The organism is Halomonas sp. 111 (assembly GCF_052379685.1).
Taxonomy (GTDB): Bacteria; Pseudomonadota; Gammaproteobacteria; order Pseudomonadales; family Halomonadaceae; genus Vreelandella; species Vreelandella citrativorans.
The window spans coordinates 1-91630 of the sequence record NZ_JBQSYV010000018.1; the positions used below are offsets into that span (position 1 = coordinate 1).

Sequence of the window (91630 nt, forward strand, 5' to 3'; positions counted from 1 at the left end):
GCTGACCTACCGTCAGGAGTACGTGAAAGCGCTGGGACCCGACGCCGTGCCCGAGGTATTGATGCTGCAGGAGTGGCTGGCTATCCGACTGCCCTCCCTGGCACCCCGACAGCTATCCCCCAATGCCCCTGGCTTTAAGCTGCTTTCGCACTGCACCGAAAAAACCAACGCCCCCGGAAGCCCAAAGGCGTGGCAGCAAGTATTTGCTGCATTTGGCCTGCCGTTGGAGTTGGTCAATACCGGCTGCTGTGGCATGTCCGGCACCTACGGCCATGAAACGCGCAACGCCGAAACATCCAAAACCATCTACGCCCAATCCTGGCAACCTCAGGTCGAGGCAGAGGAAAATACCGACAGGCTACTGGCCACGGGGTATTCGTGCCGCAGCCAAGTGAAGCGTTTTTCAGAACAAACGCTTCACCACCCGCTGCAAGCCCTGCTTTATGCCTTGCGCAGCGCGGGCGCCCCCCCAGGGATTAACAAGGCTTAGAAGAACAGCTTTTTAAGCGCCAGGCCAGGGTCGGCTTGGCGCATAAAAGCCTCCCCAACCAAAAACCCATTAACGTGGTGATCCCGCATTAACTGAACATCCGCCTGAGTATGGATACCCGACTCAGTAATAACGGTTACGTTTTCAGGAATATGCGCCAGTAAATCCAGTGTCGTGTTGAGGCTGGTATCGAACGTGTGCAGGTTACGGTTGTTAATGCCTACCAACGCCAAATCAAGCTTAAGCGCACGCGTTAGCTCATCGGCATCATGGACTTCTACCAACACATCCATTCCCAGTTGATTGGCCTGCTGATGCAAGTCAAGCAGCCTGGCATCATCCAGCGCGGCGACAATCAGCAAAATACAGTCGGCTCCAATGGCGCGTGCTTCAGAGACCTGGTAACCGTGGGTAATAAAGTCTTTGCGGATAACCGGCAGCTCGCAGACGTCCCGCGAGACGATCAAATAGTCTTCATGCCCCTGGAAAAAGTCCGCATCGGTCAGTACGGACAAGCAGGCCGCACCGCCTTGAGCGTAGCTTTTGGCGATATCCGCCGGATGAAACTCTTCTCGAATGACGCCTTTGGAGGGCGACGCCTTTTTAACTTCTGCAATAATCGCTGGATCACCGACCGCAATACGCTGATTAAGCGCGTTGATGAACCCGCGCGGAGCACTCTGCTGCTTGGCAAGCGCGAGCAAATCCGTCTCAGATACCGCCTGCTGGCGCTCGGCGACTTCCTGATCCTTGCGGGCAAGAATTCGCGTCAAAATAGTGGGTGTTGCCTGTTGGTTCATAGCGGTCACTTACTCTTTGAAAACGCTGGTGAAGTGTGAAAGCTCTCTGAGCTTCTCAAGCGGCAGTTTAGACCCCTGAGCGTCCTGAGCGATCAGAACGCCCTCTTTCAGGCTGTCAGCCACACCCGCACAGTAAAGGGCGGCACCTGCGTTCAAGGCCACCATGTCGGATGCAGGGCCTTCACCGCTCAATGCCGCCTTTACCAACCGCAGGCTATCTTCCGCGTTAGCGGCCTTCAGCGTTGCCAGGCTCTGGCGCTCAATGCCAAACGCTTCAGGGGAAACCGTGTACTGAGTAATCTCGCCCTCTTTAAGCTCCGCCACTTGCGTAGAAGCTGCCAGCGATATTTCGTCCAAACCATCTTCTGAATGAACCACCATGACATGACGGCTGCCCAGCTTTTTAAGCACTTCGGCCATCAGCGGCACCAGTTCTGGCGAGTACACACCGACCACCTGATTGGGCGCCCCTGCAGGGTTAGTCAGCGGGCCCAGAATATTGAAGAGCGTGCGCACGCCCATCTCACGGCGCGGGCCAATGGCGTAACGCATCGCCGGGTGGTGATTCGGCGCAAACATAAAGCCAACCCCCACCTGCTCAATACAACGGGCGACCTGCTGAGGCTTAAGATCGAGGTAAATACCGGCAATATCAAAAAGATCGGCGCTGCCGGAAGACGACGATACGCTGCGATTACCGTGCTTTGCGACATGCGCACCCGCCGCTGCGGCCACAAAGCTGGACGCCGTGGATACGTTAAATAGATTAGCGCCATCGCCGCCGGTACCTACGATATCCACGACGTTCTCAGCGTTTAGCTCAACACGGCGCATTAAATCGCGCATGACCTGGGCGGCAGCGCTAATCTCCACCGCGCTCTCCCCCTTCATGGCAAGCCCGACCAATAAGCCGCCTACTTGAGCATCGGACGCTTCACCCGTCATTATCTGGCGCATCAGGGCATGCATAACGTCAAAAGGGAGGTCTTCACGGTGTATCACCGCATTAATTGCATCTCGCATTTGCATGAACAGAGGAGCCTCTAAAGCGTGTGAACCAGGCAATCAGCCACGTTTTAAAAAATTTGCCAATAGCTCATGGCCTTGGCGAGTCAGTATTGATTCAGGGTGAAACTGCACCCCTTCTACATCCAGTGTGCTATGGCGCAGCCCCATGATCAAACCAGGCGTCACGTCATTGTCTGTTGTCCAGGCCGTTATTTCCAGGCAGTTGGGGAGCGTTTCCCTTTCCACCACTAACGAGTGATAGCGGGTCACTTCGAGGGGGTTATCCAACCCGTCAAAAACACCCTGATGGGTATGTAAAACAGCCGATGTTTTACCATGCATCACCTGGGGTGCACGGACCACCCGAGCACCGTATACCTGACCAATCGCCTGATGCCCCAAACAAACACCCAATATAGGCAGTTTACCGGCAAAGTGACGAATAGCGGCCATTGAAACCCCCGATTCGTTGGGTGTGCATGGCCCCGGGGAAATAACCAGATGCGTAGGCGCCAGGGCTTCAATCTGTTCAAGGGTAATGGCATCGTTTCGGTGCGTTACCACCTCTGCACCCAATTCATTCAAGTATTGGACAATGTTAAAAGTGAAGCTGTCGTAATTGTCCAACATCAAGACTTTTTTCGGCATAGCCTATTGATTACCTTAATTATTGCATGGCAATCAGCGTATCGTTACCCAGACTATTAGCCAGGTATGCCATTGCTAGCGATTTTACGTAAGTGTGCTGGATTGTATCGCCAGACGAGGTTAATCGCCACGACAGTTGCGCGCAGTTACGTTTTCGTCGCACTGGGCTATGCTGGAAAATATGCAGGAAAGCATGCTGAAAAGTACGCTGAACAATATGCTCAACAGCATGTTCAACAAAATTGCGATCAAAAGGAGCGCGCCATGGATAAGGCCATCATTGACGTTATTCGAGAAAATGAACAGCTACCCGACCACATGACCGATAGCGAGATCGCCAAGCAGTACAAAGGCACCTATACCGCAGCGAGAGCCGCTATCAGCCTGGACCATACGCCGCTTGATCAGCAGCTCGCTGACGCCACGACCAGGGCTCTCCCCTTTATGAAAAAAAAGAAGTAATACCAGGCACGGTATAACCTTATACAACAAGCCCCTAACAGCAAGCCTTTGGGCTTTCTGTTAGGGTACGAAACGATATTTCCTCAACCGTTAACCAAGTGAGTTTTCATTGAGGCGCTTTGCCTCGCTCTCGGCTTCCTGGCGGGTAGCGTAGGAGACAACAGAGGTGTTATCGGCCTGAGTGAGCCTTCCCAAGTGCTACTGTTAGCAACTTTCGCCGTTAAGGCTATATTTTGCTATTACAGCGCGAAAACGGTTGTAATGGTCAAGTAACACTGGCCAGCACTCTATTTTAACGTTAGTTATCTAAAGACAGCCGCACCGCTAGCGACATTGCGTTTGCACAATGCATACACCAAAAAGAACAACAACTTATATCCATTTTTTTTAGCCGGGAGGAACTAGCCACAGAGCGTAGCAGTCTTTATTATCTTGAGCCTTCAAACGAGTGGGAGCGTGAAATGCAAAAGCAAGTGAGCTGGGTAAGCACGCTCTTGCTAGGAATTTTGGTAAGTGTGTCACCGCTAGCAGGCGCTTCGACACTCAACGTTATCGCTTCTTTTTCCATACTTGAAGACCTGGTCAAGCGCATTGCCGGCGAAGATATTGACGTAAACGTTATCGTTCCCCCCGGTGAGGATGTCCATACGTGGGAACTGACGCCGCCCAATGTGCTGTCCATCGAAGAAGCCGACATCATGTTTTATAACGGCTTTGGGCTAGAGCCTTGGCTACGCCATGTAGAGGCCATCGCAAATGATTCGCTTACCCTAAAGGCCGTGGCTGAAAACGCTGACTTTGCGCCGCTCCCTATTATTACAGGGCAGTATCAAGGCACAAATGACCCGCATATGTGGATGGATCCGAAAGGTGCGGCCGCCTACATCAAGGTGATTGCTGAAACGCTGGCCGAGCACTACCCCGAAAAAGCGGGGGCGTTTTATGCCCGTGCGGAGGACACCTATCGCGCGCTGGATACGTTAGACCAGGCCATCAACGAGCGCTTGGAAGGTATCCCCAAAACGAACCGCTCCCTGGTGACCAGCGAGGCCGGATTTAGCTACTTTGCGCACGCCTATGGTTTTGAGTACGACGCTATTTGGGGGCTGAATAACGAAACACAGGGTAACGCCCGGGCAATGGCCGAGATGAACGAACGCTTGGCCAAAACACGCCCCCCGGCACTATTTTATGAAAGCACTGTTCCCTGTATCCACATGGATGCGTTGTCACGCGCCACCGGCATCTCACTGGCTGGCCCGCTCTATGTTGACTCATTTAGCTCACAAGACGATCAAGCCGATGACTACCCCGCCATGCTGCACTATAACGCCGAGCTTATTCATGGTGCATTAGGTGGCGCTCGCCCGGAATAGCCTTTTTGCAGCCAGTCAGTCAATCTTAAGTGACAAGCGCCAGCAGCGACGTCATCACACAATCAGGCTGGCTGAGTTCAATAGGATCGCCATGGTTATAGCCATAAGGCAGTGCGAGGGTGGCAAACCCGGCTGCCTTGCCCGCGGCAATATCATGACGAGAATCGCCGACCATTAGGCACTCACTTGGCAAAAACTGGCGCGCCTGCGCGGCATGTAAAAGGGGTAAGGGGGAAGGCTTCTTCTCCGTCAAGGTGTCTCCTCCTACCCATAGCGTAAACCATTGACGAATCCCGAAGTGATCAAGAATGGGCACAATAAACCGCTCTGGCTTATTGGTGATGAGCACCAGCGTAAAGCCCGCGCCATGCAGCGCTTCAAGTGCTGTTTTTACACCGGGATAGAGCGTCGTTAACGCATTCGGTGCCGCACCGTAATACGCCATAAAAGCATCAAAGGCGCGCGCTTGAAGCGCTTCCTCAGGAGACCGGCCCAACGCCCAGGTAAGTGCACGCTCCACCAGGATCGGCGCACCATTGCCCACCCAGTCGCGCACCTGAATACCGTCAGGTGTGGGCAAATTAAGCTCGCCTAACATTTTCTGCACCGCAACGGCCAAGTCAGGTACGGAATCAACCAGCGTGCCGTCTAAATCGAACGCGACTAATCGTTTTCCCGTGAGTATTGAGTGCACTGCCCTGCTCCCTTAACGCTGACTTATGTAGGCATTGGCAATGACACGCCTACCATTTTCAATGTCTTAACCTGCCAAATTGCTCAGCATCTTACTGCGTCCATGGCGCTAGCGCATTAGTCAGAAGAGAGAGAAGCTTCTATGCTAAAGCCAGATTAGCCAAGGAGAAACCAATGGCCATACCCAGGATTGTTATTGTCGGTGGCGGCGCAGGCGGTTTAGCGCTTGCGACTCGGTTAGGGCATACGTTAGGAAAACGCAAGCGCGCTGAAATTGTATTGCTTGACCGCAATGCAACCCATGTATGGAAACCACTGCTTCATGAGTTAGCGACGGGGGTTTTAAACTCCAGCATGGATGAGGTGGATTATCGCGGGCATTCATCTGCGCATTTCTACCGCTACCAACGCGGCTCACTGCATGGCCTGGATCGCGAACAGAAAGTACTACATTTATCGCCTATTTATGATGAAGACGGCAATGAAGTGCTTCCCGAGCGCGCGCTAAAATACGACTTCCTGGTGCTCGCCTTGGGCAGCGTTTCCAACGACTTTGGCACTCAAGGAGTGGCCGAGCACTGCCACTTCATCGACTCTCCCCAGCAGGCCAAGCTGTTTCAACGGGAGATGATCAATACGTTTTTGCGCTATACCGACCCCTCATTACGTCAGCATACCGTGCTGACCATCGGCATTGTGGGCGGAGGCGCCACAGGGGTTGAGCTTGCCGCCGAGCTTTTCGACGCTTCGCGCTTACTTAACGCTTATGGGGTAACTGCGCTGGACCATCAGCAAATTAGCGTGCATATCCTTGAAGCGGCCCCTCGACTACTGCCTGGCCTTTCCAAACGTATTAGCCAGACCGTGCAACAAGAACTGGAGAAAATGGGCGTAACGGTGCATATCGGCACGGCGATTAAAGAAGCCCACGCCAACCAACTCATTACAGCCGACGGCGACACCATTGAAACCGACTTAAACGTATGGGCGGCAGGCATTAAAGCCCCCGAGTTTTTAACCAAACTGGGGCTTTCAACCAACAAGAAAAATCAGATTAACGTTGAAAAAACACTGCAGAGTGTTGATGACCCCAGCATTTTTGCCTTGGGCGATTGCGCCAGCTGCCCGCAGGGTGAAGATGGCACCGTACCTCCACGCGCTCAAGCGGCTCATCAGCAGGCGAAACTGCTAGCCAAAAATATCAACCATTTGCTGGAAGGCAAAGCACTTAACGAATTTCACTACCGCGACCACGGCTCGCTTGTTTCGCTGGCACGCTACGACGCGGTGGGTAATCTGATGCGCAGCTCAGCGTCGCGCGGCCTCTTTTTAGAAGGCTGGTTTGCTCGCCAGTGCTACGCATCGCTTTATCGCATGCATCAAGTGTCGATCCATGGCGTCCCGAAAACCGGGCTTACGTGGCTAGTCGATAAGATTAACCGCTACCTCAGGCCTCGCATGAAGCTACATTAAGCGTCTTAAACCTTGGCCAGCGCCGCACGCATTTTCTTGATAACCGAGTCATAGCCGTGTGGGTCGCTGGCCTGATGCGCGTTAAAAATAGCGGAGCCCGCCACAAAGGTATCCGCCCCTGCCGCTGCGATCTCGGCAATATTGTCGGCTTTTACGCCGCCGTCAATTTCCAAACGAATCGCTTTACCGGATGCATCAATACGAGCACGCGCCTCGCGCAGTTTATCCAGTGTGCCAGGAATAAACGACTGGCCACCAAACCCTGGGTTAACGCTCATTAGAAGCACCATATCGACCTTATCCATCACATAGTCAAGATAAGAGAGCGGCGTTGCCGGATTAAATACCAGCCCTGCCTTGCAGCCACCATCACGAATCAACTGAAGCGAGCGATCGACATGCTCAGATGCTTCCGGGTGAAACGTAATATAACTGGCCCCTGCCTCAATAAAATCGCTAATCATGCGATCAACCGGCTTCACCATCAAATGGACATCAATAGGCGCCGTTACACCATGATGTCGCAATGCTTTACATACCATGGGACCAATCGTCAGGTTCGGCACGTAATGGTTGTCCATTACATCAAAGTGGACAATATCAGCGCCCGCGGCCAGCACGTTATCCACTTCCTCCCCTAGTCGTGCAAAATCAGCGGAGAGAATAGAAGGGGCAATTAAAAAATCATGCGCAGCGGTCATGGGCACTCCTGACTAGCCATTGAAATGAGGGATCACCAGGTGGCGCAGCGACAACCTGGTGATGCCCTTGGAAAACGGGCATTTTAACAGAGCAATTGAAAAAACGACGCGGTTTTGGCTACCCATTACAGTTAATCATTTCCAACCATGTGCCTGCCCCCTTTATCAATCAGGCACACCGTTATTTCCAAAAAGAATAACAATCGCAATTGTAATTCCACAATGTCAGGTTTAATCTTATGCCAATTGCGATCTATATCGTTTACCGCTTTAAGAAGGAGCTAGCCATGTCTCTGCCACTCTTTTTCCGTCGCAGCCTGCTTGCCATTACGCTAGGCGCTAGCATCGCTAGCCCTGCCATGGCGCAAGAGCGCGAAATGCTTAATTCCTCCTACGATATTGGGCGCGAGCTATTTAGCGCGATCAACCCTGAGTTTATCGCTTGGTGGCAAGAACAGAATGACGAACAAATCAGCGTTAATCAGTCCCACGGCGGCTCTTCTGCTCAGGCGCGTGCCATCCTGCAGGGTCTGCGAGCAGACGTCGTCACATTTAACCAGGTAACCGACGTTCAGGTACTAGCGGATGCTGGCTTGGCGAATGAGGATTGGCAGAGCGCGTTGGATAACAATGCATCGCCTTACTACTCCACGACGGCCTTTCTGGTTCGCAAGGACAATCCCAAAGGCATTGAAAACTGGGATGACCTGGTAAAAGAAGATGTTCAAGTCGTCTTCCCTAACCCCAAAACGTCCGGTAATGCGCGCTACACCTATTTAGCGGCATGGGGATTCGCCGATAAGGAATTTGACGGTGATGAAGAGCAGATCCAAGACTTTATGCGCACGTTCTTGGGCAATGTAGCCGTTTTTGACACTGGTGGCCGCGGCGCGACCACCAGCTTTATAGAGCGCGGTATCGGTGATGTGCTGATCAGTTTTGAATCCGAAGTGAATAACATTCGCCAGGAGTATGGCAGCGACGACTACGAAGTGGTCGTTCCTCCCATGAGCGTTTTAGCCGAATTCCCCGTCGCGGTCGTTACTGAAAATGCTGAGCGCAACGGCAATACCGATTTAGCGCAGGGATACCTTGAGTATCTCTACACTGAAGATGCCCAGCGACAGCTGGCGAACTTTAACTATCGCGTACATAACGAAACCGTGGTTGAAGAGTTTTCCGACCACTTCCCGGAAACTGAGCTGTTCAGCGTAGAAGACGTATTTGGTAGCTGGGACGAAGTAATGGAAACACACTTCGAGGGTGGCGCGCTGCTCGATCAACTACAGCGCCGTTAACAGGACGTCAGTCGTTATCAAAACATTATGAATCAACGCGCTTTACGACTAACCGGCAGCACGCGAGTGCTGCCGGGTTTTGGCCTTTCAATGGGTATCAGCGTGCTGTTTATCTCGCTGGTGCTGGTACTACCTATCACTGGGCTTTTCGGGCAGCTTGCCGAGCTAAGCCTTGCCCAATACTGGTCAATTATTACCGAAGGCCGAGTGGTCGCAAGCTATATGGTCACCATGGGCGCAGCGGCGGTGGCGGCGTTAATTAATGCGGTCTTCGGCCTACTACTCGCTTGGGTATTGGTGCGCTACGAGTTTCCCGGCAAGCGGCTGCTGGATGCTTTAATGGACCTACCGTTTGCTCTCCCCACAGCGGTAGCAGGCATTACGCTGGCCACTCTCTATGCCAGCAGTGGCTGGATGGGGCGCCTGCTTGAGCCTTTGGGGCTTCAAGTGGCCTACACCTGGGTCGGTATCGCGCTGGCCATGGCATTTACCAGTATCCCGTTTGTGGTACGCACCGTGCAGCCCGTACTGGAAGACTTACCCGCTGAGGTTGACGAAGCCGCCATGTCACTGGGCGCAACCGACTGGGTGGCCTTTCGCCGGGTGATCATGCCGCACTTATGGCCCGCTCTGGTGACAGGAACAGGCCTTGCATTTGTGCGCTCGCTTGGCGAATTTGGCGCGATTATCTTTATCGCAGGCAATATGCCCTACGAAACGGAAATTACCGCGTTAATGATCTTCGTCAAGCTGCAGGAGTATGACTACGCAGGCGCCTCCGCAGTGGCCTCCGTGGTGCTGTTTGTTTCGCTCGCGCTGCTGCTTGCCATCAACATTTGGCAAGGCCGTTTTGTCCGCCGCCTGCATGGAGGTAAGGGATAATGCGTAGGATTGGTGATGCACCGGGCGTCAAGCGTCTGTTAATTGGCGCGGCGTTAATCCTCTCGGCACTGTTTTTATTGCTGCCGCTTGTCGCCATTTTCGCTCAGGCCTTTTCTCAGGGCGTTGCGACTTTCTGGGTTAATGTAAGCAATTATTTTACCCTGCATGCGATTGGTCTAACGCTGGTCATCGCCCTGCTCACCATTCCTATCTGTCTGGTGTTTGGCGTGGCCCTGGCGTGGCTTGTTACGCGGTTTAGCTTTCCAGGTCGACGCATTCTGCAAACCTTGATTGATATCCCCTTTGCCGTTTCCCCTGTTGTTGCCGGGCTTATTTACCTGCTGCTTTACGGCCGCAATGGGTGGATCGGCAGTTGGCTGGATGGCCATGATATTCAGCTGATGTTTGCCTGGCCTGGAATTTTGATGGTGACCGTGTTTGTTACCTGCCCCTTTGTTGCCCGCGAGCTGATTCCGCTGATGCAGGCGCAGGGCTCGCGTGAGGAAGAGGCAGCCGCCACGCTAGGAGCCAAAGGGTGGGTAACCTTTTGGCGAGTCACACTGCCGAATATCCGCTGGGCACTGCTTTACGGGATTATTTTAACCAACGCCCGCGCCGTCGGTGAATTTGGCGCGGTATCGGTGGTCTCGGGCGCGATACGTGGTCAAACCAATACACTTCCTCTTCACCTTGAACAGCTTTACCAGGACTACAATGCGGTTGGTGCATTTGCATGCGCGGCACTGTTAGCACTGATTGCCCTGCTTACCCTGGCGGCCAAGGCTAGCCTGGAATGGCGCGCATCGCGCCGGGAGGCGCTCTTATGAGCATTCGCTTAGAAAATATTGCAAAACACTTTGGCAACACGCAGGCCCTTGAACCTGTCAATCTGGATATCCATGAGGGCGAATTAGTCGGCCTTCTGGGGCCCTCGGGGTCGGGCAAGACCACGCTTTTGCGGATTATTGCTGGCCTTGAAAGTGCTGACCACGCTACCCAGTCGGCCAGGATCATGTTCGGTGAACGCGATGTCACAAATGTGCATGTGCGCGACCGGCGTATCGGCTTCGTATTTCAGCACTATGCGCTGTTTCGTCATATGAGCGTTTACGATAACGTCGCGTTTGGCTTGACGGTGATGGCCAAAAAAGAGCGCCCTTCCAGCGGTGAAATTCGCGCACGCGTGTTTCGCCTGCTTGAAATGGTTCAGCTTGAACACCTGGCCAAGCGTTACCCCGCCCAGCTTTCAGGCGGCCAGCAGCAGCGTGTTTCTCTCGCCCGTGCGTTAGCGGTAAAACCCGACGTACTGCTACTTGATGAGCCGTTTGGCGCGCTGGATGCCAAGGTACGCCAGGACTTGCGCCGCTGGCTTCGTCGCCTACACAGCGAGCTGAACTTTACCAGCGTTTTTGTTACCCATGACCAGGAAGAAGCGCTGGAGCTTTCCGACCGAGTCGTGGTGATGAGCAACGGGCGCATTGAGCAAATTGATGCTCCGGACACACTCTATCATTCGCCAAAAAATCGCTTTGTCTTTGAGTTTTTGGGTGACGTCAACCACTTGGAAGGCAGCGTTCGTAATGGCATTTTGACCTGCGGCGATGCCTATTTGCACGTTGACCTACCCGAAGGTAGCGAAGAACTGCTTTTGCGCCCTCACGAGGTACGCCTGGCAGAACAGCCCAGCGACACCTGCCATCTACCGGTAGTGATAACGGCGATCTCCCCCGTAGGTGCCGAAGTGCGTGTTGAGCTGGAAGCTGACTGGCTGGAGAAGCCCTGGCTTGCGACCGTGCGTCATGCGGATTTTGAACGTTTAGCGATGAAGCGCGGGCAACGCCTTTATGCCCACCCGCGCCAGTGGCACCGGTTTAAAGACGGGGTAACGGACTCAGCAAAACAGGCACGAGCCGCTTAACTAGCCAACAGCGCCCACCCTTGATCCTGCTGGCGTTTTGCGCATAACAGCGGCATAGTTATTCAAAGAGCTCTGTGAAACCAGCTCTTTGAAACAAACGCTTTGAAACAAATTATCTGAAACAGGTTATTAGAACAAACCGTTACTGCGGGGAATAAAATATGCTTCGGCGCCATTTTTTACGTCTTTCAGGAGTGCTGTTGGCAGGCCTCTGGCTAGCAGGCTGCTCAGGGCCTCAATACCTTCAGCTTAGTCCGGAGCGTAGTACGAACGTGCCGCAAACCGGGTCAGGCCAACACGTCACGGTCGTCGCCGTTGATGCTCGAGAAAGCGAGGTTATTGGTACAAGGGCTGGCGGCAGCATGTCAACGGCTCAGATTACCGTTAGCAGCCATGAACTGATTCCCCAACTGCAAGCAGAAGCCGAGCGCGCGGTTCACGATATGGGCTTTAACCCCACTACCGAGCAGGCCCAAGGCCGACCTACCCTTACCCTGGAGCTTGTTAGCCTACAGTATGGGCGTGGCGACAGCGGTCAGCCTTTGGTAGACGAGGCGCGTATTGAGGGCGTTTTCCGGGCCATCGCCCAGAATAAAGGCACCACGTATACCGGCACCTACACCTCGCGCCGCACACAAGGCTATGCCGTTAGGCCGGGTGAAGATGCTAATACACGTATGCTGAATGACCTGCTCAGCGACGGCCTTAACCGGGCCTTCAACGACCCAGAGCTTGGTCAGCTACTCGCCCGCTGATATACATTGAGCGCGCTGGTACGCGCTATTTGTGTGGTCCGCGCCGCTCTAATGACCAGACAGACTCCGTTCGGCCCCGTTCATCGGGGCTTCCTTGCTCAAGCAGCGTGACGCGAAAATTGGGTGTGAACAGTTGAGTCACTTCCTGGTCAGGCACGCTATACGGTGGGCCCTCACCCTCATCCTCGTGCGTTATGCTCACCAACAGCCCAGCGGCTCCGGGCGGAACCAGCTGGGCCAAGTGGAAGGCATAGCGCTCGCGCGTGGCAGGCGGTAACGCAATCAGTGCTGCACGATCATAAAACGCGCCTACTTCGGCAGCTTGGCGTATGTGCAAATGAAAAAAATCCCCACACCAGAGTTCCACACTACCTTGACGTGATATTTCAAACCCTGCTTGGGTATAGCGCGATACAGGTGTCTGGCGTTGGGCCAGGAATTGCGCTATTGCCTCAGGCGCCAACTCAATGCCTAGCACCGGATGCCCCGCATCAGCCAGCCAACGCATGTCCAGGCTTTTACCACACAAGGGCACCAGCACTTTAGTGCCCTGCTCAACGCCCAATGTGGGCCAGTACTCAAGCAGCGCTGGATGCGGCTGAGACAGATGAAAACCAATCCGACCTTCTTGCCAGCGCTGCCGCCAGGAAGTGCTCATTAGACGCCCTTTTACCCTTGAATCCAGAACCTAAAAAACGGGTCCTGATGCTGAGAACCTGGAACTTAAAACCTGGAGTTTAAAACCTGAAGCTTAAAACCCGGAACCTAGAACCAGCGATCACGCTTTTTACGCCGACGCGGCAAGTGCGGAACGATAAGCCCCACTAACAGCCCGGCACCCGCCACACCGCCGCCATACATGAAGTAGCGCATTAACAGGTCTTCTTCCTGGGTATCCAACCGAGCCTGAAGCGCGCGCACCTGCTGGCGCGACTGCTCGGCCTCGTTATCAAGCTCGTTATTGCGCGTTTCAAGGTCAGCAATGCGCTGCTCGCGCAGTTCAAGCGTCTCTGTCGTCGAGGAGGTGCGCTGCTCCCAGGTATCGTTAATACCATCAAGCTCTGCGGTGAGCTCATCGACCCGGGCCTGGAGCACCGGCAACTGCTCGCGAGCACTAGGCGTTTCCTGGATTTCGCTCGTCAATACCCACACGGTGTCGCCGCTTTGGCCGCGCACCCGGGTGTAATCACCGCTCTCTTCCAGTACCTCTACCTGCTCACCGGCATTTAACGTGCCAATAATGCGGTATCCATCCGTAGGCCCGCTGCGCACGTAAGTGCTCAACTCATCGCTCACCCACGCTTGACCGTCGGTTTGTGCCATTGCTTGTGCGCTGGCCACACTTAATAAAACACCGGCCGCGATATAAGAGAAACGAAATTTATCTGCTTGCATAACGTCATGTCCTGATTAAAAAAAACGCTGCATAGCGGACGAGGCCACCAGCGCTTACAGCGTCGCGCCTGTCTTGAGCGCTTATCCTTCGCTACGTGGTGGTAGGGGGAAGGGACGAGGAAACTCAGCAACGCGGGCATCGCTTTTTACTGCCTTCAAAGGGCCTTCACGCTCCACCTCATCAATACGCACAATCGCATTAAGAGGCAGGTAGCTACGTTTGACACCCTCGAAGGTTCGCTGCAATTTTTCAGTTGCAGGATCAACAACTACCCGTGACGCGTCGTCAAAGACAAACTCCTCGACTTCAATAAAGCCCCAGAGTTCGCTTTGAAATATTTCTCGAACGTATAAATCCCAAATTTCACCCTGTTGGTGAACCACTACTCGATAAATCGGCTTGGCCGCCATTTTGGCCTATCCCTCTTGCCCTATGAACATAAAATTTTCCGGCCTAGCGTACCATAACCCTATCAGCAGAGCCTTAGCTGACCTGACTCAATGCGTTAATAAACGCTAACTGCCCACTCTACGATCTACTCATTAGCCGATATAGCGGGCGTCGTGTAGGGTGAAGAGAGCGAACGGGAATACTCTCGCCCTACAGGAGTAACGGTCATGCAAAAGAAGAGACCCACGATAAAGCAGGCCGCCTTTGGCATCCACTGGGGCTGATTTATTTTAAAGGCGATGATGCCCATACCCTGCGTGACCTTCTAAAACGACAGAAAGACCTCGACTTCTATGTATAATCCCCGTGACCACCGGGACAAGGAGTCATTGTGACGCCTCATAATGGCGCTATTGTGAGTACCACAGGTAACGAAGACGAGCTTGATAGCGTCAAACAGTCTTTATATCGCAGTTGGGGAGCCTCTCGCTTGCCAGATACCGAGTTACAGGCCCTTGAAGGGTCTCACTCGCCACTTAACCCGTTATAGCCACGCGTTTAATTAACCATGTCATCAATGTTAAGACTCGATCAACTACTGGTCAGCCAAGGGTTAGCCAGTTCGCGTACACGTGCCCAGCGGCTTATTCGCCATGGGCGTGTGCGTTTAGAGGCGCCTTCGCGCTTGCTTACCAAACCCTCTGAAAAGTGGCCTGAGGATACACCGCTACTGGTCGACGACGACCCGGAGGAGCGTTATGTCTCTCGCGCCGGTTTAAAACTTGAAAGCGTGTTAACGGTTTTAAATAAGCGCCTGGATGACCATGTCATTTTGGATGTAGGGCAGTCCACGGGGGGCTTTACCGACTGCGCGCTGCACTTTGGCGCACGCCACGTGGTAGGTGTAGAAGTTGGCCATAGCCAGCTCGCGGAATCGCTACGTACCCACCCGCGTGTTACGTGCCTCGAAGGCCTTAACGCCAGGCACATGAGTTCATCCGTAGCACTGCAAGAAGCGATTACCGCGACTCCTATTGATACCGCAGTGATGGACGTCTCCTTTATTTCTCAGACGCTGATTTTGCCGGAGATCGCCGCACTGCTGCCAACAGGAGGAGAGCTAATTTCGCTGGTTAAACCTCAGTTTGAACTCACCCCTGGAGCGCTGGATAAGCGGGGCATCGTTCGACGCGCGGCCGACTACCACACAGTGGAAGAAAAGATTCGCAAGGCCTGTGACGCTTGTGGGTTAGCGGTGCAGCACTGGCAAGAGAGCCCGATTACCGGAGGAGACGGTAATCGGGAGTTTCTTCTTCATGCCCTTAAGCCTGCCCCCCTGACATACGCCTAACTATGCGTAGACGGCGGTAACTTATTAATTGACTGCACTTTGACCGACTCCCCCCGGTCACGGTGCAGCCATACATCCATCTGCTCAAACGCCACACGCACACCTGCTTTTTGAAACAGCTCATTTACCCGACAATTGATTTCATCCGTCGCAGGCAAGCGCTCCTTGATGTCATCAACAAAAATGCGCAGCTCAAAATTGAAGCTATGGTTGCCATAGCTCAAACAGAACACCTGAGGCTCCGGGTCAATCAACACCCGCTCGTTTTCATCTGCCGCCTGGCGTAAAAGCTGATGCACTTTGGCCAAGTCCGAGTTATGCGCAACGCCATACGTCAGCACGACCCTGGTCACGTTATCTGAAAGTGACCAGTTAATAAGCTGATCCGTCACAAAGGTTTTATTGGGAATAATAATTTCTTTGCGATCGAAGTCAGTAACGGTTGTTGCTCGTATCCTTATGCGGTTCACGGTCCCGTGCAAGTTACCCAGCGTAATCGTATCCCCAATGCGGATAGGCCGCTCGAACAGGATAATCAAACCTGAAATGAAGTTGGCAAAGATTTCCTGTAACCCAAAGCCCAGCCCCACACTGAGCGCCGCCACCAGCCACTGTAACTTGTCCCAGGAAACGCCCAGAGTGGCCAACGCAATCAGCATGCCCGTACCCACAATCGCATACGAGAGCAGCGAACTGATGGCATAGGCACTGCCCTGCTTTAGTGCCAAGCGAGACAAGACCATTACCTCTAAAAGGCCAGGCAGGTTACGCGCCATAATAAAGGTGACCGCGACCACCAGCAGCGCGGCAATAACATCCGTGACAGACAGTTCACTGCCAATCAAATCCTCATCGCCAGAATCCCACAGGGAAACGTGATCCAGATATCCCACCACGGATAAAAGATCCGACCAGACAAGATATAAAAGTAAGCTGAAGCCGATTAATAAAATCAGCTTGGAGAGGCGTAGCGACTGAGTATTGATTTTTTCCATATCCAGCGGCGGCTCTTCCACCACCTCCAGCCCCCCTTCAGCTTCCTCCTGCGCTTGAGCACGTCGGGCAAGTGCTCGTCGGTAAGCCAAGCGTCTGGCGGCAACAGCCAAACTACGCACTACCGTCGCCTCAACAACCACCCACAGCCCCAATAAATAAAGCGTGATAGCAAACCGTCCCGCCAAACGCAGTGCGGTATATTCATACCCCCACACGATCAAGCCCACCAATACGAGCGGGATGGCAGCCATGGCGAGTCCCAACACCAAACGGAATAAGCGAAGCCCAAAAAAAGGAACATGTGCCAAAATCAGCTTCGTTAGCCACCAGCTCATGGCTAACAGCCCCGCGACCATCAGGCCCAGTGCAATAGGACGCAAGGCTAGAGGTGCTTGCACCTGCCCCGATATTGTCGCAATCGCTATCACCGGAACCAGCGCAAACCCCAGCCAACGTAATAGCTTACGAATCTGGGCGTTATAACGAGCAGGCCAGGTAAAGTGCCGTTCGGCAACGCCATCAGGTGCGAGCAAACGCCGCCCCCACGCCACCACCCCCCAGCTTAACGCGAGTTGCATTAACGCAGGCGCAATACTGTGGGTTAATGCATCGTCTGTTTCGCGAAGCCCTACTCCAACACCGGCTAGCATCAACGGCCCCGGAATAGCCAATAGCGCGTTTAACAGCACTGCTTTTGGTGTGTGTAACTGAGTATCGCTTTTTAAACGACCAATCTGAGAATGGATAGTCGCCAAGCGCTCTTTTATCCGCGCGCGTAACCCGATGAGCAACAGACCAAGCAGCATCCATGGCAGCCCAAACACTATTTTCCAGGAAAGCGCCTGCCAGTGGTTTGAAAAAATGACTCGCCACTCGCCTTCTCGCCACTCCAGGCGAATGTTGTTGGGCAACTGGCGCAGCCAGTTAATATCCACAGGCTGACTGTTAGCGACCCAAAATAACTGCTCATAAATGGTGGTACGTAGCTCGCGTGTCGTGGTGAGCAGCTGCTTCTGATTCAGCTGTAGCTCAATCGCAGAACTTAAAAGGCTGCTGTAGGATTGCTCCAACTGCTCTACCAGCTCACGACGCTCTCTATAAATCTGGTTCAATGCGTCGATCACACTTGGGGCTGCCTCAAGGCCTGCCTCCTCCACGCGCTGAATGGCTAACCGTCTGCCGTGGCGCAACTGGTCACTCTGGCGGGTTAAATCAAACTGTCTCAATCGAAGATCCGCAATTTCATCCTGCAAATGTCGATGCGGAACTGGCGTAGGCAATGATTGGCGCTGCTCATTTAAAATAAGTGATAACAAATGACTCCCACGCATGGCATCGATCTGTTCATTGAGACTACGTTGCAATTGGAGTACATAGTCCAGATCACGCTGCGCCTCAAAATTCTCACGCAAGATAGTATTGCTGCGGTCAGTTGCCTGCAGCAGTTCCTGGCTTATGCGTTGATTAACTTGCTGGGCATCAAGTATGACAGGGTTGCCCTCAGCCAAAAGCGAATTATCCACGATGGCCTCGGCCGCCACTTGCTCAGACTCAAGGGTACGCTGAAGATCAATGGCACCCTCAAGTAAACCCAAGCGCTTTTCCTGGTAATCAATTTGCAACGAAAAGAGGTCGCGCCGTTGTTGCGCGAGTTCACGCAATCGGCTGTTAACACTTAACTCTCGTTGGTTATAAGCGGCATCTCGTTCCGCCAAGAGACGTGCCAAGCCAAGCTGTATGAGCTGCGCATCCTTTGAGAGTGGGAGCTGGCTATCCGTTAATAGCGCTTCGCGATCGTCGTACTCACGGCGTAACGTTTCAGCACGTTGCAGGGCATTGGAGATTGCCTGCTGGGCTCGCTCGGGTAACGTAATCGAGGCCAGTAACTGCGAGTTCACATCGGTCAACTCCCCTTGCAGCTGCTGCAGTTCAAGGACAGCATCTGCCTGCTGTGACGTTAAATCGTCCAACGACATATCGGCGAATGTTTGGGCAGTTAACTGCTGAAAACTCTCCTCCACCTCACCCAGCGCAAGCTCTAACTGGTACAACTGTTCAGGCGCCTCATCAACCCGCTGGTTAAGTACCTTTAAACGTTCATCATTAGCATCCAAACGTTGGTAAATTTCCAGCGCGTCCCTTAAATTGGTCTGCTCGCTAACCTGCTGCGCGGTTAGCTCACTGTCTACTGAATCGAGCGCTGCCAAGCGCTCCGCTATTGTCTCTTGTGAGGGTACTTGATCAACGTCAAAGGCGCCCTGAACGCTAACGCACACCGTCATCAAATAAAGCGCCAATAGCACCTTCAAGGTATAATTACAGATACATCTAACCACGGTTGATATACCCTCAGAAAAAAATGATAGTGGTAAAAATTAAATACCAGCCATTGTCAGGGGTTCCATTGACCTGCGCAACGAAGAGGTTGACTTACTCTCTTGGCATGTATAGAAACGACTCTGATAATTGATCCTTCCCCTTTATTATTTGCGAGTCGCTTCAATGGTCACCCGAAAAATGGTCACCCGAAAACTGCTGTATGCAAGCGTAATAGCCTTGCTAAGCACAGTAACGTACAGTAGCCCTGCCTTAGCCGACTCCCAGGAAGAAATTGAAGCGCGTATTCGTGAGCTCAATAGTGAACTCTACCAGCTTCAACAACAACTAAATAACCAGACAGCACTTGGCGACACGCCTTCAAAAGTGACGGTAAAGCAACCACCCGAAGTCGCCGCTCGTGAAGATATCATCGAACGCCGGCTGCTTGAGCAAGAATCAACACGCAATCCCTTTTCGATCACCACACACCGCCTTAACTATTTGTTCCCTGTCAGCTATAACGCAAAACCGAATGCTGAGAATTTTCGGGAAATCACCACTGATTCAGGCGCGGATCGCTACGAAATCAAGTTCCAATTAAGCGTTAAAGCCAACCTGGTAGAAGATGTTTTCGGCGATGCAGGGGATCTCTATTTTGGCTATACCCAGCGCAGCTGGTGGCAGGCTTACAATACCGATGCCTCCTCCCCGTTTAGAGAAACCAATTACGAACCCGAGCTGTTTATCGACTTCGATAACGCCTGGGATGCGCTTGGCTGGGTAAATACACGCAATCGCGTTGCATTTAATCACCAATCGAATGGCCGCTCAGACCCTCTCTCGCGCAGTTGGAACCGCGTCTACCTGGAAAGCACATTCCAACGTGGCGACTGGGCAGTGACGTTCGCTCCTTTTTGGCGCGTTCCTGAGTCGGCCAGTAATGATGATAATCCTGATATTGAACGTTATATGGGCTATGGCGATATCCATATTGCCAAGCGGCTCAATAACAATCATGAAATCAGCGCGTTATTTCGAGGCAACCCGGGCGCAGGTAACTACGGTACTCAAATTGACTACAGCTGGCCTACATTTGGCAACCTGCGCGGGCACATCCAGTATTACTATGGCTATGGTGAAAGCATGATTGACTACGATGATCGTGTTAACCGTCTAAGCATTGGTTTTAGTTTAAATCCCCTGTTTAGTGCGACGGGTTTGAACCGGTAAAAAATGGCCTTGTCTATCATGTGCCGGCTGCTATGCTGATATAGATTAATTCATTCATTCGTCAAAGGAAGACAAAATGGCTAAGCGTCAATTCGATACTGAGCACCGCGCTGACCAGTGGAAAGAAGATCTGCGCCACTTAAGCGACACCATAGAAGAACTGGTTAACGCAACGTCCAAGGATGCCAGCAGCGAAATGCACGACCTTCGTGCTCGTGCAGAAAGCCGCCTTAAAAACGCTCGTGAACGCCTGGAAGCTCGCGGCGAGCGAATTTATGATGAAACTCGTGAAACGCTTTCAAATCAAGTTGACTGCTGTGATCGTTATGTACGCGAAAACCCGTGGTCCAGCATCGGTATCGGCGCAGCCGTCGGTCTATTGGTAGGTATGCTGCTCGGACGCCGCTAATGTCTTTGGGGCCAACCCAACGCGTATTTTCTGCCGCCAAGCGCTTGGTAAGGTCACTGGTTGCTAACAGTGAAACCCGACTGCGTTTGGCGGTTTTAGAACTCGAAGAAGAGCGCGCTCGTTTAGTCACCCTGTTTCTTTTGACCGGCGCCAGCTTATTACTTTTATTGCTAGGTGTAATAACGCTTACCGCGCTAGTCATCGTGGTTTTTTGGGACTCTTACAGGCTGCTGGCGATTGGTGTCAGCGCGGGTGTCCTAATAGCAGCCAGTTTATTATTGGCAGCCATTGCTATTCGTCAGGCCAAACGGCATACGTTTTTAAAAGAAACGCTTAAACAACTAGCGGCTGATCGTGCTCTGCTTGAGGTGAAAAGCGATGAAGCAAACCAACAAAAGCGTTAAGCCGCCCAACCGCTCTAAGCGTATAAGCCGTGCTGAGCGCAAAGCAGCATTACTTGCACAGCTTGAGCAGCAGCGCATTGATATTCTGGTATGCAGCGATTATCTACAGCGTTCGGCCTCCCCACTTGATCAAAAGTGGCGCAGCATCAAGTTACCGCTTTATGCCGCTGGCGGTCTGCTCGCCTACAAATTTGTACGCAGACCGGGCGGAGTAATGGCAGCCGGTAGAAAAGCACTTGCAGGCTATATGCTTTTTCGCAAACTGAAGCTGCTTTCTAACGTTGTTACTTAATTGCCGGGCCGCACACGCGGCCTAGCAAGCTTGCCCACAAGCAACCCCACTCGCCCACGCCCACTGAAAGTTATACCCTCCAAGCTCACCAGTCACGTCCAGCACTTCTCCTATAAAGCGCAGTTGAGGCACATCTTTTACCTCAAACGATTTCGATGAGATAGCGTCTGTATTGACCCCGCCCATGGTTACCTCTGCCGTACGCCACCCTTCAGTGCCCGCTGGTTTAAGCTGCCATTGGTTAAGCCGATAGGCCCATTGATCTACTTCATCATTACTGTATTGAGCAAGCGGCGCTGCCTGATTCGAGTCTGGGTACCACTCTAAAAGTGCCTGAGCAAAGCGTTTGGGAAAGCGCTCTCCCAGCCAGGTGGATAGCTGACGTTTGGGTGTTGTTTGACGCGCCTCACGCAGTGACGCGGCGGCATCCTCGCCCGGCAATGTATCAATTTCTATGGATGAACCGGGCTGCCATACGCTGGATATCTGTAGCATAGAGGGGCCCGACAAGCCCCGGTGCGTGAACAGCATCGGCTCAACAAACCGCCGCCCTGCACAACTCACCGCGACAGGCAAGCTGAGTCCGGAAAGCGCAGCACTGCGCTCCTTCCAGAAATCACTCAGGGCAAAAGGCACTAGCCCAGGCCGAGTAGGCAACACGTCCAGGCCAAACTGACGTGCCAGCTCATAACCAAACCCGGTGGCGCCCATCGTGGGAATCGACAAGCCACCGCTCGCCACCACTACAATCCCAGCATCAATGCTCCCCATGGATGTCATCAGGCGCATGGCGTCGCCTTGCCTGGCGACTTTATTGATCTGAGTATTTAGCGCTATTTCCACACCCGCCCATTCGCACTCTGTCCATAGCACTCGCACAATCTCTTTAGCCGACGTTGCACAGAATAGCTGTCCAGGGGCTTTTTCCACGTACTCGACGCCATGCCGGTCAACCAGCTCTACAAAGTGTTCCGGCCGATAGCGCTTAAGCGCGGAAATACAAAAATACGGATTTTCAGAGTAAAAATGCTGAGGTGTGGTGCCAAGATTGGTAAAGTTGCAGCGGCCACCGCCGGACATCAGTATCTTCTTACCTGCCTTGTTGGCGTGGTCGAGTACCAGCACGCGTCGGCCTGCATAGCCAGCCTGTGCAGCGCACATTAGGCCTGCGGCACCGGCGCCGATAACCACGACATCATAAACCATAGAGAATTGCTCTTGGGGGGGAGAAGACACGCATTTTAACAGTTCAAGACCAAGAGAAAATGTTTCTTCACGTTTCATGACATCATATAAGAGTGCTAACCAGGATTACCCCCACGCCTGATACCGAGAAACCTATGTCCGCGTATGCCCGATCGTATTTGCTTGTTTTGCTCTTTGTTTTACTCTCAAGCCCCGCCCAAGGGCAAACCGCAGCACAGCCTGCACCTTCTGTGATTGGCAGCCGCGCAGAAATAATGACGTGGTCTGACCCACTGGAAGCCTTGGGCACCCTGCGTGCCGATGAGAGCGTTACGCTTTCTGCGACGGTCACCGATATTGTGGCCGAGATCAATTTTGAGGATGGCGCCCAGGTTGAACAGGGGCAAGTACTGATTCGCCTGGACGATGCCGAAGAGCAAGCCCAGTTGCGCTCAGCTCAAGCCATCAGTGACGAACGAAGTAACACGCTTGGTCGTACCATCCAGCTACAGGAACGCAACCTGGCCGCTCGGGCGGACCTCGAAGACTTTCAAGCACAGCTTCGCCAAGCGCAAGCCAATACACAGGTTATCGAAGCGCGGCTTACCAACTACCAAATCAAAGCGCCGTTCAGCGGCCGCGTGGGGTTGCGTACCCTTAGTACCGGCACACTGGTAACGCCCGGCATGGAATTGGTAACGCTCGACAAGCTGGATGTGATGAAGCTTGATTTTAGCGTTCCTGAACGCTTTCTAAGCCGCCTTTCAATCGGGCTGCCGCTCAGTGCTACGACAGCCGCCTACCCCGACGATAGTTTTACTGGCGACATTGCTAGTATCGGTACACGCATTGACCCTGTATCGCGAAGCGTTAACGTGCGAGCCGTGCTTGAAAACCCCGATATGCGCCTTCGGCCAGGTATGTTGATGGAAGTGGTCGTTCAACAGCGCGTACGCGATGCCATCGTGCTGCCCGAAGCGGCACTCGAACCCAGTGGCGACCAACACTATGTCATGGTGATTGACCAAAGTGGCCCTACCCCGCGCCTTGAAAGGCACAGCGTAGTGATAGGTGAACGGCGCTACGGGCAGGTAGAAATTCTTGAAGGCATTGAAGCTGGCGACCTAGTGGTTGTTCACGGCTTGCAACTGGCAAGAGACGGGCTGGAAGTACGTTTACTGGGCATCGTGGACGATGAAACGAGTATTCGCGCCTTATTGGAGGCCGATCGCTAATGCGTCTATCGGACATTTCCGTACAACGACCCGTGCTTGCCATGGTCATCGCCGCACTGATCATTGCCTTTGGCTTGCTGGCGCTTAATCGGCTTCCTCTGCAAGAGTATCCCACCGTGGATCCTCCCATCGTCAGTATTGATACCCGCTATCCGGGCGCGTCCGCCGATGTCGTCGAAACGCGCATTACCCAAGTACTGGAAGACCGAATTGCAGGCGTCGAGGGCATTGAGTTAATTACTTCCCGTAGCGAAGATGGCCGGTCGCGCATTGAAATTGAGTTTGGCATTGAAATGGATATTAACGCGGCGGCGAACGATATCCGTGACCGAATTTCGGGTGCCTTGCGTAACCTGCCCGACGATGCCGACGCTCCGGAAGTCACCAAGGCCGATAGCAGCGAAGAGATCGTGGTATGGCTAAGCCTCTCGGGCGCCGACTACTCAATTACCGAGCTTACGGATTACGCCAACCGCTTTCTGGTTGACAGCCTGTCTGTGCAACCGGGCGTTGCGCGTGTTCGCATCGGCGGTGGCCGGGATTACGCCATGCGCGTATGGCTGGACCGCAACGCGCTTGCCGCTCGCGGCCTGACCGTCGGCGATATTGAAGATGCCCTGCGCGCCGAAAACGTTGAGCTACCGGCAGGCTCCATCGAATCACAAGACCGCCAGTTTATCGTTCGCCTCCCGCGCAGCTTTGCAACTGCCGATGACTTTAAACGCCTGGCCCTTAATCAAAGTGATAATGGCTACCTGGTCCGATTGGCTGATGTTGCACGGGTAGAGGTCGGCTCTGTAGAAGATCGCTCCGTATTTCGCGCCAATGGCATTCCCATGGTCGGGCTTGGCATCGTTATGCAGTCGACCGCTAATGTCATTGAGCTTTCAAGTGCAGTTCGGAATGAATTGGAGCGCCTTCAAGAGACGCTACCCGAGGGCATGACGCTTGGCCTAACCCATGATGCCTCGGTCTTTGTTTCCGGTGCCATTGAACAAGTCGTGATGACGCTGTTTATTGCCATGGGCCTGGTCGTCGTGGTGATCTTTTTATTCCTGGGTAATCTGCGAACCACGCTGGTGCCTGCCGTTACCGTTCCTATTGCGGTCATTGGGGCTTTTACCGCGCTTGCCGTGATGAACTTTTCAATCAACTTGCTCACTCTGCTGGCGCTGGTGTTGGCGATTGGTTTGATTGTTGATGATGCCATTGTGGTACTGGAAAATATCAATCGCCGCATGCACGACTATGGTGAAACGCCGCTGGTAGCCGCTTTTAGAGGAACACGCCAGATTGCGTTTGCGGTTATTGCTACCACGCTGGTGTTGGTCGCGGTATTTGTTCCGTTAAGCATGCTGCAGGGCGACATTGGTCGGCTCTTTTCCGAGTTTGCCCTCACGATGGCGGCAGCCGTTGTTTTCTCGACACTCCTGGCGCTTACCCTAACCCCCATGATGGCGTCCAAGATTCTTAAACCCGGCATGCACGACAGCGCCGTGGGTAAAGGTGTCCAGTGGCTACTGGGTGTTACTCAGCGACGTTACCAGCGTATCCTTGAGTGGCTACTTGCACGCAGTTGGATAGTTGTCGGGGTATTTGCACTGTTGATCGCCATGACGGCATGGCTAACCACCGAGCTGCCCAATGAGTACACCCCACAAGAGGATCGTGGCAACTTTATCGTATTGGTGAATGGCCCTGAAGGCGCCACCTTCGATTACATGATGGACTACATGGATGAAATCGAAGCACGACTTGCTCCCCTGATAGAAACGGGTGAGCTTGAACGTGTGGTCGTACGTGCGCCACGCGGCTTTGGCAATATCGAGAATTTTAACGGCGGTTTTGTCATCATCAATATGGCCGATTGGGGCAGCCGCCGCAGCGCATGGGAAGTAATGGATGACGTGCGAGCGCTGCTAAGGCCACTGCCTGGCGTTCAGGCATTCCCCGTTATGCGTCAGGGCTTTGGCCAACGCACACAAAAGCCTGTTCAGTTTGTGATTGGCGGCGGTAATTACGCAGAACTCGCTCGCTGGCGCACCCTGCTGATGGACTATGTGCGGGAGGATAACCCACGCATTACGGCGCTTGAAAGCAACTATAACGAGACCCAGCCACAGCTCAGTGTCGAGATTAACTATGAGCGGGCAGCAGCGTTGGGCGTAACGATTACCGAAATAGGCCGTACGCTTGAAGTGCTGTTAGGCGGTCGCAACGTTACCCGCTACGTGGATAACGGCGAAGAGTACGACGTGATTATCGAAGGTGATCGCGATCGGCAGAACAGCCCCCGCGCCCTGGATAATATACAGGTACGCTCGGCACGTTCTGGTGAACTGATCCCTCTCGCAAGCCTCGTGACGCTTACCGACGTTGCTGGCGCCAGCACGTTAAACCGCTTTGACCGTATTCGAGCCATTACCATCGAGGCCAACCTGGCTGACGGCTACCCGCTTGGGGAGGCGCTTACATATCTACAAGCTACCGCCGACACGCTGTTGCCCGAAGAAGCACAAACCAACGTGGCAGGCCCTTCACGTGATTTTCAGCAGGCAAGTGGCGCGACCACCTTCCTGCTGATATTAGGCGCTATCGTGGTATTTCTAGTGCTAGCCGCACAGTTTGAAAGCCTTATCCACCCCTTTGTCATTATGTTGACAGTACCGCTTGCGATGAGCGGCGCTCTACTGGCCCTTTTGCTAAGCGGGCAGTCGCTTAACATTTATAGTCAGGTTGGCCTGGTACTATTGATTGGTCTGGCTGCCAAAAACGGTATTTTGATCGTCGAGTTTGCCAACCAGCTACGTGATGAGGGTAAAGCCTTTCGTACAGCGCTCATTGAAGCCTCCGTCACCCGACTACGGCCTATTTTGATGACCGCAATTACCACCATGGCCGGTGCCATACCACTGATTATTTCAAGCGGACCAGGCGCTGAGTCCCGCCTGGTGATTGGCACGGTGATAATGGCAGGCGTTGGTGCGGCGACACTGTTCACGCTATTTGTAGTACCCGTTGCGTACGACCTTCTGGCACGTCATACCGGCTCCCCCGGTGCGGTTAAACGGCGTCTGGAAGAGGAAATTTCCGACTCAGCCGGTTAGCGACGTGTTGCGGCTTTTCTTTCTAGAGGTAAAGAAAGGCTATCGGTCAAAAAAAGGGCGCCTCTTCAAAAGAGGCGCCCTTTTCAGGCATCAACGCAAGTGATTATTCACACTCACCTACACGCTGACCTTCAATAGCGGTATTCATGGTCAGCTCGCCCATTGGCGACTGAGTGAGAATATCAACGCTGCCGCTGATTTGCTCGCCCATAAAGCTCATATCGCCATCAATATTGGCTTCACCACCCTCTGCGCGACATACCATGCTGTAAGAGAGACCGTCAGCACTCATTTCCTGATTGAGAAGCTCGCAGCCATCTTCTTCTTCGATAAACCCAAACTCGGCGCCTTCAAGGTCATCCTGAGTAATACATTGACGCTCGGTTTCCGTTTGATCCGGAATATCCATGTCGCCACTGATGCTGGTCACGCTGACGAACTCCCACTCGCCTGGGGTAACATTCGGTGTTTCCGCCAAGGCGACCATCGGGAAGGCCAAAGTGGCCGCTACTACCATGTTTCGTAACATCATCGTTTCTCTCTTTAGCACGTTGAAAAACAGTCCGTGGAAAACCGCGTATATCCTACCTGATTCATCACTGCCATGCCCGGCTTCGCGCAGACTGCTACACTGCCGCCAAGCTCCAAACTTTTAAAGGTAGCTGCTTATGCACGATGACGCCTTGGTAAACCACGATTTTAACTGCCCCTATTGCGATGCGCCTCTGACGTTTGTCATCGACACCTCTCAAGGCAGCCACGCCACGTGGGAAGATTGCCATCAATGCTGTGCGCCTATTCAGCTTGAAATCATCATCTCGCCCATGACCGGCGAACTTGAAGCCGTGTTAACCGGCCGAGACGATGACGTTTTCTAGCCAAACGCCTCCTTGTTGCTAATTTATTTGCCGCTTGGCTTCGCTACGACGCATCAGGTACCACGCCAAAAACGTCACCAGCGATACCGTCAAAATAATCAGCGTCGCCAGCGCATTAATTTTAGGCGATACGCCCATGCGAACAGATGAAAACACCACCATGGGCAGCGTATTGGCGCCAGGACCAGACACGAAGCTTGCGATGACCAGGTCATCCAACGACAGCGTGAAGGCAAGCAGCCAGCCCGCCGCCAGCGCAGGGGCAATAATGGGTAGCGTGATAAAAAAGAATGTTTTAAGGGGTGGTGAACCTAAATCCATTGCCGCCTCTTCTATCGAGCTATCCAACTCGCGCAGCCGTGCCGCCACTACAATGGCAACGTAAGCGCTGCAAAAGGTGGTATGCGCAATCCAGATAGTGCCTACACCACGGTCGGCGGGCCAGCCTGTCAGCTGTGCCATTTGAACAAATAACAGTAGCAACGACAGCCCGGTAATGACCTCGGGCATGACAAGGGGTGCCGTTACCATGCTGGAAAGCGCCGTTTTTCCACGGAAGCGTCCAAATCGCGTCATTACAAACGCCGCGACCGTTCCCAAACATACCGCCATGCTCGCGGCAAAAAACGCGATTTTTAGACTCGTCCATACTGCCGAGAGAATTTGTTGGTCCTGGAACAGCGCCCCGTACCACTGGGTTGAAAAGCCCGCCCACACGGTAACGAGCCTGGAAGAGTTGAAGGAGTACACCACCAACACCGCCATCGGCAGATAGAGGAACACCAGGCCGAGTATCAGCATCAAGGTTGAAAAATGCGGCCGCCGTCGTACTACGCTCATTCTTCAAGCCCCCGAGACTGGTAACGGTGAAACCAAACAATCGGTATTAACAGCAGCAGTAACATCACCATTGCCAGCGCCGAGGCAACGGGCCAATCGCGATTAAGGAAAAACTCCTCCCAAAGTACCTTACCAATCATCAGCGTATCCGGGCCGCCCAATAGCTCGGGAATAACAAACTCGCCCACGGCCGGGATAAATACCAACATTGACCCCGCAATAATTCCCCCCATCGAAAGGGGCAGCGTTACCTTGATAAAAGTATTGAGTTTACGTGACCCAAGGTCCGAAGCGGCCTCCAGTAGTGAATTATCCAGCCGGGTTAGATGGGCATAAAGCGGCAACACCATAAAGGGAAGATAGGCATAGACAATACCTATCACCACGGCAAACTGCGTGTTCATCATTCGTAAAGGCGTATCGATCAGACCCAACCCTATCAGTAGATTATTGATAAGGCCGCTGTTACTTAAAATCCCCATCCAGGCATACACGCGAATCAAAAACGAGGTCCAGGAGGGCAACATTACCAGCAACAACAACAGAAGCTGCCAGCGTGCTGGGGCACGGGCCATGGCGTATGCCATCGGGTAGCCGATCAACAAACAGGCCACGGTTGAGATAAACGCCGTTTTTACAGACCCCCAATAGGCAGCTGCATACAGCGAATCGGAGAGTAAAAACAGATAGTTGCCCACGTTTAGAAAGATATGCAGGGTCTGGTTGGTATACTCAAGCAGCGGCCCATAAGGAGGGATCGCCACAACCCCTTCCGACAAACTGATCTTCAGTACCAGGGCAAAGGGCAGCAAAAAAAACAGCAGTAGCCATACAAGCGGCAAGGCAATCACCGCCCGACGCCCTAACTGTAAGCGTTTGAACAGGGCGGTGAGTTGAGATGGCATCATCGCAAGCAATCTCCCAAGTAGCCAGAAAGGGCCATTAGCGGTTCAACACGATGGCACTGTGGTCTTCCCAGTAGACATACACACTGTCTTCCCAGGTTGGCCGGTCACCTCGCCGTTCGGTATTCGCCATGCTGACTTTAATCAACTGACCCGAGGCGGTGCGTACGTAGTAAAGCGAAAAACCACCCAGGTAGGCGATATCGTGGACTTTACCCTCTGCCCAGTTGTAGTCAGACGAGGGTTTCTCGCGCGTTAGCCAGATTTTTTCCGGGCGCAGCGCTGCCCATACCCGCCGATCAACCGCTTGAGTTGTAATGCCGTGGTCGATATAAATGGGGCGTTCAAGCTCAGGCGATACGATTTGGCAGTGGTCAGCGGCATCTTCCACAATCTCGCCTTCAAACAGGTTCACCGTACCGACAAATTCCGCCACCATACGGCTGGCTGGGCTTTCATACACATCGACCGGCGAGCCGACCTGCTCAATCCAGCCATCGGCCATAATGGCGACACGATCCGCCATGGTCATGGCCTCTTCCTGATCGTGGGTCACCATAATGCAGGTCACGCCTACCTGCTCAATAATCTCGACCACTTCCAACTGCATTTCAGTACGCAACTTTTTATCCAGCGCGCCCATGGGCTCATCAAGCAGCAACAGTTTTGGCCGTTTGGCGAGGGAGCGCGCCAGCGCCACCCGTTGACGCTGGCCACCGGAAAGCTGATGCGGCTTACGCTTGGCAAAGCGCTCCATATGCACCAGTTTCAGCATTTGCGCCACGCGCGCATCTACTTCAGCCTTGGCAAGCCTGTCCTGTTTTAGCCCAAAGGCAATATTTTGCGCCACCGTCATGTGCGGAAATAGCGCATAGGATTGAAACATCATGTTAATCGGACGCTTGTAGGGCGGGACCGCGGTAATGTCTTGACCGCCCAGCAAAATATGCCCGTCCGTGGGAGTTTCAAACCCGGCAAGCATACGCAACAGCGTCGACTTCCCCGAACCCGAGCCGCCTAAAAGCGCAAAAATCTCACCACGCTTCACCTGTAAATTTACATTATCTACCGCCAAGGCCTCGTCAAAGCGCTTACATAAGCCTTTAACTTCTAGCACGATGTCTTCTGCAAACCGCGGTGCCTTGCCTTGTGGGCGCTGTACCGCCAAGGCAGACGCTGCCGTTTCGTTCACTGAAGGTTCGTTTGCCGAGGGTTCGCTCGCCGAATTTCCGTCCGACAGGGGCGTAGTGACCATTCGCCACTCCCATCAAAAGGCCCGGAAAACCGGGCATTAAAAGATGAACAGCGAGACAGGCAAAAGGCCTGGCTCGCTGCCGGATGAGGTTAGCTTAACGGCCAGACTTTACACGGTTCCACACACGCGTACGGATACGTTGTACCGGCTGTGGCATGTCAAGCGCCACATACAGGTTTTGCATAACCTCGGCTTCGGGATAGATCGCCGGGTCATTCAGAATTTCTTCCGGAAGGTAAGCATCGGCCGCCGCATTGGGGTTGGCGTAGCTGACGTAATCGGTAATTTCTGCGGCAATTTCCGGGTCCAGGATAAAGTTAATAAAGGCATGGGCGTTTTCAGCATTGGGCGCGTCCGCCGGGACCGCCATAACATCAAACCACAAGGCGGCGCCTTCTTTAGGAATGCTATAGCCAATGTCAAAATCACGCCCTGCTTCCTCGGCACGCTCAGCAGCCTGGAATACATCGCCTGAATATCCGCCTGCCACACAAATATCGCCATTGGCCAAGTCAGATACGTAGCGTGAAGAGTGGAAATAGGTAATATCATCGCGCACGGCGCTAATCACTTCACCGGCGGCTTCAAAGTCTTCCGCGTTTTCGCTTAGCGGGCTCAGGCCCAGGTAAGCCATGGCCGCGGGCAGCATTTCCTCACCCGTATCCAGCATTGAAATACCGCAACCCGCCTTTTTTAACGCGGAGGTAATTTCAGGGTCAAATAGCATTGCCCAACTATCGACCGGCGCATCATCGCCCAGGATTTCTTTCACGCGCTCAACATTGTAGCCAATACCGTTAGTGCCCCACATGTAAGGCACTGAGTAGTCGCCATCAGGGTCAATCGCGTCTAAATTTTCCATCAACTCGGTATTGAGATTTTCCAGGTTAGGTAACTGCTCTTTATCAAGCGCTTGATAAACGCCCGCTTGGCGTTGACGCGTAAAGAAGTGCGTAGAAGGCACCACTACGTCATACCCCGAACGGCCTGCCAGCAAGGCAGCGTCAAGCGTCTCATTACTATCATAAACATCGTAGGTAACATCAATGCCGGTACGCTCGGTGAATTTTTCAAGCGTTTCCGGTGCTATATAATCTGACCAGTTATATACCCGTACCTCATCGGCATGGGCGACTGTCGCCGCTGCGGCTAAAGAAACGGCCGCAACGGCCCCGGAAAGTTTGTGAATGTTCCCCATTTCGTGCTCCTCATTATCCAAAAACAGTTATTCAGCAACGGTTATTCAAAAACAGCTCTTCAAAACAGTACCATCTAGATTAACGCCAGCCATCAGCCACTCGCCGTTAGCGTGGGCTTTTCTACTGAACGCGAATTTTGCGGCGCAGCGGTCTCTATCGCAAGTCAATGTGAAAGATTCTTGTATTATAGTGGGCCTGCCCCCACTTCAAGGTCTGCGGAGCGTAGATAGGCTGCTGCATAATAGTAAAAGACTATACGCTAAATGGTGTTTTTCAATTTTAGCTATCAGGAAAATACCCCTACTATAGTCCTCAACATTTTCACCTTCATTCACAAGACACGGAGATAATCTGGATGTCCTTGATCAACACTGAAGTAAAACCGTTTAAAGCTACCGCCTATCTAGATGGCGAATTTATCGATGTCACCGAAGCTGACCTGAAGGGAAAATGGTCCATCTTCTTCTTCTACCCGGCTGACTTTACGTTTGTTTGCCCAACGGAGCTTGGCGACCTGGCCGACAACTACGAAGCCTTCAAAAAGCTGGGCGTTGAAATTTACAGCGTTTCAACCGATACCCACTTCACCCATAAAGCATGGCACGATAGCTCCGAAACGATCGGCAAGCTTCAGTACCCAATGCTGGCCGATCCCACGCTGCAAATCTCGCGTAACTTTGAAGTCCTGATTGAAGAAGCAGGCCTTGCAGAACGCGGCACGTTTGTTATCGATCCCGACGGTAAAGTTCAGATCGTTGAAATCAATGCGGGCAACATCGGCCGTAATGCCGAAGAGCTACTGCGCAAAGTTAAAGCTGCCCAGTATGTTCGTGAAAACCCCAACGAAGTATGCCCGGCCAAATGGAAAGAAGGCGAAGAAACACTCGCGCCCTCTTTAGACCTCGTTGGCAAAATCTAAACGGCGAGTGCTGCCATCTTCGTTATCTTAACCGCTCTTGAAGCGCCGCTTACGATAACGGCTTAACCAGATGGCAGCCTAACACCCGGGCTTTTTTCACCCGGGTGTTCTCTTTACATCGCGCTATTTGTTCTCCCTTTTATACCGATCTTCGCTGTGATTATCACAAGCGCGGGCTAAATGTGGCTAAGGGTTGAGAACACCTTTTACAGATTACGAGGAATTCACTGTCATGTTGGACGCTAATTTAAAAAATCAGTTGAAAGCTTACTTGGAAAAAGTGACTCAACCGTTCGAGATCGTTGCGTCCCTTGATGACGGTGACAAGTCACGTGAACTTCACGGCTTGCTGGAAGATATCAACGGGCTGAGTGACATGATCACCCTGAAAACGGATGGTCAGGATAGCCGCACACCCTCTTTTGCGATCAACCGCACAGGTGAAGAGACGGGTGTTGTATTTGCCGGTATCCCCATGGGCCACGAGTTTACATCGCTGGTTCTGGCACTGCTGCAAGTAGGCGGACACCCACCGAAAACCTCTGACGAGGTGCTTAACCAGATTAAAGCGCTCGAAAGCGACATGCTCTTTGAGACCTACTACTCGCTGTCCTGCCAGAACTGCCCCGATGTGGTTCAGGCGTTAAACCTGATGGCGATCTTTAATCCCAACGTCCGCCATGTGGCGATTGATGGGGCGCTCTTCCAGGACGAAGTTGAAGAGCGTGAAATTATGTCAGTGCCCAGCATTTATCTAAACGGTAAGCCGTTCGATCAGGGCCGCATGACCCTTGAGCAAATTCTGGCCAAAGTGGACACGGGCGCCGCCGACCGCGAAGCCAAAAAGCTAAGCACCAAAGCCGCATTCGATACGCTGGTGATCGGCGGTGGCCCCGCGGGTGCTGCGGCTGCCATTTATTCTGCACGCAAAGGCATTAGTACCGGTGTTGCGGCTGAGCGTTTTGGTGGCCAGGTAGCGGATACCATGAGTATCGAAAACTTTATTTCGGTCACTCATACAGAAGGTCCCAAGCTTGTTAGCGCGCTTGAAGAGCACGTCAAGGATTACGACGTTGATGTAATAAACTTGCAAACGGCAACTACCTTTAAAGCCGCTGAGGCCGAAGGTGGCTTGCACGAAGTGACCTTTGAGTCAGGTGCAAAACTCAAGAGCAAAACACTGGTTCTGGCGACCGGCGCCCGTTGGCGCGAAATGAATGTCCCCGGCGAGCAGCAATACCGCAACAAAGGCGTTGCTTACTGCCCGCACTGCGACGGCCCACTATTTAAAGGCAAGCGCGTCGCGGTTATTGGCGGCGGCAACTCTGGCGTTGAAGCTGCCATTGATCTGGCGGGCATCGTTGCTCACGTCACCCTTTTCGAATTTATGGGTGAAATGCGAGCTGATGCGGTACTGCAGAAAAAACTTAAGAGCCTGCCCAACGTGGACATTATCTTAAATGCTCAAACCACCGAAGTAACCGGTGACGGCAGCCGCGTTAATGGCCTGACCTACAAAGACCGCAACACCGATGAGACTAAAAACATCGCGCTGGAAGGCATCTTTGTCCAGATTGGCCTGGTGCCAAATACCGAGTGGCTGAAAGGCTCGCCCATCGAAATGACGCCGCGCGGGGAGATCATCGTCGACTCTCACGGCATGACCTCGGTACCCGGCGTATTTGCCGCGGGTGATGTTACCACGGTGCCTTACAAGCAGATTATTATTGCCATGGGCGAAGGCGCAAAAGCCTCACTTGGCGCGTTTGATTACCTGATCCGTAACTAATCGCCAAGCACCAACACCAAAAAGCGGGTAGTGGTTTTCCACTACCCGCCTCCCCTATCCCTTTGACGTATAAGACCGTGACGTCATAACCGCTGCCCTACGTAATATTATTCGGCCAAGGCTTGCCGATACCGAAGGCTCTAAGAAAATCCGGCTCTCTCCCCTGGAGGCCGGATTTCTTTGTCTTTAACCCACCGGCCAGCAGCCACCAACCAGATAGTCTAGTCGCAGCAACTCATCAAAAAAAGGGATTCTGAGCAGGACAACGCTTGCAGATGAACCAACTAATGCCTCTTCTACGAAACATCGCTCTGTTTAGGTATCACACTGCACACAGTGCACGCCGGATCACGCGGTACGTTGAAGTGGCGCCACTGGCCTCGTAGGCCATCAAAGGTTGCAAGCCCTTGGTGGGTTTGCCCGGCGCCGCTTAGCAATTTGAACGCCTCAACAGCTTGAAAACATCCGATTAACCCCACCAACGGCGCCATCACACCACTTTCTGCGCAGCCAAGTGCTTCATCGCCCATATCGTCCGGTGGGTAAAGGCAAGCATAGCAGGGGCAGTTTGGGTCACGGGGGCTAAACACCGCAAGCTGACCAGAAAAGCGAATGGCAGCGCCTGACACCAACGGAACACCTACTTTTTGCGTGGCAGCATTGATGGCATAGCGGCTGGAAAAACGATCCGTACAATCCAGCACCACATCGGCAGCAGCAACGAGCTGCTCCAGGGCTTCACCCTCCGCATGAGTTTCAAGTGCTGTAATACGGCAATCCGGGTTTAGCGCCTGCATACTGGCCTTGGCAGAAGCCGCCTTGTTCTGCCCAATGCTTGCCTGCTGATGAGCAATTTGACGCTGAAGGTTAGACAACTCGACATGATCAGCATCTACAATCGTTATCTGCCCGACACCCGCAGCGGCCAGGTAAAGAGCCGCCGGCGAGCCCAACCCTCCCGCACCGATGATCAGAGCATGGGCACTACGCAAGCGCTCTTGCCCTTCAATATCCACTTCAGGCAGCATAATGTGGCGGCTGTAGCGCAGCAGTGTCTGATCATCCATCATCGACTTATTTGTCCTCAAAGTGCTCAACGTCGGGTACATGCAGACTAAAGCTTTCTTTCACCTCTTCCATCACCACGTAACTTTTAGACTCTTTGACGCCGGGGAGCGTAAGCACCACGTCTCCTAATAGCTGACGGTAGGCGGCCATTTCTGGAATGCGGCATTTCAAGATGTAATCAAACTGACCAGAGACCAGATGGCACTCCTGGATTTGCGGCAGCTTTTCAACGGCTCGACGAAATTCATCAAATACGGCTGGCGATTGAGTTTCCAGGCTAATTTCAACAAAGACCAGTAAATTGGCTTTGAGTGCCTGGGGGTCAAGAATCGCTTGGTAGCCACGAATAATGCCCGCGCGCTCCAGGCGCTTGACACGCTCCAAACAAGGAGTTGTGGATAAACCAACCTCTGATGCCAAATCAACATAGGAAATACGTGCATTTTCCTGCAGGCAGCGCAGAATTTTAAGGTCGATACGGTCTAGCGTTCTATTTTTAGGTTTCATAGCAGGATCCACTACAGATAAGCCAGACGAGCTAGTAGCGCCCAAGGGTAATACGCTCATGCCCACCGAGGTCGCAAACACTTTCAACGTTTTGATAACCCGCATCCACCAGCGCTGCGCGCACTGAGGCTGCCTGACGATAGCCATGCTCTAGCAACAGCCATCCTGAGGCTGTTAAGTAGCGCCGCGCCGTGGCAACTAAATGCATCAAATCGGCCAGCCCATCGCCCTCTGCCACCAGAGCACTCAGCGGCTCAAAGCGCACATCCCCTTGGTGCAAATGCGGATCATCAGCGGCAATATACGGCGGATTACTCACAATAAGATCAAACTGCTCTATGGGTGCCGCATCCTGCTCAAAGGCAGCAAACCAATTGCTTTGCATGAACGCTACGTTATCGATCCCTAACGCGGCTGCGTTTCGCTGTGCCAAAGAAACCGCTTCTGAGCGAAGGTCGACACCAACCACCTGCCAACCAGGCTGCTCACTGGCAAAGGCCAGTGCAATGGCTCCGGTGCCCGTACCTAAATCCAGCAAGCGGCCGGCGGGAGAGGCAACGTGGTTGAGCGCTGTTTCTACCAGCGTTTCGGTATCCGGCCGCGGTATTAGCGTCTCTTTTGAAGTGACCAACCGCAACCCCCAAAACTCTCGCTCACCGGTCAGGTAGGCCACTGGCTGCCCCTGAACACGCGCCGCCACCAGTGCATCAAAGCGCGCATGCTCCCACCCGGAACAATCACGGTCGCCCCAGGTATACAGCCATGTGCGGTCCCGTTGAATTACGTGGGCAAGCAGGACGTCGGCATCCAGGCGCGGCGAGGCTGAGCCGGCGGCCTTTAAGCGCTCTGCTGCGGCCTGTAAAAGCGCATCAAACGTCATTACGTGTCCTGAAGCGCCGATAGCTGCTCGGCTTGATACTCGTGGATCAAGGGCTCAATGACCTCATCCAATTGCTCGCCGCTCACCACTTCATTGAGCTTATAAAGCGTCAGGTTGATACGATGATCGGTAATTCGACCTTGAGGGAAGTTGTAGGTACGGATACGTTCGCTACGATCACCAGAGCCTACCAGCGAGCGACGGGCATCCGCCTGCTCCTGACGTTGGCTATCGACCGCATTACGCTTCAATTTCGCGGCAAGCAGCGACATCGCCTTGGCCCGATTTTTATGCTGACTACGCTCTTCCTGGCACTCAACCACTACGCCTGTCGGTATGTGGGTAATACGAATCGCTGAGTCGGTGGTGTTAACGTGCTGGCCACCTGCTCCACTTGAACGGTAGGTATCGACGCGTAAATCCGATGAATTAATATCGATATCGCCAACATCATCAACTTCAGGCATCACCGCCACGGTACATGCCGACGTATGAATACGCCCTTGAGATTCAGTAGCAGGAACGCGTTGCACCCGGTGAGCACCCGACTCAAATTTCAAACGCGCATAGACGCTATCCCCCTTAACGCGGGAAATAATCTCTTTATAGCCACCCTGCTCGCCATGGTTGGTACTCACTACTTCGACGCGCCAGCCACGTTTTTCCGCATAGCGTGAGTACATACGAAACAGATCACCTGCAAAAATCGCGGCTTCATCACCACCGGTACCGGCGCGTACTTCCAAAAACACGCCTCGGCCATCATCGGGGTCTTTAGGTACCAGCAAACGCTTTAGCTCAGTATCCAGTAGGTCTAGTTGCTCGCGCCCTTCACTGACTTCCATCTCGGCAAGCTCACGCATATCAGGATCATCGTCCCGACTAAGCTGCTGGGCTGCCTCAATATCGTTTTCAACGCTGCGATAGCGCTGCCAAGCCGCTACCAGCTCATCCAACTCGGCGTACTCACGTGAATAGTCGCGAAAGCGCTGCTGATTATTAATGACCTCAGGGTCAGACAGCAGCATCGCCAGCTCTTCAAAACGTTCGGTAAAGCTATCGAGGCGTTGGCGCAAGGTATCTTTCATGCGGGCGTATTATCCTTCTGGCGGTTAGCCGTGGGCGCGGGCTTTTCAAAGGCGGGTTTAACAGGCAATAGTAAGCGTGGCGCGGCCTCCAGCAAGTCATGCTGCTCTTGCGAGGCGGCATCGCGTATTGCTTGCGTGGGCTGGTGCATTAAGCGATTAGCCAGTTGGTGAGCCAGCCGTTCAATCACTTTGGTTGGGTCTTCACCGCGCGCCAAGCGCTCCAACGCCTGATCGCGCGATTGATCGCGCAGGGTTTCGGCGTGCTGACGGTAATCACGAATCAACTCGCCACCGTTACGAATACGTTTTTCATGCTGCCAACTACTGACACCGTGTTCAATCAGTGACTCGGCCTGGTCAGCAGCCACTTGGCGATAGCGACGATTCTCTTCGATCACCTCTTCCAGATCATCGACCGTATAAAGGAATACATCGGCAAGCTCGCCTACTTCGGATTCAATATCCCGCGGCACGGCGATATCCACCATAAAAACCGGGCGGTGGCGACGCTTTTTAAGTGCGCTTTCAACCATCCCCTTGCCTAAAATCGGCAGGGGGGATGCGGTGGAAGAAATAACGATATCAGCTTCTTCCAGCGCGGCCGGAATTTCAGGCAGCGTAATCGCCTTACCACCCAATCGCGAGGAGACAAGCTCAGCACGCTCACGTGTACGGTTAGCCACGGTTAATTGACGTACACCGGCTTCATGTAGATGACGCGCGACCAGCTCGATGGTTTCACCCGCACCGATTAACAACGCCCGCGAGCGACTAAAATCATCAAAAATTCGGCTTGCCATGCTCACCGCAGCATAGGCCACCGAAACCGGATTTTTGCCAATTCCGGTTTCAGTACGTACCTGCTTGGCAATTGCAAAGGTATGTTGAAAAAGACGCTCAAGTTCGCCGCCCAACCCCTGCATTTGGCGCGCCTGTTGATAGGCATCTTTCAATTGCCCAAGTATTTGCGGCTCACCCAAGACCATCGAATCCAGACCAACGGCCACACGCATTAAATGGCGCGCAGCGTCGTTGTCTAAATAGTGGTACGCGCAGCGGGTCAGCTCCTCAACACTCAAGTTATGAAAACGCCCTAGCCACTCAAGCACGGCTTGCTCGCCAGCAGCGTCCGTTACGCAATATAGTTCAGTGCGGTTGCAGGTGGAGAGCACCGCTGCTTCGCTAATATGTGACAGACCACGCAGTTGCTCCAGCGCGTGTTCTAACTGCGTCGGAGTAAAGGCTACCTGCTCACGTACGGCCACACTGGCAGTACGGTGATTGATTCCCAAGGCAAGAAGCGTCATACGGTATGCGTCTTCGCTAGTGGTTCGGTCATCACGTTGCTATCGGTCTTGAAGTCTCAATGGTTTACGTCTTACGCTTAATTAGCGCAAGTCTGGGCAACGGCTGATCATTACTCAATTGCGCTTATCTGCCAGCCTTTCAAGGCCGACTATTCTATCACAGCAGACTAACATCTGGCGTACATCACTTTGCCGCAGCCAGCCAAGCCGCTATGCTGAACGCTCGGCCACTAAAATGAGAGACGCATGCCCCTTCGCTCACTACAATTGGGTTCATCCCTACTGCCCTTGGCCGCCACCGTGGTATTCCTGAGCGGCTGCCAGTCAGCACCCTCTTATAAAGGCGGCTTGCCAGACCTGATAGCTTCTGACCCCATGCAGTCGGCCCCACCTATTACCCGAGGCCTGGACGCTGATGGTCTACGTACGCTGCTTACGGCGGAATTAGCGGGCCAACGTGGCGATTACCGCTCTGCCAGCCAAGGTTACCTGGAGGCATCGCAACGCTATAGTGTTCCGGCGCTGGCTGAACGCGCCACTTTTGCGGCTCGGTTTGGTGACGATGTGGCGTTAATGGAGGCATCCGCACTGCGTTGGCGTGAGCTGGCCCCCTCGGCAGAATCACCCAACCAGCTACTGGCCGCGATCTCTTTGCAGCGCGGTGACTGGCTGGACAGCCTTGAACAGCGGCTAGCGATCACTCAAGCAGGCAGCAATGGCGAGCTTGCGGCCTTCGTCGACATCGCTATCACGGAAGGGAGCGCACCGCTCAACTTACTGGCCCAATCAATGCGCGCCCACTTGGCTCAGCCCAGTGCAGAGCAGCTTGAGTATCATAGCGATGCCTTGCTTGCCACTGCGCTACTTGAATCAGTGCTTGGCAATACCCGCCAAGCGCAAGCGTATCTGGACGACGTTGCAAAGCAAGCGCCAGAATCGGCGACGCTTTGGCTTGCCCAAGCACAACTGGCGCTCGAAGCTGGCGACCTACACACAGCCAGGCGAGCCGCGCAACACGGCGCCAGCATTGCCCCCGATGACGTACGGTTTACGCTGCTGCTGGCTCAAGCCGAAATTCGTTTGAATAATATTGCCGCTGCAGAAGCACAAACGGATGCGCTACTGGAAAGCCATGACGGAAACCAGCGCTTACGCTTGGCCCTAACGCAACTCTACCTTGAGGAAGGCCATAGCGAGCCTGCTTACCGCCTGCTGCAGCCATTCACAAGTCAGGACAACGTTCCCGACCTTGCCTACTACCTGCTGGGCGCTATTACGCAGTCTCAGGGCGATACCGATAACGCACAGCTTTACTACCGCCAGGTAGGCGAGGGAGAGGAGTTTTTACCCGCCCGTGCGGCAGCCGCTCGCATGTTGATTGACGATGACCGTGTAATGGATGCGCGGGCTTTTTTACGCATTGAGCGAATGCGCTATGAAAATTACTTTGACGACCTGGTCGCCCTTGAAGTGCAACTGCTGGACGAACTGAACGCGCCCGATGAAGCATTAGCGCTACTTGACCGCGAATTGGCGCGCACACCGGATGACGTTAACCTGCTTTATTTACGCGCCATGCGCTCCTGGCAGAGTGGCAACTTCCCAGGCATGGAGCAAGATTTACGTCAGCTTTTGCGTGTTGAACCCAACAACGCAAATGCCTTAAATGCACTGGGCTATACCTTGGCAGACCTTAACTTGCCAGGACGCATGGAAGAAGCCCGCGAGCTGATTGAGCGCGCCTACGAAGAAGACCCCAGCAACCCGGCGATACTTGATAGCATGGGCTGGGTATATTTCCGACTGAGCCAAAATGAAGAAGCGCTTGTCTGGCTTGAAAGTGCCTACAATCAGATGCCCGACCAGGAAGTGGCCGCTCATTTGGCCGAAGTCTTACATGCTCTTGGTCGTAGCGATGAGGCTCGCATGTTAATCCAACGGGCGCTTGATAGCACAACGCACCACCCCCAGGTTGACGAGTTACTTGAACGTCATCCTGAACTCACCCCGTCAGGCGCTCCCTAACGGGGCTGGCGCGTCTCTTTATGCTTGATACGCCATTAAGACGCTGTCATTACCCTTTCAACACATTGACATGGAGCCTGTTATGTTGAACACACTGCCCACTTTTATGCGCTTTACCAGCACCGCTCGCGCCCCTCGCCTCTTGCTTGCCAGCATAGCGTTACTGCTGCTTGCCGGGTGCGCGACGCAAGGCCCGATGGAAGAAGGTGGCCGCCAAGCAGGTCAATGGGAACGCCAGCAAGCGGATGTTGAAGCCTTTGATTCCTGGACGCTGATCGGCAAGGCAGGCCTTCGCACACCACAAGAGAATCAGAGCGCCAACCTGGACTGGAGCCAACACCCCCACTATTTCCGCATGCTGATCAGCGGGCCGTTTGGTGGGGGCCGCAGCGTACTTGAAGGTCGTGAAGGCCGCTTCTCGCTAACCACGGGTGATGGCCGCTTTGAAGCAGAAACACCGGAAGCACTGATGGAAGAGCAGTTAGGCTGGTCACTTCCGGTTAGCGCCATGCCTGACTGGGTGCGCGGCCTGCCCGGTGAACATGCAAGCTATCAATTGGAAACCGACGAGCTGGGCTTTCCGCAGCACATGCAGCAGGATGGCTGGGAAATTGATTACCGCGACTGGGAAGAGGTTGAAGGCATGTGGCTACCTCGCCGCCTGGTGATGAACTATGACGATGTACGCATCACCCTGGTCGTTAACCAGTGGCGCTCTCAATAACGGTGTATGCGCCCGTTGAGTTGTCGCGCCTAATTCAAGTCACGTGAGAGCGTTAATGCCTGCTTCTTTAACACTACCCGCACCTGCGAAGCTCAATCGCATGCTGCACATTGTAGGCCGTCGCGACGACGGCTACCACGAATTGCAAACCCTGTTTCAAATCGTTGACATCAGTGATCAGCTCACACTCACCCTGCGCGAAGACAGCGATATCACGCTCGCCACTCCGATAAACGGTGTGGCTCACGATGACAACTTGATGGTTCGCGCAGCCCGCCTGCTTCAGCGCTCAGCAGGCACGTCACCAAAAGCCATGCCAGGGGCTACGCTAACCATTGAGAAGAAGCTTCCCATGGGAGGCGGGCTGGGCGGGGGCAGCTCAAATGCCGCCACCGTATTACTGGGGTTAAACAAGCTGTGGCAATTAGGGCTTTCTATGGAGGCATTAGCCAGGCTGGGCTTACAGCTTGGCGCCGATGTACCGGTCTTTATTTATGGGCACAGCGCCTGGGCCGAAGGGGTTGGTGAAAAGCTGACCTCCGTGACCCTGGATACGCCCTGGTTTGTGATTATTCACCCGAAAGTGAGCGTCTCAACCCCCCTAATCTTCCAGGACCCGGAATTGACACGCGACAGCCGCCCCATTACTATGGCGCGCGCACTGCAGGGGGGAGCGTCTGAGTGGCGTAACGACTGCGAGGCCATCGTAAAAAAACGCTATCCGCTGGTGGCGGAAGCGCTTGATTGGCTCGCGCAGTATGCACCTGTTCGGCTGACCGGTACTGGCGCTTGTCTGTTTGCGACGTTTGAGTCTGAACAAACCGCACGTACAGTCGCTGAATTGGCAGCTCAACGCTGGCCGACATGGGTCGCACGCGGCCTGAACACCTCTCCCCTACAAGATGCTCTGGGCTGCTGAAAGCGCCCGGTCATCGCATTAGGTTATTGCTGGGGTATCGCCAAGTGGTAAGGCACCGGTTTTTGGTATCGGCATTCCCAGGTTCGAATCCTGGTACCCCAGCCAACCTGACATGATCTGCGTTTTCTCCCCTGATTCCAAACACTGCAAAGGTGGCTGCGCGTGTCAAAATTGATGGTTTTCACCGGGAACGCCAATCCCGAACTCGCTCAAAAGATTGCCGAGAGCTTGGACAGCCGTATGGGTAATGCCACGGTTGGCCAATTTAGCGACGGCGAAATCGCAGTCGAGATCAATGAGAACGTGCGCGGTAAGGACGTGTTTATCCTCCAGTCCACCTGTGCACCGACGAATGACAACCTGATGGAGCTGATCCTGATGGTTGATGCTCTGCGTCGTGCCTCAGCGGCGCGGATTACGGCGGTTGTGCCGTATTTCGGCTATGCCCGTCAGGATCGCCGCGTACGCTCTGCTCGTGTCCCTATTTCCGCTAAAGTGGTGGCGGACATGATGGTAAAAGCGGGTGTTGATCGCGTAATGACGATGGATCTGCACGCCGACCAAATCCAGGGTTTCTTCGATGTCCCGGTAGACAACGTCTACGGTTCGCCGATTCTTCTGGATGATATCGAGCGCCAAAACTACGCTGACTTGGTCGTGGTTTCACCCGACGTGGGCGGTGTCGTTCGTGCTCGTGCTATCGCCAAACAGCTGAATGCTGACCTTGCGATTATCGACAAGCGTCGCCCCCAAGCCAATCAGGCTCAGGTGATGCACATCATCGGTGAAATTGAAGGCCGTACTTGCGTAGTCGTTGACGACATGATCGACACCGCTGGTACGCTTTGCAAAGCCGGTGAAGCACTGAAAGATCATGGCGCTGCACGCGTAGTGGCCTATGCGACACATCCGATCTTGTCCGGCCCTGCCGTTGACAACATCACCAACTCTGTACTGGACGAAGTTGTCGTGGCCGACACTATTCCGCTTGCTGACCATGCGCGTCGCAGTGGAAAAATTCGTCAGTTGAGCGTTGCCGGTTTGATTGCAGAAGCGATCCGTCGGGTTAGCAACGAAGAATCTGTTAGCGCGATGTTCCATTGATCGCCTAACGATATAGCCCCCTTCTGGGGCCTTGGAAACGTCGTCGTCTGGTCGCGGACAGCGGCGTTTTCTTACTTAAACCAAGAGGCAAATTACATGTCTGATTTTATCCTGAAAGCCAGCGTTCGTAACGACCTGGGGAAAGGTGCGAGCCGCCGCCTGCGTCGTGCGAACCAACAAGTACCGGCCGTTGTTTACGGCGGTGAAAAAGGCGCGCAATCAATCTCTGTAGAAAAAACTGCTTTCTACAAAGCGATTGAAGACGAAGTCTTCTTCTCCTCAGTAATCAAGCTGGTTATCGATGGTAAAGAAGAGCAAGTAGTGGTACGTGATCTTCAGCGTCACCCCTACAAGCCGCTTCTGACTCACGCTGACTTCCTGCGTGTTGACGCTACTCATGAAATCACCATGAACGTACCGCTTCACGTAATCGGCGAAGAAAAGTGTGTGGGCATCAAAGACCAGGGCGGCGAACTGCACGTACTGGCTAACGAAGTTGCCATCAGCTGCCTACCGAAAGACCTGCCTGACTACCTGGAAGTTGATATTTCCGAGGTTGAGCTGGGCACGATCCTGCACCTGTCTGACCTGACACTGCCGAAGGGCGTTTCCTCCGTTGACCTGTCTCACGGTGAGGAGCACAACCACGCCATTCTCAGCATTACGAAAGTTAAAGTACGTAATGACGAAGAAGCAGACGAAGGCGAAGAAGGCACCAGCGCTGAGTAAGGCCGATAAGGGTGCGCATCGCCTTAATGGCTGAATACGTACCTGGCCCGGGCCATGCTCGCATGGCCCGGGAATGATAAGATCAAGCGCTTCGGCGCTTGATTTTTTTTGCGACTTGCCTTTTTGCAACTGCACCTCAAGCCGCCAATGACGCACGACGTCAAGAATACGCCCGGATTTTTTTGGAGGTAGGTCAATGAGTCAGGTAACGGCCCTGATAGGACTAGGCAACCCCGGCGCCGAGTATGATACCACCCGGCACAATGCGGGTTTCTGGCTGGTCGATGCCATTGCGCGCAGCGCCCATACCGAACTGCGCCCGGAAAAGAAGTTCCTCGGCCTGTATGCCAAGGCCCGCGTGGGCGACCACGAGCTTCATCTGCTCAACCCTACCACCTTCATGAACCGAAGCGGCGCCTCTGTGGCAGCGCTTACCCAGTTTTTTAAACTTGCCCCCGAGAATTTACTGGTCGCTCATGATGAGCTAGACCTCCCCCCGGGGCAGGCGCGCTATAAAACAGGCGGTGGCCACGGTGGTCATAACGGCCTGCGCGATATCATCAGCGCACTTGGCAACCAAAAGCAGTTCCACCGTCTACGCATAGGCATCGGTCACCCAGGTGAGGCACGTCAGGTAACCCACTACGTGCTTGGTCGGCCCGGCAAAGACGAGCAGGCGGCCATTGATCATGTGCTTAACGAATGCGAAGCCACACTCCCGCTTGCACTTGATGGCGATTGGGCGAAAGCCATGAATCGCCTGCATAGCGTAAAATAGTTACTATCGATTTTTTTTCACTTTAGACCCGCGCTGAACACATCCTTTCGTTAGCGCGCGCCTAGCGGCCAGGAATGAACTTATGGGCTTTAACTGCGGCATCGTCGGCCTACCCAACGTAGGCAAATCCACGCTCTTCAATGCGTTGACAAAATCAGGCATTGATGCGGAAAACTTCCCGTTTTGTACGATAGAACCCAACGTAGGCATCGTTCCCATGCCTGACCCCCGTTTGGACAAGCTGGCTGCAATCGTCAAACCTGAACGAGTCCTGCCCACGACCATGGAGTTTGTCGATATCGCAGGCCTCGTAGCAGGTGCCTCCAAGGGTGAAGGTCTGGGCAATAAATTCCTTGCCAACATTCGCGAAACCCAAGCGATTGCCCACGTGGTGCGCTGCTTTGATAACGACAACGTTATCCATGTTGCCAACCAGGTTGACCCTCGCGCCGACATCGAAACGATCAACCTCGAGCTTGCCTTGGCGGACCTGGATACCGTTGAGAAGGCCAGCCAGCGGCTCTTGCGTTCGGTTAAAGGCGGCGATAAAGATGCCATCGCGACCAAAACCATCCTCGATAAGATTGAGCCACACCTGGCCGAAGGCCACCCATTGCGCAGCTTTGGTCTTGATGAGGACGAAAAGCGTCAGGTGAAAAGCTTTGGTTTTTTAACCCTAAAGCCCACCATGTACATCGCTAACGTCAATGAAGACGGGTTTGAGAACAACCCTTACCTGGACATCGTTAAAGAAATAGCTGCCGAAGAAGGTGCGGTCGTAGTGCCCGTCTGCAACCAGCTGGAAGCTGAAATCGCTGAGCTGGAAGATGAAGAACGCGCCATGTTCTTGGGTGAGATGGGCATGGAAGAGCCCGGCCTTGACCGCGTTATTCGCGCAGGTTATGCCCTACTGGGCCTGCAAACCTACTTCACTGCAGGCGTAAAAGAAGTCCGCGCATGGACAGTAAAACAGGGCGCTACGGCCCCAGAGTCTGCTGGCGCTATCCATACTGACTTCCAGAAAGGCTTTATCCGCGCAGAAGTGATCGCCTATGACGATTTTGTCTCACTGGGCGGTGAGCAAGGTGCTAAAGATGCGGGCAAATGGCGTCTGGAAGGCAAAGAGTACATTGTGAAAGATGGTGATGTGGTGCACTTCCGGTTTAACGTTTAATTGACCACCCCGTAACCTGCTAGCTCCTGCCATGGGCGCACTCCTGCGCCCATGGCAATTTGTCTCTTCATCTGCCACCTTCAGGCAACGCCCCTACCTCTTTTTTCTTAATTTTTCAGTGGCATCCTACGACCAGCCGACTAATACTGAGGCATCCGAGCTTATTCAACCGGAAGCTGATACCTATGGAAACACTGTACAAAGTGCTGTTACTTGGCAGCCTGATGCTTATGATCATTGCGCTGGTGCAACGGCTCTCTGCGCGTACGGCGTTTCCTGAAGCGACGCTGCTGGCGTTAACAGGCATCACCCTGGGGCTCTCTTACGCGACCCTGTCGACATTATGGCCTGCCATAGATCTCTTTGATCCTCTCTTATCAGCATCCTTGCCTGCTGAAATATATCTGTGGATCTTCCTCCCCCCGCTGTTGTTCCAGGCAGCGCTCAGTGTTGATGTTCGTGAAATGGTGCCTGATGCAGCACCTATTTTACTCCTTGCGGTAGTGGCTGTTTTCGTTGCTACAGGTATGGTGGGCCTGTCTATATGGCTGCTAGGCGCAGCAGCACTGCCTGTTGGGCTGTTACTTGGCGCCGTCATCGCGACAACTGACCCATCCGCCGTCATTGCCATTTTCCGTAACGTTGGAGCACCTCCACGGCTAATCCGTCTAGTGGAAGGCGAAAGCCTGCTAAATGATGCGGCCGCAATCGCGATTGTCAGCGTGCTACTCGCTTCACTTACCGACCATGTCGCTACCACTGCGCTACAGGTGGCCGGGATGCTAGCGTTATCCCTGGGTGGCGGTTTGATCCTTGGCGCTATCGTCGGGCGTATCGGTGCAGAGGCGCTCGCTCTTATCGGTAATGATGGCAAAGCGCAGATAGCCATCACGCTTTCTCTGCCATACCCCACCTACCTGCTGGGCGAAAGTTTCGGTGTTTCGGGGGTTGTCGCCGTCGTAGCCGCAGGCCTGGTGCTCAACGGTTTAGGCAGAACGCGGACGTCGCCCGCCAATTGGGAATACCTGCAACTTCTCTGGGTGCAAATTGCCTCCGTCGCGGGTGCCATGGTGTTTTTACTTGCCATGCTGCAAGTGCCAAAAATGCTGGAAGGGATGACTCTTGCGTGGCTACCGTTACTCGTAACGATTATTCTGGCGACCTTACTGGCACGCCTCATCGTTCTATTTGGCTTTCTGCCACTGTTGAATCGACTCAAGCTTTCAACCCCGATCAGCGCAAGCTATAAGCTGGCTATCACCTGGGGAGGACTACGTGGCGCGGTCACACTCGTACTTGCGCTTGGCGTTGCAGAGCAAACAGCGCTTTCAGCAGACGTTCGCCACTTTGTCGCTATCCTGGCCACCGGCTTTGTACTATTCAGCCTACTGGTTAATGGAACCAGTCTTCAGGCGGTCATTCGCAAGCTAAAGCTTGATCAGCTAAACCCTTATGATAAAGCGCTTCAGCAACAGGCCATTCATCTTTCGTCCATTGAGGTTGAAAGCGCGGTACAACGCACAGCGCAGAACTTCAACATTGCCCCCTCCATCACCGATGATGTCATTGCTAAATTTCGTCGTGATATGGCCATCGAGACGGCCCCTTTCGCGCTTGACCAAGCGCTACCTGAGCGAGACCGTATGGCAATTGCGCTGGTGACGCTGGCTGTTCGAGAGCGCGATCTTATTCCGCGCTACGGAAACGGCGTCACCAGTATCCATAACCTGGATACGATGATGCGCGCCAGCGGCAGAACCATTGATGCGGCTCGCTCAGAGGGCCGCTTGGGTTATAACAGAGAAACACGGAAAATAACCTCACACACTCGCTGGATTAAGTTGTGTACCTTTCTTCACCAGCATATGAGGATTCGCTGGCCGCTGACACGTCTGCTATCTAACCGTTTTGAGCTATTAATTTGCCACAGGGCGGTGCTAGAAGAGTTGCGCCATTACACGACACAGCGGCTAACCCCGCTATTCGGTCAGCGCATGGCTGAATTACTTGATGAGGTGCTCAATATAAGGATCAGCGCTGTCGACCAAGCAATACGCGAGACGGAAGCAAAGTTTGGTCGTCACGCCTACCAACTTGAACAGCGCATGTTACGCCTTTATGCGTTGCGCCGAAGTGCTGAAAGCATGGAAGAAATGGTAAAAGACCGCTTAATCTCTCAACAGGTTTTCGACGATATACAGCGTGGCTTACATCGTATTTGGCACAAGGCAACTGACCGCCCCAGCCTTTCCGGGCACGATTACGAGCACTTTCCTAAACACTCTCCTAAGCACTCTCCCAAGCCCCCTCACAAGTTCACTGACAAGCCATCAGGGAAGAGCCACTCCCTACCCAATGTAACGCCATCAGACAAACAACCTCAAAAAGACAACGAGTAACTACCTGGGCATCGCGCTTATTACGTTAAAATATTGACGAGCGGAAAAAAGCTGTTAATATACGCCCCCGTTGAAAGGCTACGTAGCTCAGCTGGTTAGAGCACATCACTCATAATGATGGGGTCCCCTGTTCAAATCAGGGCGTAGCCACCAACACCGAATAGCGAAAGGCCCGCTGACTTAGTCAGCGGGCCTTTTTCGTTGTTGGGCGTTATCTTATGCGCATTAACCAAGCGTCGGCCGATTCAGAAACACTTTCAATGCTCGGGTTAGGTATTCCACGTCACGCGTACCCGCCGTTTCACGGATAGAGTGCATGGCCCACTGTGGCACGCCGATATCCAGCGTAGGCACGCCCAGCTCCGTCGCCGTAATCGGCCCAATGGTGCTACCGCAGCCCATATCCGCCCGCGTCACAAACGACTGTACCGGCACGTCGGCTTCGCGACACACATCACGAAATAGCGCACCGGTTACACTATTGGTGGCGTAGCGCTGGCTGGCATTCACCTTGATAACCGGGCCCCCGTTAATGGCGGGGCCATGCTGCTCATCATGCTTATCGCGAAAGTTAGGATGCAACGCATGCGCATTGTCACAGGAAATCATCAGCGATGACTGAATCAACTGAATCAGCGACTCCTCGCTGCCCTCTCCTACCTGCGCATTGATGCGCTTAAGCACATCGCCCAGGAACGGCCCCTGCGCACCACAAGCGCTCGCACTACCCACCTCTTCGTGATCGTTCGCCACTAACAACGCCCCCTGGCTACCATCACTTTCGAGCAAGGCCTCCATGCCAATAAAACAGGAGAGCAGATTGTCCAGCCGAGCACTGGCGATGAGCTCTTGCTTAACCCCTACGAGCGAAGGCGGCTGCACATCGTAAAAACCCAGTTCAAAATCCACCACCTCAGCGGAGCGCACACCGTGCTGCTCCTCAAGCCAAGCGGCTAGCAATTCAGAAAGCTTGGCGCTATCGCTTTGCAGCAGTACCGGCGCCATTTGCGTCTGCGGATTAATAGCGCGGCCCGAATTCACGTCGCGATCCAGATGGATGGCCAGGTTCGGCACCATCGCAATAGGCCGGTCAACATTCAGCAGCAGGCTTTCCAGCCGCCCGTCTGCATGGCGCGCATGTACGCGCCCGGCTAATCCTAAATCACGGTCAAACCAGGGCGCCAACAGTACGCCCCCATACACCTGCACGCCAAGCTGTAACCAACCTGCAGCGTGCTGAGTGGCGTTGGGCTTTAAGCGCAATCCGGGGCTATCCGTATGCGCGCCCAGCATACGCAAGCTTTTAAGCGTATCGCTTGGCAACTGAAAGGCGATAATGGAAGAATCATTGCGCGTAACGTAATAGCGCTGCCCAGGCGCCAGCTGCCAATTAGCCGTCTCGTGGAGACGCTGAAAACCTGCTTTCTCCAAGCGTTCGGCCATTGCCTTCGTTGCATGCCAAGGTGTGGGCGACTGGCGCAGAAAATCACATAACCGCGTTAGCCGATCGGCGTTGAAAGCTTCGGACATGGAAATCCTCATAACAGTAATGATTGAGTCTCATAGAGCAAACGACCTGCTACAATGCCCCCTGGCCTACGCAACACATAGGTCACAAGCAGGTCTAGGGAAGAATGAGTGTACACAAATCCGGGAGAGCTTTACTGATGAGCTTGTTTGCAACGCTTTCGCGCTCGGTCGCCCTTGCCGTGATGCTGGTCGTTACCAGCCCGGCAGTTATGGCACAAATTACGCCGACCGACGAACAACGCCAAGCGGCAGTAGAAATTGCGGATGCGCTCCGCTACGGCCACTACGCCAACATAACGTTTGATGAGCAGTGGTCACAGGAGGCCTTCCAACGCTACCTGGATATCCTCGATGGTCAACGCGCTTATTTACTGAATCGCGATATAGAGCCCTACCGCCATTATGAAAATGATATGGCTGAAGCACTCTTTAACGGCGATTTGGATGATGCTTACGCGCTTTATAACCAGCTAAGCGAGCGTAATATTGCGCGGGTTGAATGGCTGCTTGCACGTCTTGATGAAGGCCTATCGTTTAGCTTTGATAGCGATGAGCGCCTGGAAGTTGATCGCGAAAATGCTCCCTGGGCCACCCGCGAGAGCGAACTTGATGAGCTATGGCGCAAGCGGTTAAAAAATGACGCGCTAACGCTCGCGCTTACCGACCAGGATGACGAGCAGATAGTCGACAACCTGCGCCAGCGCTATGAAGGCCAGCTTAGTCGCCTACGCCAAACCGAATCAGAAGATGTCTTCGGCTTGATAATGGCAGCGGTCACCAGCACGATTGATCCGCATACTGGCTACCTCTCACCACGCCAAAGCGAATCCTTTGACATCCAGATGAGCCTCTCGCTGGAAGGCATTGGCGCGCTACTGCAGGCCGATGGCGAATACGTGAAAGTAGCAAGCCTGGTGCCCGGCGGCCCTGCTGACCGTGCAGATGTCCTGGAACCTGCCGACCGCATCATTGCGGTTGGCCAGGAAGAGGGCGAAATGGTCAACGTTGTGGGCATGCGCCTGGACAACGTCGTTGACTTGATTCGTGGCCCCAAAGGCTCCGTCGTCCGCCTGGATATCGTGCCCGCCCAAGCGGTGGACATGACCCGCTCGCATATTGTTGAGATCACCCGCGATACCGTAAGCCTTGAAGACCAGGCGGCCCATGGCGAAGTGATCAACGTTGAGCGAGACGGTGAACCCCATCCCATTGGGGTCATTAACATTCCTACTTTCTATGTTGATTTTGACGCCTGGCAGTCGGGCGAAGAGGAGTATCGCAGCACCACACGCGATGTCGCCCGTGAAGTCGAGCGCCTAAAAGAGCAAGGCGTAGAAGGCATTGTGCTGGATCTGCGTAATAACGGCGGCGGCGCGCTTCAAGAGGCTAACTCGCTGATTGGCTTGTTTATTGACCGAGGCCCCACCGTACAGGTACGTGACGCTCAAGGGCGCATTCAGCTCTATGGCGATACCAGCGCAGGCACACTCTACGATGGTCCGCTGACCGTGCTGGTCAACCGCCTTTCCGCCTCTGCCTCGGAAATCTTTGCAGGCGCTATTCAGGATTATGGTCGCGGCCTGGTAGTAGGCTCATCAACCTTTGGCAAAGGTACCGTACAAACGCTGAACGACCTAAGCCATGGGCAGATCAAGCTGACCCGCGCCAAGTTTTACCGCATCACCGGTAAAAGCACGCAAAACCGTGGGGTTGAGCCTGACATTAGCTTCCCGAGCTTAATCGACCCAGAACGGATCGGTGAAAGCAGCCTGGATAACGCCCTTGGCTGGGATACTGTTCAAGATGTTCAGTACCGTCGCTACGGAACGCCGGAAGCCTTTATAGACGCACTGAACACCCAACACGCAGCGCGCGCCAAAGAGAACCCCAACTTCCGCTATGTTGAGCGCCAATCCACGCTGGCCCGCCAGCTACGTGAGCAGCACACCAGCGTGAGCCTGAACCGCGAGCAGCGCCAGCGTGAGCTTGAAGCCCAAGAGGCCGAGCAGCTTTCGCTAGAGAACCAGCGTCGCCGGGCACTCAAACTGCCAGAACTAGACGAGTGGATGGATGCACGCCTGGAAAGCAGCGAACCCAGTGACGATGCTGACGAAAACGGAGGGGATGCAGGCATGCCCGCTGATCGCGCTCCCGTACTAGAAGCCGCAGAAATCCTGCTGGATTACGCGCAATTTCAACAAGCCCAGCGAATGGCGACACGCTAAATAACCATTGATCGCTGTATGACGCCGACCTTTTAGGTCGGCGTTTTTTTACGCATGACTTCTGACCCGCCAGATACACGAAATCAACCCAATACCGTTAGGCAGCGGGGCCAATACTTTTACAGGGATTAATAACGACCTGGAGACGATAAAGGCTTAAAGAGGTAATAAAGGTTTGAAGAGGTAATAAAAATCAGGGGAGCTAGAAAACAGACCGCAGCACGCTTTTCAGAACCAGGCACAAAGGAAGCACACTGTGAATCTAAAAAGGCAAGTAGATGGCTCCTCGAACAGGACTCGAACCTGTGACCCAATGATTAACAGTCATTTGCTCTACCAACTGAGCTATCGAGGAATAACGCGCTACCTATAGCAGGCTATGCCGAAACAGGTAGTAAAATAGTCAGCTTGGCTCCTCGAACAGGACTCGAACCTGTGACCCAATGATTAACAGTCATTTGCTCTACCAACTGAGCTATCGAGGAACATCTTAAGCTATTGTGTTTTAAGCAGAACCAACCTGTAAAGTGTTGGCTCCTCGAACAGGACTCGAACCTGTGACCCAATGATTAACAGTCATTTGCTCTACCAACTGAGCTATCGAGGAACTTCTCAAACACGGTGCGTAGTATACTGATTTAGGGATTAAGGTCAAGTATCGATTATTGGGGAATGCTAGCCCCCGGTTTCTTGTGCCCGTATAATAGGATTATTCAACAGTAGCCTACGCTGCTAAAACGATACCCCATTCATTCCTCGTCCCCCGACGACCCATAGACGACAGGTACCGATGGCGAAGAAGCTCTTCATCAAAACGCACGGCTGCCAAATGAACGAGTACGACTCCTCCCGTATGGCGGATCTACTCGGTGAATCTCACCAGCTTGAACTCACCGACAATGAGAAGGAAGCCGATGTCATCCTTCTTAACACCTGTTCAATTCGTGAGAAGGCTCAGGAGAAAGTGTTTCATCAGCTGGGGCGCTGGAAAAAGCTAAAAGACGCCAACCCGGACCTGGTAATTGGCGTAGGCGGCTGCGTGGCAAGCCAGGAAGGCGATGCGCTGCGTAAGCGTGCGCCCTTCGTGGATATGATTTTCGGCCCGCAGACGCTGCACCGTGTGCCCTCCATGCTGGATGCGCGCAGCAACAATCAAATTGCCGCCGTAGACGTAACGTTCCCGGAAATCGAGAAGTTTGATCACCTGCCCCAGCCCAAGTCAGATGGCGCCACGGCCTTTGTCTCGATCATGGAAGGCTGCTCCAAATACTGCACCTTCTGCGTGGTGCCCTATACCCGCGGAGAAGAGGTCTCGCGTCCGTTTGAGAAGGTGATGGATGAAGTTATCCACTTGGCCGATCAAGGGGTGCGCGAAGTCAACCTGCTGGGCCAAAACGTTAACGCCTACCGAGGCGACAACGACGACGGTGATGAAATTGATCTTGCCGAGCTGATTGCCTGCATCGCTGCAGTAGATGGCATTGACCGCATACGCTTTACCACCTCGCATCCGGTTGAGTTCACCGACAGCCTGGTGGATGCATTTGCAGACATCCCGGAACTGGTCAGCCACCTACACCTGCCAGTGCAATCGGGTTCCGACCGGATTCTCAGCGCCATGAAGCGTGGCCATACCGCCGAAGAGTACATTGAGAAGATGGAGCGCGTGCGCGCTAACCGTCCGGATATCAGCTTCTCATCAGACTTCATTATCGGCTTCCCAGGTGAAACCGAGGAAGACTTTGAAGCCACGATGAATCTGATCCACCGGATTGGCTTCGATCACTCGTTTAGTTTTGTGTACTCGGCGCGCCCAGGCACCCCCGCCTCAGGCCTGCCGGATGACACCCCGGAAAGCGTCAAGAAGCAGCGTCTGGCGATTCTGCAAGAGCGCATTCTGCAGAATGTGGCCCAGATCAGCCGCCGCATGGTGGGGTCTACCCAGCGCATTCTGGTCACCGGCTTTTCACCTAAAGACCCCGGCCAACTCTCTGGGCGTACGGAGAATAACCGCGTGGTTAACTTCCGTGCGGCTAACCCTACCGAGCTAATCGGCTACTTTGTGGATGTTGAGATCACTGAGGCATTCCCCAACTCGCTGCGCGGCGAGCTCGTCTCCCCCGAGCGTTACTGATCGCTATCTTATCTTAGGTAATTGCCCCAACCCCGGTTGGGGCAGTAAGCTGGGTGTCTACACACATTAACTGACGGATTTCCTACTCTTGAGCCAGCCATCACCTCAGGCCAACCGCATTATCACCCTAAGCCTTGAACCCAATGACCCACAGCGGCTTGCCAGCTTAAGTGGCCAGCAGGACGAGCATCTAAAGCTGATTGAGAGCCGCTTGGACGTGACTTTGCGCAACCGGGGCAATATGTTTCAGCTGGCCGGTGCTGCCAACCGCATCAAAGCGGCGGCTAACGTGCTTGAGCACCTCTACCGCGAAACGGCGGTGGATGATCTTTCGGCAGATACCGTGCACCTGTTCCTGCAAGAGTCTGGCCTGGAAGCACTAGAAGACGAGCAGGACGGAGAAGGCAGCCCCGATGACGTGGTAATGCGCACGCCGCGCACCATGATCAAGCCGCGCGGCTTGAACCAGCAGCGCTACGTCACCAGCATCCGCGAGCACGATATTAACTTCGGCATCGGGCCAGCCGGCACCGGCAAAACGTATCTGGCGGTAGCAGCAGCGGTTGAAGCGCTTAACCAACAGGAAGTGCGCCGCATCTTACTGGTACGCCCAGCGGTTGAAGCGGGTGAAAAACTCGGCTTTTTGCCTGGTGATCTAGCCCAAAAGATCGACCCGTACCTGCGCCCGCTGTACGACGCGCTGTACGAGATGATCGGTTTTGAACAAGTGGCCAAGCTCATCGAGCGCCAAGTGATTGAAATAGCGCCGCTGGCCTATATGCGCGGTCGCACGCTGAATAATTCGTACATCATTTTGGACGAAAGCCAGAACACCACGCCGGAGCAGATGAAAATGTTCTTGACCCGGATCGGTTTTGGCTCAACGGCCGTGATCACCGGGGATATCACCCAGGTCGACCTTCCTCGTGGGCAGCGCTCTGGCTTGTCCCAGGTACTTGACGTACTGAAAGATACGCCTGGCATCGGCGTTACCCACTTTGCCGCCAAGGATGTCGTACGCCACCCCTTGGTGCAGCGCATTATCGAAGCCTACGACGAATTCGAGTCGCAGCAGGAAGTGGAAGAGCGTGCCCGCCGTGAAGTACGCCAGCAAGAGCGCGAGGCACGCCTTCAGGGGCGCGAACAGTCTCAAGAACGATGGGGAGATACATCACGTTGAACAATATCGTGATTGATCGACAGGCCGCTATTGATGAACCGCTGCTGCCCACGCTTGAACAGCTCACCCACTGGGTGGGCTGTGTGTTTTCTCATCACCCGGATGATGAGCGCCAAGAGCTTACGATCCGCTTTGTGGACGAGCAAGAAAGCCAAGCCTTAAACCGCGATTATCGCGGCAAAGACAAGCCCACCAATGTGCTATCGTTCCCATTTGAAAACCCGCCGGGGCTCACGCTACCGCTGCTCGGCGATTTGATTATTTGTCATGCCGTTGTGGTAAAAGAGGCGGGCGAGCAACAGAAGCCGTTAACGCACCACTATGCGCACATGGTCGTTCATGGCACGCTCCATTTAATGGGCTATGACCATATTGAAGATAATGAGGCAGAAGAGATGGAGCAGCTAGAGCGTACGCTGCTTGCTGAGCTGGGCATCTCTGACCCTTACCATGTGCCATGACACTGACAACGCGCAGGGAAGAAACCGTTCATTGATGCAAGGCAAGAGGCATAGTGCAACATAGCGCCCCGTACCAAGGGGACACCGCCTTGTTGGCACCCTGTTTTTTGTTGATACTAGATTTTTAGGCACGTTACGACACCTGTCTGCCCCGTAAACAAGAGATTTGACGCATGAGCGAAGACCGATCGAGCAATCCTAATCAAAAATCCTGGCTCGAGAAACTCTTTGGCGCCCTTACCGGAGATACCGACGAACCCAGTTCACGCGCTGAACTGATGACGTTTTTACGCCATACCGCTGGGAAACTGAAGCTGGATCAGGACGCCATCATGATTATTGAAGGTGCGCTTGAAATTAGCGATCGACAGGTCCGAGAAGTATTAATACCCCGCTCTCAGGTATCGGCCATAACGCTGGACCAAACGCGTGATGGCTATTTACCGCTTATCCAGGAAACCGGTCACTCCCGTTATCCTGTGATTGGCGAGAATTTGGATGATGTTAAAGGGATATTGCTGGTAAAAGACCTGCTTCCTTTACTGTCGCAAACCCAGGAAAGCCGGGACGCCTTCAAACTGGAAGATGTTCTACGTCCGGCCATGTTTATTCCAGAGTCGAAACGGCTTAACAGCCTGCTCAAAGAGTTTCGTGATACGCACAACCACATGGCCATTGTGGTAGATGAGTATGGCGGTACTGCCGGCATTATTACGATTGAAGACATTCTGGAACAAATCGTGGGTGATATTGAAGACGAGCATGATACCGACGAAGAGGACGATATCCGCACGCTGGAAAACGGCCACTTTGCTATTCGCGCCCTCACCCCCATCGAAGACTTTAACGAACGCTTTGGCACCGAGTTCTCTGATGATGAATTCGATACCGTGGGCGGCCTGGTGATGCAGCAATTTGGTCATTTGCCCGGGCGCAGCGAGCATACTCGCTTCGGCGGCTGGCACTTTGTCATCTTGAATGCTGATAACCGGCGCATCCGCTTATTAGAGGCCTATCGTGAAAGCGATGGCGAGAGCCTCGAATCTCAAAAAAACGACTAGCAGCTTACCGATTAACCACGTATTGACAGGATATTTCATGGGGCCAACACCCGCCTTTATGCTTCAACTGTTACTGGCCCTGGTTGCGGGCGGCTTTACCACGCTAACCGCTTCACCATTTGAACTATGGTGGCTTGGCCCGGTAGCGATTGCCCTGCTTTACGTAGGGATTCATACCTTAACGCCCGCCCAGGCAGCGCTTAAAGGCTGGCTCTATGGCATTGCACTCTTTGGCAGCGGCGCCTCATGGGTCTATATCTCCATTCATGATTACGGCTATACCGGCGTGCCGCTGGCAGCGTTGCTGACCGCACTTTTTGTCGCCGTACTGGCCCTTTTTTATGCGGGCACTTTCTGGCTTTACCGGCGCTTTACCACGCCCCGATTGGCATGGCTAACGTTTGCCGGTGCCTGGGTGCTGGGTGAAGTGCTGCGCACCTACCTGTTCACAGGCTTCCCTTGGCTACTAATGGGCTCAGGCTATGTCGATTCACCCTTGGCAAGCTGGGCACCAATTGGCGGTGTCTACCTACTTTCCCTGCTGGTGGTGCTTAGCGGCACACTGGCAGCTAACGTGCTTCTGCGCCGCCAGTGGTGGGCACTGGCCCCGTTACTGGCGATCTGGCTGATACCGCTGGCCTTGCCTGCACAGTGGACCACCCCTTCCAGCACACCGACTCGGGTTGCTTTACTTCAGGGCAACCTCCCGCAGTTGCTAAAGTGGACGCCAGACGGCCAGCGCATCGCAGCGAATACCTACAGCCGACTGACCGCTGAAGTCGCCGATGAGGCTGACATAATTATCTGGCCAGAAACCGCACTTCCCATGACGGAAACTCAGGCACGTCCGGTCCTGGAGCGCGTTCAGGCTAACCTTCCGCCAGGCGTTGCCTTGGTGACAGGCATCGTTCAATTGGATGAGGCTAACCGCTACTACAACAGCGTGGTGGGCATTGGCAACGTTGAAGGCAGTTATCAAAAAGAGCACCTGGTGCCCTTTGGCGAATACCTACCGCTTGAAAGCGTGCTGCGCGGTGCTATCGACTTTTTTGACCTGCCGATGTCGAGCTTTACCAAAGGCGCATCGCATCAGACGCCCATGCAGGCCTCCGGCATTCGCCTGGGCAACGCGATCTGTTATGAAATCATCTATCCGCAGCTTGTGGCGCGTCGCGCTCAGGACAGCGATGTGCTGCTGACGGTTTCCAACGACACCTGGTTTGGCGCCTCCATTGGCCCTTTCCAGCATTTGCAAATGGCACGACTTAGAGCACTTGAAAATGGTCGCTATGTAATACGCGCCACCAGTAACGGCGTTACAGCGATTATTGATGCCCACGGAAGCATCGTTGCTCAAGCGCCCCAGTTTGAAACGACAGCGTTAGTGGGTGAGTTCTATGCGATGGAGGGGTTAACACCTTTTACCCGCACCGGGAGCTGGCCTGCATGGCTACTAGCGGGGCTAATGCTGCTACCTGGCCTTCGCTTGACACGTTGTCGCGGTCGATAGGAACCTTCAACATGACACGCTACAATAGAGCACTTTTTTGATTCTGGCTGGCATAGGAATACCACTATGTTAAAATCTCGTCCTTTTTTACTACTTGTCGTGATGCCGCTGGCGCTTACTGTCGTGTTGGCGGGCGCTATCTTCGGTGGCCAGGTTATGTCTGACAGCCATGTTGGCGATGACATTCAACACGCTCTGGCAAATAAGCTGGGGACATCCCATGATATTGAGCTCTCGCAGCTGCAGGAAGTGCAGTATGGTTATGGCATCTGCGGCCTCTATCGCACAGCCTCTTCTGACAATGGCTATGCCTCCTTTTTCTACGATAAAGACAGTGAGAATATCGAACTGGATATTAACTCTCGTCTGTACAAGTCGCGCTGCGGCCTCTCTGCCGTCTGCTAAATCGCGTTCGTTGCCAGATATTAGCCAAGTAAACGGCATATAAAAAGGGGCGACTGATCATCAGTCGCCCCTTTTTTGCTACAGACTTTTTCTACCTACGTCTACTACCTGTTTAGCTCCCTGCGGGCTACTCTAAGCGGCGTTAGCTTTTTTCTATCAGCCGTTTGATATCCGCCTGAACATCCGTTATCGGGTGGCTATCCCGCACCAGGAACTGTGCATTCCCCTCTCGATCAAAGGCAAAAACAGCGCTGGAGTGTGTTACCAGGTAGTCACCATTCTCATTCTCTTCACCGTATTCGTAAGCAACGCGGTAACGGTTGGTGATCGCATCAATGTCGGCTTTATCGCCGGTCAAGCCAGTAAACTCAGGGCCAAAGGCATTGGTATAGCGTTTTAGCACCTCGGGCGTGTCACGCGCCGGGTCGACCGAAATAAACAGCACCTGAACCTCGTCGCGCGTCTCATCATCCAGCTGTCTGATCGCATCGCCTAATCTTGCCAGGGTAATGGGGCAAACATCGGGGCAAAACGTGTAGCCAAAATAGACAAGCGCTGGCTTACCCAGATATTCATCCGCTTGGACGCTGTCGCCGTTATCATCCACCAGTGAAAAATCAAGCGACGGCATAATGTCGGCAACGTCGGTGGTACGCCAGCTCTGATCACTACAACCAGCCAGTAAAAGAGACGCCAACGTGGCGAACAACAACTTGTACATATAGGGTTCCTATTCCTGGCCTTTACATCGATGCTGGAGAGACAACATTAAAGGTAACGGGCAGTTGCTGTTCATCGCTAAACTCAAGCACCACGTCAACGTCATCACCTACGTTTAAGGGCTCAACGCGGCGCATAAACATCAGATGATGACCTTTAGGCGCAAACTCAAAACGCTCGCCTGAGGCAATTTCAAGCGATGTAAGTTCGTGCATATGGGCCATACCGTCGTGCTCGGAGCTAACATGTATTTCAACACTATCAAAGGCAGGGCTTTGAGCGCCCACCAGCGTGACAGCTTCATCGCCCGCATTATAAAGCTCAAAGTAACCCGCACCGGGCGTGTTACCAGGCAGCAGGCTTAACCGAGCATTGCTTACTTCTAGCGTCTGCGCCTGCGCAACACCTGCCGTTAATAGCAGTGCTAACGCGCTTAACGCCAGCCGCTGAGTCACTCGTTGGGCCATGACATTCAGTGCCTTGTTCGCCATTACTTCGATGCTCCCTTTAAATAAACACGGTTAAACGGCACACGCGCCAAGCTCGCACGTACTGGCCTATCGCATGTCGTTATGAATCTTTGGCTACCATAGCGTCATCCAGGTGTTCTACAACCCTCCTGCGACATTATGACAGCACCCTCGGCCTGCCGATATTAGGCGAGAACGCGGCGCGGTTTGTGTTTGCCACAAAGGGGGCGCCCAGAAGCATAGGAACGGCGGTTACGAATAGCCCCCTAAAAAGAGTTCAACGCCTATCTCCTTAAGCCCGGAAATAGACGTGGGGCCTGCTGAAATCCCAACTACCGCGTTAGAAACATTTAAACCAACAAGGTTCTAAAACCAACTCTTTTATTAATGGCTGGAAAAGCGGTCAGTGCATGATTGATTCAACATAAACAACCAACCGTTCAAGCACTTAAAATCGATATTTATAAACGATCTTTTCAAGCTATTGCTGCAAACAATCTTTATAAACACGCCCAGCTTTCATAATCATGCGCAAGTTACGCTCTGGATCTTTAAGAAAATCAAGATCTTTGCTTGGGTCACCATCAACGACCAGCAGGTCGGCTAGCGCGCCAGGCTCAATACACCCAAGCACTCCCGGATACGGGTTACGCGGCCCCGAGAGAGAAAGTAGCTCCCCGTTACGCCCCGTCGCCATTGCCAATGCGGTCAACGGGTCGTAGAAACGCGTTAGCTTAGCCAAGTGATGCAGCTGGTTGGGGGTATTTTGGGGATTAAAGAGAATATCCGTTCCCCAGCCAGTTTTAACGTTAAATCGCTGGGCCATTTCATACGCGCGAACCGTTCCTTCGGCAACTTGCCGCTGAGACTCTCGGCGTGCTGCATCCGGGTAAACGTTGGAATCTTCATCCTGCAGAAAAGGCTGAAGGCTCCACCACACATCTTCACCGGCCATCATTCGAACAGTCTCTTCATCTGCCAACTGACCATGTTCGATTGAGCGTACGCCTGCCCGCAGGGCACGCTGAATACCCCGGGAGGTGTAGACATGAACCATGACATACGTGCCCCAGTCACCGGCTGCCTCAACCGCTGCGCGAAGCTCGCGCTCGCTAAACTGCGTACTGTCGAGCGGATCATAAAATGACGCGACGCCACCACCCGCAATCAGCTTTATTTGAGAAGCCCCCAGCATCAACTGCTCACGCGTGCGCCTAAGCACTTCCGCTTCACCGTCAGCAATCATGGCTACCCCTTGCTGCTCCGTGTAACTTAGCGGGGTTGTACTACCACGAGGCAATTCGTGCCGCATTCGGAAATCACCGTGCCCGGATGTCTGGGAAATCATGGCGCCTGCGGGAAATATCCGCGGTCCGTTCACGATGCCTTCGTCAATGGCTCTCTTCAGTGCAAATGACGGCCCTCCTACATCCCTGACCGACGTAACCCCTCGCATCAGCGTTCGCTCGGCCTCTTTTGCGGCGACCAAATGGATATAACCAATATCCGCGCTCATGGCTTCCATCTGTGTAATAGCGGCTAGCGTGGAGTGCCAATGCGCATCGATTAAGCCAGGCATCAACACGCGCCCATCACAGTCGATAACGTCCCCGGACTCGGCGCCAGCATTACCTTCAAGAATAGCGCTGACCCGCCCATCCTCTACCTTAACGGATACGCCATCGCGCAACGGGCCACCACTTCCATCAAAAAGCGTTAAGTTGGTGAGTAGCACAGGGCCGTCATGCGCTTTTGAGGGCTGGTCAACCACGTGTGGCGTATGTACACCTGCAAACAGCGCCATGACCGCTGCCGGCCCACCCAGCATTTCGCGGCGAGCAATCTCTGCCATAACGCGCTCATGAAAATGCTGTAAGACGGGTGAACCACAGCAGCAAGCGCCATGGTTATTGCCAGGACTGTTTCCAGGACGGTGTTGTGCGCTAAACGCGGGGGCTAATGAGTAACGGGTAGTGGGCGGCATTGTTAGCACCTCGCTTAAACATGAGAAGGATAGTTTTTTTGTAGAATACCCGGATGATCGGAGCAGCCTTTACAGGCTGCCCTGTTCGCTTAGCACGTCAGGAATGGTCATTTTTACATAGCGCCCTGGTGCTGACTCAATCACCTCAAGCTTACCGTCGCCGGGTGTGCGCGAGGGCACCATTTTCTGGGTATCCGCATAACCATTTTGCGTCATCCATGCCTGCCAGTGCGGCCACCAGGACCCCTCATTAAACGTTGCTGTTTCCAGCCATGCTTCATGGCTTTCTGGCAGTGCGTCGTTGCTCCAATAACCGTACTTATTCTTTTGTGGTGGATTAACGATACCGGCAATATGCCCCGAGCCACCTAATACAAACGTAACGGGGCCTTTAGGCAGCAGCGCCCCATAGTAGGTGCTGTTCCACTTGGCGATATGGTCCTCTTTGGTCGATATGAAATAACTGGGGGTGGAGATTTTGCGTAAATCAATTTTTACGCCATCAAGCTCAATACCACCCGGCGCCACCAAACGGTTTTCAAGATACATATGACGTAAATACCAGGCATGCGTGCCCGCCGGAAGATTCGTGCCATCCGTATTCCAGTGGAGAAGATCAAAAGCGGCAGGCATTTCTCCTTTCAGGTAGTTATTGATATAAAACGACCAGAAAAGATCATTTTCACGCAGCAGGTTAAAGGTATAGGCCATCGAGCGACCATCCAGATAGCCCTTAAGCTGCATGGTTTGCTCAAGCCCTTGCACTACGGCTTCGTTCAGGAAAACACCGATATCGCCGGGGTCACGAAAATCCTGCAGCGTGGCCATGTAGGTGACCGACTTCACCTTTCGCCCCTTGCGGGTACTTGTTAGATAAGCAACGGTCGAAGCCGTCAGGGTGCCGCCTACGCAGTAGCTCACCAGGTTGACCGACTTCTCACCACAGGCATCCTCAATGGCGCTAATCGCGCTGATCGGCCCCATTTGCATGTAATCGGCCCAGGTAATGTCACGCTGTTCAGGGCCAGGGTTGCGCCATGAAATTAAAAATACGGTGTGGCCCTGGTCCACCATCCACTTGACCATGGAATTGTCCTGGCGCAGGTCAAGGATGTAATACTTGTTGATCCAGGGCGGCACGATTAACAGTGGCGTTTTAAAGGTCTTCTCAGTGGTGGGCGTGTACTGAATCAGTTGAATTAACTCGTTTTCATACACGACAGTCCCGGGGGTAACCGCGATGTTTTCCCCGATGCCAAACGCATTGCGCTCGGTCATACACACATTGATGCCTTCCGCTGAGTTGGCAAGGTCTTCACGCAGCCGTGATAGCCCTTCTACCAGATTTTGCCCACGGGTTTGCAGCGTTCGCCGCATCACCTCAGGGTTAGTAGAAACAAAATTGGTGGGCGACATGGCATTGACGAGCTGACGGGCATAAAACCCCAGATTTCGTTTCTGGAGGTCATCCATACCTTCAAGGCTTTCGATCAGTTCTTCTACTACCTGCGAAAACAGCAGGTACTGCTGCATGATCGCCGCATAGTGAGGGTCTTGCGTCCAGGCATCGTCTTTAAAGCGCCGGTCGCTTTTGGAGGGGGTAATCAGCGGTGTGACCTGCTCACCAGACAAAGCACGCATGCTTTGCTGCCATAGCAGCCACTGATCTTGCAGCAGGCGCGCTTGGGTTTGCCACAGCAAGGTTGGGTTATTCATTAATGCCTGCGCACCCGCCTCGAAGCTTTTACGCATATCGCTATATACCGAGTCGGCCGCCTCGCTTGGGGCCATGCGTGCCAGCAGATCCTGCATAAGCCCCTGGTACTGCTCAGCGGCCTCTTTCAGCTGCGTATTCCATGCCTCAATGTCTTCTTGAGACACTCCCTGCTGAAACATGTCGTGCAATGGTCGTTTCCACCCCTGCATACTGAATCCCCTTATAACAATACGGCGCCTAGAGGCGCCGTGAGTTAGCCGACTTCTTATTTTTTCCGTGAAGACTGGCTCGAGGCGGATCCAGAAGCACTAGGCTGTTGGCCTTTTGCGGCGGCGGTCGCCTGCTCGGTCATTTGCTGCCCGGCATCACTGAAGAGTTTTTCCATTTCCGTTTTGAACTGCAGGCTCATCTCGCCCATAGCACGGGCGTCTTCCTGCATTTGCTGGGAAAGCTCGTTCATGATTTCAGCCTGCTGGGTGCCGAAATCACGCAGGCTTTCTGCATCTTGAATGCTGGTGGCACTGCGGATGCGCTCGGTGCCCATTTGGCTATAGCGCTTCATGGCTTCCAGTTGATACTGGGTCATTTTTTCCATGTTGTTGAGCATCAGCGAGTTAATTTTGCGCATGGGCTCAAACATTTGGCGGGTCTGGGCGTTAAAAGCGTCCATCATATCGTCTTGCATAGTGTCTAATCCTCTTCCGTTTCAGAGTGTGGGCGCTTTCGCGCCCCCCTACGAACGTGATTTGCTGCACTGCAAAAAGAGTAATCCTTGACCGGGTGCTTTGCAATAACACTGTTTTCAAGAACCCTGTTTTCAATAACACTGTTTTCAAGAGCCCTGGATGACGGCGCTCATTAACTGGCCGTTACGCACCTCACCACATTACTCGGTTTTTCCCTTGCCACGCGAACGCGAGGACGCCGTTGCTTTGGCATTAGGCGCTCTCTCGCTGCTCGACGTGTCACTGTCCGCCGCTTGATCATCAGAGGCGGTACTGCTGGCATTGCCTGCCTGGCGCAACATATCCAACATCATCTGTTGGTAAGTTCCAAAGTTGGCCAACCCTTGAGAAAGCCCCTGCTGCATCATGGGCTGCTGCAAAAAGGGGCGCATCAAACTCATGGGGTCATACCCTTCTGCACCCGACTCCATTTGCCGCTGAATATTTTCCAGCAGGCTTTGCTGGAATGCCTCTACATCAGGAAGCCCCAATGCTTGACGAAATTCATCCGGGGTCAGATCAAACTCAACGTTAATCTTCATGGGTTACTCCTCAGCCATCTTCCTTGAGTGTAGCAGCGTTACGCCAAGCCGTACGCCGCTTTAACGCTGCGCTAAACGGGGTGTATCAACGCTAACCTCACCGTTTTGCCCACGCTGGCGCAGCCAGTGGTCAAGCAATGTAATCGCCATCATGGCTTCGGCAATCGGCGTGGCGCGAATCCCCACACAAGGGTCGTGGCGACCTTTGGTAATCACCTCGACCAGCTGGCCGTTAACATCAATGGAACGCCCAGGCGTCGTAATGCTGGAGGTCGGCTTAAGCGCCAGCCTGGCCACAATCGGTTGCCCACTGGAAATACCGCCCAATATGCCACCGGCATGATTGGACAAGAAGCCTTCCGGCGTCATCTCGTCGCGGTGTTCGCTACCGCGCTGGGCAACGGATTCAAACCCCGCGCCAATCTCAATACCTTTTACCGCATTAATGCTCATCAAACCGTGCGCCAGCTCAGCATCCAGGCGATCAAACACCGGCTCACCCAGCCCGACAGGAACGCCCTCAGCGACCACGGTAATCTCGGCACCGACGGAATCCTGGTCACGGCGCAGCTGATCCATATATGCTTCAAGCTCGGCTACTTTGGCGGGATCGGGGCAGAAAAACGCATTCTGCTCGACGGCCTCCCACTGCTTAAACTCAATTTTGATGGGGCCCAGCTGGCTCATATAGCCACGAATTTGTACGCCTTGGGCGGCCAGGTACTTCTTGGCGATAGCACCCGCGGCTACCCGCATGGCAGTTTCGCGGGCGCTTGAGCGGCCGCCGCCCCGATAGTCACGGTGGCCATATTTATGGTGGTACGTGTAGTCCGCATGGGCGGGGCGGAACTGCTCCTTGATTTTCGAGTAGTCCTTGGAGCGCTGGTCGGTATTCTCGATCAGTAGGCCAATCGAGGTGCCGGTGGTTTTTCCCTCAAACACGCCCGATAAAATCCTCACCTGATCAGGCTCTTTGCGCTGCGTGGTGTGGCGAGAGCTACCTGGGCGACGACGGTCCAGGTCGCGCTGTAAATCCTCTTCACACAGCGCAAGCCCCGGCGGGCAACCATCTACAATGGCGCCCAGCGCAATGCCGTGGCTCTCTCCAAAGGTGGTAACGGTAAACAGCTTGCCAAAACTATTGCCAGACATGGGCGTTCATTCCTTACGCAAAAGACGCCGCATGGGCGTCGAGTTCATCGGCGCTCAAAGCAAATACGCCTTGGCCGCCGCGCTCGAAGTCAAGCCACAGGAAAGGTACGTCGGGAAACGCAGCCTCCACATGGCGGTCAGAATTGCCCACTTCGACAATCAGCCAACCTGTATCGCTCAAATGGCTGCGCGCCTCGCGCAAAATACGCCGCACAATGTCCAGGCCATCTTTACCGGCACCCAGTGCCAGCGCGGGCTCATGGCGGAACTCGGCGGGCATGGTAGCCAAATCACGCGCATCGACGTAGGGCGGGTTGGAAACAATCAGGTCAAAGCGCTGGCCTTCCAGCCCGTCAAACACATCCGAGGCGACCGCCCGTATCCGGTCACCCACGTCATGGCGGGTAATGTTTTCTCGGGCGACGGCCAGCGCATCCTGGCTGATATCAGCAAGCGTCACTTCGCAGGTAGGCAAATAAAGGCCGGTTGCAATGCCGATACAACCAGAGCCGGTGCATAAATCCAGCACGCTCTCCGGCGGCTCTTCCGGGAACCAGGCCGAAAAACCGTCTTCGATCAGCTCGGCAATCGGCGAGCGCGGAATCAGCACTCGCTCATCAACATTGAAGGGGTGACCTGCAAAAAAGGCCTCACCCAGCAGGTACGGCAATGGCTGGCGGCTGGTTACCCGCTTCCGGGTCAGGGCGATAATACGCTGGCGCTCAACAGGCAAAAGCCGTGCTTCCAAAACGGCGGGGTCGACGTTCCAGGGCAGATGAAGTGCCCCCAGGCAGAGCGCAACGGCTTCATCCCAGGCAGACTCGGTGCCGTGGCCATAGTGCAGTCCGGCCAGATAGAACTCGCTGGATACCCAGCGCAGATAGTCGCGTAGTGTAAAAAGATCGCTCACCAACGCCGTATCCGGCAACGAAAGGGTTGAGTGAGAGGTCTCAGCATTGAGGTGCGTGGTCACAGCGACTCCTGATAAACGAAAACCATCCATGCAGCCACATGCGGCTACACTCATTGATAAAGAAAAGATTGTACCTGTAAAGATTGTACCTTTGACGCCGCCCGGTTCACAGCGCCGCTCAGCTCGCTATACTGTCGGCACTTTATATGCTTTCTTGTTTTACTCTTTCTTCCTTTTCACACTTTGAGCTTGATATGACGCGACGCCACCTGCCCAACGATGACGATATCAGCGCTTTTCGCCAGGCGCTGCAAGCAGCAGGCGTACGCCGTATTGCACATAATCAAGCCGACCCCGGCAAGCCCAAGCGCAATGATGAAGCCCAACAGGCACGGCGTAATGCGGCGGTTCAAAACAGCACAGTACAAGCCAGCGGCCGCACATCGGATGGCCGGGTCGAGGCCGTGCGTCCGTCTGAGTACCTTGAGTTTAGCGTGCCCGATTTACCCTGGCGTACCTTCAGCCAGTTAAAGCGTGGCCAAACCGAGTGGCAGGCGGGGCTTGACCTGCACGGCTACACGCTTGAAGAAGCCCGCGCGGAGCTTGAAAGCTTCTTGCGCGATGCATCAAGCCAAGGGCTGCGCTGCGTGCTGGTGGTTCACGGCAAGGCGTGGGGCACCACTTCAGATTTTCCGGTGCTTAAGAGCCACACCAATACCTGGTTACGCGAATGGCCGGGGGTGCTGGCCTTTTGCTCGGCCATTGATATTGATGGCGGCACCGGAGCAGTCTATATATTGCTGCGTAAGCGCGGGGCGTAACGCCGCTCAACCGCTCTCTTCACTGCTCTACTGGCACTTTTCCAGTGGCTCGCTGCCTCACTCTGTCGCATCCGAGGCAATGCTGGGCATGCGCCGCTCCAGCGCCTCATCGGCCAAGTGCCGCCCCAGACGGATCAAGTCTTTGGCGCGATGAAACTCATACGTACTGCATACTGTCTTGGGAATCTCGATCAATATATCGGGCGGATAACCGGCAATTTTGTATTTTGCCAGGGCCGCTTGGGTAATATCAAACGACTCTAAAATCATATCGAGCTTGCTCCACTCGCGCTTGCCTCGCGTCTCAACACTCTCTTCAGCGCCAGCTTCCACGCCGCTGTCTTCTTCACTGCTGCCAAGCCCCTCCCATAAACGCAGGGTGGCTTGGCGCACGTCGCTCATCCAGCCGCCAATTTTTTCATCCCGGTCACGCTCTTGCGCCGTTCGGCTGTCATTTTCCTCGTGCTCACGGGGCAGGAGTTCCTCCAACGACACCGGCTGCGGGCTATGTGCCGTTACGTTAATCGCAATTACCAGATCTGCTTCGTGGGCAGAAATAACCGGCATGATAGGCAGCGGATTAAGCAGCCCGCCATCGACCAACACCTGGTCGCCAACATTGACCGGCGTAATGACGCCTGGAATGGCGATAGAGGCGCGAATGGCGCGCAGTAACGGGCCATTTTGAAACCACACTTCGCGCTGGCGAACCAGGTCAGTCGCCACCGTTGTCACCGGAATAGGCAAATCCTCAATGAGCACATCGCCTACCAACGCTTCCAACTTGCTCATCACCTTATTGGCACGCATGGCACCCATCGGGCTCCAGGTCACATCCACCAGCTTTAGCACATCCAGATAATCGAGATTACAGACCCACTCGCGATACTCGGGCAGTTTGCCAGAAGCGTAGATGCCACCAATCAGCGCGCCCATGGAGCATCCCGCCACTGAAATAATCTCAAAGCCTCGTGCTTCCAGGGCTTCAATGACACCGATATGGGCATAACCGCGCGCCCCGCCACTGCCCAACACCAAAGCCACTTTTTTCCCGCTACCCGCGTGCGTCAGTTGATTCATTGGCTATTCCTATTGCTCTTGAGCCGACCGTATAACCGCTTTACACGGCTGCCTCCCAGTGGGCGGTGGCGAGTTCCGCCACAGCGGCAACCGCTTTAGATTCCAAATGCAGATGATGCCCGCCAGGCAACACATGGCGGGTCAGATCATTAACCGCCAAGCGCGCCTGCTCGGCCCAGGCACGCTTTCCTAAAATACCCTGCTCGCCTTCAATCAGTAGTACCGGCGCCTGAATACACGCTAACAGAGCCAGTACCTGCTCAGGGGTAAAGCGCACCAGAGAGGGTTTTAGCAGTCGACTATCCGTACGCATTTGTAGATAGCCATCGGCAGTTGCTTGCGTATTACGCTCAACCAACGGCATCGCCGTTACGCTATCCAGCGTGGTGACGCCACCGGCTACCCGCGCGGCAACCGCACTTTCGATATCAGCATAGCGTGGTGGGCGGGAAAGCGGGCGACGATGGGCAATAAGTCCTTTGCGCAACTGGCTGGCAGTTTCTTCCGCAGGCGTATTCAACGCCCCCAGCCCGTCAATCAAGGTTAACCGGGCAATACGCTCTGGCATAGCGGCGGCCAGTAGGCAGGCAACCGCCGCGCCCATGGAGTGGGCCAGTAAAGAAGCCTGTTCAATACCCAGCGCGTCCAGCGCATCAAGCACGTCGTGGCAGTAATCCCACAACGCATAGTCGCTTCCGAAAGCGGCATGCTGGGAGTGCCCATGGCCACGAAAATCAATGGCTACCACGCGGATATCCAGCGCATCTGCCAAAAGCGGTGCCAAGCGGCTAAAGCTTGCCGCGTTATCCAGCCAGCCGTGTAGCGCCAGCCAGACAGGTGCATCCACGCGGCCCCAGCCCAGTGCGGCCAAGCGCCCTTGCGCAAGCACCAGCGGTTGCGCGGAGTGTCGAGACGCGGGTTGGAGGGTCGGTTCACACATAGGTTGTTTTCCTGATGAAGCGGCCATCTCGTTGGCAAATAACGCGACGCCTTTAATGTTCCTGAAGTAAGCGTTCAGGCAATGTCTGGATGACGATATCAGTAACAAACGTTACCATGCCAAGCGCAATTCTTCTGTCGCTTTTACCCAACTCTTGCTAATGGTGCTGCCATGAAACCACGCCGCGATACACGCGCCCGTAACCTTGTTTTTTTTATTGCTGTTGTTAGTGCCATCGTCGTGGGGTTGTGGCTAGCGCGCTAGGCTTGCCTAATCGCCGCTCAACGCTTGCAATTTAAACCTCACGAATAAATACTGTATATACATACACATCACATTCAGTGAGGATGCCGACGATGTCGTTGCCTCCATCGACGCTCGTGCCCACCTTGCCGTTAACTTCTCAGCCGTTGCCTTTTTCATCGTTACAAGGCCGTGCGGGCTTTAGCGGCTTTCCATCACCAGCGCAGGATTACGAACCGCGTACGCTCGATCTCAATACGCGGCTAATTAAAAACCCTACCCAAACGTTCTACCTTTCCGCCGCTGGTGACAGCATGGAAGGTTGGGGGATTTTTGATGGCGACCTGCTGGTCGTTGACCGCAGCATTAAGCCTCGGCTAGGGCACATTCTGGTTGCCATGTTTGAAGAGGAAGTGCTGATTAAGCGCTACGCCCTCTACCAAAATACGCCGCACCTCTGCTCTGCGCATCCTCACTACCCGCCGCTTCCTTTGGAAGGCACCGAGTGCCAGCTATGGGGAGTAGTGCGTGCCGTCATTCATGAGTATGTCCGATGATCGGTCTGGTCGATGCCAACAACTTTTACGTCAGCTGTGAGCGTGTGTTTGATCCTGCGCTGGAAGGCAAACCGGTTGGTGTTATGTCGAACAACGACGGCTGTATCATCGCCCGCTCTGCCGAGATGAAAGCTATGGACATCCCCATGGGCATGCCATCGTTTAAGCTCGAAAGCCTGCGTAAGCGTGGTGACATTTACCTCAAGTCATCCAACTATGAGCTGTATGGCGATATGTCGGCCAGGCTGTGCCAGCTACTGCGCGATACCTGCCCAGCCGTGTCGCCGTACTCCATTGATGAAATGTTTATTTACCTGGAGGCGTTCAGCAACCAGCAGTGCCAAACCCTGGGCGAATGGCTGCGTCGGCGGATTCGGCGTCATTTAGGCCTGCCGGTATGCGTCGGGCTGGCCCCTACGCATACGCTGGCCAAGCTTGCCAACCACTTGGCCAAGCAGGCGACTCACTATCAAGGCGTGTGCCTGCTGACGGGAAAAGATGCGGCAACGACCGCCCTGCTTAAACAGACACCGGTGGGCAGCGTATGGGGCGTTGGGCGCCGGATTGCTGAGCGGTTAGCGATCAGTAATATTAATACCGCCTGGGACTTGCGTGAGGCTGACCTTCGGCTACTGCGCAAACATTTTTCGGTAGTGCTGGCCCGCACGGCGCTGGAGCTGCGCGGTACGCCCTGCCTGCAGATGAATGCGCTGGATCAACCGCGCCACCGCATTATGACGTCGCGCTCATTCGGCCAATCAACCGGCAGTAAAACAGAAGTACATAACGCGTTACGCCAACATGCCCAGCGCAGCGCCGAAAAACTCCGTCAGCAGCGCAGCCTCACGCGAGCCGTGATGATTTTTTTAAACACCAACCGCCACCGCCGAGACCAACCCCAGTATTTTCCTCACGCCATGGTGCCCCTGCCCTCACCCAGCGATGATACGCGCACAATTCTTGAGGCCGTTCACCAAGGGGTTGAACAAGTTTATCGGTCAGGCTACCAATTTATGAAAGCGGGTGTGATGCTGCTGGATCTAGTTGATGCCGAGCAGCACCAACTCTCGTTGCTACATCAACCGCCGCAGAACCGATACCCTTACTTAATGGCCACCCTGGATAATATCAATCAGCGCATGGGGCAAGGCACCATCAGCTTTGGCATGACGGATGCCGATGCCGCCTGGCAGCTACGCTGCGGGCACCGCTCAGGCCGCTACACCACACGCTGGGACGAGTTGATGCAGGCAGGCACCCATCCTGGTGCTATCAAGCAATCTGCTTTACGCAAGTAACCGCTGTGATCTCAACTACTGTCTCAACTACGATCTCAGGAAGAGACTCAAATCACCCTTACCAGCGGGGCTTACCACAGGCGGGAACGCTTCAAGGGAAGTCTATGCACATTGCCAAACGCCGCTGGATGAGCCGTCACTCATTGCTCAGCAGCAGCGTTGGCTGGGAGAATCCGTTAGCGTGTCGTTAACGCCTGACGCAGGCGAGGACTCAACCACTCGCCCAGCGCCATCATGATCAGCAGGATAGCCAACAACCACGGCCAATGAACTGAAAAGGTAACGGTAAACAGCCCTAATGCATCAGCGAAAATAACCAAAATACCCAGCGGGCTAACATAACGCACCATGGCAAGCCATAGCGTATAGGGCAGGGGCGAGAGTCCTAGCTCGTCGCGGAACGTTTCACTCTTCAGGACAAAGCCTGCCAGTATGACGGTGCCTAACCCACCCAATGGCATCATCCAGCGTGAAGTGATGTAGTCCAGCCAGTCAAAGAAGGTCTTGCCTGCCAACGTCCAATCAGCACCCAGGTTAAAGGAGAGCATGGCAGCGGTACTAATCAGCCAAAGCACGACCCCCGTGCTCCACGCAGCACTGCGGCGTGAGAACCCTTTGTTGTCGCAGAGCCAGGAAACGGTCGCCTCAACCATCGAAATGGACGATGTCAGCGCGGCCATGGAGAGCATGGCGAAAAACAGAATCCCAAACAGCGTACCCAGCGGCATGGCTTGGAACGCCAGCGGCAAGCTCATAAAGATAAGCCCGGGGCCTTCACCTGGGTCCATGCCATTGGCAAAAATTACCGGGAAGATCGCCAGCCCCGCCATCAAGGCAACGGCCGTATCGGCAATGGCAACGCTAATGGTGGTGCGCCCAATGGAGGCGCCTTTGGGCAGGTAACTTCCGTAGGTAAGAATGGCACCCGAGGCAAGCGATAAGGTAAAGAACGCATGGCCAAGCGCGGCCAACATCCCTTCACTCGAGAGACTCCCCGCCTTAAAGGAGAACAAAAAGCGTACCGCATCACCAAAGCCACCAGAAAACATGCCGTACACAATCAGCAGTATCAGCATGATAACCAGGCCTGGCATCATCCAACTGACGTTTTTCTCGATCCCCTCCTGAACGCCTTTGCCCACAATAATCATGGTCACCAGCGTAACAAGCGTGCTCCAGAAGCCCAGACTGAACGGGTTGGCGTTGTTTTCCCCAAAAACGGCGGCCATGTCGTCAACGCTGGTGCCCACCAGGCCACCGGTTAACATCTTCCACAGATAAGAAAACGACCAGCCTGCCACGACCACGTAGAACGATAGAATCAAAAAGCCGCACAGCATGGCCATCCAGCCAAGCAGCGACCACGCCGATGAGCGACCGGACTCGTTAACCACTCGACGAATCGCATCAATGGGGCTGCCGCGCCCGCGCCGCCCGAAAGCGATTTCGCTCATCATTACCGGCACGCCCACCGCAAAAATGCACGCCAGATAGACAAGCACAAACGCGCCACCGCCATACTCGCCGGTGATATACGGGAATTTCCAGATGTTGCCCAGCCCTACCGCCGAACCGGTAGCGGCGAGCACGAACCCCCAGCGGCCCAGCCACTGGATGCGAGGTTGCTCGGAAGACGCCATGACTATCCTTCTGGTGTAAAAAAAGCGTTTATCCTAGAGGATTTCGGCTCAAAAGCACAAAACTCGTTAACTCTTTTCTGAAAACGACCGCCCGACGCCCCTGGCTTCTTCCCGGCCTGCCCCATTCGCTCATCACTTAGCGCTTCAATTAGCGCATTACAGACAGCGCTTTCGCCTCGGCATCCAGCCGCTGAGCAGTTTGGTCCACGCATCGCAGCCACACCAATAGCACCGCCCCCAACGTGACAAAGCCACCGGCCAGCCAAAGGCCCACGGTATAGTGGCCCGAAGCCTCAGCCAGCACGCCGGTTAAGGCGGGTGCAAAGATCTGCGCGGCGCCATACGCCAGCGTCATTTGGCCCATTAAACGCGCAGGGCTTGCCGGGTAAAGCCTGCCAGCCATGGTCAGCACCAAACTCACGCAGCCTAGAAAAGTGCCGCCGTATAGCACCGCGCTGAGCAACACCACCACCAGGTTTGAGGAGATAGCAGGCAATACAATTCCCACGGTCTGGATCGACATGGCCATCACCAGCGCCCCCAAATAGCCCATCCTCCGCGCCACCAAATCCCACAGCATAACGGCAGGTGCGGCCGCTAAACCGACCACAGCAAACGTCCAGTTACCCGCGCCCGCAAGCAGCGGCTCGCGCTCCACGATGGTGACAATAAACGTGGCGTTAATCACATAGCCATACCCGGCACAAAAATAGGCAGGCAACATTAAGCGCATAAAGGTACGCGAAGGCGGCATGGCGGCAGGCAACTCACCTTGACGAGCACCGGGAGCCGGTTTTACAGGGCGAGGCAGCCAGCGCCAAGCGGGTATCAGCAGCACAGCGCCCAATACGCCAAAAATCCACCACTGGCTTTGCCAGTCAAGCGAGAACGCCAGCATTAACTCTACCGCCACAGCAGCCAGTACAATGCCTAACCCCAGCCCCGCAAAATGAATCCCCAGCTCTCCCCGCTGGTGATGGTTCATCAACCAGTGAAGGATCAGCCCAGACGCCAAAAGCATGGCCGCACTGCTGGAAAGCCCCGCCAAAAAACGCAGCGCCGCCCATAGCCAAAAGTTCTCCGTAAGTGCCATGCCCACGGTTGTCAGCACCGCCAGTACCAGGCCAATACGGTAAAGCGTGTCTTTGATGTAAATACTGCGAATCGAGGCGGCCAGCACCGCGCCCAGCATATAGCCCGCGTAATTAAGCGCCGCTAGCCAGCCACCATCCGCGTCGCCCATCCAAGTGTGCTGCTGCATGATCGGCAGCAATGGCGTATAGGCGAAGCGGGCAATGCCAACACACAAAAGCTGACTGCAAACGCCCGCCAACAATACTCTATAGCGCTGAACGCGTAGCGATGCCGCACTCATGCTCTCTCCTGTCGCTGTTTTGACTTAACCGTTGTTTCTAGTTAATTAGCCTGCATATTACGTGTACACGGCGCGGCCCACATCGTCTAATGGTGGAAGAGCCTGATGAATCTGGCAGACTAGTCACACAGATAACCCCATGGAGAGTTTTAATGAGCGATAACGCCAAACCCTGGACACAACCGATGCCCGAAGCGCAGTTCAAGCTGATGCGCGACATCCTGGCCGCACCTAGCCCGGTTGGCCTTGAAGGGGCCATGACCTATGGCGTCTTAAAGCCCTACTTCGAGACATTTGCCCCCAAAAGCTGGCACCTTCACCAGTTCAAGGGCAACGCAGGCGTGGTGCTGGATACCCACCCTAACCGCGATGATATGTTCAAGGTCATGATTATCGGCCATGCGGACAAGATCCGTATGCAGGTCCGCTCTATCGGCGAAGACGGTAAAATCTGGATCAACACCGACTCATTTTTACCTTCCGTGCTGATCGGCCATGAAGTGAAGCTGTTCAGCGAAGACCCCGAAAAACCGGGCAGCTATCGCTCGATTGAGGGTGGCACCGTTGAAGCACTCGGCGCCATTCACTTTTCCGACCCAGCAGCGCGCACCGGTGACAAAGGCATTAAGAAAGAGCAGATCTACCTGGACCTGCAAATTCACGGCGAGAACAAAAAGCAGCAAGTGCTTAATTTAGGCGTGCGCCCGGGTGACTCGATTATTTTTGACCGCCCTATCCGCCCCGGCTTCAGCCCCGACACCTTCTACGGCGCCTACCTGGACAACGGCCTGGGCTGTTTTGTAACGGCTGAAGTAGCGCGGTTAATCGCCGAAGCAGGCGGCACTGACAACGTGCGCATTATGTTTGCGATTGCAAGCTACGAAGAGATTGGCCGCTTTGGTAGCCGGGTAATGGCCGGTGAGCTAAAACCCGATGCGCTGATTGGCGTGGACGTTAACCACGACTACGTAGCCGCGCCGGGTATCGGCGATAAACGCATGCAGCCGCTGGAAATGGGCAAAGGCTTTACCATGTCGGTAGGTTCGATTGCCAGTGAGCAGTTAAACCGCATCATCGCCAGCGCCGCCAAAGAGCAGGATATTCCGATGCAGCGCGATATGGTGGGCGTCGATACAGGCACCGACGGCATGGCAGGCGTGCTGGCCTCTATCGACAGCGCCGCGACCTCCATCGGTTTTCCGATCCGCAATATGCACACCATTTCGGAAACCGGAAACACCCAGGACGTACTGGCCGCTATCCATGCGCTCACGCATACCCTACAAGCGCTGGACAAACTGCCCAACCTTGAGCGTGAATTTTTGGATAACCATCCGCGCCTTGACCAAGCAAGCGCACTTAGCCACCAGGGACATGCAAAACCGGAGAACAACGAGGACAAATAACCGCGCTGTTCATTTTCATTAGTATGTTTTATTAGCACGTTGCAATAAGAAAGCCCCAGGCATCACTGCCTGGGGCTTTATCGGTTCCTCCGTAATCTTTCCTCGCGAACGTCCTGTTCGTGCATCCTTGGCGACCACAAGCACTCCTTGCTTGTTCTTCCTAACCACGTTTCCGTTTGTGGTACTGCCTACCTTGAACCTTAAATGTGTCAAACACATTAACCTGAGGCAGGAAAAGTTTAAAAGCCCTTAATCTCTAAAAGCTGGTTGCCAATAGCCAACGTAGGCCCCGGCATTATGCGCTACTTATACTTAAAAATAGTTAATCTTCATGCACAATAAGAGCCAAATAAAAAGTTAAACGCCAATAACTCTGACAATACGACATGTTACTTTTTATGCTTCCCGCCAAATAACGCCCCAACCCTTGCATCCTCTCAATTTGCTATTGATTACCACGCTGAGTGAAAGCAGCGCTGGCAGACACTCCACATCCTTATACCAAAGTCTAAAAACCTACAACCAACGGCGTATAAACGAAAGTGGTAGCATGCCCGCTTCTTATTGTTAGCAAACTATCAATAAATTCATGCAATAGCGTCAGGAGACGAGTATGGGAATGTCATTGTCAAATTGGCGCCACTGGGTACCACTGTTAGCGGGACCACTTCTTTTTGTACTGATACAGGTACTGATGCCAGACACGCTGATTGATCCAGCCCCCCGCACGGTGCTGGCATTAACCGTATGGATGGGCGCCTGGTGGGTGACAGAGCCGGTTCCTATCCCTGTTACTTCTTTTCTACCCATGTTGGTACTGCCGCTTAGCGGTGTGATGGTGTTGGACGAAGCCGTTGTGGGCTACGCCAACCCGGTTATTTACATGTACATGGGTGGGTTTATTCTGGCCATTGCCATTGAGCGCTGGAATCTGCACCGACGCATCGCCCTGTCTATCGTCAACCGCATTGGCAACAGCCTGCGCAGCATCGTATTAGGCGTTTTGATTGCCTCGGCGTTTTTATCCATGTGGATATCCAACGCCGCCACAGCGCTTATGATGCTGCCTATTGCCGTCGCGCTAACCAATGAATTAGACGAACGCGACCAGTTTGAACGTCATCATCGCGATAGCTTTGCACGTATTTTGCTGCTAACCGTTGCTTATTCAGCCTCGATTGGCGGGCTGGCAACCATTATCGGCTCAGTGCCCAATGCCATCGTAGTGGCCATGATCCCGCAGTTTTTTGAAGGGGTAGAAATCAGCTTCTTGCAGTGGATGATTTTCGCGCTGCCACTCACGCTGATCTTACTGGCGATTTTGTACGTCTATCTCACGCGGATATACACAAAAATACCCAATACGCCGCTTGAGATTGATTTTGTGGCCCAAGAACTTGCGGCTCTTGGCCCTATGAGCCAGGAAGAGAAGCGTGTTTTGGGCGTATTTGTGGCAACGGCACTGGCCTGGGCGTTACGCGGCTGGCTGGCACCGTTTTTTGATCTGCCCATTAACGATACGATTATTGCGGTAACCGCCGCCATTGCGTTGTTTGTCATTCCTGCCCACAACGAAAAACGCGCCCTGCTGGTTTGGGACGATATGAAGGGCTTGCCGTGGGGCTTGTTTATACTTTGGGGCGGGGGTATGACGCTCGCTGCTGCGTTCATCGCCAGCGATTTGACCGGTTGGATCAGCGAGCAACTGCAGTTACTGGATGGCGTCAATTACTTCTGGCTACTGCTAATTATGGTGCTGTTAATGCTGTTTTTGACAGAAATCATTTCCAATACCGCAACGGCAAATATGGCACTGCCCATTACCGCAGGCATGGCTGCAGCCATCACGACCGGCAATCCGCTCGGATTAATGGTGGCGGTTGCTCTCGCCACTACGTGTGCCTTTATGTTGCCGATATCCACCCCGCCTAACGCCGCTGTATTTTCCACAGGGCGTATTTCTATTAAACAAATGGCCAAAGCGGGGTTTGCCATGAACCTCGTAAGCGCTATTGCGATTACGCTGTTTGTTTATTTTATTATGCCGCTGCTGTTACCCACACCTTAATTAGCGAACTATCTTTTCAAAAGAGTATTAAAAAAACCCCGGCCATTGCTGGCCGGGGATGATTAGTTCCTCCATAATCCTACACCACGAACATCCTGTTCATGCTTCCTTGTGTACCACAAATATCCTTATTTGCTCTTCCTTAATACGCTGTCCTTGCGCTATATGGCTACAATGGACCCTAAAGCGTCTGAGTTATCTAACCCAGGTTATGAAAAGATAAAACAAGCGCTTTTTTTACAAACATTTAATACACCCTGCAAATGTTTTATTTCAAAGCAAAAGCACCTGCCAACCAAGATTAATAATTATCGAATAAAATAAAAGCTAGACTTTAGACCTTTTCGATCTTAGCAAATTATAAAATAAAATTTATTAAATATTAAACAACTTGACTATAAGGAACGACACCAAATTACCAATAAATTTTTTGGGAGCCACTAATTAAAACGATTACGTTAGATATAACTCAAACATATATACTAATTTCCTCGTACTATTACTGCTAAATAGGTAATACGGACAACTCGCCTTTCAACCTCAAGCCTGGTATCGCCCTACGCCACAACGAGCCAACCCTGAATCCAGCCATTAAGCACAGCAGAAGGTCAACCCGCAGGCAAGCATTGGCCATTTTTTAAACAGAAGTTTGCCTCCATTGCGCATTGGATCAGTTCTGAAACGTTTTCGTACAATATCTTTACAATAATTATTTGTACACCAATTAACTTTTAGCTATGGTCTGTAGTGTTCGCGGCAAGGAAACCGCTAGCAAGGAAGCGATCGCTCAGGATGAGCTGCAAGATGTCGTGGATGGTCAAGGAGACGCAAAGAAGCCCTCGCATCGGGGGCTTCTTTTCGTCTGGTTCCATACCCAGCATTTATTCCTCCCCCACCCATGACGCTTCACTCCTATGCGCATATCCACCTGTTCGAAAGTCCAACTATTCGCAAGTTCATTGCGCCTGAAATAGAATAAAGTTAGCAGAAAGCCACTCGCTTAGCGCCAACGCCTTAGCGATTTTCGTTCAAAGCCTAATACGCCTGACAGCGACCAATGGATAATCAATGGAACTGAGCAGACAACAGCAGTGGATCTTCTCACGCCTTGCGCGTTTTTCAGGCGTGGGCCTGGTACTGGGCACGCTCTTCTTTGCGTTTTCGCTAACGCCGAGCCTTATACCTCGCCCACTCATCGCGCAAGGCATCGTGTCGGGGCTAAGTTTTACCGCAGGCTATGCGTTGGGAGTGATGGGGCATGGGCTTTGGCGTTACCTCCATTTACCTGAACCCAATGCGCGGCTGGAAACGTATTTTCACTGGTTAGCCGCCGCTGTATCCCTGAGCATCGCCGCTCTTTTTTTATGGCGAGCCGCCGAATGGCAAAATAGTATTCGCCAACTCATGGGGATGGAACCCGTTAGCGGCACACACCCCTTCTCCATTGCCTTAATTGCCCTGGGTGTCTTTGCGTTTTTAATGCTTATGGCGCTGCTTTTTAGGCGTACCTTCCGGCTGCTTTCACGTAAGTTGGCTTATATTTTGCCCCGCCGAGTGGCCTATGTGCTGGGCACGATCGCAGCTATTGCGCTGTTTTGGCTCGTTATCGAAGGCATTATTTTTTCGTATGCGCTAAAGGTGGCCGACCGCTCGTTTCAGCAGGTAGATGAGCTTATGCAAAGCGACCTTTCTCCGCCTGAAGACCCTCTAAAGCCCGGCAGCGCAGAGTCATTAATTAGCTGGGAAGCGTTAGGCAGCCGTGGCCGACGCTTTGTGACCGAAGGCCCGAGCGGCGCGCAAATCGGTGACTTTCTGGGCGAAGAAGCTCCTGACCCTGTCCGCGTTTATGTGGGTCTTAATGCTGCTGAAACGCCTACCGAGCGAGCCAAACTCGCGCTGGAAGAACTGATCCGAGTAGGCGGTTTCGAGCGTTCTGTCTTGGTATTAGCAACACCAACAGGGCGTGGGTGGATAGACCCAGGGTCGCAGGATACAGTGGAATACCTACACCGCGGCGACATTGCCACGATAGCGGCCCAATACTCCTATCTGCCCAGCCATCTATCGCTAATTTCTGAAGCCGATTATGGCGTCGAAAATGCCCGGGCGTTATTTGCAGTGGTCTATGATTACTGGTCCAGCCTTCCCAGTGACGAACGTCCTCGGCTGTACCTGTTTGGGCTCAGCCTGGGCGCACTTAACTCGGATCTTTCGTTTGATCTCTACGATATTATTGATGATCCCTTTAATGGAGCGCTATGGGCCGGCCCGCCTTTCCGAAGCGACACATGGAAACGCATTACGGCTAACCGTGACCCTGGTTCGCCAGCTTGGCTACCCAGGTTTCGCGATGGCTCGGTAGTGCGCTTTATGAACCAAACGCAGGGGCTTCAAGAAGTACCGGGAGAATGGGGAAATTTTCGTATTGCCTACCTGCAATATGCCAGCGACCCCATTACGTTTTTTGAACCCGCTTCTTTCTGGCGTGAACCAGACTGGATGCACACACCGCGTGGTCCCGATGTTTCACCCGATCTGCGCTGGTATCCTGTGGTAACAATGCTGCAATTATTGGTAGACCTTACTACCGAAAGCGCCCCGCCAGGCTTTGGCCATGAAATTGCGGCGGAAGACTATATTGATGCCTGGGCCGCGCTTTCCGAACCGCCCGGCTGGGATGAAGAGTCCCTGAAACGTTTACGTGACTTCTTTATTCACGCCAGGGAGGCAAGGATTCAGCACTAATCCTCAGGCTGTCTAGCTTGAATACCTTTACCGATAGCCAACAGGTAAGCGCGCCGTGAGTATCGACGCTCGAACGTTTTATCGCAACGGGCCGTCTCATCGCCAGCAGGAGCCCAGTAGCTTTGCGCTTATTCGGCGCCAGTTCGATTTTCGCTCCATCGAAATTGGCCGCTGGGTAACCCCTACTGAGCGCGACCGTGCAGCGGAGCTGTTTCATGATGCGCTGTGCGATTTGATGTTGATTCTACAAGGCCCCGAAACGCTGGTGTCATTACGCGGCTCACTGGCATTGCAGTATGGCAGCGGCGGGCGGCCCGGCGTTGCCGCCCATTACGACCCCGCCCAGCGCAGCTTTGCGCTGGCTAAGAACGCGGGGCCTGGCAGTATTGCCCACGAGTGGTTTCATGCCTTTGATCACTACATTGCGCAAAAGTGTTTCACAGGGCTATCTCGCAATATATTTGCATCAGCCGCTTGGTTGGCTGATGCGCCGCCTATTGTGCACCCGCTTAACCTGCGCCTAATAGAGTGCTTTACGGCCATTCTGCTACAACCCGGCGGCAAGCAGCCCAGCGAGCTTTTTCAGCACTCGGTAGCCATGGACCGCAAGCTGGGACAAGTGTATTACAGCAAACCGGAAGAGCTATGCGCCCGCGCGTTTGAAGCCTTTGTGCAGGACGCGCCGATCAAGAATCACTTTTTGGTTAAAGGCACCAAAGCCGCCCCAGAAGCCGAACTTGGCCTTTACCCCCAAGGCAGCGCCCGTCAGCACATTAATACTGCTTTTCAACGCTACTTCAGCCAGTTAGGCCTCGCCTTACGCCGCCCTCTATAAACCCTGGTTATCAGGTACCAGCCCGTTCATCGTCTCTCTGTGGGTGCAAAACCGCTCGCCTACATATCGGCGTTTACAAGACGACTAAGCATAAAGTCTAGGTTGTGCAGCCAAAACAGAGTCACCATAATCCGCGCGACTTTAGTTTATTAACCATTAGTTTAATTCAGAAAATAATGAAATATCCTGGATTGAAAATTCACGCTCAAGGAGCTGAAAATGTCGCTAAGCCTAGCGGGCCTGACCGCTATCGCTGCTATTGTAGCCATGCTGTTAAGCGGACGCGTATCGCCCCTGGTGGCCTTCGTCCTTGTGCCTATTGTTGCCGCCATTGTTACCGGCTTTGGTATTGATGATATCGCGATGTTTTATGAGCAAGGCTTCGCACGCGTTATCCCTGTCGCTGTCATGTTTGTGTTTGCCATTCTGTTCTTCGGTATCCTTCAGGATGCGGGGCTATTTGAACCGGTTATTCGCAAGGTGCTGTCAGTATCCAAAGGCAATGTGGTTAGCATTACCGTAGCCACCGCGCTTGTTGCCAGTATTGCCCACCTGGACGGCTCCGGAGCCACCACTTTTCTACTAACCATTCCTGCACTTCTACCAACCTACCAGCGCCTACGTATGAGCCCTTACCTGCTGTTACTGCTGGTCGGTTTGGGCGCCAGCATTATGAATATGCTGCCCTGGGCGGGCCCGCTCGCCCGAATTGGTTCAGTACTCGGCATGAGCCCAAGCGAGCTATGGCGCCCGCTTATTCCTCTGCAGATATTTGCGCTGATCCTTCTACTCGCACTGGCAGTGGTATTAGGCCTGCGTGAAAATCGTCGTATCAAGCGCCTGCCTTCACTCGACTCTGACGCTGCCTTGAATGACACAGCCACCGCCAATATTCAGGAAACCTTCAAAACACAGCCAGCCGCCGACAAGGTGCCCGGCTGGAAAACAGCCTTTAATGCGCTGCTGTTATTCGCGGTTGTCGTTGCGCTTACCATGGACACTTTGCCGCCCGCGCTGATCTTTATGATCGGTGTTGCCTTGGCACTACCGGTTAACATTCCCCAGATGGATGGGCAGATGCAGAGCATCAAACGCCATGCGCCCAATGCCCTTGTTATGGCCACCATTATTATTGCCGCGGGCACCTTCCTCGGGATTCTTAATGGCTCCAATATGCTGAGCGAGTTATCGGCGGATATCGTGGCAATTCTACCGGCAGCCGTGGTGCCCTATATGCATATATTGATCGGCATTTTTGGCGTACCGTTTGATCTTATTCTGAGCACCGATGCGTACTTCTTCGCCTTTTTGCCTATCGTGATTGAAGTGGTCGGCAATGCAGGGGTTCCGGCGGTTTCAACCGCGTACGCGATGGTGATCGGTAATATTATCGGCACCTTTGTTAGCCCCCTTGCCCCGGCCGTTTGGTTAGCGTTACAGCTTGCCGGGCTGGAAATGGGCAAACATATCCGTTACTCCTTCGGCATTATGTGGGTCTTCAGCCTGGTATTACTGCTTTTTGGCTACCTTATCGGTGTCATCACTCTGTAACCCAAAGCTGCGCGATAGCCGCTCGTAAAACGCTGTGAAAAAAGCTCGCTGAGGTATTCCCTCATGCGAGCTTTTTTATGCTTTTTTTCAAACGAGGTAGCAAGTAGTCAGGCCTTTAATTACCCGGCTGGCCTGGGAAAGGAACAAATTCGGTATTGTCGTCAGGTGGCAGTTGGAAGCGGCCATGTTCAAAATCGCCTTCAATCCATGCTTCCTTGGCGGCTTCAAGCTTCTCTTTGGAAGAGGCGACAAAGTTCCAGGACACGTAGCGCGGGCCGTTAAGCGTCTCGCCGCCCAGCAGCATTAAACGCGCGCCGCGCTCGCCTGCCGTAACGGTAATCGGGTCGCCTGGGCGGAACACCATCATCCGGCCCTCCTCAAACACTTCACCGGCGATAACCACGCTGCCCGAGGTAATATAAACGCCTCGGTCTTCATGGTTATCAGGTAGCGGCAATTTAGCGCCCGGCATCAAGCTAGCATCGGCATAAAACATGTCCGAGAAGGTCTGTACGGGCGCTTTCTCACCCCACGCCGTGCCTAGAATCAAGCGCACCTCTTTGCCTTCACCCTGCAGTAGCGGCAGTGCGTCCTGGCCCTGGTGCTCAAAGGTGGCGGGTTTATCTTCGTGTTCTTCAGGCAACGCTACCCAGGTTTGAATGCCAAACAGCGAATGGGTTGGCTGCCGGCGGGTAATGGGACTAGTGCGCTCTGAATGCGTCACGCCATTGCCAGCCACCATCCAGTTGACCTCTCCCGGATAGATCATTTGGTTGGTGCCTAGGCTATCACGGTGCTGAAACTCCCCTTTATAAAGGTACGTAACGGTGGCCAGGCCGATATGCGGATGAGGGCGAACATCGATTCCACCTTCCGTTAAGAACTCGGCAGGCCCCATTTGATCGAAGAAAATAAACGGGCCGACCATCTGCCGCTTGGGCGCAGGCAATGCGCGGCGCACTTCAAAGCCGCCCAAGTCACGCGCACGGGGAATAATCAGCGTCTCGATATCCTTCAGACCACCCGCTGATGGGCATTGGGGTTCAATCGTCGGCATCCAACTCATGTGCTGCACTCCTCAATAATAGCGTAGGCAAGGCGGCCCGGCTTTTTCGTTATGTTTTATGACGTAGTAACCGTTATCGGTGAAGATAAACCTGCCTTGCTGCCCCAAGTGAGAGATAAGCCACTGGCGACAGATTCCGCCGCCAGTGGTTACTCGTGATTACTTGCTTGTCAGCGTGCTGTAGCTGTTCATCAGGTTGCGATAATCAGGGATGTGGTTAGCAAACAAGGTACCCAAACCTTCAACATCATTACGCCAGTCGCGGTGAAGCTCACACGCCGCGCCAAACCAGCTCATCATTTGCGCACCGGCGGCTGACATACGGTCCCAGGCAGCATCGCGCGTCATGGCATTAAAGGTGCCGGATGCATCGGTGATCACAAACACGTCAAACTCTTCTTCCAGGGCAGAAAGTGCCGGAAAGGCAACACACACTTCGGTAACGATGCCCGCGATAATCAGCTGCTTTTTACCGGTCGCTTTAACGGCTTTCACGAAATCTTCGTTGTCCCACGCGTTAATTTGGCCAGGGCGAGCGATGTAAGGCGCGTCGGGGAAGCGCTCTTTTAACTCAGGCATTAACGGGCCGTTAGGGCCATTTTCAAAACTGGTGGTCAAGATAGTGGGCAAACCGAAGTACTTTGCTGTATCAGCCAGGGCCAATACGTTATTTTTGAAACGGTCAGGTTCAATGTCGCGCACCAGTGAAAGCAGGCCCGCTTGATGATCAACCAACAATACGGCGGCGTTATCTTTATCTAGACGAACGTAAGGTTTTGACATGATCCACTCCTAGCACTCGGTTAATGGAGCCATCACCATTGGCAGCTCCGGTTGGCCTTGCGACTTACAAAACTGAGTGTAGATGGTCGTCTACTCGGTGATTAGATGGGAAAATCACAACACACCGTTTCAATTTGAGAACGATAATGACAATCCCCAATCTCAACGACCTGTACTATTTTGTCCAAGTGGTGGACCACGAAGGCTTTGCACCCGCTGGGCGAGCCCTGGGCATCGCCAAGTCAAAGCTTAGCCGACACGTTGGGGAGCTTGAAAAACAATTAGGGGTATTGCTACTCCACCGTTCAACACGGCATCTGCGTATGACCGATATCGGCCAGCGTTATTACCTGCACTGTAAAGCCATGCTGGAAGAAGTTGAGGCTGCCCAGCAGGTAATTGAAGAGAGCCAGTCTGGGCCTTGCGGCATCATACGGCTTAGCTGCCCCACCGGGTTACTTAACTTTCATGTCAGCAAGATGCTGGCGGATTTCATGAGTCTCTACCCCCAGGTACATATTCACTTGGAAGCCACCAACCGCCATGTAGACCCCCTGACGGAAGGTATTGATATTGCTATTCGTGCCCGCCCTCTACCGTTTGAAGATAGCGACCTGTTCCACAAGGTGCTGTCAGCAAACAGCCAGTGCCTAGTGGCCAGCCCGAAACTGCTCAGCCGCTATGGGAAGCCGAAAGCGCCCTGCGACCTTGCCCGCTTTCCCAGTATCAGCCGTGCAAGGCCCGTTGAACAGCACGCTTGGCGATTACAGCGCAACGAACACATCGAGGTTATTGAGCATACGCCACGCTTTATTACCACCGATATGACCGCCCTTTACCATGCCACGCTAGCAGGTATTGGTATTGCGCAAATGCCCAAGCTGGTGCTGCCGGGCGCCATTGATTCCGGCCAACTGACGCTTGTTTTACCGGAATGGGAACTGCGCCAAGAGGTGATTCACGCGGTTTACCTCGCACGCCGCGAGTTACTTCCCTCAGTGCGCGTGTTGCTGGACTTTATGGTGGAACGCTACGCCGAGCTGGAACTATAAATCACTAACGCAATTACATAACACTGGGAGCCGGGTCTATGCTGACGTTACCAACACAGGAGGTGCAATATGGCTCAACAACAGTGTGCTTGCCCGAAATGCGATTGTTCCGTGGACGACCAATCCATTGAGAAAGATGGTCAGAAATTCTGCTCCGAGGCGTGTGCTATTGCCCATACAGACGGCTCCACGGGCTGCGGTCACAACTGTAGCTGCGGTAAGTAGCCGCCTGGAAACGCAATGGTAGTCGTTAAGATATCGTGCGTGTCCGGCAGCCTCTGCCGGGCGCTTTCTGTTTTAGTGTATTCCACTCCGGCATTGCGTGGTGCTTGAACGGTAACGCCTTGCCATCGTGCTAAAACGAGCCCGGTGCACTAAGCTAAGAGTTCATCCAAGCCACTTACAAGGAATGTAAAATGCCTTCTACTACCGTTATTGTCGTTGTTATTGTTGTCATTGCCGTACTGGGTATTGGTTTCAGCGGCGGCCTGCCATTCTAACCTATTAATAGCTGGATTAATTTTATGGGGCAGATGGGGAGACGCAAATTTCCACGCCCTATTTCCACGCCCTACAAGAAAAGCCCGCTGAAAAATCAGCGGGCTTTTTTGCTTTTCTGGCCAGAAAGAAGAACCCGGTGTTCCGATAACGGTGATAAATCGCCGGGGCCAAGAAAAACAGTGGTCTTTATTTATCACACTCCAGAATGAATAACTGGGTGTGACTGGCGCTGCGGATTACCGGCCCATACGCAATCCGATAACACATCTTTCCAATCAGAAGCCTTCCAACACAGCCTTGCCTTTCGCCTTGCCGCTTTCCAGAAGCGCATGGGCACGGCGAAGGTTTCCGGCGCTGATGCGCCCGTAGTTATCGCCAACGGTCGTGCGTAAGACACCTGCATCAATCTGCCGCGCAACTTCATTGAGAATGTTGTGCTGCTCCTGCATGTCCTCTGTCTCGTACAGCGAGCGGGTGTACATCAGCTCCCAGTGTAACGATAGGCTCTTTCGCTTCAGCGGTACGACATCCAGCGTCGCCGGATCATCAATCAGGCCCAGCCTGCCCTGGGGCTTCAGTGACTCAATGATTTGCTCGTAGTGACGATCGGTTTGAGTCAGGCTTGCGACATAGCTGACCTCAGGGATGCCGATGCGCTTGAGTTCTTCACTGAGTGGCTTGGTGTGGTCGATGACATGATGCGCGCCAAGCTCGGCGATCCAGGCCTGGGTTTCAGGGCGCGAAGCCGTACCAATGATGGTCAGCCCAGTGAATTGCCGCGCCAGTTGAGTCAAGATCGACCCCACCCCGCCAGCAGCGCCAGTGATCAGCAGCGTTTCGCCACGGTCCGTGGTATCGCGCGCAACCCCCAAGCGGTCGAAAAGCAGCTCCCAAGCGGTCAGGGAAGTCAGCGGCAGGGCCGCAGCCTGGCCGAATTCCAGCGACTCGGGCATTGAACCGACGATACGCTCGTCTACCAGCTGCAGTTCGCTGTTGCTGCCCGGGCGAATCAGCGACCCGGCATACCAGACCCTGTCACCGGGCTTGAACAGTGTCACGCCGGAACCAACCGACTTGACTACACCCGCAGCGTCCCACCCGAGAATACGCGGCTGGCTTTCGTCCTCGTGCGGTACGTAGCCCTGCCGCACCTTGGTATCGACAGGGTTGACCGATACAGCCTTCACCTCTACGAGCAAATCGCGTGGCCCCGGCACTGGATCGGGTAGGTCGATGTCCACGAGGGCATCAGGATGCTCAACAGGCAAACATTTAAAGTGTGCAATGGCTTTCATTCAAAGCTCCTCAGGAGACACGGTACATTTTCGTGACAGAAAATTTTTCAGCAGCATGCTCGATAACTGGCAGCGCCGCTTCGTCCCGCTACCGGATCGAAGGCCATGCGAGCCCCGACCCGACGGTATCACTTGTAGCGTTCTAGCCAATGAGCATAGGGAGCAGGCAAGGTCCAGGATGCTCGCTCTACCCCTAATTCCTGAGCGGCGAAGTAGGACCAGTTAGGGTTAACCAGATGCGACCGGCCAATCATTGCCAGATCCAGCTGGCCACTCTTAACGGCTTCTTCAGCAACTCTCGGTGTACCAAAGCCCCATGCCGAAGCCACGGGGATTCCCGCTTCACGCCCTACTCGCTGGGCAACCTCGCCCATAAAGCCCGGCCCCCAAGGAACGTTAGCGCCTGGGATGGTGAAGCCGATACTGACGCTGAGCAGATCCAGCCCACCGTTCTTGAAGCGACGTGTCAGTTCGATAGCCTCGGTCAGGGTCTGTTCGTCGCGGCCATCGTATTCGATGACACCAAGACGCGCGGTCAGTGGCAGGTGCTCCGGCCATACTTCGCGAACCGCCGCCAGTGTTTCCAGCAGGAAGCGGCTACGGTTATCGAAGCTGCCTCCGTAGGCGTCATCACGATGGTTGGAGTGCTCGGAAAGGAATGACTGGGCCAGATAGCCATGGGCGAAATGCAGCTCCAACCACTCGAAACCAACGTCACGCGCACGGCGAGCAGCCGCCACGAAATCCTCGCGCACCTGAGCAATATCTTCCAAGGTCATGGCTTTCGGCTGTTTGTCGAGGTGGGCGCCAAAGGCAACCGCCGACGGGGCGATGGTCTGCCAACCGCGCGAATCATCCTCATTAATATGGTCATCGCCTTCCCACGGACGGTTTGCGCTGGCCTTACGTCCGGCGTGGGCAATCTGGATACCCGGCACTGAACCGGCCGCCTTGATCGACTCCACCACCGGCACGAACGCCTGGGCAAGATCGTCATTCCAGATACCGGCGCAGCCGGGGGTGATACGGCCTTCGGACGACACAGCGGTTGCCTCGACAACCACCAGCCCCGCCCCACCACGTGCAAGAGAGGCGTAGTGCACACGGTGCCACGCGTTAATCAAGCCATCCTCCGCTGAATACATGCACATGGGAGGAATCGCGATCCGGTTGCGCAGCGTGACGTCTTTAAGCGTAAAGGGTTGGAACAGCGCGGACATTAAGGTTTCTCCAAAGAGGCATTATTACTTAAGTTCGATAATATTCGAACTATGGGCAAAGCGCAAATTCGTGTATGATTTATCCATGCGTCCTTTCAAACATCCCCTTGTTAGCGAGTTCGTTCTTGAGCGTCTACTTTACGCCTTGAGCGATCCTGTACGTCTGGAGATTATCCGGCGCCTTGCCACATTAGGTGAGGCAAGCTGTGGCGAGCTGGACGGTGGCCGCCCGAAGTCCACCATGTCGCATCATTTCCGGATATTGCGCGATGTCGGGTTAGTAAACACCCAGACCGTCGGTACGACCCACATGAATTCGTTGCGTAAAGAGGATGTGGATAGCCGATTCCCCGGCCTGCTGGAAGCGATCCTTTCCCAGCCTGAATAGTGGCTATACGCCATGACCGCCACTTTTCTACTCGATGAATGGTACGCGGCAGATGGGGAGACTCGAACTCCCACGCCCTACAAGAAAGCCCGCTGATTTTGCTCTCAGCGGGCTTTTTTTGATGCCCTATTCGCTTACCCGGCTATTCGTTCAGTTTCTCGGGGTTGGGTGGGCTACCTACTCTCACTTCGCTGAGGTCCTCATGGGACAGGCCGCGCAGCAATGAGAACATCATTACAAACACCAGAATAAACATTGGCAGGCCAACAACGGTGATTACTTCCTGCAATGCGGTAAGCCCTGCATCGCCCGCCAGCACAATCAGCATGGCCGCCAGCATGCCTTCCGAGACACCCCAGAATACGCGCTGATGCCATGGGCCAGGGTCTGGACTGCCGGTACACAACATATCGACCACCAAAGATGCTGAATCCGATGAGGTAGCAAAGAAGATAGCCACGATTACCACCGCCAAGCCCTGGATTAACGTAGCGGCCGGGAAGTTATCAAAAAACGCGAACATGGCGAGCGGGATGCTTTCAGCCACCGCAGCAGATAAGACACCCGCTTGATCCCCCATTGCTTCCCGGGCCGCTGACCCAATCCCGTCAATCTCCATGGCCGACCAGCCAAAGATGGCAAACCACACCAGCGTAAAAATGGATGGGGCGAATAGCACACCAAGAACGAACTCACGGATAGCCCCCTCTGTCAGCCTAGTTTTGCGGTTGG

83 protein-coding genes, 5 tRNA genes and 1 pseudogene are annotated in these 91630 nt (G+C 53.9%); 48 read left to right on the plus strand and 41 right to left on the minus strand.

Translation table 11 applies throughout. The features are described from left to right. Nucleotides 1–490, plus strand: a pseudogene (locus ACT3T7_RS13710) (FAD-binding oxidoreductase); the annotation flags it as partial. Here ACT3T7_RS13710 and trpC read toward each other — a convergent pair. Genes trpC through ACT3T7_RS13725 form a run of 3 tightly spaced genes read right to left on the minus strand, consistent with a single transcriptional unit; the run spans nt 487 to nt 2946 of the window. After that, a complete protein-coding gene (trpC, locus tag ACT3T7_RS13715) occupies nt 487–1290 on the minus strand; it encodes an indole-3-glycerol phosphate synthase TrpC (RefSeq protein WP_172117094.1) in 804 nt (267 codons plus the stop codon). The pseudogene ACT3T7_RS13710 and the gene trpC sit on opposite strands and share 4 nt — an antisense overlap. 9 nt (nt 1291–1299) lie before the next feature. Then, a complete protein-coding gene (gene trpD / locus ACT3T7_RS13720; RefSeq protein ID WP_172117095.1) occupies nt 1300–2319 on the minus strand; it encodes an anthranilate phosphoribosyltransferase in 1020 nt (339 codons plus the stop codon). Nucleotides 2320–2355: 36 nt separating this feature from the next. Then, on the minus strand, nt 2356–2946 hold the full coding sequence (locus ACT3T7_RS13725) for an anthranilate synthase component II (protein WP_444631317.1): 591 nt from the start codon (nt 2944–2946) through the stop codon (nt 2356–2358). A 264-nt stretch (nt 2947–3210) separates the two neighbouring features. On the opposite strand from ACT3T7_RS13725, the gene ACT3T7_RS13730 reads away from it, so the two are divergent. Both ACT3T7_RS13730 and ACT3T7_RS13735 read left to right on the plus strand, forming a co-directional pair. Beyond that, nucleotides 3211–3408 (plus strand): hypothetical protein, encoded by a 198-nt coding sequence (locus ACT3T7_RS13730; protein WP_444631318.1) that lies wholly within the window; start codon nt 3211–3213, stop codon nt 3406–3408. Between the two features lie 461 nt (nt 3409–3869). Beyond that, nucleotides 3870–4784 carry a metal ABC transporter solute-binding protein, Zn/Mn family gene (locus ACT3T7_RS13735; protein WP_444631319.1) on the plus strand — a complete coding sequence of 305 codons (915 nt, stop codon included), beginning with the start codon at nt 3870–3872 and terminating at the stop codon, nt 4782–4784. A 25-nt stretch (nt 4785–4809) separates the two neighbouring features. On the opposite strand, the gene ACT3T7_RS13740 is transcribed toward ACT3T7_RS13735, so the two are convergent. Further along, on the minus strand, nt 4810–5478 hold the full coding sequence (locus tag ACT3T7_RS13740; protein WP_444631320.1) for a phosphoglycolate phosphatase: 669 nt from the start codon (nt 5476–5478) through the stop codon (nt 4810–4812). A 173-nt stretch (nt 5479–5651) separates the two neighbouring features. Here ACT3T7_RS13740 and ACT3T7_RS13745 point away from each other — a divergent pair, with 173 nt between their 5' ends. Continuing rightward, the gene (locus ACT3T7_RS13745; RefSeq protein WP_444631321.1) at nt 5652–6950 is read left to right on the plus strand and encodes an NAD(P)/FAD-dependent oxidoreductase; all 1299 of its coding nucleotides are present in this window, start codon (nt 5652–5654) and stop codon (nt 6948–6950) included. A gap of 5 nt (nt 6951–6955) precedes the next feature. On the opposite strand, the gene rpe is transcribed toward ACT3T7_RS13745, so the two are convergent. After that, the gene (rpe, locus tag ACT3T7_RS13750) at nt 6956–7651 is read right to left on the minus strand and encodes a ribulose-phosphate 3-epimerase (RefSeq protein ID WP_172117100.1); all 696 of its coding nucleotides are present in this window, start codon (nt 7649–7651) and stop codon (nt 6956–6958) included. A 287-nt stretch (nt 7652–7938) separates the two neighbouring features. On the opposite strand from rpe, the gene cysP reads away from it, so the two are divergent. From cysP to ACT3T7_RS13775, 5 genes are all read left to right on the plus strand, one after another. Continuing rightward, nucleotides 7939–8949, plus strand: coding sequence for a thiosulfate ABC transporter substrate-binding protein CysP (cysP, locus tag ACT3T7_RS13755; protein WP_441678800.1), 1011 nt, complete (start codon nt 7939–7941; stop codon nt 8947–8949). A gap of 27 nt (nt 8950–8976) precedes the next feature. Continuing rightward, complete coding sequence (gene cysT / locus ACT3T7_RS13760; RefSeq protein ID WP_087106725.1) at nt 8977–9831, plus strand: sulfate ABC transporter permease subunit CysT; 855 nt, start codon at nt 8977–8979, stop codon at nt 9829–9831. Then, nucleotides 9831–10658 (plus strand): sulfate ABC transporter permease subunit CysW, encoded by an 828-nt coding sequence (cysW, locus tag ACT3T7_RS13765; protein ID WP_172117102.1) that lies wholly within the window; start codon nt 9831–9833, stop codon nt 10656–10658. The genes cysT and cysW overlap by 1 nt, the downstream gene beginning before the upstream one ends. Then, nucleotides 10655–11749 carry a sulfate/molybdate ABC transporter ATP-binding protein gene (locus tag ACT3T7_RS13770; protein ID WP_193054950.1) on the plus strand — a complete coding sequence of 365 codons (1095 nt, stop codon included), beginning with the start codon at nt 10655–10657 and terminating at the stop codon, nt 11747–11749. The genes cysW and ACT3T7_RS13770 overlap by 4 nt, the downstream gene beginning before the upstream one ends. Before the next feature lie 161 nt (nt 11750–11910). After that, complete coding sequence (locus tag ACT3T7_RS13775; protein ID WP_444631322.1) at nt 11911–12504, plus strand: YajG family lipoprotein; 594 nt, start codon at nt 11911–11913, stop codon at nt 12502–12504. 25 nt (nt 12505–12529) lie between these two features. On the opposite strand, the gene ACT3T7_RS13780 is transcribed toward ACT3T7_RS13775, so the two are convergent. The 3 genes from ACT3T7_RS13780 to ACT3T7_RS13790 form a co-directional block, all read right to left on the minus strand. Further along, nucleotides 12530–13162, minus strand: coding sequence for a thiopurine S-methyltransferase (locus tag ACT3T7_RS13780; protein WP_444631323.1), 633 nt, complete (start codon nt 13160–13162; stop codon nt 12530–12532). Nucleotides 13163–13269: 107 nt separating this feature from the next. Continuing rightward, nucleotides 13270–13899: a TIGR04211 family SH3 domain-containing protein gene (locus ACT3T7_RS13785; protein WP_444631324.1), complete on the minus strand. Its 630-nt coding sequence runs from the start codon at nt 13897–13899 to the stop codon at nt 13270–13272. A gap of 81 nt (nt 13900–13980) precedes the next feature. Beyond that, entirely contained in the window at nt 13981–14310 is a 330-nt protein-coding gene (locus ACT3T7_RS13790) for a DUF1820 family protein (protein ID WP_018916745.1), read from the minus strand. 371 nt (nt 14311–14681) lie between these two features. Here ACT3T7_RS13790 and ACT3T7_RS13795 point away from each other — a divergent pair, with 371 nt between their 5' ends. Together ACT3T7_RS13795 and ACT3T7_RS13800 are read left to right on the plus strand one after the other, a co-directional pair. Then, nucleotides 14682–14840: a hypothetical protein gene (locus tag ACT3T7_RS13795; protein ID WP_444631325.1), complete on the plus strand. Its 159-nt coding sequence runs from the start codon at nt 14682–14684 to the stop codon at nt 14838–14840. 27 nt (nt 14841–14867) lie between these two features. Next, the gene (locus tag ACT3T7_RS13800; RefSeq protein ID WP_444631355.1) at nt 14868–15641 is read left to right on the plus strand and encodes a TlyA family RNA methyltransferase; all 774 of its coding nucleotides are present in this window, start codon (nt 14868–14870) and stop codon (nt 15639–15641) included. On the opposite strand, the gene mscK is transcribed toward ACT3T7_RS13800, so the two are convergent. Beyond that, a complete protein-coding gene (gene mscK / locus ACT3T7_RS13805) occupies nt 15638–18940 on the minus strand; it encodes a mechanosensitive channel MscK (protein WP_444631356.1) in 3303 nt (1100 codons plus the stop codon). The two genes, ACT3T7_RS13800 and mscK, sit on opposite strands and share 4 nt — an antisense overlap. A gap of 214 nt (nt 18941–19154) precedes the next feature. Between mscK and ACT3T7_RS13810 the strand changes: the two genes are divergently transcribed. The 4 genes from ACT3T7_RS13810 (at nt 19155) to ACT3T7_RS13825 (ending at nt 21291) form a co-directional block, all read left to right on the plus strand. Beyond that, nucleotides 19155–20186 carry a phospholipase A gene (locus ACT3T7_RS13810; protein WP_444631357.1) on the plus strand — a complete coding sequence of 344 codons (1032 nt, stop codon included), beginning with the start codon at nt 19155–19157 and terminating at the stop codon, nt 20184–20186. A 76-nt stretch (nt 20187–20262) separates the two neighbouring features. Next, nucleotides 20263–20595 carry a DUF883 family protein gene (locus ACT3T7_RS13815; protein ID WP_172117107.1) on the plus strand — a complete coding sequence of 111 codons (333 nt, stop codon included), beginning with the start codon at nt 20263–20265 and terminating at the stop codon, nt 20593–20595. Next, nucleotides 20595–20999 carry a phage holin family protein gene (locus tag ACT3T7_RS13820; RefSeq protein WP_444631326.1) on the plus strand — a complete coding sequence of 135 codons (405 nt, stop codon included), beginning with the start codon at nt 20595–20597 and terminating at the stop codon, nt 20997–20999. The genes ACT3T7_RS13815 and ACT3T7_RS13820 overlap by 1 nt, the downstream gene beginning before the upstream one ends. Further along, nucleotides 20974–21291 carry a YqjK family protein gene (locus ACT3T7_RS13825; protein WP_172117109.1) on the plus strand — a complete coding sequence of 106 codons (318 nt, stop codon included), beginning with the start codon at nt 20974–20976 and terminating at the stop codon, nt 21289–21291. Before ACT3T7_RS13820 ends, ACT3T7_RS13825 begins: the two co-directional genes overlap by 26 nt. Before the next feature lie 21 nt (nt 21292–21312). Here the strand turns inward: ACT3T7_RS13825 and ACT3T7_RS13830 are convergent, their stop codons facing one another. Continuing rightward, nucleotides 21313–22497 (minus strand): NAD(P)/FAD-dependent oxidoreductase, encoded by a 1185-nt coding sequence (locus tag ACT3T7_RS13830; protein WP_172117110.1) that lies wholly within the window; start codon nt 22495–22497, stop codon nt 21313–21315. Between the two features lie 134 nt (nt 22498–22631). Between ACT3T7_RS13830 and ACT3T7_RS13835 the strand changes: the two genes are divergently transcribed. Both ACT3T7_RS13835 and ACT3T7_RS13840 read left to right on the plus strand, forming a co-directional pair. Next, complete coding sequence (locus ACT3T7_RS13835) at nt 22632–23711, plus strand: efflux RND transporter periplasmic adaptor subunit (protein WP_444631327.1); 1080 nt, start codon at nt 22632–22634, stop codon at nt 23709–23711. Then, on the plus strand, nt 23711–26818 hold the full coding sequence (locus tag ACT3T7_RS13840; protein WP_444631328.1) for an efflux RND transporter permease subunit: 3108 nt from the start codon (nt 23711–23713) through the stop codon (nt 26816–26818). Before ACT3T7_RS13835 ends, ACT3T7_RS13840 begins: the two co-directional genes overlap by 1 nt. A gap of 103 nt (nt 26819–26921) precedes the next feature. On the opposite strand, the gene ACT3T7_RS13845 is transcribed toward ACT3T7_RS13840, so the two are convergent. Then, complete coding sequence (locus ACT3T7_RS13845) at nt 26922–27350, minus strand: DUF3617 domain-containing protein (protein WP_172117113.1); 429 nt, start codon at nt 27348–27350, stop codon at nt 26922–26924. 136 nt (nt 27351–27486) lie between these two features. Here ACT3T7_RS13845 and ACT3T7_RS13850 point away from each other — a divergent pair, with 136 nt between their 5' ends. Next, nucleotides 27487–27696 (plus strand): CPXCG motif-containing cysteine-rich protein, encoded by a 210-nt coding sequence (locus ACT3T7_RS13850; protein ID WP_087106752.1) that lies wholly within the window; start codon nt 27487–27489, stop codon nt 27694–27696. An 18-nt stretch (nt 27697–27714) separates the two neighbouring features. Here the strand turns inward: ACT3T7_RS13850 and ACT3T7_RS13855 are convergent, their stop codons facing one another. The 4 genes from ACT3T7_RS13855 to ACT3T7_RS13870 all read right to left on the minus strand — a co-directional run bounded on the left by ACT3T7_RS13855 (nt 27715) and on the right by ACT3T7_RS13870 (nt 31894). Beyond that, on the minus strand, nt 27715–28536 hold the full coding sequence (locus ACT3T7_RS13855; protein WP_193054962.1) for an ABC transporter permease subunit: 822 nt from the start codon (nt 28534–28536) through the stop codon (nt 27715–27717). Then, nucleotides 28533–29444, minus strand: a complete 912-nt coding sequence (locus ACT3T7_RS13860; RefSeq protein WP_441679081.1) for an ABC transporter permease subunit — start codon at nt 29442–29444, stop codon at nt 28533–28535. Before ACT3T7_RS13860 ends, ACT3T7_RS13855 begins: the two co-directional genes overlap by 4 nt. Before the next feature lie 34 nt (nt 29445–29478). Further along, nucleotides 29479–30696 (minus strand): polyamine ABC transporter ATP-binding protein, encoded by a 1218-nt coding sequence (potA, locus tag ACT3T7_RS13865; RefSeq protein ID WP_444621934.1) that lies wholly within the window; start codon nt 30694–30696, stop codon nt 29479–29481. Between the two features lie 94 nt (nt 30697–30790). Continuing rightward, a complete protein-coding gene (locus ACT3T7_RS13870) occupies nt 30791–31894 on the minus strand; it encodes a polyamine ABC transporter substrate-binding protein (RefSeq protein ID WP_172117117.1) in 1104 nt (367 codons plus the stop codon). Between the two features lie 356 nt (nt 31895–32250). On the opposite strand from ACT3T7_RS13870, the gene ahpC reads away from it, so the two are divergent. Continuing rightward, nucleotides 32251–32814, plus strand: a complete 564-nt coding sequence (ahpC, locus tag ACT3T7_RS13875; RefSeq protein ID WP_193054966.1) for an alkyl hydroperoxide reductase subunit C — start codon at nt 32251–32253, stop codon at nt 32812–32814. A gap of 232 nt (nt 32815–33046) precedes the next feature. After that, nucleotides 33047–34603, plus strand: coding sequence for an alkyl hydroperoxide reductase subunit F (gene ahpF, locus ACT3T7_RS13880; protein WP_444622560.1), 1557 nt, complete (start codon nt 33047–33049; stop codon nt 34601–34603). A 296-nt stretch (nt 34604–34899) separates the two neighbouring features. Here ahpF and ACT3T7_RS13885 read toward each other — a convergent pair whose 3' ends face one another. The 5 genes from ACT3T7_RS13885 to hemA are packed head-to-tail and all read right to left on the minus strand — an operon-like array spanning nt 34900 to nt 39453. Beyond that, nucleotides 34900–35673 (minus strand): HesA/MoeB/ThiF family protein, encoded by a 774-nt coding sequence (locus tag ACT3T7_RS13885; RefSeq protein WP_444622561.1) that lies wholly within the window; start codon nt 35671–35673, stop codon nt 34900–34902. A 4-nt stretch (nt 35674–35677) separates the two neighbouring features. Further along, nucleotides 35678–36178, minus strand: a complete 501-nt coding sequence (locus ACT3T7_RS13890) for an Lrp/AsnC ligand binding domain-containing protein (RefSeq protein ID WP_087106768.1) — start codon at nt 36176–36178, stop codon at nt 35678–35680. A gap of 31 nt (nt 36179–36209) precedes the next feature. Continuing rightward, the gene (prmC, locus tag ACT3T7_RS13895; protein ID WP_444631329.1) at nt 36210–37058 is read right to left on the minus strand and encodes a peptide chain release factor N(5)-glutamine methyltransferase; all 849 of its coding nucleotides are present in this window, start codon (nt 37056–37058) and stop codon (nt 36210–36212) included. Further along, nucleotides 37058–38146, minus strand: coding sequence for a peptide chain release factor 1 (gene prfA / locus ACT3T7_RS13900; RefSeq protein WP_172117122.1), 1089 nt, complete (start codon nt 38144–38146; stop codon nt 37058–37060). The genes prmC and prfA overlap by 1 nt, the downstream gene beginning before the upstream one ends. Then, nucleotides 38143–39453, minus strand: a complete 1311-nt coding sequence (hemA, locus tag ACT3T7_RS13905; RefSeq protein WP_444631330.1) for a glutamyl-tRNA reductase — start codon at nt 39451–39453, stop codon at nt 38143–38145. Before hemA ends, prfA begins: the two co-directional genes overlap by 4 nt. A 246-nt stretch (nt 39454–39699) precedes the next feature. On the opposite strand from hemA, the gene ACT3T7_RS13910 reads away from it, so the two are divergent. The 10 genes from ACT3T7_RS13910 to ACT3T7_RS13955 all read left to right on the plus strand — a co-directional run bounded on the left by ACT3T7_RS13910 (nt 39700) and on the right by ACT3T7_RS13955 (nt 49458). Further along, nucleotides 39700–41478, plus strand: a complete 1779-nt coding sequence (locus ACT3T7_RS13910; protein ID WP_444631331.1) for a tetratricopeptide repeat protein — start codon at nt 39700–39702, stop codon at nt 41476–41478. Between the two features lie 82 nt (nt 41479–41560). After that, entirely contained in the window at nt 41561–42202 is a 642-nt protein-coding gene (gene lolB / locus ACT3T7_RS13915) for a lipoprotein insertase outer membrane protein LolB (protein ID WP_444622565.1), read from the plus strand. Between the two features lie 55 nt (nt 42203–42257). After that, the gene (gene ispE, locus ACT3T7_RS13920; protein ID WP_444631332.1) at nt 42258–43121 is read left to right on the plus strand and encodes a 4-(cytidine 5'-diphospho)-2-C-methyl-D-erythritol kinase; all 864 of its coding nucleotides are present in this window, start codon (nt 42258–42260) and stop codon (nt 43119–43121) included. Between the two features lie 30 nt (nt 43122–43151). Next, nucleotides 43152–43226: transfer RNA gene (locus ACT3T7_RS13925), tRNA-Gln, on the plus strand. A gap of 57 nt (nt 43227–43283) precedes the next feature. Further along, nucleotides 43284–44225, plus strand: a complete 942-nt coding sequence (locus tag ACT3T7_RS13930; RefSeq protein ID WP_172117127.1) for a ribose-phosphate pyrophosphokinase — start codon at nt 43284–43286, stop codon at nt 44223–44225. Nucleotides 44226–44321: 96 nt separating this feature from the next. Then, nucleotides 44322–44954: a 50S ribosomal protein L25/general stress protein Ctc gene (locus ACT3T7_RS13935; protein WP_444631333.1), complete on the plus strand. Its 633-nt coding sequence runs from the start codon at nt 44322–44324 to the stop codon at nt 44952–44954. Between the two features lie 196 nt (nt 44955–45150). After that, nucleotides 45151–45732 (plus strand): aminoacyl-tRNA hydrolase, encoded by a 582-nt coding sequence (pth, locus tag ACT3T7_RS13940; RefSeq protein WP_444631334.1) that lies wholly within the window; start codon nt 45151–45153, stop codon nt 45730–45732. 82 nt (nt 45733–45814) lie between these two features. Then, nucleotides 45815–46906, plus strand: a complete 1092-nt coding sequence (gene ychF / locus ACT3T7_RS13945) for a redox-regulated ATPase YchF (protein WP_444631335.1) — start codon at nt 45815–45817, stop codon at nt 46904–46906. Between the two features lie 185 nt (nt 46907–47091). After that, entirely contained in the window at nt 47092–49305 is a 2214-nt protein-coding gene (locus ACT3T7_RS13950) for a cation:proton antiporter (RefSeq protein ID WP_444631336.1), read from the plus strand. A 76-nt stretch (nt 49306–49381) separates the two neighbouring features. Then, nucleotides 49382–49458 (plus strand) — tRNA-Met (locus ACT3T7_RS13955). A gap of 72 nt (nt 49459–49530) precedes the next feature. On the opposite strand, the gene ACT3T7_RS13960 is transcribed toward ACT3T7_RS13955, so the two are convergent. Further along, nucleotides 49531–50835: a M18 family aminopeptidase gene (locus tag ACT3T7_RS13960; RefSeq protein WP_444631337.1), complete on the minus strand. Its 1305-nt coding sequence runs from the start codon at nt 50833–50835 to the stop codon at nt 49531–49533. A gap of 137 nt (nt 50836–50972) precedes the next feature. Between ACT3T7_RS13960 and ACT3T7_RS13965 the strand changes: the two genes are divergently transcribed. Then, a complete protein-coding gene (locus ACT3T7_RS13965; protein ID WP_444631338.1) occupies nt 50973–53060 on the plus strand; it encodes a carboxy terminal-processing peptidase in 2088 nt (695 codons plus the stop codon). A 279-nt stretch (nt 53061–53339) separates the two neighbouring features. On the opposite strand, the gene ACT3T7_RS13970 is transcribed toward ACT3T7_RS13965, so the two are convergent. From ACT3T7_RS13970 to ACT3T7_RS13980, 3 genes are all read right to left on the minus strand, one after another. Continuing rightward, a tRNA-Asn gene (locus tag ACT3T7_RS13970) sits at nt 53340–53415 on the minus strand. Nucleotides 53416–53469: 54 nt separating this feature from the next. After that, nucleotides 53470–53545 (minus strand) — tRNA-Asn (locus tag ACT3T7_RS13975). A gap of 46 nt (nt 53546–53591) precedes the next feature. Then, a tRNA-Asn gene (locus ACT3T7_RS13980) sits at nt 53592–53667 on the minus strand. A gap of 183 nt (nt 53668–53850) precedes the next feature. Between ACT3T7_RS13980 and miaB the strand changes: the two genes are divergently transcribed. The 6 genes from miaB to ACT3T7_RS14010 all read left to right on the plus strand — a co-directional run bounded on the left by miaB (nt 53851) and on the right by ACT3T7_RS14010 (nt 59811). Further along, on the plus strand, nt 53851–55194 hold the full coding sequence (gene miaB, locus ACT3T7_RS13985; RefSeq protein WP_193053077.1) for a tRNA (N6-isopentenyl adenosine(37)-C2)-methylthiotransferase MiaB: 1344 nt from the start codon (nt 53851–53853) through the stop codon (nt 55192–55194). Between the two features lie 88 nt (nt 55195–55282). Next, the gene (locus ACT3T7_RS13990) at nt 55283–56374 is read left to right on the plus strand and encodes a PhoH family protein (protein WP_172117135.1); all 1092 of its coding nucleotides are present in this window, start codon (nt 55283–55285) and stop codon (nt 56372–56374) included. Then, complete coding sequence (gene ybeY / locus ACT3T7_RS13995; protein WP_441679066.1) at nt 56371–56835, plus strand: rRNA maturation RNase YbeY; 465 nt, start codon at nt 56371–56373, stop codon at nt 56833–56835. Before ACT3T7_RS13990 ends, ybeY begins: the two co-directional genes overlap by 4 nt. A 173-nt stretch (nt 56836–57008) precedes the next feature. Beyond that, the gene (locus ACT3T7_RS14000) at nt 57009–57896 is read left to right on the plus strand and encodes an HlyC/CorC family transporter (protein WP_172117137.1); all 888 of its coding nucleotides are present in this window, start codon (nt 57009–57011) and stop codon (nt 57894–57896) included. Between the two features lie 37 nt (nt 57897–57933). Continuing rightward, the gene (lnt, locus tag ACT3T7_RS14005) at nt 57934–59406 is read left to right on the plus strand and encodes an apolipoprotein N-acyltransferase (protein WP_172117138.1); all 1473 of its coding nucleotides are present in this window, start codon (nt 57934–57936) and stop codon (nt 59404–59406) included. A 66-nt stretch (nt 59407–59472) separates the two neighbouring features. After that, the gene (locus tag ACT3T7_RS14010) at nt 59473–59811 is read left to right on the plus strand and encodes a hypothetical protein (protein ID WP_172117139.1); all 339 of its coding nucleotides are present in this window, start codon (nt 59473–59475) and stop codon (nt 59809–59811) included. Nucleotides 59812–59953: 142 nt separating this feature from the next. Here ACT3T7_RS14010 and ACT3T7_RS14015 read toward each other — a convergent pair whose 3' ends face one another. The 8 genes from ACT3T7_RS14015 to prmB all read right to left on the minus strand — a co-directional run bounded on the left by ACT3T7_RS14015 (nt 59954) and on the right by prmB (nt 68094). Further along, a complete protein-coding gene (locus tag ACT3T7_RS14015; RefSeq protein ID WP_172117140.1) occupies nt 59954–60532 on the minus strand; it encodes an SCO family protein in 579 nt (192 codons plus the stop codon). Between the two features lie 22 nt (nt 60533–60554). Further along, nucleotides 60555–61022, minus strand: coding sequence for a copper chaperone PCu(A)C (locus tag ACT3T7_RS14020; RefSeq protein WP_172117141.1), 468 nt, complete (start codon nt 61020–61022; stop codon nt 60555–60557). A 460-nt stretch (nt 61023–61482) separates the two neighbouring features. Next, nucleotides 61483–62853, minus strand: coding sequence for an amidohydrolase family protein (locus ACT3T7_RS14025; protein ID WP_444631339.1), 1371 nt, complete (start codon nt 62851–62853; stop codon nt 61483–61485). A 201-nt stretch (nt 62854–63054) separates the two neighbouring features. Beyond that, entirely contained in the window at nt 63055–64881 is a 1827-nt protein-coding gene (gene phaC, locus ACT3T7_RS14030) for a class I poly(R)-hydroxyalkanoic acid synthase (RefSeq protein WP_444631358.1), read from the minus strand. Between the two features lie 86 nt (nt 64882–64967). Next, a complete protein-coding gene (locus ACT3T7_RS14035; protein ID WP_444631340.1) occupies nt 64968–65387 on the minus strand; it encodes a phasin family protein in 420 nt (139 codons plus the stop codon). 201 nt (nt 65388–65588) lie between these two features. Next, nucleotides 65589–65969: a hypothetical protein gene (locus ACT3T7_RS14040; RefSeq protein ID WP_444631341.1), complete on the minus strand. Its 381-nt coding sequence runs from the start codon at nt 65967–65969 to the stop codon at nt 65589–65591. Between the two features lie 60 nt (nt 65970–66029). Continuing rightward, the gene (gene aroC / locus ACT3T7_RS14045; RefSeq protein ID WP_444631342.1) at nt 66030–67121 is read right to left on the minus strand and encodes a chorismate synthase; all 1092 of its coding nucleotides are present in this window, start codon (nt 67119–67121) and stop codon (nt 66030–66032) included. A 13-nt stretch (nt 67122–67134) separates the two neighbouring features. Further along, nucleotides 67135–68094, minus strand: coding sequence for a 50S ribosomal protein L3 N(5)-glutamine methyltransferase (gene prmB / locus ACT3T7_RS14050; RefSeq protein WP_444631343.1), 960 nt, complete (start codon nt 68092–68094; stop codon nt 67135–67137). A 194-nt stretch (nt 68095–68288) separates the two neighbouring features. Here prmB and ACT3T7_RS14055 point away from each other — a divergent pair, with 194 nt between their 5' ends. Next, nucleotides 68289–68855 (plus strand): Smr/MutS family protein, encoded by a 567-nt coding sequence (locus ACT3T7_RS14055; protein WP_087106822.1) that lies wholly within the window; start codon nt 68289–68291, stop codon nt 68853–68855. A gap of 57 nt (nt 68856–68912) precedes the next feature. Here the strand turns inward: ACT3T7_RS14055 and ACT3T7_RS14060 are convergent, their stop codons facing one another. Then, a complete protein-coding gene (locus ACT3T7_RS14060; RefSeq protein WP_193053085.1) occupies nt 68913–69935 on the minus strand; it encodes a patatin-like phospholipase family protein in 1023 nt (340 codons plus the stop codon). Nucleotides 69936–69975: 40 nt separating this feature from the next. Further along, complete coding sequence (locus tag ACT3T7_RS14065; protein WP_172117148.1) at nt 69976–70875, minus strand: alpha/beta fold hydrolase; 900 nt, start codon at nt 70873–70875, stop codon at nt 69976–69978. 356 nt (nt 70876–71231) lie between these two features. Here ACT3T7_RS14065 and ACT3T7_RS14070 point away from each other — a divergent pair, with 356 nt between their 5' ends. Beyond that, nucleotides 71232–71675 (plus strand): LexA family protein, encoded by a 444-nt coding sequence (locus tag ACT3T7_RS14070; protein ID WP_087106828.1) that lies wholly within the window; start codon nt 71232–71234, stop codon nt 71673–71675. After that, nucleotides 71672–72973 (plus strand): Y-family DNA polymerase, encoded by a 1302-nt coding sequence (locus tag ACT3T7_RS14075; protein ID WP_444631344.1) that lies wholly within the window; start codon nt 71672–71674, stop codon nt 72971–72973. The genes ACT3T7_RS14070 and ACT3T7_RS14075 overlap by 4 nt, the downstream gene beginning before the upstream one ends. 176 nt (nt 72974–73149) lie before the next feature. Here ACT3T7_RS14075 and ACT3T7_RS14080 read toward each other — a convergent pair whose 3' ends face one another. Next, complete coding sequence (locus tag ACT3T7_RS14080) at nt 73150–74613, minus strand: sodium-dependent transporter (RefSeq protein WP_444631345.1); 1464 nt, start codon at nt 74611–74613, stop codon at nt 73150–73152. Nucleotides 74614–74761: 148 nt separating this feature from the next. Then, entirely contained in the window at nt 74762–75988 is a 1227-nt protein-coding gene (locus ACT3T7_RS14085; protein WP_444631346.1) for a YbfB/YjiJ family MFS transporter, read from the minus strand. Nucleotides 75989–76140: 152 nt separating this feature from the next. Here ACT3T7_RS14085 and ACT3T7_RS14090 point away from each other — a divergent pair, with 152 nt between their 5' ends. The 5 genes from ACT3T7_RS14090 (at nt 76141) to ACT3T7_RS14110 (ending at nt 84593) form a co-directional block, all read left to right on the plus strand. Further along, entirely contained in the window at nt 76141–77394 is a 1254-nt protein-coding gene (locus tag ACT3T7_RS14090) for a M20/M25/M40 family metallo-hydrolase (protein ID WP_441679057.1), read from the plus strand. A gap of 619 nt (nt 77395–78013) precedes the next feature. Beyond that, nucleotides 78014–79462 (plus strand): SLC13 family permease, encoded by a 1449-nt coding sequence (locus ACT3T7_RS14095; protein WP_225733806.1) that lies wholly within the window; start codon nt 78014–78016, stop codon nt 79460–79462. Between the two features lie 1068 nt (nt 79463–80530). Continuing rightward, on the plus strand, nt 80531–82207 hold the full coding sequence (locus ACT3T7_RS14100; RefSeq protein WP_444631347.1) for an alpha/beta hydrolase: 1677 nt from the start codon (nt 80531–80533) through the stop codon (nt 82205–82207). A gap of 55 nt (nt 82208–82262) precedes the next feature. Next, complete coding sequence (locus tag ACT3T7_RS14105) at nt 82263–83042, plus strand: CLCA_X family protein (RefSeq protein WP_444631348.1); 780 nt, start codon at nt 82263–82265, stop codon at nt 83040–83042. A 219-nt stretch (nt 83043–83261) separates the two neighbouring features. Further along, nucleotides 83262–84593 carry a CitMHS family transporter gene (locus ACT3T7_RS14110; RefSeq protein WP_444631349.1) on the plus strand — a complete coding sequence of 444 codons (1332 nt, stop codon included), beginning with the start codon at nt 83262–83264 and terminating at the stop codon, nt 84591–84593. 115 nt (nt 84594–84708) lie between these two features. Here the strand turns inward: ACT3T7_RS14110 and ACT3T7_RS14115 are convergent, their stop codons facing one another. Continuing rightward, nucleotides 84709–85659, minus strand: a complete 951-nt coding sequence (locus tag ACT3T7_RS14115; RefSeq protein WP_444631350.1) for a pirin family protein — start codon at nt 85657–85659, stop codon at nt 84709–84711. Nucleotides 85660–85818: 159 nt separating this feature from the next. Further along, complete coding sequence (gene ycaC, locus ACT3T7_RS14120; RefSeq protein WP_192528638.1) at nt 85819–86442, minus strand: isochorismate family cysteine hydrolase YcaC; 624 nt, start codon at nt 86440–86442, stop codon at nt 85819–85821. A 146-nt stretch (nt 86443–86588) separates the two neighbouring features. Here ycaC and ACT3T7_RS14125 point away from each other — a divergent pair, with 146 nt between their 5' ends. Both ACT3T7_RS14125 and ACT3T7_RS14130 read left to right on the plus strand, forming a co-directional pair. Beyond that, nucleotides 86589–87494, plus strand: coding sequence for a LysR substrate-binding domain-containing protein (locus ACT3T7_RS14125; RefSeq protein WP_444631351.1), 906 nt, complete (start codon nt 86589–86591; stop codon nt 87492–87494). Nucleotides 87495–87563: 69 nt separating this feature from the next. After that, nucleotides 87564–87719, plus strand: coding sequence for a metallothionein (locus tag ACT3T7_RS14130; RefSeq protein ID WP_444631352.1), 156 nt, complete (start codon nt 87564–87566; stop codon nt 87717–87719). 551 nt (nt 87720–88270) lie between these two features. Here ACT3T7_RS14130 and ACT3T7_RS14135 read toward each other — a convergent pair. Beyond that, on the minus strand, nt 88271–89290 hold the full coding sequence (locus tag ACT3T7_RS14135; RefSeq protein WP_444631353.1) for a zinc-binding alcohol dehydrogenase family protein: 1020 nt from the start codon (nt 89288–89290) through the stop codon (nt 88271–88273). Nucleotides 89291–89418: 128 nt separating this feature from the next. After that, complete coding sequence (locus ACT3T7_RS14140; RefSeq protein WP_172117158.1) at nt 89419–90510, minus strand: NADH:flavin oxidoreductase/NADH oxidase; 1092 nt, start codon at nt 90508–90510, stop codon at nt 89419–89421. A gap of 85 nt (nt 90511–90595) precedes the next feature. Between ACT3T7_RS14140 and ACT3T7_RS14145 the strand changes: the two genes are divergently transcribed. Continuing rightward, on the plus strand, nt 90596–90898 hold the full coding sequence (locus ACT3T7_RS14145) for a helix-turn-helix domain-containing protein (RefSeq protein WP_172117315.1): 303 nt from the start codon (nt 90596–90598) through the stop codon (nt 90896–90898). A 142-nt stretch (nt 90899–91040) separates the two neighbouring features. Here ACT3T7_RS14145 and ACT3T7_RS14150 read toward each other — a convergent pair. Then, on the minus strand, nt 91041–91630 hold a 590-nt coding region (locus ACT3T7_RS14150), incomplete at its 5' end, for a BCCT family transporter (protein ID WP_444631354.1).

Coding starts and splice junctions, on each gene's coding strand:
- ACT3T7_RS14085 (WP_444631346.1), bottom strand. CDS start 75,988: ATGAGTGCGGCATCGCTACGCGTTCAGCGCTATAGAGTATTGTTGGCG.
- ACT3T7_RS13935 (WP_444631333.1), top strand. CDS start 44,322: ATGTCTGATTTTATCCTGAAAGCCAGCGTTCGTAACGACCTGGGGAAA.
- ACT3T7_RS14060 (WP_193053085.1), bottom strand. CDS start 69,935: ATGAATCAACTGACGCACGCGGGTAGCGGGAAAAAAGTGGCTTTGGTG.
- ACT3T7_RS13870 (WP_172117117.1), bottom strand. CDS start 31,894: ATGGGGAACATTCACAAACTTTCCGGGGCCGTTGCGGCCGTTTCTTTA.
- ACT3T7_RS13790 (WP_018916745.1), bottom strand. CDS start 14,310: ATGGCGGCCAAGCCGATTTATCGAGTAGTGGTTCACCAACAGGGTGAA.
- ACT3T7_RS14010 (WP_172117139.1), top strand. CDS start 59,473: ATGTTAAAATCTCGTCCTTTTTTACTACTTGTCGTGATGCCGCTGGCG.
- ACT3T7_RS14135 (WP_444631353.1), bottom strand. CDS start 89,290: ATGAAAGCCATTGCACACTTTAAATGTTTGCCTGTTGAGCATCCTGAT.
- ACT3T7_RS13855 (WP_193054962.1), bottom strand. CDS start 28,536: ATGAGCGTAGTACGACGGCGGCCGCATTTTTCAACCTTGATGCTGATA.
- ACT3T7_RS14065 (WP_172117148.1), bottom strand. CDS start 70,875: ATGTGTGAACCGACCCTCCAACCCGCGTCTCGACACTCCGCGCAACCG.
- ACT3T7_RS14145 (WP_172117315.1), top strand. CDS start 90,596: ATGCGTCCTTTCAAACATCCCCTTGTTAGCGAGTTCGTTCTTGAGCGT.
- ACT3T7_RS13840 (WP_444631328.1), top strand. CDS start 23,711: ATGCGTCTATCGGACATTTCCGTACAACGACCCGTGCTTGCCATGGTC.
- ACT3T7_RS13885 (WP_444622561.1), bottom strand. CDS start 35,673: ATGATGGATGATCAGACACTGCTGCGCTACAGCCGCCACATTATGCTG.
- ACT3T7_RS13950 (WP_444631336.1), top strand. CDS start 47,092: ATGGAAACACTGTACAAAGTGCTGTTACTTGGCAGCCTGATGCTTATG.
- ACT3T7_RS13960 (WP_444631337.1), bottom strand. CDS start 50,835: ATGTCCGAAGCTTTCAACGCCGATCGGCTAACGCGGTTATGTGATTTT.
- trpC (WP_172117094.1), bottom strand. CDS start 1,290: ATGAACCAACAGGCAACACCCACTATTTTGACGCGAATTCTTGCCCGC.
- ACT3T7_RS13780 (WP_444631323.1), bottom strand. CDS start 13,162: ATGAGCACTTCCTGGCGGCAGCGCTGGCAAGAAGGTCGGATTGGTTTT.
- lolB (WP_444622565.1), top strand. CDS start 41,561: ATGTTGAACACACTGCCCACTTTTATGCGCTTTACCAGCACCGCTCGC.
- ahpC (WP_193054966.1), top strand. CDS start 32,251: ATGTCCTTGATCAACACTGAAGTAAAACCGTTTAAAGCTACCGCCTAT.
- rpe (WP_172117100.1), bottom strand. CDS start 7,651: ATGACCGCTGCGCATGATTTTTTAATTGCCCCTTCTATTCTCTCCGCT.
- ACT3T7_RS13775 (WP_444631322.1), top strand. CDS start 11,911: ATGCTTCGGCGCCATTTTTTACGTCTTTCAGGAGTGCTGTTGGCAGGC.
- hemA (WP_444631330.1), bottom strand. CDS start 39,453: ATGACGCTTCTTGCCTTGGGAATCAATCACCGTACTGCCAGTGTGGCC.
- cysW (WP_172117102.1), top strand. CDS start 9,831: ATGCGTAGGATTGGTGATGCACCGGGCGTCAAGCGTCTGTTAATTGGC.
- ACT3T7_RS13745 (WP_444631321.1), top strand. CDS start 5,652: ATGGCCATACCCAGGATTGTTATTGTCGGTGGCGGCGCAGGCGGTTTA.
- ACT3T7_RS13845 (WP_172117113.1), bottom strand. CDS start 27,350: ATGATGTTACGAAACATGGTAGTAGCGGCCACTTTGGCCTTCCCGATG.
- aroC (WP_444631342.1), bottom strand. CDS start 67,121: ATGTCTGGCAATAGTTTTGGCAAGCTGTTTACCGTTACCACCTTTGGA.
- trpD (WP_172117095.1), bottom strand. CDS start 2,319: ATGCAAATGCGAGATGCAATTAATGCGGTGATACACCGTGAAGACCTC.
- ACT3T7_RS13830 (WP_172117110.1), bottom strand. CDS start 22,497: ATGGTTTATGATGTCGTGGTTATCGGCGCCGGTGCCGCAGGCCTAATG.
- ACT3T7_RS13735 (WP_444631319.1), top strand. CDS start 3,870: ATGCAAAAGCAAGTGAGCTGGGTAAGCACGCTCTTGCTAGGAATTTTG.
- ychF (WP_444631335.1), top strand. CDS start 45,815: ATGGGCTTTAACTGCGGCATCGTCGGCCTACCCAACGTAGGCAAATCC.
- ACT3T7_RS14115 (WP_444631350.1), bottom strand. CDS start 85,659: ATGAGTTGGATGCCGACGATTGAACCCCAATGCCCATCAGCGGGTGGT.
- lnt (WP_172117138.1), top strand. CDS start 57,934: ATGGGGCCAACACCCGCCTTTATGCTTCAACTGTTACTGGCCCTGGTT.
- ACT3T7_RS14040 (WP_444631341.1), bottom strand. CDS start 65,969: ATGAAGATTAACGTTGAGTTTGATCTGACCCCGGATGAATTTCGTCAA.
- prfA (WP_172117122.1), bottom strand. CDS start 38,146: ATGAAAGATACCTTGCGCCAACGCCTCGATAGCTTTACCGAACGTTTT.
- cysT (WP_087106725.1), top strand. CDS start 8,977: ATGAATCAACGCGCTTTACGACTAACCGGCAGCACGCGAGTGCTGCCG.
- ACT3T7_RS14055 (WP_087106822.1), top strand. CDS start 68,289: ATGACGCGACGCCACCTGCCCAACGATGACGATATCAGCGCTTTTCGC.
- ACT3T7_RS14000 (WP_172117137.1), top strand. CDS start 57,009: ATGAGCGAAGACCGATCGAGCAATCCTAATCAAAAATCCTGGCTCGAG.
- phaC (WP_444631358.1), bottom strand. CDS start 64,881: ATGTTTCAGCAGGGAGTGTCTCAAGAAGACATTGAGGCATGGAATACG.
- ACT3T7_RS13910 (WP_444631331.1), top strand. CDS start 39,700: ATGCCCCTTCGCTCACTACAATTGGGTTCATCCCTACTGCCCTTGGCC.
- miaB (WP_193053077.1), top strand. CDS start 53,851: ATGGCGAAGAAGCTCTTCATCAAAACGCACGGCTGCCAAATGAACGAG.
- ACT3T7_RS13725 (WP_444631317.1), bottom strand. CDS start 2,946: ATGCCGAAAAAAGTCTTGATGTTGGACAATTACGACAGCTTCACTTTT.
- ACT3T7_RS14100 (WP_444631347.1), top strand. CDS start 80,531: ATGGAACTGAGCAGACAACAGCAGTGGATCTTCTCACGCCTTGCGCGT.
- ACT3T7_RS14090 (WP_441679057.1), top strand. CDS start 76,141: ATGAGCGATAACGCCAAACCCTGGACACAACCGATGCCCGAAGCGCAG.
- prmC (WP_444631329.1), bottom strand. CDS start 37,058: ATGACGTTTGATGCGCTTTTACAGGCCGCAGCAGAGCGCTTAAAGGCC.
- ACT3T7_RS13785 (WP_444631324.1), bottom strand. CDS start 13,899: ATGCAAGCAGATAAATTTCGTTTCTCTTATATCGCGGCCGGTGTTTTA.
- ACT3T7_RS14070 (WP_087106828.1), top strand. CDS start 71,232: ATGTCGTTGCCTCCATCGACGCTCGTGCCCACCTTGCCGTTAACTTCT.
- ACT3T7_RS13820 (WP_444631326.1), top strand. CDS start 20,595: ATGTCTTTGGGGCCAACCCAACGCGTATTTTCTGCCGCCAAGCGCTTG.
- ACT3T7_RS13825 (WP_172117109.1), top strand. CDS start 20,974: ATGAAGCAAACCAACAAAAGCGTTAAGCCGCCCAACCGCTCTAAGCGT.
- ACT3T7_RS13730 (WP_444631318.1), top strand. CDS start 3,211: ATGGATAAGGCCATCATTGACGTTATTCGAGAAAATGAACAGCTACCC.
- ACT3T7_RS14025 (WP_444631339.1), bottom strand. CDS start 62,853: ATGGCAGAGATTGCTCGCCGCGAAATGCTGGGTGGGCCGGCAGCGGTC.
- ACT3T7_RS14075 (WP_444631344.1), top strand. CDS start 71,672: ATGATCGGTCTGGTCGATGCCAACAACTTTTACGTCAGCTGTGAGCGT.
- pth (WP_444631334.1), top strand. CDS start 45,151: ATGAGTCAGGTAACGGCCCTGATAGGACTAGGCAACCCCGGCGCCGAG.
- ACT3T7_RS13835 (WP_444631327.1), top strand. CDS start 22,632: ATGTCCGCGTATGCCCGATCGTATTTGCTTGTTTTGCTCTTTGTTTTA.
- potA (WP_444621934.1), bottom strand. CDS start 30,696: ATGGTCACTACGCCCCTGTCGGACGGAAATTCGGCGAGCGAACCCTCG.
- ACT3T7_RS13800 (WP_444631355.1), top strand. CDS start 14,868: ATGTTAAGACTCGATCAACTACTGGTCAGCCAAGGGTTAGCCAGTTCG.
- cysP (WP_441678800.1), top strand. CDS start 7,939: ATGTCTCTGCCACTCTTTTTCCGTCGCAGCCTGCTTGCCATTACGCTA.
- ACT3T7_RS13890 (WP_087106768.1), bottom strand. CDS start 36,178: ATGAAACCTAAAAATAGAACGCTAGACCGTATCGACCTTAAAATTCTG.
- ACT3T7_RS14020 (WP_172117141.1), bottom strand. CDS start 61,022: ATGGCGAACAAGGCACTGAATGTCATGGCCCAACGAGTGACTCAGCGG.
- ahpF (WP_444622560.1), top strand. CDS start 33,047: ATGTTGGACGCTAATTTAAAAAATCAGTTGAAAGCTTACTTGGAAAAA.
- ACT3T7_RS14130 (WP_444631352.1), top strand. CDS start 87,564: ATGGCTCAACAACAGTGTGCTTGCCCGAAATGCGATTGTTCCGTGGAC.
- ACT3T7_RS14095 (WP_225733806.1), top strand. CDS start 78,014: ATGTCATTGTCAAATTGGCGCCACTGGGTACCACTGTTAGCGGGACCA.
- ACT3T7_RS14035 (WP_444631340.1), bottom strand. CDS start 65,387: ATGCAAGACGATATGATGGACGCTTTTAACGCCCAGACCCGCCAAATG.
- ACT3T7_RS13810 (WP_444631357.1), top strand. CDS start 19,155: ATGGTCACCCGAAAACTGCTGTATGCAAGCGTAATAGCCTTGCTAAGC.
- ACT3T7_RS13860 (WP_441679081.1), bottom strand. CDS start 29,444: ATGATGCCATCTCAACTCACCGCCCTGTTCAAACGCTTACAGTTAGGG.
- ACT3T7_RS14140 (WP_172117158.1), bottom strand. CDS start 90,510: ATGTCCGCGCTGTTCCAACCCTTTACGCTTAAAGACGTCACGCTGCGC.
- ycaC (WP_192528638.1), bottom strand. CDS start 86,442: ATGTCAAAACCTTACGTTCGTCTAGATAAAGATAACGCCGCCGTATTG.
- ACT3T7_RS14125 (WP_444631351.1), top strand. CDS start 86,589: ATGACAATCCCCAATCTCAACGACCTGTACTATTTTGTCCAAGTGGTG.
- ACT3T7_RS13770 (WP_193054950.1), top strand. CDS start 10,655: ATGAGCATTCGCTTAGAAAATATTGCAAAACACTTTGGCAACACGCAG.
- ACT3T7_RS14110 (WP_444631349.1), top strand. CDS start 83,262: ATGTCGCTAAGCCTAGCGGGCCTGACCGCTATCGCTGCTATTGTAGCC.
- ACT3T7_RS13965 (WP_444631338.1), top strand. CDS start 50,973: ATGAGCTTGTTTGCAACGCTTTCGCGCTCGGTCGCCCTTGCCGTGATG.
- ACT3T7_RS14015 (WP_172117140.1), bottom strand. CDS start 60,532: ATGTACAAGTTGTTGTTCGCCACGTTGGCGTCTCTTTTACTGGCTGGT.
- ACT3T7_RS14080 (WP_444631345.1), bottom strand. CDS start 74,613: ATGGCGTCTTCCGAGCAACCTCGCATCCAGTGGCTGGGCCGCTGGGGG.
- ACT3T7_RS13850 (WP_087106752.1), top strand. CDS start 27,487: ATGCACGATGACGCCTTGGTAAACCACGATTTTAACTGCCCCTATTGC.
- ACT3T7_RS13815 (WP_172117107.1), top strand. CDS start 20,263: ATGGCTAAGCGTCAATTCGATACTGAGCACCGCGCTGACCAGTGGAAA.
- ispE (WP_444631332.1), top strand. CDS start 42,258: ATGCCTGCTTCTTTAACACTACCCGCACCTGCGAAGCTCAATCGCATG.